We start from the raw sequence: 109,793 nt of genomic DNA on the forward strand, positions 1-109,793 counted from the left end.
CCTGCTCTGACGTATCTAGCCCGCGCCACGCAACACGTCCAGAAAGGCAGTGCCAAACCTTTCGTGACGCCGGTCGCCCAGCACCTGTTCAAGTCCACGCAGGTCGTCAGGGCGTATCTGCGCCACCTTTGCCAGTTGCGAGGCCGAGCAGGTCAGAGGCTTGTCTATCCCGTCGGGGCCGCGGGACAATTGGGACTGTACTTCCAGCAAGCGGTCATAGATGTCGCCCTGATCGCGACCGGCCAGTTTGCGGCGCGCCGGGTGCAACGCCTGGGCCTCGCCCGCGATCACTTCAAGGAAGGTGTCGCCATAGCGCTCCAGCTTCTTGGCGCCGACGCCGCCGATCCGGGCCATCTCGTCCAGCGTCATGGGGCGCTTTTCCGCCATTTCGATCAGGGTGCGATCCGGGAAAATGACATAGGCCGGGACTCGGGCGGATTCTGCCAAAGCGCGTCTTTTGGCCTTGAGAGCCGACAGCAAGGGCGCATCTTCATCGGACACCATGGCTTTCACGGCGGGGCGACGGGTTGCCTTGCGCAGGGCGTCCTTGCGCAGATTGATCTTTGCCTCGCCCTTGAGAATAGGTTTGGCGGCCTCGGTCATGCGCAAGGCCCCGTGGCGTTCGGGGTCGGGGCGCACCAGATCGTGCCCCATCATCTGGCGGAATATCGCCTGCCATTGCGCGCGCGACCAGTCCTTGCCGATGCCCCAGGTGGACAGACCATCATGACGACGGGCGCGGATCTTGTCGGTCTCGTTCCCCAGAAGGATGTCGATCAGATGACCGCTGCCAAACCACTCCTCGGTGCGAAGAATCGCGGACAAGGCCATTCGGACGGGTGTTGTGCCATCAAATACTTCGGGCGGTGTATCGCACAGGTCGCATTTGCCGCAGGGTGCGGCCTGTTCCCCGAAATAGCCCAGCAGGGTCTGGCGGCGGCATTCCAGCGCCTCGGCCAACCCCAGCAGCGCGTTCAGCCGCGCATGATCCGCCATGCGGCGTTCGGGTGGCGCCAGCCCCTCGTCAATCTGGGACCGCCGCAAACGTATATCGTCGGGGCCGAACAGAGTCAGGGTCTCGGCCGGCCCGCCGTCGCGCCCGGCGCGGCCGATTTCCTGGTAATAGGCCTCGATGGATTTCGGCAGGTCCGCATGGGCGACCCAGCGGATATCGGGCTTGTCGATGCCCATGCCGAAGGCCACGGTGGCCACCACGATCAGCCCGTCCTCGCGCGCGAAGCGGGTTTCGACGATGCGGCGGTCCTCGGCCTCCATCCCGCCGTGATAGTGGCAGGCGCTGTGGCCCTGTTCGCGCAGCGCCTGCGCCAGAACTTCGGTCTTGTTGCGGGTGCCGCAATAGATGATGCCCGACTGGCCCCGGCGCGCGTCGGCGAAATCCAGGATCTGCCTGCGCGGGCTGTCCTTGGCGGCAAAGGCCAGGTGGATGTTCGGCCGGTCGAAGCCCCGCAGAAACTTGCGCGGGGGCGTGCCATAGAACAGTTTCTCGACGATTTCGTCCTGGGTTTCCGCATCCGCCGTGGCGGTGAAGGCGGCCAGGGGCACGTTCAGCGCGCGCCGCAGCTCTCCGATCCGCAGATAGTCGGGACGGAAATCATGGCCCCACTGGCTGACGCAATGGGCCTCGTCCACGGCGATCAGGCTGACATTGATCCGCCGCAACATGCCCAGTGCCGACCCGGCGGCCAGCCGTTCGGGCGCCATGTACAGCAGTTTCAGCCGCCCGGCCTCGAGAGCCGCCCACACGGCATCGGTTTCCTCGGGAGTGTTGCCCGAGGTCAGCGCACCGGCCTCGACCCCGGCTTCTTGCAGCCCCCGCACCTGATCGCGCATCAGGGCGATCAGCGGCGAGATCACCACCGTCACCCCGTCGCGCAGCAGGGCAGGCAGTTGATAACACAGGGATTTGCCGCCGCCCGTGGGCATGATGGCCAGCACGTTCTGGCCGGCGGTTACGGCATCGACGATCTCTTCCTGCCCGGGGCGGAAGTCATCGAATCCAAAGACATCTCGCAGCAGAGGCGCGGCGTCGAACATGTGCGGGGGTGCCCTGTTTCAAGATTTGACTGCTCTTGAAAGGACAATCACACAGTCGGAATCGGGGAACAAGAGGTCAGTAGAAATAGACCGCGTTGTTGATCAGGATGATCCGCAGCGCATAGACCCCGATCAGCACCACCAGCGGCGTCAGGTCCAGACCGCCCATATTGGGCAGGATACGCCGGATCGGGCCATAGATAGGCTCTAACAGGCGGTTCAGCCCGTACCAGATTTGCGCGACCAGCTGTTGGTGCAGGTTGAGCACCTGAAAGTTGATCAGCCAGCTCATGATCACATGGGCCAGGATGATGAACCAGACAATGTCCAGGATCAGCAGCAGGATTTGGATCAGCGACAGCATGGGTTCTCCGTATTCTTGTTGGCCGAGACCTAAGCACCATAGCGACAAAGAGCAAGTGTCTGGCACTCAACGCTTGCGATTTGAATTAAAGCCCAGTCATATAATCGCAACGATAAACAGGGGCAGAGATGGCAGAAATATCCAAGCGCAGGCGCATCTGGGGTTGGTGGTTCTTTGACTGGGCCAGCCAGCCCTATCACACCCTTCTGGTCACCTTTGTCTTTGGCCCATACTTCGCAGGCGTCGCCGCCGGGTATTTCACCACTGAAGGGCTGGATGCGCAGGCGGCTGCGGCGCGCGCGCAGACCGTTTGGGCCAACTGTCTGACGATCACCGGGTTGATCATCGCTTTTGGTGCGCCGCTTCTGGGGGCAATGGCGGATGTCTCGGGGCGGCGCATCCCGTGGATATTTGCCTTTTCGGTCATGTATGCGGTCGGGTCAGCGGCGCTTTGGTACACGATGCCCGATGGCTCGAACATGTGGCTGATGCTGTCGGCTTTTGGTTTCGGCTTCGTAGGTGCGGAATATGCGCTGATCTTCATCAACTCGCAGCTACCCGATCTGGGTGATGACAGCGAAGTGGGCGAGATCTCGGGCTCGGGCTTTGCCTTTGGCTATTTTGGAGGGCTGATTTCGCTGGCGATCATGCTGGCGCTGTTTGTGGAACAGCCAAACGGCAAAACCCTGATCGGGATGACGCCCGCCCTTGGTCTGGATGCCGCCACCCGGGAAGGCACGCGTTTTGTCGGCCCCTTTACCGCAATGTGGTTCATTTTGTTCATGGTGCCGTACTTCCTGTGGGTCCGCGACGATGCGGCGACGGACAGGAAGGGAAGCGTGGGTGAGGCGCTGCGCCTGTTGTCGAAATCAGTGTCTAACTTGCGCTATCGCGTCAGTTTGGCCAGTTACCTCGGTTCGTCCATGTTCTATCGCGACGCACTGAACGGGCTGTACAGTTTTGGTGGTGTCTACGCGCGGCTGGTGTTGGAATGGGATCTGATCAAGATCGGAGTATTCGGGATCGTCAGTGTTCTCGCCTCGGCCGTTTTTGCGTGGATCGGGGGGAAGGCAGACAAGAAATATGGCCCGAAACCAGTGATATTGGTGGCGATCTGGGTATTGATTTTTGTCTGCGTCACAGTGGTTTCGATGGACCGGACGCAGATCTACGGCATCGGCCTGCCTGACGGATCCAACCTGCCTGACCTCGTCTTCTTTGGCTGTGGTGTGCTGATCGGTGGCATGGGAGGCATTCTGCAATCGGCCAGCCGTTCGATGATGGTGCGCCACACCGACCCCGAAACCCCGGTCGAAAGCTTTGGTCTTTATGGTCTGTCGGGGCGCGCGACCGCTTTTGCGGCCCCGTTGTTGATCGGGATTGCAACAACCGCAACCGGCAGTGCGCGTCTGGGGGTGTCACCAATCATTCTGTTGTTTATTCTGGGTCTATTCCTGATGCGCTGGGTCAGACCTGAAGGGGATCAGAGCAGATGATTTTACTACGTTTTTTGGCACTATTGGTAATAACCGCGCTGGCGCATACGGCATCAGCGCAGCCCTTGGCAAAGCAGTTGTTCGGGGCACAGAAGGTAAGCTCGCAACAAAAAGCGGCTGCGTTCGGCAGTTATTCGCGCGGATGTGCGGCCGGATCGGTACAATTGCCCGAAACCGGGCCCACGTGGCAGGCAATGCGGCTGTCGCGCAATCGCAACTGGGGGCATCCCGAGGCGATCGATTTCGTGCAGGACCTCAGCCGGTTTGCAGCGAAACAGCCGGGTTGGAACGGTCTCTATATCGGGGATATCAGCCAGCCACGGGGCGGGCCAATGACTTCGGGACACCGCTCGCACCAGCTGGGGCTGGATATCGATATCTGGATGCTTCCGGGTGACAACATGCGCCTGTCGCGCAAGGCGCGCGAGAATATTTCGTCCATATCGCTGCGCCGCTCGAACGGTGCCTATGTCAACAGCAACTGGACCAAACAGCACCACGCGGTACTGCGCGAAGCCGCCAAGGACAAGCGCGTGGCACGTATCTTCGTGTTCCCCGGGGCTAAGGTTCAGATGTGCAACGATGAAAAAGGCAACCGGGCCTACCTGCGCAAGATCAGGCCCTGGTGGGGGCATCACTACCACTTTCACGTGCGCCTGAAATGCCCAAGAGGATCAAAGGGATGCGTCAACCAGGATGCACCACCCAAGGGCGATGGCTGTGCCGAGGCGCAACAATGGGTGCGTAACATCCTGAACCCGCCGCCGCCCGACCCGAACGCGCCGGCGCCCAAGAAACGCCGGGAATATGTGCTGGCCGATTTGCCGAAACAATGCGCCTCAGTCTTGCAATCCAAGTAGGTGCGGCACTGTTTCTGGCCACGGCAGCCCCTGGAGTGGATGTAAAAACCGCCACACATCAAAGCAGTTTTGCATGGCGTCACAAGGCGGATTGGTTCGGTGGATTCTCGGCGCTGCACATTTCGGACAATGGGCAGCAGATGATGGCGCTGAGCGACCGGGCACGGTTGGTGACGGCGCGCATTGACCGTCTTGATGGCGAGATCACCGGCATTCGCATTCTGGGGCAATGGCCGGTTCTGTCCAGCAACGGGCATCGCATGTCCGGCGGCGTTGGCGATTCCGAAGGGATTGCGGCGGTTCCTGACGGTGGGTTCTATATCTCATTCGAAGGGGTGCACCGCGTCGCCCATTACCCCGCTCTGGGCACGAAGGCGCGTGTGTTGCCACGCCCGCGGGCATTTCAGCATCTCGCCGACAACGGGTCCTTTGAAGGTCTGGCCATCGACAGGCGCGGGCGGCTGTATACGCTGCCGGAAACGAACCGCACCCCGGACGGAGATATTCCCGTCTACCGCTGGAATGGCCAAACCTGGTCGACCCCATTTGTTCTGCCCCAGCGTGGTTGGTTCAAGCCGGTTGCCGCTGATTTCGGTCCTGATGGGCGGTTCTACGTGTTGGAGCGAAGCCTCTCGGCAATCGGCTTTCGCTCGCGCCTGCGGCGATGGGATCTGACAGGCGACGTGCCAAACGCCGAGGAAACCCTGTTCGAAACCGGAACCGGCGCGCATGACAACCTCGAAGGTTTGACGATCTGGCGGGATGGTCAGGGACGTTTGCGGGCCACGATGATCTCGGACGACAACTTTCTGGCGCTGCAACGGACCGAATTGGTCGAGTATCTGCTGCCCGATTGACACGCGGCAGATGAAGGTCTAAACGCACAGCTTGCCTTGGGACGGTCCCTTGGCCAAGTCGCCGCTACCTTGTCAAAACGGGCATCAAAAAATGCAACGCAACTATATTCCCGGCATTCTTGCCATGGCCGCCATCGTCGTGGCCTCGAACATCCTGGTCCAGTTCCTGATCTTTGATGGCCTGTTGACCTGGGGTGCCTTCACCTATCCGCTGGCCTTTCTGGTCACTGACATCATGAACCGCGTCTACGGTGTGGGCCCGGCCCGCAAGGTTGTCTTCGCGGGCTTCGTCACCGGGGTGATCTGCTCGCTGATCGGCAGCCAGATCATGCTTCAGGGCGACGGGTTCACCTATGCCGCCGTGCCGCTGCGCATCGCCGTCGCCTCGGGCACCGCGTTCCTGATCGCACAGCTGACCGACGTCACAGTGTTCAACGCCATGCGCGGCGGTCAATGGTGGCGTGCGCCGCTGGTCTCGACCCTGGTAGGTTCAGCGCTGGATACCGCGATCTTCTTCACCATCGCCTTCTCGGCCTCGGTCACCTTCTTTGGTGCCGATGCGGATGCGGCCATCAATTGGGCGTGGGAGCCCGTGCCCTTCATGCTGTCGGGCCCCGAGGCGCCGCTGTGGGTGACGCTGGCCTTTGCCGACTGGTTGGTGAAACTGTCGCTGGCCCTGATCGCGCTGATCCCGTTCAAGGTGATCGTTGCGCGACTGACCGCTGCACAGCCTGCGTAAAAAAGTGCTTTGAGAATGGCGCATCTTGTGTCACGCTACTTTTCAACCGCAACAGATAGAAAAGGAGGTGATCCAGTGTCGAGAAAGAGATTGGAGAGAGGTGTCGGAACAACCGGGGGGAAAGCCTGCTAGGGCAGCCCTTGGCCGAGCGTACGCTCCGGCTGGTCGATTGATCTAACCGACCCGACCTCCTAAACTTTCGAAGGGCCGTCCCACCGGGGCGGCCCTTTCTGTTTTTAACCGCTCCAGCTATGGTCTCACCCATGTTGCACATCTCTGACGAAATCACTCTGCAAGACTGGGAAATGACCGAGAGCTTCATGCGTTCCTCCGGGCCTGGCGGGCAGAATGTGAACAAGGTCTCGACCGCCGTTGAACTGCGCTTCGAAGCCGCGCGCTCACCCTCGCTGCCCGATCCGGTCAAGGCGCGGCTGAAACGGCTGGCCGGGCGCCGATGGACCAAGGATGGCGCGATCATCATTCAGTGCGAAGAAACACGTTCCCAAGCCCGCAACAGGGAAATTGCGCGAACAAGGCTGGCCGAGCTGATCGGCAAGGCGCTGGTCAAACCCAAGCGGCGCATCGCGACGAAACCCACCTATGGTTCGGTCAAACGCAGGCTTGCGGCGAAAAAGGCGCGGGGCGACGTCAAGGCGCTGCGCGGCAAGGTGTCCGAAGATTGATCTGGCATCTCGTCCGGGCGTTGATAGTCTGGCCTGCAAAAGGTGCAGGAGAGTAACACCATGAGGCTGGAGGGAAAAACCGCAATCGTCACTGGCGGTGCATCCGGGTTTGGTGCTGGGATCGTAAGGAAGTTCCTGGCCGAAGGCGCGCGTGTCATGATCGCTGACATCAATGGCGATGCTGCGCATGAACTCGCAACCCGGCTTGGGTCCGAGGCGGTTGCCCAGCAGGTCGATGTAGGCGAGGGCGCTTCGGTTCAAAAGATGGCGGATGCGGCTTTCTCAACCTTCGGCCATCTGGACATCCTTGTGAACAACGCCGGTGTGACCCACCTGCCAACGCCGCTGGAGGAGGTCAGCGAAGCGGATTTCGACCGTGTTTTCAACGTGAACATGAAATCCGTCTATCTGACCGCCCGCGCATTGGTTCCACCCATGAAGGCGCGCGGGGCGGGTTCAATACTGAATGTTGCTTCAACCGCGGGCCTGTCACCGCGCCCGAACCTGAACTGGTACAACGCTTCCAAGGGCTGGATGATCACCGCAACCAAAACGATGGCGGTCGAGCTCGCCCCGTCCGGCGTGCGGGTGAACGCGATCTGCCCGGTCGCCGGGGAAACGCCGCTATTGAAATCCTTCATGGGCGAGGATACGCCCGAAATCCGTGCCAAATTCCTGTCGACCATCCCGTTGGGCCGCTTTTCAACCCCCGAAGATATGGCCAATGCCGCCTGTTTCCTGTGTTCGGACGAGGCCAGCATGATCACCGGCGCCGCGCTCGAGGTGGACGGAGGCCGATGCATCTGATCCGCTCTTCATCTGGCCAAAAATATCCCCGCCGGAGGCAGCGCGCGCCAGCGCGCTTTCCCGCTCGACCACCGAGGCTTGCATGATCCCCGGACCCAGAAACCTGATCACGGATGTCCCCGGCCTGAAGGTCGGCAACGCACAGAACGCAACTTTGAAATCAGGCGTCACCGTCCTGACCGGCGCGCAACCACTCCGCGCCTCGGTGCACGTGATGGGTGGCGCACCCGGCACACGCGAGACAGATTTGCTGGCCGCCGACAAGACCGTTGACCAGGTGGATGCGATCGTGCTTTCGGGCGGGTCGGCCTTCGGGCTGGATGCCTGTTCGGGCGTCATGGATGCGCTGCATGCCCTGGGCCGCGGGTTCAAGGTGGGTTCCGCCGTGGTGCCGATCGTGCCCGGGGCAATCCTGTTCGACCTGCTGAATGGCGGCGACAAGGCGTGGCACGAGAATCCCTATCGCGCCTTGGGCCGCGCGGCGTTCGAATCCGCGTCGGACCGATTCGAACTCGGAACTGCAGGTGCAGGAACCGGGGCTTTGACCGCGATGCACAAAGGCGGGTTGGGTTCGGCCTCGGTTGTTTTGGACAGTGGTGTTACCGTTGGCGCATTGGTTGCGGTCAATCCGCTGGGCAGTGTCACCACGCCGGGTGACAGGCATTTCTGGGCAGCCCCCTTTGAAGTGGGCGGCGAATTCGGCGGGTTGGGGCCTGATTCCAATGCCGGACTTGGCCAACCAACGGTCAGTCGCAAGGCGCAGGTGATGCAGTCCGCGAACCCGGACCAGGCCAATACCACGATTGCCATCGTTGCGACGGATGTGGCCCTGACCAAACCGCAATGTCAGAGACTGGCCGTTGCCGCCCATGACGGTATTGCCCGCGCCATTGTACCCGCCCACACGCCGGGGGATGGTGATCTGGTATTCGGGGTCAGCACGGGCGCGCGGAGTGTCGCCACCGACACCGAACCAGGTGTCATCGGGCATGCGGCCTCGCTGTGCCTGGCGCGAGCTATTGCGCGCGCCGTGTATCTGGCGACTCCGGCCGCGGGCGATCTGTTGCCTTGCTGGTCCGAGGTACATGACAAAAGTTAAGGACATCCTATTTGTCGCAGTGGCACATTAAGCGCGCGCGGCAATCTGCGCGTTGACTCTTTTTTGCGCCGACGGTCCATTCGGTGCAGCCAATTTCTATCGGAGCAAAAGCTATGAATCGCATCCTCGCTACCGCAATCGTCGGCCTTCTGGCCCTTCCTGCTTATGCTGAAGGTGACGCTGAGGCGGGCAAGAAAACCTTCAACAAATGCAAGTCCTGCCACATGATCGCCGACCCGGCAGGCGAAGTGATCGTCAAAGGTGGCAAGACCGGCCCCAACCTCTATGGAATCGCGGGCCGCACCGCTGGTACCGTTGAGGGTTTCAAATACGGAGACAGCATCGTTGCCGCCGGTGAGAAGGGTCTGGTCTGGGACGAAACTACTTTTGTCGAGTATGCTCAGGACCCCAAGGCATTTTTGAAAACCTATCTGGATGACACATCCGCCAAATCGAAAATGACCTTCAAGCTGAAAAAGGGCGCCGAAGACGTCTATGCCTACATCGCAAGCGTGTCGGGTGAATAACATCTGATATTGTGCACCACTGCACAAGGACCAAAGGCCGCAGCCCCTGCGGCCTTTGGTGCGATTGATAACAATGTGGAACAGCCGCACTTTGAAGTCAGACGGCGGATTGCCAAGCAACGCCGCAAAGCCAAGCCGATCCGGCAACAGCAATAATCAAAATCAGGGCTCGTCAGGCGGATTGGCAGCAGGAGAGGACAGATGGGTATCATGATCCCAGCTTGGGTCGATGGTGAGTTGACCCCTGTAGACAAGCTTGAAGTTCACGAGAAGGGGCTCAAGCACAAGGCTGTGTCGGTTTTTGTCGTACGGGGGACCGAGATCCTGTTACAGCGTCGCGCATTGGGCAAGTACCACACGCCCGGCCTTTGGGCGAACACCTGCTGCACGCATCCCGATTGGGACGAAAGCTCGTCCACCTGTGCCGTGCGCCGCCTGCGTGAAGAGCTTGGGATCACAGGTCTGTATCCCGAATACCGACACCGGCTGGAATATCACGCCGATGTCGGCAACAGCATGGTGGAAAACGAGGTTGTCGACGTCTTTCTGGCCCATGTCCGCGGCCCGCTGAAAATCGCGCCCAACCCGGATGAAGTCATGGATATCCGTTGGATCGACTATCACGATCTGTTGGCCGAGGTGAAACGCCACCCGGACCGGTTTACGCCCTGGTTGAAGATATATCTTCACAACCACGCGGACACGATTTTTGGCCCGGATCTGATCATTTCTGCCAAATCATGACCTCGGCTGGAAATCCGTGCCTTGCAAGGGCGGCGCAAGCCGCCTAAATCAACGCGTCATGGCCAAGCAGAAGACAGACCCGAATTACAAAGTGATCGCCGAAAACCGGCGCGCCCGCTTCGATTATGCCATCGAGGACGACATCGAATGCGGTATCGTTCTGCAAGGATCCGAGGTCAAATCCCTGCGCGCGGGTGGCTCCAACATCGCGGAAAGCTATGCCACCGTCGATGATGGCGAGCTGTGGCTGGTCAACAGCTATATCGCGCCATACGAGCAGGCCAAAGTGTTCAAGCACGAAGAACGCCGCCGTCGCAAGCTGCTGGTGTCCCGCAAACAGATGTCCGATTTGTGGAATGCAACCCAGCGCAAGGGCATGACGCTGGTGCCGCTGGTTTTGTATTTCAACCACAAGGGGTTGGCCAAGATCAAGATCGGCATCGCCAAGGGTAAGAAAACCCATGACAAGCGCGAAACCCAGGCCAAGCGCGATTGGTCACGGCAGAAACAGCGTTTGTTGAAAGACCACGGTTAGAACGCCATCGCAGCCTGTACCGCGCGTTGCCAACGCTCATAAGCCGCATCGCGTTCGACTTGTTCCTGCGTTGGCTCGAACCGGCGGTCCAGCGCCCATGTTTCCGCAAACCCGGCCTGATCGGGATAAATTCCGGCTTTCATGCCTGCCAGCCATGCGGCGCCAAGGGCTGTCGTCTCTTGCATGACAGGGCGGTCCACAGGCGCGCCCAGACAGTTCGACAGGCCTTGCATGGTCCAGTCAGACGCGGCCATCCCGCCATCGACGCGCAGGATGACATCGGCATCGGCGCCCCAGTCGCCCTGCATGGCATGCCACAGGTCGCGGGTCTGGAAGGCGATGCTTTCCAGCGTGGCGCGGGCAATCTCGGCCCGGCCGGAATTGCGCGTCAGCCCGAACAGCGCTCCGCGACAGTCAGGTTTCCAATAAGGCGCCCCGAGGCCGGTGAAGGCGGGCACAAGCACCACATGCTGGTTCGGATCAGCCCGAGCCGCCAGTTCGCCGCTTTGAGGCGCCGCGTCGATGATCTGCAACGCGTCGCGCAGCCATTGCACTGCGGCCCCCGCGATAAAGATCGATCCCTCCAGCGCATAAGTCCGCCGGCCGTCCAGTTGATACGCGATCGTCGTCAGCAGGCGGTTTTTCGACTGAACCGGCTGCGTGCCGGTGTTCAACAGCGCAAAGCAACCCGTACCATAGGTTGATTTCATCATACCGGGCTGGAAACAGGCCTGCCCGATGGTGGCGGCTTGCTGGTCGCCTGCAACGCCCAGAATGGGAATGTCGCCCCCGAGCAAAGTGGTGGTTCCGAAATCCGCGGCGCAATCCTTCACTTCGGGCAAAAGGTTCAGGGGCACATCCAGCAGGTCGCAAATCTCGGCGCTCCACGTGCCCGAGTGAATATCGAACAGCAGAGTACGGGCGGCGTTGGTGGCATCGGTTGCATGAACACGGCCTTCGGTCAGCCGCCAGATCAGGAAACTGTCGATCGTGCCGAACAGCAGGTCTCCGGCTTCTGCGCGCTCGCGTGCACCGGAAACGGTATCCAGCAGCCATTTGACCTTGGTGCCCGAGAAATAAGGATCCAGCAGCAGACCGGTCTGAGCTGTGACGTCATCCTCGCACCCGGCCTGTTTGTAGCGCGCGCAGATATCGGCGGTGCGGCGGTCCTGCCAGACGATGGCATTGTGGATGGCCTTGCCGGTCTGTTTGTCCCAGACAACCGTCGTTTCGCGCTGGTTGGTGATGCCGATACCGGCAATCTGATCCGCTGAAACACCGGTGGTTTCCATCACCTCACGGCACACGTGCAGAACGCTGGACCAGATATCCTCGGGGTCGTGTTCAACCCAGCCTTCCTGCGGAAAGTGCTGAGGAAACTCCTGCTGGGCGGTGCCAACAGGCCGCATCTGCGCGTCAAACAGAATGGCGCGCGAGGATGTGGTGCCTTGATCGATTGCCAGAATATGGGTCATTTCCGCTCTCCCCCGGTATCGTTTTGCCGGACTTTAGCGCAAACAATGGCGAAGGGGCCAGTGCAGAAATCAGGCCGGATTGACAGGAATATTGTCGATCAGGCGGACGCCGTCGGCCCAGGCCGTGACAAACAGGCGGGCGGGCTGGGTGGCGCTGGACAGGCTTTCCAGTGTCTCGGCACAGCGCAGGTCGACATACTCGACTTCGGAAAACCCGACATTCAGCAGGGTTTCCTTGGCATCCTGCGCCAGCATGGCAAAGTCCGCGCCCTTGGCCAAATCGTCCGCCACCTGCCGCATGACGCCGTTCATTTGCTCTGCGATCTTCAACCCTTGGGGGGAAAGAAGAAGATTGCGCGACGACATCGCCAGGCCCGAAGGTTCTCGGACGGTCGGGCAGCCGATCACCTCGATTGGGATGTTCAGATCGCGCGCCATCCGGCGGACAACCAGCAGCTGTTGATAGTCTTTTTCCCCGAAATAGGCTCGATCCGCCTGTGTTTGCAGGAACAGTTTGGCGACCACCGTGGCCACGCCTTCGAAATGTCCGGGGCGGAAAGGTCCTTCCATCACGTCGGTCAGACCGGCAACCGATACCGTCGTCGAAAAACCTTCCGGATAGATTTCCTGCGGGTCCGGCACATAGATCGCATCCACGCCATACGGGGCCAGCTTTTGGGAGTCTTCATGTTCGGTGCGGGGGTAATTTGCCAAGTCTTCGGGATTGTTGAACTGCTTGGGATTCACAAAAATCGTCACGATCACCCGGTCGCAGCCCTGTTTCGCAGCCTGCGCCAGTGACAGATGCCCTTCGTGCAGCGCACCCATGGTCGGAACCACGCCGATCACCTCACCGTTTCGGCGCCATGTGGTGGTTTTGGCACGCAGCTCGGTCAGAGAGCGCAGAATCGGTGCGGTCATGTCTTTTGTCCTTTGGCCGGAGCCTGATCGGCAAAGACATGTTCGTCCGCCGGGAAGGTCCGCGCGCGGACTTCGGCGGCGTATTCCGCAATGGCCGCTTCGGCCAACGGACCAAGCTCGGCATAGCGTTTGACGAATTTGGGTTTGAAGGCGGTGAAAAAGCCCACCATGTCGTCCACGACCAAAATCTGCCCGTCACAGCCCGCAGATGCACCGATGCCGATGGTCGGGATCGCAATCTCTTCGGTGATCTGGTTCGCCAGACCTTGGGGCACTTTCTCCAGAACGACCGAGAACGCGCCAGCCTCGGTCACGGCGCGGGCGTCTGCCATGACGGCTTCAGCCTGCTCGTCCCGGCCCTGCACCTTGTAGCCGCCCAGCGTATTGATCGACTGCGGCGTCAGTCCGATATGAGCCATCACCGGGATGCCTCGTTTCACCAGAAAGCGGATGGTTTCAGCCATCTCCACACCGCCTTCCAGCTTGATCGCGCCGGCATTTGTGTGCGCCATCAGGCGTGCGGCGTTACGAAAGGCTTGCGCCGGGCTTTCCTCATAGCTTCCGAAAGGCATGTCGATGACCATCATCGCACTTTTCAGGCCGCGTGATACGGCCTGACCATGCAGGATCATCATCTCCATCGTGACCCCCAGCGTGGATTCCAGCCCGTGCAGCACCATGCCGACGCTGTCACCGACCAGCACAAAATCGCAATGGGCGTCCATCAGGCGCGCCATTGGCGTGGTATAGGCGGTCAAAGAGACCAGAGGTTCGCCGCCTTTTCGGGCGCGAATGTCCTCGGCGTTCGGGGCTTTCTTGCGGGCGGTGGCGCTCATGGATCGCTCCTGCAGTATTATGTTGCAGTGCGGCATAGCAGATCGGGAGGGGCCGAAGAAACCCCGGTTGCGCGAACATTCCCTTGATTGACCTGAGGTTTACAGGAAGACTGTCAGTAAAATGGCCCTGAAAACAAGGGCACAACCCGTTTCAGTAGGGAGAGTTCACATGACGAAATTCCTGTTCCGGACATTTGCATCGACCCTGGCCGTAGGGGCCAGCCTGCTTGCCACGCAGGTTTTGGCCAAGTCGGACATCACCATTGCGATGCAGCTTGAGCCTCCGCATCTGGACCCGACAAGCGCCGCAGCGCAAGCCATCGACTCGGTGGTTTACACCAATATCTTCGAAGGCCTGACACGTTTCATGGGCGACGGCTCGGTCGTGCCCGGATTGGCGGAAAGCTGGGAGATTTCCGAAGACGGGACGGTCTATACCTTTAACCTGCACGACGGGGTGACCTTCCATGATGGCACCACCATGGACGCCGAGGATGTCAAATTCAGCCTTGACCGCGCAACCGCGGAAGACAGCGCCAACGCGCAGAAGGCCCTGTTTGCCGGTATCGAAACCGTCGAGGTCGTCGACCCGCTGACGGTGAAAGTCACCCTGTCAGAACCGAACGGAAATTTCCTGTTCAACCTGGCCTGGGGGGATGCGGTCATCGTCGCGCCCGAGAGCATTGAAAACATCAAGACCAACCCGGTTGGTACCGGTGCCTATACCTTTGGAAACTGGGTGCAGGGCGACAGTATCACGCTGAACCGAAACCCCGATTACTGGGGCGAACAGCCCGCATTAGAGACTGCGACGTTCAAGTTCATCTCGGACCCGACCGCCGCTTTTGCCGCCATGATGGCCGAGGATGTCGACGTGTTTGACAACTTCCCGGCGCCGGAAAACCTGCCCCAGTTCGAGGCCGATCCGCGCTTTCAGGTCCTTGTGGGTTCGACCGAAGGTGAGACGATCTTGTCCACCAACAACAAGCAGCCTCCGTTTGATGATATCCTTGTTCGTCAGGCATTGGCCCATGCCATTGACCGGCAGGCGATCATCGACGGCGCAATGTTTGGCTATGGCACGCCGATCGGAACCCACTTTGCGCCGCACAATCCGGCCTACGTCGATCTGACCGCGCAATCCGCTTACGACCCCGAAAAAGCCAGAGAGTTGCTGGCAGAGGCGGGATTCGAAAATGGGTTCGAGACCACATTGCATTTGCCTCCGCCGTCTTACGCCCGTCGGGGGGGCGAAATCATAGCGGCGCAGCTGGCCGAGGTCGGCATCACGGCCGAGATCATCAATGTGGAATGGGCCCAATGGCTGGAATCCGTGTTCAAGGGCAAGGAATTCGGTCTGACCATCGTCAGCCATACCGAGCCTATGGATATCGGCATTTATGCGCGGCCTGATTATTACTTTCAGTATGACAGCACGGATTTTCAGGCGCTGATGGACACCCTGAACACCACCACCGACCCCGAAGAACGCACCCGTTTGCTGGGTGAGGCGCAGCGCCTGATCGCAAGCGACTATGTCAATGGCTATCTGTTCCAGTTGGCCAAACTGGGCGTTGCGAAAGTCGGCGTTCAGGGCCTTTGGGAGAACGCGCCCACCGCCGCAATCGATCTGACTCAGATCAGCTGGTCCGAGTGATGTTACAGCCCGCGCCGCGCCGGGCGGCCCGGGCCTTCCATTGTGTCAGGGTGTTCTCGCGTATGTTCTTGCTCCGTGCCATTCCCGTCTTGGTTTTAGGTTTTTTTCTGGTGTTCGGTTCTTCGGTCGCGGCCACGGCGCAGAATGTGTTGGGGGGTCGGATGGATGCCCTGCCCGGAACGCCCGAGAACCCGTTGAACGTTGGGATCGGCATTCGCATCGACCAGATCACCGGTGTTGATCAAAAGGCCGAAAACTATGGCGCGGTTGTGGTTTTGCGGGTGGAATGGACCGATCCGGCGCTGGCGTTTGATCCCGAGGAACTGGGGAGGGATGTCCGGGTCCTCAACCCGCCCGACCTTGCCAATCACGCGGCAAGTATCGGGTCCGTTCTGCCGGCTTTTGTCATTCACAATCAGCAGTCCAACAAGTGGATCCACGAATCCGCCGCATCCCTGCGCTATGACGGGCGGGTGCTGTATGTCGAAAAATCGTCTCTTACACTCCAGGCGCCTCATTTTGACTTCCGAAAATACCCGTTCGACACGCAGGAGTTTCATTTCGAGGTCGTTTCGGTCTTTCCCTCTGAATACGTCACTTACCATCCGTTGAACGAATTCTCCGGCCTCGGAGATCAGTTGGGCGAAGAAGAATGGATTCTGAACAATGCACGGTTGGAAACATCCAGGGTCTTGGGTCTATCCGGCAAAGAAAGCGATCAGGTCGCGCTTGTTTTTGAGGGCAATCGACATCTGACATATTACGTCATTCGGGTTTTCCTGCCGATGCTTGTCTTGATATCGGTCGGCTGGGCGCTGTTTTTTCTGGATGAATACCGCCGGAGGATCGAGATTGCGGGCGGCAACCTGCTGGTCTTCGTCGCGTTCAACTGGGCAATATCCGCAGATCTGCCCAAGCTGGGTTATCTGACTTTTCTGGATTTTGTCCTTCAGTGCATGTTCCTGATGACCGGGGCGCTGATCGTGTTCAACGTCGCGCTGCGACGATTGAAAGTGTCCGGCAAGGAGGGGGCGGCGCGCACTTTGGACAATTATGCGATCAAGTGGATCTATCCACTGGGCTATGCCGCGATCGTTGCCTATGCGGTTTCCGCTTTCCTTCTGGTGCCTTAGACGCTGGACCCGTGCCTGATGTGACCCTAACGTGGTGCCAATGCTCCGCTACGTCCTCAAACGACTGATTTCCTTGCTTGTCAGCCTGGCCGTCGCCTCGGTGGTCATCTTCGCCGTGATCGAGGTTGCTCCGGGTGATCCGGCCTCGTTCATGCTGGGCGTCAATGCGCAGGAGGACACGCTGGCGGCGCTGCGGGCCGAGCTGGGCCTGGATGGGTCCAGGATACAGCGCTATTTCCACTGGGTTGGTGGCATGCTGGTGGGCGATTTCGGCACCTCATACACCTATCGCACACCGGTGTCGCAGATGATCGCTGACCGGCTATGGGTGTCGTTGCCCCTGGCGCTCTACGCGCTGACACTGTCCACGTTGATCGCCTTTCCCGCCGGAATCTATGCCGCTGCGCGTCGGGGCAAACCAGGGGACCTTGCGGTGATGGGGGCGACGCAGCTTGGCATCGCAGTCCCGAACTTCTGGTTCGCGATGATGCTTGTGCTGATCTTCGCCATCAATCTGCGCTGGTTCAATGCGGGCGGGTTTGCCGGTTGGAACCACGGTCTGTGGGCCGGCCTGCATTCCCTGACCCTGCCTGCCGTGGCTCTTGCCTTGCCACAGGCGGCGATTCTGGCGCGGGTCATGCGGTCGGCCTTGCTGGACATTCTGGGTGAGGATTTCATGCGCACGGCTCGGGCCAAGGGCCTGTCCCGTCGTCAGGCCCTGTGGCGGCATGGGGTGCGAAATGCGCTGATTCCGGTGCTGACCATCATTGGCTTGCAGTTTTCCTTTCTGCTGGCGGGATCGATCATCATCGAACAGGTGTTCTATCTGCCGGGTCTCGGGCGGCTGGTGTTTCAGGCCATTTCTGCCCGAGACCTCATCGTCGTGGAATCGGTCGTGATGTTGCTGGTCTTTGCCGTGATAACGGTCAATTTCCTTGTCGATCTTGCTTATGCGGCCGTGGACCCACGACTGAGGAGCAGGACATGAACCGGAACCTGATCGTTGGGGCCTTGTTGTCGTCGCTGGTGGTTCTGGCCGCGTTGGTCTCGTTCATTTGGACCCCTTACGACCATGCCGCGCTGGAAATTCCCAATAAATTGCAGCCACCAAACGGGCAGCATTGGTTTGGGACCGATCATTTCGGCCGCGACATGTTCTCGATGATCATGGTCGGTGCGCGTACGTCGATTGCGGTGGCGTTGGTGGCCGTCGGCATCGGCATGGCAATCGGCATTCCTCTTGGTCTGGTAGCGGCCGCGTGCAAAGGCTCATGGCTGGATGAGGTCATCATGCGTGGCAACGATCTGGTCTTCGCTTTCCCTTCGCTGGTGATCGCCATCCTGATCACGGCCGTCTATGGCGCCGGAGCGATCAACGCCATTGTTGCGATCGGCATTTTCAACATCCCCGTCTTTGCCCGTATCACCCGCGGGGCTGCTTTGTCGCTTTGGGAGAGAGAGTTCATCCTCGCCGCCCGTGTGTCGGGCAAAGGGGCCGCGCGGATATCGGCTGAACATATTCTGCCCAACGTGGCCAATCTGCTGATCGTGCAGGGGACCATCCAGTTCAGCCTTGGCATTCTGGCCGAAGCGGGCCTATCATATGTCGGTCTGGGCGCTCAACCTCCAACGCCCAGCTGGGGCCGGATGCTGGCAGACGCGCAGACGATGGTCAGTTTTGCCCCGCATTTGGCTCTGATTCCGGGTCTGTCGATCATCGTCACGGTGCTGGGTCTGAACCTGTTGGGTGACGGAATGCGGGACTGGCTGGATCCCCGGATCAGGGTGGCGCGGGCATGAGTTTGTTGCAGATTGAAAACCTGTCGCTGACGATCCACGGGAGACCGATTCTGAAACAGGTCAGCTTGTCGATCGACCCCGGCCAGATCGTGGCGGTGACGGGTGAAAGCGGCTCGGGCAAATCGATGACCGCATTGGCGGTGATGCAACTGCTGCCGCATGGGGCCAGCACGGAAGGTGCGATCTGGCTGGACGGTCAGGATCTGTTGACACGGTCAGAGCCCGATTTGTGCGCCTTGCGCGGCGCGTCCGTGGGGATGGTGTTTCAGGAACCGATGACAGCGCTCAATCCGGTGAAAACCATCGGTGATCAGGTGATGGAGACGATCCTGATCCACAAGGCGATGCCCCCGACCCAGGCCCGAACATGCGCCAAAGAGGTGCTGACCCGCGTCGGCCTGCCGCCTGATCGCTTCCCCCTTTCCCGCTATCCGCACGAACTGTCCGGCGGGCAACGGCAACGCGTGGTCATTGCCATGGCCATCGCTCTGCGCCCCAGGCTGCTGATCGCGGACGAGCCGACGACAGCGCTGGACGTCACGACACAGGCGCAGATTCTCGACCTGCTCAAGGGGCTGGTGCGCGAATACGACATGGGGCTGCTGATGATCACCCATGATCTGGCTGTTGTCTCTGACATGGCCGACCAGATCATCGTCATGCGCCACGGAGAAGTGGTTGAAAGCGGGGCCACACAGCACCTGCTGCGTCACATGCAACACCCTTATACCCGAATGCTGTTCGAGGCGTCTGGCCATCAGGTCACTTTGCCGGAACCCGCGCAACCGCAAACGTTGCTGGAGGTAACCCAAGTTGTCCGGGCCTACCGATTACCCCGAAAAGGCCTGTTGGACGCGCCGCGCCATCACCGGGCGGTGGATGGTGTCAGCTTCTGCCTCAACCGAGGCGAGCGGTTGGGGCTGGTCGGGGAATCCGGATGCGGAAAATCGACCCTGACACGGGCGATTTTGGGCTTGGAGGAGGTTCAGTCCGGTCAAATCCGGCTGGGTGGTCAGCCGGTATTCACCGGTCACAAACCCAACCTTGCCGTGCGTCGGAGGATGCAGGTTGTGTTTCAGGACCCATATGGCAGCTTCAACCCCCGCCACCGTGTCGCGCGCCTGATCACCGAGCCTTTCCACCTGCTGGACACCCCGCCCACTGGATCAGATCGACAGGATCGGATCTCGGAAATATTGACTGCCGTCGGCCTCGGCCCCGACGACGCGGGCAAGTACATCCACGAATTCTCGGGCGGGCAACGGCAACGGATCGCCATTGCGCGCGCCCTGATCATCCGGCCCGATCTGATCCTGTTCGACGAGGCGGTTTCGGCGCTTGACGTTTCGGTCCGTGCTCAGATCCTCGATCTGCTCGCTGAACTGTGCGACGCCTATGACCTGACCTATCTGTTCATCAGCCATGACCTGAGCGTTGTCCGCACGATCACCGACCGTGTGCTTGTGATGCAGTCCGGGCGGATCGTCGAACAGGGTCAGACCAAGCAGGTGTTCGAAGATCCGCAACATCCCTATACGCAAACCCTGATTACCGCTGCGCCCCGGTTGCCCGAGATAAGGCCGCTGACGGCATAAAGTTTCTTGTTAGAGCCTGATTGGAGGCCCAAAATGACCCAGAACATTTGGTTTGATCCCACCTTGTGCCTGATCGGCGGGCGCTGGATCCGGGCGGCTGCGGGCGACAGCCTGCCCTTGATCAACCCTTCGGACGGGACCGAGATCTGCCGGATCGCCCGAGGGTTCGAGGCGGATATCGACGCGGCGGTACAAGCCGCCCGTTCTGCGTTGAATGGTGATTGGGGGCGAAAGACGGCGTTGGAACGCGGCCGCATCCTGACCCGGCTAAGCCAGCTGGTGCTGGAACGGGTGGACGATCTGGCGCGGCTTGAGGCGATGGATGTCGGCAAACCGCTGACACAGGCCCGGGCAGACGCGGTCGCCCTGGCGCGCTATTGCGAGTTCTACGGCGGCGCGGCGGATAAGGTGATGGGTGAGACCATTCCCTATCTCGATGGCTACACCGTCTATACCCTGCGCGAACCACATGGGGTGACGGGCCATATCGTGCCCTGGAACTATCCGATGCAGATTATCGGGCGTTCCGTCGGGGCGGCGTTGGCCATGGGCAACGCCTGTGTTCTGAAACCGGCGGAAGAGGCCTGTTTGACCGCGTTGGCCTTTGCCCATCTTGCGCAACAGGCCGGGCTGCCGGCCGGTGCTTTGAATGTCGTGCCCGGTCTGGGGGCCGAGGCGGGTGCGGCGCTGTCCGGACATTCGGGTGTAAACCACATCTCGTTCACCGGTTCTGTTGCCACAGGGGCCCTTGTGCAGCAGGCGGCGGGACGCAACGTGGTGCCCGTGACGCTGGAACTGGGCGGGAAATCCCCGCAATTGGTTTTTGACGACGCCGATCTGGATGCGGCGCTGCCGTTTCTGGTGAATGCGGGTATCCAAAATGCGGGCCAGACCTGTTCGGCCTCGTCCCGGATCCTGGTGCAGCGGGGCGTTTATGAGCAGGTCAGATCGCGCATGTCCAAGGCCTATGAAGAACTGACCGTCGGCCCGGCGATGCAGGATCTGCGGGTTGGGCCGTTGATCTCGGACCGGCAGAGACAGATTGTCAGGGGCTTTCTGAAAACCGCCACTGACCTGACGATCGCTGCGCAGGGACAGATTGTCGAAGACGCGCCAGAGACCGGAGCCTATGTCCGGCCCACTTTGTTCGCAGACGTGCCGCCAGATCATCAGTTGGCACAGGACGAAATTTTCGGCCCCGTCCAGGTTCTGATCCCGTTCGACACCGAAGAACAGGCTCTGACCATAGCGAATAGTACAGAGTACGGCCTGGTCGCCAGCGTCTGGACGCGGGATGGCGCGCGGCAGATGCGGTTGGCGAAAGCGCTGCACTCGGGTCAGGTTTTCATCAACAACTACGGTGCAGGCGGTGGTGTTGAACTGCCGTTTGGCGGGGTGGGAAAATCCGGCCATGGCCGCGAAAAAGGGTTCGAAGCTTTGTACGGCTTTTCACAGTTGAAGACAGTTGCCGCGTTTCACGGATAACATTTTAAGGTCTTTCAAGTCAGCATGTTCTCAATCTGGTCACTTTGCCAGGTTTCTGACTTGCGTGTGTCCGAGTGGCTGCCAAAAAAGCTTCCGACTCGCCGTTGTTCCACCAAGTTTGCAGAGCTCGGGAACTTCTGCGCGCCCCAATCAGCTAATACGACGAAGTCAAACCTGACTCGCGCCGCGTAAGCTTGGGTGATGTTTCCATGTAGTAGGTTGTACTTGTCCCAATGCACCGGGCAGCTCAGAAACAGGACCCGGCGCAGTTTCAAGCCAGATTCTGCAGCTTTCATGACGACATTACCCCCATGGCTGTGAGTGACGACATCGCAACCTTCAAGACCTTGGTACCGTACCCATGTCGAAAAATTTTTTGCTGCAATATCACGACCACGATCCGACCAACGCCCCTCCCATTCGAAGAAGTCAGCTCCAGAGAAAATGTCGCTGCGATGTGGCGCAATATACGTGTGAAGGTCTCCGGTTCCGGGATAATACCAATCTGGATCTGAGTTGATGTCAAAATGAGTACCGTGGACCAGTGTGAGTCCAATATCGTCCCTGATGCCCGGCTCAGGCGGCTGCGGAAACCTCATCGGCAGCGCGGACGGCTCTGATCCGAGGCTTAGAAAGAGAGTTGAGTAAACTTCGCGTGTCAAATCTGACAGGTTGTCGAACCTCTGTGCAAACCACTCGAACCGAGTCAACGGGGTCAACGAAGGCAGCTGAAATAATTTCATACCTGAACTGAGTGCCGCCACTCTGACAATGTCGCTTGGGGCAGAAAGACCATATTTGACTGCAGTCAGAACGTCTGGAACTGTACCTGACTCTTCGGCGCGCTCGATAAACTCCGCTAGCTGATCGTAGTAGCTGATTGGCGCGGAAACGGCTTGTTCATTGGCGGAATCCTCGTCTGGACCAGGTACAGAAGGCAGGGGCACTCGTCCGTCCAATTGTTGAAAGGTTGCAACATCTCTGAAGCCAAGTTCAGCAGTGTCCTCTTCTGGCAAAGTATATTCGAAGGCATCCTTCGGGGTAGTCAGTGCTGACGCTCGGCTGATCAAGTACGCAGCAACTGTATGCAGCCCAAGTTCGTCACGCTCGATCAATGCAGTTTCAAGTGAAACGGGATTCTCAATGCCTGCCATCTTCGTACTCCAAATATTAGTAGCTATTTGGGTATTTTAGCACACGATAGACTTTTTTTTGCTAAAGAGTTTTAGGGGCTAAACCACAACCTTTATGGCTTCTTGCGCACCGACACCGAACACCCGCTTGTAGCGTTCGATCTGGTCTTTCGGACCCATCGCCTTTTCCGGGTTGTCCGACAGTTTCACCGTCGGGCGGCCATTGGCGGATACCGCTTTGCAAACCAATGAGAACGGTGCCAGCGCGTCATTGGGGACGAGTCCGCGAAAATCGTTGGTCAGCAAGGTTCCCCAACCGAAGGAAATATTGGCGCGGCCCGCGAACTGGGCGTGCAATTCCTGAATTTTCTCGACATCCAGACCGTCAGAGAAAATGATCCGTTTCCCTGTCGGGTCTTCGCCGCGTGCATTCCACCAGTCTATTGCGACCTCGGCCGCTGCTGCCGGGTCTCCGCTGTCGATGCGAATGCCGGTCCATCCCGCCAGCCAGTCAGGAGCATTGTCCAGAAACCCCTTGGTGCCATAGGTGTCGGGCAGGATGATGCGGAGGTTGCCGTCATGTTCGTCATGCCAGTCGCTGAGCACGTCATAAGGCGCCTGCGCCAACGCGTCATCCGTATCGGCCAGCGCGGAATAGACCATGGGCAGTTCATGCGCATTGGTGCCGATCGCCTCGACCTCGCGTCGCATGGCGATCAGGCAGTTTGAAGTTCCGGTAAAGGATGCGCCCAGCCCTTCGATCATCGCCTGCACGCACCAATCCTGCCAAAGGAAGGAATGCCGCCGTCTGGTGCCGAAATCCGCGATCCCAAGCCCGTTTATCGAGCTCAACTTTTCGATCTTTTCCCAAACCCGGGTCATCGCGCGGGCGTACAGTACCTGCAATTCGAACCGGCGCATGTCGTTCAGAACCGCGCGCGAGCGCAGCTCCATCAACACCGCCAGCGCGGGGATTTCCCACAGCATGACCTCGTGCCATTTGCCTTCAAAGGTCAGTTCATATTGGTCGCCTTTGCGTTCAAGATGATAGGGCGGCAGGCGCAAATTCTCGAACCACTCCATGAAGTCCGAGCGGAACATCTGCCGTTTTCCATAGAACATGTTGCCGCGCAGCCAGGTGCTTTCCCCGCGGCTGAGGCTGAGAGAGCGGATGTGATCCAGCTGTTCCCGCAGCTCTCCCTCATCGATCAAACGCGCCAGAGGTACGTGATTCGACCGGTTGATCAACGAAAAAACGACATCTGTTTGAGGCTTGTTTCGAAACACTGACTGGCACATCAGCAGTTTGTAGAAATCAGTATCGATCAAAGACCGTACAATCGGGTCAATCTTCCATTTGTGATTGTAGACGCGGGTCGCGATGTCGACCATGGGGAACTCCTGCGATTTCCGTAGTTAGATCAATCGACTCTGGAAATAGCAAGAGTCACTGATTTGTTGACAATGCCAGTTTGACGTCACAAAGCCGGCATATTGTGCATTGTTTTTACCGGTTAGTGAGAAGAGGGGATGGAAAGTCGAAACTGAGTTTGTGAATGGGTATCGAGTACGATTTTGATATTGTTAACGTAGCGCTGGAAGATCTGGACCCCGAAAAGCTGGGGTCTGCCTCTGATACAGAACGCCAGGTATGTGCGGTTTTCCGCGATATCAGAGCCGCGGACGCGTTGCGTGGAACATCGCCGAAAATCCGCAAGATTTTCATGGATGCCGGGTTCAGCCTCGAGTCGCGCAACAGCGGCATCGTGCCAGGTGTTTTTCCGGCCGAGGATCATGCGGATCGGGTGCGAATTCTGCGGTCGCTGTTTGACAACATCAGGACGCGTGGAATTCAGGGTGAATATTGCGGCGATTTCAACGTGTGGGATTTCCTGCATTATGTGCGAACCGCGCAACCCATGGCTGGGATCGTGCGCAGCCGACCGATGCGCGTTCCGTCACCTCCGCCAAATCAGACCAACCCGGAACGTCGCACGATACCGGGGCGCATCGGGTTCGCGCTGGGTCTGGCGGTTGTTCTGTTCGTGATGATCAAGCTTCTGGCCGCCGCAGGCGCCACACCTTAGGTCAATACGACGCCGGCATCCCGCATCGCCTGTTCGGCGGCTGCCAGCGAACCGTCCATATCAATCGCGCGGCACGCGCCCATGCGGACCGTGACATCGAAACCCAACCTGGCGGCATCTACCGCGGAATAACGCACGCAGTAATCGGTGGCCAATCCCACAAGGGTCAAACGGTCGATGCCGCGTGTATCCAAATAGCCTTTCAGGCCTGTCGGTGTCTGGTGGTCATTCTCGAAGAATGCGGAATAGCTGTCGATGGCACTGCGGAACCCCTTGCGAAGGATCAGGTCGCCATCCGTGCGCAAGTCGGGATGAAAACCGGCGCCGCGCGTGCCCTGCACGCAGTGGTCGGGCCACAGAACCTGTTGGCCATAGGGCATTTCGACCAGGTCAAACGGGTTTTTGCCATCGTGAGAACTGGCAAACGAAGAATGCCCCGCCGGATGCCAGTCCTGAGTCAGGATCACGGCATCGAATTCATCCATCATGGCGTTTATCGGTGCGACGATCTCGTCCCCTTCTGCCACGGCCAGTGCCCCACCTGGGCAGAAGTCGTTCTGGACATCGATCACGAGCAGGGCATGGGTCATGGCGGCCTCCTTTTACGCTCTATCGGTAGGCGGCGGCGCGCGGGGCGTCAATGCAATCCCTTGCGACTCTGGGTCTGCAAAGGTAGATCGCGCGTATGTACACAATCGCTGCCCTCTATCACTTTACACGTTTCGCGGACCCGGCCGCGTTGCGCGACCCCTTGCTGGACCTGTGCCGCGCGCAGTCTGTCACAGGTACGCTGCTGCTTGCCCAGGAAGGGATCAACGGCACGATCGCCGGCCCGCGGGCCGGAATTGACGCCGTGCTGAAACAAATCCGATCCCTGCCCGGTTGCGCTGATCTGGAGTGGAAAGAAGCGACCTCGGACCACCCGCCTTTCGGCAAGATGAAGGTGCGGCTGAAGAAAGAGATCGTGACCATGGGCCAGCCCGACGTGGACCCGCGCGCCCGTGTCGGCAACTATGTCGACCCGCAGGAGTGGAATGACCTGATCCGTTCTGATGATGTGGTGCTGATCGACACGCGAAACGATTACGAAGTGGCAATCGGGACGTTTGAAGGCGCAATAGACCCTGAAACAGCCAGTTTCCGCGATTTCCCGGCATGGTGGGAACAGAACAAGGACCGCTTTCACAACAAGCGGGTCGCCATGTTCTGCACCGGCGGTATCCGTTGCGAGAAATCCACCAACTACCTGTTGGGGCAGGGGGTCGAGGATGTCTATCACCTCAAAGGTGGTATCCTGCGATATCTTGAGGAAATCCCCGCCGAAGACAGTTCCTGGCAGGGTGAATGCTTTGTGTTCGACAATCGCGTTTCGGTTGGTCACGGGCTTGTTGAAGGGCCGCACAAGCTCTGTCATGGCTGCCGGCGTCCTATCCTGCCCGAGGATATGAAGCGCCCGGAATACGAGCATGGCGTTTCATGCCATCAATGCATCGATGAGACGTCCGATGCTGACAAGATGCGCTTTCGCGAGCGGCAAAAGCAGATCCTGCTGGCTCGGGAACGGGGTGAGGCGCATTTGCGGCAGGATTGAATTCGGGTTGCGGGCGTTGCCTTTAGGTCGGATGATTGCCCAAAAACCGGATTGAGGGGTCGTTCATGCACCGCAAACCCACGACATTGGACGAATGGAAATCGACCCTGATTGCGGCACTGGGGCTGGTCCTTGCCAGCTTCCTGGCCTGGTACGGCCTGTCCCGCCTGAGCGAGGCGGCTGCGGGTGACACGATTGGCACAGTCGCCTCGATCGGGCTATTGATATGGCTGGTGTCACAGTCCTGGTATTACATGACACAGGTGAAATCGCCCCGCAGGCTTTTGTTTCTGATGGGTGTTTCGTTCATACAGGTCGTTCCATTCCTGTTCGCCGCAGTTTACGGGGCCTTTGGGTATAACGACCACTGTGTCATCGGTGCGCAGGGTCCGGGGGATATCCTGTATTTTTCCTATGTTACCTTTACCACAGTCGGGTATGGCGACATGTCTCCGACCGGTCTGTGCCGTGGGCTCGCCGTGTCCGAAGCCGTAACAGGCTATATCCTGCTGGGGATGTTTGTTGCCGCAGCAGTTTCGCTTTACGCCCGCAACCACAATCCGGACAGACCCTAATTAAGGGCTATTTGTTGTGATCGATCCAGCGCGACATCATTTTCTTGTCGCGGAAACACTCGGATGGGATCGGGCGGCGCTTGCTGCGTGAAATCCGCTCGGCAAACGCGACTTGTTTTCCCGTCGGGTAATTGTCGAATTGCGAGGTCCCGCGTGGTTTGTGGGCAGAAATCCAGTCAGACAAAAGCCGCCGGTCGCGCTGTGCCTCAACCGGAATCTCAAGGGCTGACTTCTCGGCAATCGCACGCGCATACCGCATCTGCCGATCGGTCACCGGAAGCAGGTGATAGTCGTTGTTCGGCCCGTTCAGGGCGGTGGGGCGTGTTTGCTGGGCCATCGGTTTGTCCTCTGACTGTGTAGAACATAAATAGAACATTAACCAAAAATTTCAAGGTTTGCGGGGTTTGGCAGGCGTGAAACCGCCCCTTTGATGATTTTATTGACTGGTCAATCAATAACCGATAGGCCGATTTTCGACTGACCATTTGTCCCGTCCTGACGGGTGCGAAAGAAAAGGACACGGTATGAAGTTTCAGCCCCGGGCCAGCCATTTCATTGACGGCGAATATGTCGAAGATACAAACGGCGCGGCCATCGAAGTGATCTATCCCGCTACAGGCGAAGTGATTGCACGGTTGCATTCGGCGACGCCGGCGATCGTAGAACAGGCTCTAAACAGTGCAAAAAACGCTCAGGCAGCATGGGCGGCCCTGTCCGGGACGGAACGTGGCCGCATCCTGCGCCGCGCCTCTGATATCATGCGCGAACGCAATTACGACCTGTCCGTTCTGGAAACCCATGATACCGGCAAACCGATTCAGGAAACCACCGTGGCCGATGCCACCTCGGGGGCCGATGCGCTGGAGTATTTTGGTGGATTGGCCGCCTCTCTGACTGGCGAGCATATTCCGCTGGGCGGGGGTGATTTCGTCTATACCATCCGCGAGGCGCTGGGCGTTTGCGTCGGGATCGGCGCCTGGAATTACCCCACGCAGATCGCCTGCTGGAAAGGTGCCCCTGCACTTGCCTGCGGTAACACGATGGTATTCAAACCTTCGGAAACCACGCCCCTTTCGGCATTGAAAGTCGCCGAAATTCTTGTCGAGGCCGGCGCGCCCAAGGGCGTCTACAACGTGATCCAGGGGTACGGTGATGTCGGTGCTTCGCTGGTCTCTGATCCGCGCGTGGCCAAGGTCTCTTTGACAGGTTCTGTGCCGACGGGCCGCAAGGTCTATGCTGCTGCGGCGGATGGCATGAAGCATGTGACCATGGAACTTGGCGGCAAATCCCCGATGATCGTCTTTGACGACGCCGACATCGAAAACGCTGTTTCAGGTGCGATCCTGGGCAATTTCTACTCTTCGGGCCAGGTTTGTTCCAACGGCACCCGCGTCTTCGTTCAGAAAGGTATCAAAGAGGCATTCCTGAAACGCCTGTCGGAACGTCTGGCGCACGCGAAAATCGGCGATCCAATGGACGAGGACGTCAGCTTTGGCCCGATGGTCAGCGAGAACCAGATGAACATCACCCTAGGCTATATCGAAAAGGGCAAAGCCGAAGGCGCAAGATTGGTTTATGGCGGTGAACGGATCGAAAGAGACGGCTATTTTGTGCAACCCACGGTTTTTGCTGACGTCACGGACAACATGACCATCGCGCGCGAAGAAATCTTTGGCCCCGTCATGTCGGTGCTGGATTTCGAGACCGAGGAAGAGGTGATGGCCCGCGCCAATGACACCGAGTTCGGTCTGGCCGCAGGTGTCTTCACGAATGATCTGACCCGGGCGCATCGAATCGTGGCCGGATTCGAAGCTGGCACTTGCTATATCAACACCTACAACCTTGCCCCGGTCGAAGCGCCGTTTGGTGGATCGAAGATGTCCGGTGTCGGGCGCGAGAACTCGAAACTGGCGGTCAACCATTTCTCGGAAATGAAAACCGTCTATGTCTCGATGAATGATGTTGAGGCTCCGTACTGAATCAAGGACGGTTGTCCGCTGTTTTTGACGTCTCAGCTCCCGGTGCCCGGCACCGGGAGCTTAGGAAACGCCAGCCAGTGGCGTGCAATACTGCACTGGCAATACCGATGCCTGTCAGCGTGTCGGAAAAGGCGGGCTTGCAGAATTTGTGTCCAAAGACGTTGCCATCCCAAGCCGGATGGCCAGGTTTGATGAGGAGACACGTCCGCGATTTTTCTGACCACGGAACTCATTGAAGGCGCGGAACTTTGACCGCCGTATTTCGGATGTGGCGTCTCGTTTTCACGCATCTGCCGCAAATTCCACGGCACCGGTTGCTTTACGGGCGGTCAGCCGTCGTGACCTTTTTGGTTGAGGAACGTGGCCTGAAATTCGGCGGCCTGTTTTTCTGTGTCATGTCTGGAACACAACATCCTTGAAAGAAGTTGGAGCTTTTTTTGCATCCCCGCCTGATCGGGCGTTAGGATTGGACCCGCTTTGAAGCAACGTCGCCGGTTTGCCAGCGGTTGAAACGCATCGCAGGGAATACCGGGATCGGCGTTCACTTTGCCGGGTGCGGCCGGAACAGTCGCGATATACGTCATTTTACCCCAACTGCGTTCAACATCTCATCGATCCGCTGGCGGGCCGACTGGCTGTCCTTCAACAGGTTTTCCGCATCCGCCAGCGGCTTTTCCGCCAACCGCTCCGGCAGGTCAGACAAGGCTTGGGTCATTTGATTCAATGCCGCGTATTTCCCGCCCGCAGGTTCCAACCTTTCTTCCGATACTCCGGCCAGCCAGAAGTACCGGTTTGCCGCTTCGTTTTGTTCGAGATCTCGGAGCATATCGCCCGCGGCTGCAAAATCTTCTGTTGAAACCATCGCCTGCGCGCGCAAGGCGATCGCCTCTTCGGAATTGTCATCAGCCAGTTCCAGCAGGGCTTGATGAGGGCGCCCCGACAGCAAAGCGGCCCGAGCCCGCAACCGAGCCCGATCCGAGCGCCGAGACTGATCTTCCGGTTTGTTCGCCAGCGCGAATGTCTGCTGAGCAAAGCCCAGATCAGCAAGACGGCTTGCCAATGCAATTGCAGTATCGGTTGTCAACACTGCCGTCATGTCTAGCTGCATTACCTCCATCGTCTGGCGTAGAAAGGTTGCGTCGTCCGATCTCTCGGCAAGCAATTGCAGATGCCGATTGATCGCGCCGTCACTATCGGGTCCGGGTGGCTGCGCTTCGATCACGTCAAATGCGCGGTCGAATTCCTGGCTCAGGCTCAGAGCGATCGCATAGGTGCGGTTCATCATCGCGCCCAGCTCCGATCGTCTGAACTCGACCGCATAAGATGCCGCCAGATCAAGCTCCTGAGAAGAAACAGCTTTGCGTTCAGACCAACGTTTTTCCACCAGGCGCGCCAAAGCCAGCGGAGATTCAGCGGCGGCGTCGGTAGAGGTTATAACCTCGGTCAACAACTCTTCTTCACGGTCACTGTCCCCTTCCGCCTTGGCAACGCTGGCTTTGGCCTGAGCGACACTGGATATCGTTTCCGGTTCAATCCGGTCAACCGAACGAAGGATTCTGCGGGCAGCCTCCAGTTGTTGTGCGCTCACCAGTAATTTTGATAACCGCGGCCCCAGCTGGCGGCGAAGATGATCTGGCAGTCTTGAATACGCGTTTTCGATTGCTTCCACGTTTGCGTCAGGTGCCAGTTCCCCTTCGGACAACACAGCCCAAAGCGCGGCATCGCTGTCACATCGTTGCAGGTCGTTGAATGGATTCCTGGGCAGCGGCGGCCGGTTATCTACAACCCGCGCAATTGCCGCAACGGGTTCGAAGCCCTCTGGCGGCGTCTCCAACAGCCTAAAGACACTCAACGCTTCGGCTCCGAAACCGAAAGAGGCGTAGAGCTTGGCCAGGTTCATGGCCTTTTCGCCGTCAAGTTTGTCAAACTCTTTGTACAGCCCAGAGCGGAGAGCTGATACCTGGTCCGGAAAAGGCGTGTCCCCTGACCAGGACGCAAAATTCATCTCAGCAGTCGAGATGCAGGCCGGTCTGTGGTCAATTGGTTGCAGTTCTGCGTTCAATACATTCTGCAAATCGTCCAGAACCGTGGTCAGACGTACGTTCGAACGCAATCGGGGCGGCACAACGCTTGTACCGGACGGGGCGGTATTGCGTGGCCCGACAGGAGCAAGCTTCAAATCCAGCAACTTGCGATCGGTCCCTTGCAGAAGACGAGTGGACAGCTGGTCTTTTATCCCCTGCTCAGTCATGGTGAGGAGCGGAAGATGCAACCCTGTCTCAACCGATGGCGGTTTGCCTTCGGCCGTTTTTCCGATCAAGGGTGGCGGTACATTCTCAAGAAGCGGCGGCAACAATTCCCCTGGCGCGATGTCCAGTACGATCATCGAGTTTCTGTACAGAAACGCCGACGCCACGCAGTCGCACCCGAACTCCAGCTCCAAAGCGCTGCCGGGGTTTTCCTGCGACAATGAGGCCAGGCGGTTCGTGGTCAAACGCCCAAAAACCGAGCTGGTTTTGAATGTGACATCGTCCAGGGCAATGGTAAGGCTGGCGCCGTTCTTCCGTTGCGCCAGCACCCAGCGGGTATCCGGTGGCACGTCGAAAACCAGACGTGTGAATCCGTCATGCTCACCGGATCGCACCACCACGTCCTGTGCAGTCACGGCAGATGCAGCCATGACCAAAACAGCAATCAGAAACCCGATGCGCTTCATGCCGCAGCCTGCTTGAGCTCTTTCAATGCGTCTTCCAGCTCGGAAAAGCCCGGGCGGTTATGGGTTGGGGTGTTCTGGCGTCCGACTTCAATGCACATGGCAGCATTGTGGTTGTGCAGGTTGGCCACCAGTACTTCCTTGATCAGCTGATAAAAGTGGTTGTCTTCTTCAACGACAGCTTTCAGTTTGCCTGCGAAGGGGCCGACCAGACCATAGGACAGAAAAACGCCCAGGAACGTGCCTACCAGGGCACCCCCAATCAGCTTCCCCAGCACTTCGGGCGGCTGATCGATTGATCCCATCGTCTTGATCACGCCCAGAACCGCAGCAACGATCCCCAGCGCGGGCAGGCCGTCTGCCACTGTTTGAAGCGCATGGCTTGAGTGCATGGCGTGATGAAAATTCGCCTCCATGCGCTTCTCCAGAACCTCTTCAACCTGGTGCGGATCGTCATAATTCATCGCTGCCGACCGCATGGTGTCACAAATCAGGTCGACGGCCTCCTTGTCTGATTGGATCTTGGGGTATGCGGAAAACAAGCTGGAGTTTTCTGGGTCCTCTATATGCTGCTCGACCTCAACAGGGTTGGCGCGGGCAATGCGGATCAACGAAAACAGAAGGCACAGAAGGTCACGATAGTCTTCGGGCTTCCATTTCGGGCCTTTGAACACCTTGCCCATGTCTTTGATCGTATGTTTCACGCCGCCCATGTCGTTGCTGATCAGAAAGGCTCCGACGGCGGCGCCGCCGATCATCATCATTTCGAAGGGAAGAGATTTCAGGATGATGGTCATCTTGCCACCTGCCGCGAGATAGCCGCCGAAGACCATTACGAAGATGACAACAATTCCAACAATTCCAATCATTTGAGATCTCCAGATGAGTTCTGTGCGTTACCGGGCAACACGGGCGACTACTCCTGTGGGGCCGAGGCGTTGCGCCCGGCCATGACAACGCTGATCGTATAGGCCGCTTCGGGGCTCAGGCCCGCCAGCACGCCAGCCGCTGCATCCGCCGGCATGCGGGACAGGAACCCTGCGGCAAAGGTCGGGTCCATGGTTTCAAACAACGCGGCTGCGTCCTTGGGTTTCATGTTCTGGTAAACATCCGTCAGGCGCGCCAGATCGTTCTCTGCCGCCTTGTCCGCGACCGCCAATGTGGCGCGCAGGGCATCTTCTGCTTCCTTCAGGGCCGTCAGACGCGTTTCAACGGCCTGGGTGGCGATCTCCAGTGCTTTTTCCTGATCGCGCAATTCAGCCTCTCGCTGTTTGACGCGTTCCTCCCGGCGCAAAAGCTCTGCCAGCACAACCTGAACATCGCGTGTTTCGGATGCGGCAGGCTTGTTTTCCACGACTTCGGGTGTCGCCGGTTTGGCGAGCGCGGGTCCTGCCTCCAAGCCAACGCGAATGGCTGCCGAGCCGATCATCAGCAATGAGATGACAGCAAGCACACCGCCGCGCGGGCGTGTATCGTGTTTGGCGTTGCGCGCCAGGCTCATGCCTGCGCCCCGTTTTGCTTGCGGTCATGGCGGAAGAACATCAGGCCCTCTGGCGCCTTGGGTTGCTCTTCACGCGCACCAGTTTCGGCCGGTTCCGCTGCTTTCTCGTGCTTGGTGCCCTGTTCCTCTTCAGGCTGGGGATCGTCTTGGACAGGCTTTGCCGTTTCCGGGGCAGCAGTTTCTTCTTCGGGTATGACATCATGCAGAGATGCCATCATCAGCTCTAGGTGCTGAGCCACGGTCTCAGCCCTTTGCGTCAGCGCCTTCAGCTGATCCCCCGATTGATCCGAGGCATTTCGCGCGCTGTCCAGGGATTTCTTCAGCTCTTCCGCCTGGGTCGACAACACGGCCACCGCGCCACCGACGCCTTTTTCAAGATCGGTGAACCGCCTGAGGCGGCGCGACAGCACAAAACAATAAAGACCCGCGCCCAACGCACCGGCGACCAGCAAAATATCCGCAATCAGCTCCAATTCCGCCTCCTAATTCAGTACAAATTCCATCACCAGCACATCGCGAACGCGCCCTTCGCCAACAACAACTCCAATGCGTCGCAGCAGGTGACCTCGGATGCGCGTCAATGCCAGCGAATCCTCAAGGTCCTTCAATTCAACAGCTCGCAGGTATCCGTTCAGGACATCCATGATTCGTGGCTGCATTTTTTTCACATCAGCTATGTACGGCGCGTTAACTTCGAGCTGAGCGTGGAACTTCAAATGTCGCGAATTGCCGGAATTCACCGATACAACAACCGGCGGCAGATCAATGAAACCGGCATCCGCCAGCGCTTTGGCAGGTTCCTCTTTCGCCTCGTCCTTGCCGGCCTCAACCGCGGCCTTGCCACCCAGCGGAATCAATCCGGATGACGTCAGGAAATACCCGCCCGCAGCGCCGGCGATGGCAAGAAGCATCCCGATCAGCATTCCCTTTTTCCCTTTTTTCCCGGTGGGTTCCGCCAGTTCGTCGGTTGCGTCAGTCATGACGTCCTCATTCATCAGTTCCGACCCCGTCATAACCGCGCAGGGACTAACCGATTGTTAAGAGCAATCGTCCAAACAGAGAGTGCGTCGGGCAGAATGCCGGCGAGTCGGAGGTGAGCGTGCAGCAGATCGGAACTGTCTGGGCTAATTTGGACAGGCGTAAACAAATCATCGTCGCCGGTGCGGTTGCGCTGGTGTTTCTGGGAATCCTTGGCATGTCGCGCCTCGTGACGGCTCCGTCCATGACGCTGCTTTATGCGGGTCTGGAAAGCGGTGCCGCCGGGGAAATAGTACGCGCGCTGGACCAGCGCGGCGTCACATATGAAATCCGGGGTGGATCGATCTACGTATCCGGCGCGCAGCGCGACGAGCTGCGAATGACCCTGGCCAGCGAAGGCCTGCCCGCAAACGGCAACAAAGGGTACGAACTGCTTGATTCGCTAAGCGGGTTTGGCACCACCTCTCAGATGTTCGATGCTGCCTATTGGCGCGCGAAAGAGGGTGAACTGGCGCGGACGATTGTCGGAAGCCCGCATATAAGTCAGGCGCGCGTCCATATTGCCAACGGGACGGCAAACCCGTTTCAGCGCAGCGTGTCACCAACGGCTTCGGTTTACCTCGTGCCATCCGGGACCGAAAATACCGGGGATCAGGCCAAGGCCATCCGGTTCCTTGTTGCCTCGGCCGTCAGCGGCCTGACGCCCGAGAACGTTACGGTGGTTGATTCGCACGGGGCCGTGATTGGCGGGCAGGATACCGCAGCGCCCGCGGACACTGCGGACGACAAGTCGCGCCAGTTGCGGGAACGTGTTCTGCGTCTGGTCGAGGCGCGTGTCGGTACAGGCAATGCCGTGGTCGAGGTCAGTGTGGACACCGAAACCAAGACGGAATCCATTCGCGAGCGGCGCTTTGACCCCAAAGGCCGCGTGGCGATCAGCACGGATGTCGAAGAACGTTCGGACAGCGCCCGAAACCAGTCATCGGATGTCACCGTGGCGTCGAACCTGCCGGATGGCGATGCGGCGGGTGGCGACGAATCGAATTCGACGGCCACTCAGACTCGTGAGCGGGTGAACTACGAAGTCTCCGAGACAGAGCTGGAAGTTCACAAGGCTCCCGGCGCGATCAAGCGTCTGACGGTTGCAGTTCTGGTCAATGGGAAAAGATCGGTGGACGCCTCTGGTGCGGAAGTCTTCACGCCGTTGCCCCAGGAAGAACTGGCCGCTCTGGAAGAGCTCGTGGCGTCGGCAGTCGGGTACGATGCGGCGCGCGGGGACGTTATTACTCTGAAATCCATGGATTTGCCGTCGGTCGAACCACAGGGCACCCTGGTATCGTCGTCGCTCTGGCAGAACATCCATCTGGACGTCATGTCCTTGATACAGATGGCTGTGCTGGCTTTGGTTTCGCTCGTGCTGGCCCTGTTCGTGATCCGCCCGATCCTGACGAATGCAACACCGACACCGGCGCTGCTGGCGGCGGCAGGAGGGGCGGATTCGGATACTCTGGCGCTGACAGGTGAAATCGCAACGGAGGAACCGGCAGAGCTCTCGACCCTGCCGGCAGAGCGTGGTGTTCCGGCTCTCAGCTCGAACGTCACGGAGGATCCTGTCGACCGGCTGCGCGCCATGATCGGTGACAAGCAGGAAGAAACCGTCGAGATCCTGCGCAGTTGGCTTGAAGAAGGTGAGGAGCGGGTGTGATGTCGATTGCCCATCTTCTTGAGGATTTCACCACCCAGACCGGTACGGGGCCTGTTCTGATCTTGAATGAGGACACGCTGGAAGAACAACGGCTCGCTGCCTTCGAAGACGGGTATGGGGCCGGTTGGGAAGATGCCTCGCGGGCGCAGGAGCAAAGCCGCGGCCAGATTTCGGCTGAATTGGCAAGGTCGCTTGAGGATATGTCTTTCACCTATCACGAAGCCATCGCCCGCATGACCCTGTCGTTGGAGCCCATGTTCACCAGCCTGGTTCAGACCGTACTGCCTGAGATGGCCGAGCGCGGCCTGGCAGCCCGCATTGTGGAGCAACTCTGTGAAATGGCGCGTTCGCGGATAGAGCAGCCGATGCAGATTTTGGTGCCGCCGGGATGTGCCGAGAGTGTCGCAGCGCTGTTGCCTCAAGATCTGCATTCCACTCCTCAGGTGATCGAACACTCGGACCTGGAGCCGGGTCAGGCCCGCCTTCAGGTCGGCACGAGCCGACGTGAGGTTGATTGCACCGCTTTGCTCGCCGCCATCGAACAGACCTTTGACGCTTATGTCTTTGAGACAAGAGAGGCTTTGTCCAATGAATGACACCCAGATCCCGAAATCTGAAAAACCCAACCCATTCGACTCGGTCCCGATTGAAGTGACCGTTTCCGTTGGTCGTGCGCGCCCATTGATCAAGGACCTGTTGAACATGGGAGAGAATGCCGTGCTGACCCTGGACAAACGGATCGAAGATCCGGTTGACCTCTATGTTGGGGATCAGTTGGTGGCGCGCGGGCTGTTGGAAGAAATGGACGGCGATCAGGCAGGGCAACTTGCAGTGCGCTTGACCGAGATTGCGGATTTGCACAACGGAATCGGTTGATGCGCTATGTAATCTGCCTGGCTTTGGTGGCCGTGTTGACGCCCTCACTGGCCGCTGCCCGGGATTTGACCTTGTCCCTGGGCGAGGGCGGGTCGATTTCCGCCCGGACAATCCAGCTGATTCTGCTGATCACAGTCCTGAGCATCGCTCCGGGGCTGGCGATCATGATCACCTGCTTTCCCTTCCTGATCACCGTTCTGTCGATCCTGCGGCAAGGGATCGGCCTGCAACAATCGCCGCCCAATATGCTGTTGGTCAGCCTGGCGTTGTTCCTGACCTATTTCATCATGGACCCGGTGTTTTCAGAAGCATGGGCGACAGGGATACGACCGATGATGGAAGAGACGATGGAAGTGGAACCAGCGTTGGAGCGCGCGTTGGAGCCGTTCCGCGCCTTCATGGCGGCCCGACTGGATGCGGACACGTTCTATGCCATGGCGGCTTTGCGCCCCGGTGGTGAGGCTATGGAGTTGTCCGCACAAGCGCCATTGTCGGTCTTGATGCCGTCCTTCATGCTGTCGGAAATCGCACGGGCGTTTCAGATCGGGTTTCTGATTTTCCTGCCGTTTCTGATCATCGATCTTGTCGTGGCCGCTGTATTGATGTCGATGGGCATGATGATGGTGCCTCCGGCCATCGTATCCTTGCCATTCAAGCTGGCGTTTTTTGTGATCGCCGACGGGTGGGCTCTGATTGCGGGCGCATTGGTGCGCAGTTACATGCCGTGACCTCGACATGTAGCCGCAGCGCGCTGAAAAAACAGGCGGTCAGGCGCCTCTGTCCCACTGTTGTTAAAGGCGTAATTCAATGTCCGGCCGCAAGTGAAACGGATCAGCCCGTCTTTTTCAGGTCTTTGATCAACTGGTCCAGGTTGCCTTTGCGGGCATCCAGCATCGCGCCGATTTCGGTGCGTTCGGTCAGCAGCAGATTCACGCCTTCGATGAACATGTTGTAGAATTTTTCACGCCCCGACTTGTCCGAAACAAGGAACGTCACATCAAACGGCGCCGAGCCGCGCAGCTTGACCATCGTGCGCACTTCATATCCGGCCTTGATCTTGCGGGCATTGCGCACGTTGACCTCACCGCCGATGAACTCGCGGAAGCGGCGACCATATTTGCGGGAAATATAGCCCTGAAACGCCTTGGTGAATTGCTTCAACTGGGATGGGGTGGCCGTGCGGGCATCGGCACCGAGGGCATAACGCGCCATGATCGGGACGTCGGCATATTGCACAAAGATCTTCTCGAAATCTCGCAGCATCGCATTCTCTGACTTTCCCGAATCGATAACCCTGTTGATGTCGTTGACCACACTGTTGACCAGTGCCTTGGCTGATGCCTCGGTTTGGGCAAACGCAGATTTGGGCAAGACGGCCAAAGCAAGACCAGCTGCGACAAAGTTACGGCGGTTCAACTCGTTATTCAGCATAGGGGTCCTCGTAGGGGTCTAAATAGGGGTCCCTGACCGGGTCTGTACCGGTTTCTGCATAGGGGTCAGAATACAAATCCAGATAGGCGTCTTCGTCATCTCTTGCCAGTTCGAAGCGGCGATTTTGCAGATAGATCAGGCGGGCCTGCGCATAACTGTCTGCGCTTTCATACAGAATCGAGTCCACGGTGTCCGAGAACCGCCCACGATCGCCCATGCGGCGAACGACTTCGGCATAAACGCCCAGATTGTCGGCGGGCCGGACCGGGGTAAAATTGATCGGATTCGAGAACAGGTTGATCACGACCCCGATGGCATCCCTTTGGGTCGACGGGCCATAGAAAGGCAGTTCAACATAAGCCCCTTCACCGACCCCCCAGACGTGCAGGGTCTCACCAAAATCAGTATCGACGGGAGGCAGGTTCAGCTCATCTGCGGGCGCGGACAGGCCAAAGCCGCCCACGGTCATGTTGATCACAAAGCGCAGCAGCGCATTACCCATCTGTTTCGGGTTGCCCTGAAGCAGGTAGTCGACCGCTTGTCCGGGCAGCGAGATGTTTTCGGCGAATGTGCTGAAACTGGTGACCATGGGATCAGGAACGATCTTCACGTACCCTTTCGACGCAGGTCGAAACAGAAACCGGTCAACGCCCAGATTGAACTTGTGAATTCCCCGGTTCGCGTTTTCGTAAGGGTCGAACACGTCGCTGCGTGCGGCGCCCTCGGGCGGTGTCGTTGCACAGGCGGACAGAATGGCCATGAGTGACAGGACAACCAGGTGTTTCAGGCAAAATCTGCTCGACACGATCTTTGCTTCTCCCAAATGCCCGACATCCGTTCTGTCGGGCCAACAATCACAATTCACCAATACTAACACGCCGGTAAGGCACAAGTTCTTGTCACATAGTCGTTTCAGGTCTCAAATGAAACACCTAGCGTTTAACCTGTTCGTCAGGTCCGGGTAAAGCAATTGAGCATCTGCAAGTCATAATAAGTAAAGATATGCTCAGATCGCATGCAAGCCGGAATTTGCCGCATTCCGTCTTTCCACGGATGTGCTTCCCGGTTAGCGTCCGGCAGAGTCAATCAGGGAAGGACCCTCTCAATGAGCATCGCTGCAAAATTGGAAAGCCTCGGTGTCACGCTGGGCGACGCACCCGCGCCAGCGGCAAATTATGTGCCGTATGTACGTGTGGGCAATATCGTGTACGTCTCCGGCCAGATATCGAAATCAGACGAGTTGATCACCGGCAAGCTGGGCGATGACATGGATGTCGAGGCCGGAGCCGCAGCGGCGCGGGTCTGCGCGATCAATCTGCTGGCGCAGGTCAAGGCGGCCTGTGGCGGAGATATCGACAAACTGGTGCGTGTCATCAAGCTGACCGGTTTCGTGAACTCGACCGCAGATTTCACTGCGCAGCCGCAAGTGATCAACGGCGCATCCGACTTTCTGGTCGAAGCGCTGGGCGACGCCGGTCGCCACTCGCGCTCTGCCGTAAGTGCCGCGTCGCTGCCTTTGGGCGTGGCGGTCGAGATAGAAGGCATTTTCGAGATCGAATGATACCGCCCCTGCCAGCTGCGTTTTTGCAGGCCCCGATTGCTCATCGGGCGCTGCATGACGTCTCGAACAACCGCCCGGAAAACAGCCGGGCGGCCATTCGTGCCGCAATCGATGCCGGATACGGGATCGAGATCGACCTTCAGCTGACATCTGATGATCGTGCCGTCGTATTCCATGATTACGACATGGGGCGTCTGACCGGCCAGCCCGGGCCGATCCGGCAGGTGTCGGCGGCGGCGGCGTCCGAATTCACCCTTCTGTATGGTGATGACGGCATTCCAACGCTTGATGAGGTGCTGGATATGGTCGCAGGCCGGGTGCCGCTTCTGATCGAGCTGAAGGATCAGGACGGCGTTATGGGTATGAATATCGGTGCCCTCGAGCACGACACCGTGCGCGCATTGCAGGGCTATGACGGCCCGGTGGCCCTGATGTCCTTCAATCCAAACTCGGTTGCGGAACTGGCGCGACTGGCCCCGCATCTGCCGCGCGGCATCACGACTTGCGCCTATGAGCCCAGTGTCGAGCTTCTGCCGCAAGACGTCTGCGACACCCTGCGCGATATTCCTGATTTTGACCGTGTCGGGGCCGGTTTCATCAGCCACGAGGCGGAAGATCTTTCCCGCCCGCGCGTGGCCGAACTGAAGGCGCAGGGCGTGCCGATCCTGTGCTGGACTGTCCGAACGCCCGAACAAGAGGCAGAGGCCCGCATGGTTGCCGACAATGTGACCTTCGAAGGGTATCTGGCTGCGCATTCAGCTTGAACCTTGCCGCTTCGGTCACAGATAAAGGGCTGGTGCGGAGGAAACATGGATCAGGCCCAAATCGAAGTTCAGGTCATTGGGTCTCTGTCGCGGATTTCAGCGGCCGAGTGGGATGCCTGCGCCTGCCCCGAGGCCGCCGATGGTGGGCGGCCCCTTGATCCCTTCACCACGCATCGTTTTTTGCTGGCGCTGGAGGAGAGCGGCTCGGTCGGGCGCGGTACGGGTTGGCAACCGCAGTACCTGACGGCCTTTCTTGACGGGATCCTGATCGCAGCGGCCCCGATGTATGCCAAATCGCACAGCCAGGGCGAATACATCTTTGACCACAGCTGGGCCCATGCCTATGAAAGCGCAGGCGGGCGATATTATCCCAAGTTGCAAATTGCGGTGCCGTTCACACCCGCCACCGGGCGGCGGTTTCTGGTGCGCCCGGGCTATGACAGGATCGGAATGTCGGCTTTGGTGCAGGGTGCCGTTCAACTGGCGGCCGACAATCAGGTTTCTTCGGTTCACGTGACCTTCTGTACGGAAGCCGAGGCATTGGCCGGTGAGCAGATGGGGCTGATGCTTCGCAGCTCGCAACAGTTTCACTGGCTGAATGATGGCTACGCCGAATTCGATGATTTCCTTGCGGCCTTGTCCTCACGCAAGCGCAAAAACATCCGCAAGGAACGGGCGCAGGCCAATGGCTTTGGCGGTGAAATCCGCACGTTGACGGGCGATGACCTGCGCCCGGAACACTGGGATGCGTTTTGGCGGTTCTATCAGGACACCGGGGCGCGAAAATGGGGCTCACCCTATCTGACGCGCCGGTTTTTTGACATCGCACAAGAGACGATGGCGAATGACATGGCCCTGATTTTGGCTGAACGGGATGGTCGCGCCATTGCGGGTGCGCTGAACTTCATAGGTCGTGAAACGCTTTTTGGGCGGTATTGGGGCTGCATCGAACATCATGCCTGCCTGCATTTCGAACTGTGCTACTATAGGGCGATAGATTTTGCCATTGCCCACGGTCTGGCCCGGGTGGAAGCGGGCGCTCAGGGCGAACACAAGCTGGCGCGGGGCTATTTGCCGACGCGCACGCATAGCTTGCACTGGGTCGTCGATCCGGGTTTTGCCGATGCCGTCAAAAAATATCTGGACGCCGAAGGCCGCGCAGTGGGAGAAGAGATCGAGATTCTGACGGATTACGGCCCGTTCAGGAAATCGAACCCGGAGGAACAGCAATGACTGAACTTTTGTCCGCCGAGACCCGTGGCCCGCTGCTGGATCCGCTGTTCAAAAACGGCTGGACCATGGTCGAAGGCCGCGACGCGATCACCAAGACCTTCATTTTCGACAACTTCGTGCACGCATTTGGCTGGATGACGCAAGTGGCGATCTGGGCCGAGAAATGGAACCATCATCCAGAATGGTCCAACGTCTACCGCACGGTTGAGGTGGTTCTGTCCACCCATGACGTAGGTGGCCTGTCGTCACTGGACGCCAAGCTGGCCCGAAAGATGGACAGCCTGTGCTAGCGGTCGTTGCCTGACCCCTGGCCACCGGCAAGCGACGCAGCCGTGCCCATCTGCTTGAATTCCGCAGGTGTGACGGTGCCATCGCTGACATCGATGGACCGTGGAATGCCAGTGGTCTTGTTCCCGATCTGGCGCACGCTGCGCGCCGCTGGGTTGATATCCAGACACCGGTTTTCATAGCAGGTCAGGCCAGACGAATTGATCTGGATGCGGACCTGTCCGTCCGGCCCCGTCACCACGGGAGCTTGCGGAACGTCACAGGCCGCGGCCAGTGCCAAAGCACCCATTCCGATCCATTTCTTCATAGCAAGCTCCTTCAAGCGGGCTTAGTCCAGTTGACCATTGCCGTTCTGGTCTGCCGCGCCGAAATCTTCATTCATCTGTGCATCATATTCCGATCTTGAGATAAAGCTGTCCTTGTTGCGGTCAACATTCTGGAACTGCTTTATGTCCAGAAACGGCTTGGCCTCGGCCTGACCCAGTGTGCCGTTCTTGTCTTCGTCCATGGCCTGAAACGCATAGTCCGAAAAAGCGTCGAACTCGTCTTTGGACAGGAACCCGTCATTGTTTGCGTCGATGGCATTCAATTCTTTTTCATGCAGCTCGGCCACGGTTTCGGCATTGGTGGCCGAGGCCAGGAATGCAGCTGTGAATACAAAAATCGCCCGTTTCATGTCCAATCTCCTCAGCATGCAAATCTTTGGCCTTCAATGCCACCGGCGGCAGCACCGGCTGCGGTCAGGATCGTCTTGCCCGATCCGCCGCCGAACTGGTTGCCGATTGCACCGCCGATCAAGGCGCCGCCCAGTGTGCCGCTGAGGCAGGCAATCTCGTGCTGTCGTGCGGCTTGCTGTTGCGGGGTTGGGGCCGGACCGCAGGCTGCCAAAAGCGCTGCGCCGGTCAGGATGGATGAAAACACCTTAAGTTTCATAAAAATCTCCCCAATTTTGTGCGACGAGTATTCGCGCATTGAGGCAGTGCTTCAAGTAAAATTGGGTTCACGCGGCCCCGGACAGACCGGGGCCGCCCAAATTCAGATCACCTCCAGCAGACCTTCGCCCGCCGAGATCCCGCAGGCACCGGGGTTATCTTCCAGGTTCAGGGCCGTGATCTTGCCGTCCTCGACCAGCATCGCATACCGTTTCGAGCGTGCGAACAGGCCAACGGGCGGGGCGTCGAAATCCATGCCGATGGCTTTGGTGAATTCTGAGGCCGCGTCTGAAACCATGGTCAGTCCGGCCGCGGTCGCGCCGGTGGATTCACCCCAAGCCTGCATGACGAACGGGTCGTTGACCGACAGGCACATGATCTCGTCCACGCCCTTGTCGTCGAACTGCTTTTTGGTGCGAATGAAGCTTGGCACATGTGCGGTGGTGCATGTGCCGGTATAGGCGCCGGGCACAGCGAAGATGACAACCTTGCGCCCTTTGGTCTTGTCTGAAATCCGAACTTCCTCCGGCCCGTCGGCCCCCATCTGGATCAGTGTGGCTTCGGGCAGAGTGTCTCCTGTTGAAATCATTTTTCAGCTCCTGTCGTTTGGATTTGCAGAATTGGGCTAAGCCGCAATATAGGTGGTCAAATCAGAGAGACCACGGGAAAACTGCAGGGTGGGCAAAGCATGAGCCATATTGTCGTGATTGGCGCGGGTCAGGCAGGAGCGTCCTTGGTGGCGCGGCTGCGCAAGGACGGGTTCGACGGAGAGATTACTCTGATCGGGGCCGAGCCGCATCTGCCGTATCAGCGCCCGCCTTTGTCCAAGGCTTATCTTCTTGGAGAGATGGAGCTGGAGCGCCTGTTCCTGCGACCCGAAAGCTTCTATGCCGAAAACAACATCACTCTGCGGCTTGGCCAGCGCGTGACCGGCATCGACCCCAAGGCCAAAACGGTCACTGTTGGGGATGAAGTCATCCCGTATGACGAACTTGCGCTGACTACCGGGTCAGATCCGCGCCGCCTGCCTGCCGCCATCGGAGGCGATCTGGACGGCGTGCACGTGGTGCGCGACCTGGCCCATATTGATGAGATGGAACCCAAAGTGACCGAAGGCGCCCGCGCGTTGATTGTGGGCGGCGGTTACATCGGGCTCGAGGCCGCCGCCGTCTGCGCGAAACGCGGCGTCAAGGTCACCTTGGTCGAGATGGCCGACCGCATCCTGCAACGGGTCGCTGCGCCAGAAACCAGCGCGTATTTCCGCGCGTTGCACAGCGAATACGGTGCCGACATCCGCGAAGGTGTCGGGCTGGATCGTCTGATCGGCGAAAATGGCTGGGTTGTGGGGGCCGTGTTGACGGACGGCACGACGCTGGACGTTGATTTCGTGGTGGTCGGTGTGGGCATCACCCCCTCTACCCAACTGGCCGAGATGGCAGGGCTCGAACTGGATAACGGCATCAAAACCGATGCCCATGGTCGCACGTCTGATCCGTCGATCTGGGCGGCCGGCGATTGCGCCTCTTTCCCCCATGGCGAAGGGCGTATCCGTCTGGAAAGCGTCCCCAACGCGATCGACCAGGCCGAAATCGTGTCGCAGAACATGCTGGGTGCGGCCAAGGATTATGTGGCAACCCCATGGTTCTGGTCGGACCAGTACGACGTCAAGCTTCAGATCGCGGGCCTGAACACCGGATATGACCGCGTGGTGACCCGCAAGGGCGAGGGTCAGACCGTCTCCTTCTGGTATTACAAAGGCGACAGGCTGATTGCTGTGGACGCGATGAATGATCCGCGGGCATACATGGTCGGCAAGCGATTGATCGAAATGGGCAAAACCGCTGATCCCGAAGTCGTGGCAGACCCGAACGCGGACCTGAAACCGCTGCTCAAGGCGTGAGGATCATAGCCGGAGAATTCCGGGGCCGCGCCCTCGCCTCGGTCGGCAAGGGTGATGCGGGCGCGCATCTGCGCCCCACCACCGACCGCGTGCGTGAAAGCCTGTTCAATGTGCTCAACCACCAGATCGATTTTGACGGTTTGCGGGTGCTGGATCTGTTCGCGGGAACCGGTGCGCTGGGGCTCGAGGCGCTGTCGCGGGGGGCGTCGCATGTCACCTTCGTCGATGACGGGCGGGTGGCTCAGGGGTTGATACGCAAGAATATCGACCTGACCCGCAGCGCCGACCGTACCGACTTGGTCCGCCGCGATGCGACCCGGTTGGGCGACAATCCCGGCGCGCCTTACGATCTGGTTTTTCTGGACCCGCCCTACGGGAAATCCATGGGGCAGAAGGCCGTCGCCGCCTTGGCCAATGGCTGGATCGCGGATGATGCATTGTTGGTTTGGGAAGAAAACGCCCCGATGCAGGCGCCGGTCGGGTTCACATTGCAAGACAGTCGCAAATATGGCGACACGCATATTTCCTTGATGTGGAAAGGTGTACCAGGCTGAGACGTTCCGCGCGGTTTGGCCAGCGGCCTGTGTTTGCAATGACGGGACAGCTTGGATAGGTCGAGCGCGAGGCACAGCAGGAATTCCATATGCACGATCTTGTCATTTTCGATTGCGACGGCGTTCTGGTGGACAGCGAGGTGATCTCGAACCAGGTGCTGGTGGACAATCTGGCGCATCATGGCCTGCAACTGGCACTGCGAGAATGCATGTCCCTGTTCGTGGGCGGAACCATGGTGGGTGTGCGGGACAAGGCCCGCGCGATGGGTGCCGTTCTGCCCGAAGACTGGATAGATCAGGTCTATGCCGAAACCTACGACCGCCTGCGCGCAGGTGTGCCATTGGTCCCCGGTATCGCAGACCTGCTTGCGGGGCTGGATCAAAAGGGTATCCCCTGTTGCGTCGCGTCGAATGGCAGCCCGGACAAGATGAAGATCACTCTGGGTCAGAACGGGCTTTGGGACCGTTTCAAAGACGTGATGTTCTCGGCCCACGTGCTGGGCACCGGAAAGCCGGACCCAAAGATGTTCCGCCTGGCCGCCGAGCATTTTGGCGCGACGGCTCCGGTGGTGATCGAGGACAGTCACAGTGGTGTCACGGCGGCGATCCGCGCCGGCATGCGTTGCCTTGCTTATGCGCCTCATGGAGGCGGTGGAAAGCTGGCGGATCTGGGGGCCGAGGTGATCACGGACATGTCACAGGCGCATGGGTTGTTGGGACTTTGACCCGCGGTCGTGCTAATGTGCACGCATGGACCGCACCCTGACACCTTTTGCCTGGACCTTTTCAAGCGACAGCGAAGCCTCAACCGGCCCCGAGCGCAAACCCATGCGCGCGCCGGTCTTCATCCACGACGCGGTCACGCCGTGGGCGGATGAAACGATGCTGCTGAAACTCCTCCGCGAACAGGCCGCGGATCAAGAGGAATAGGTCGGGTGAAACTTGCCAGCGGGTGACAGGGTAAAGATATCGACCCCATCCGAGGTGACGCCCACCGAATGTTCGAACTGTGCCGACAGCGATTTGTCGCGGGTTACGGCTGTCCAGTCATCGGCCAGGGTCTTGGTTTCGGGGCGACCCAGATTGACCATAGGTTCGATGGTAAAGAACATACCCTCTTCCAGAACGGCACCGGTGCCCGGGCGGCCATAGTGCAGCACGTTCGGTGGCGCGTGAAACACGCGACCCAGACCATGGCCGCAGAAATCGCGCACGACGCTCATCCGATGTGCTTCGACATAGGACTGGATGGCATGGCCGATGTCACCAAAGGTATTGCCCGGCTTGACCATCTCGATGCCCTTGAACAGTGCGTCATGGGTCACCTGGATCAGCCGTTCCGCCTTGCGCGGCAGCTTGCCCGCCACATACATGCGCGAGGTGTCGCCAAACCAGCCATCGACGATGACGGTGACGTCGATATTCAGGATATCGCCGTCCTTCAGCTTTTTCTCACCGGGAATACCGTGGCAGACCACGTGGTTCACGCTTATGCAGCTGGCGTGCTGATAGCCTTTATAACCGATGGTGGCCGAGGTCGCACCGGCGTCTTCGACCATCTGCGTGATCAGCCCGTCAAGTGCGCCGGTGGTTTGACCGGGAAACACATGTTCGGCAATGTCATCCAGAATCCGCGCAGCCAGCGCCCCTGCCGCGTGCATCCCGGCAAAGTCACCTTGTTCATAGATGCGAATGCCGTCCTTGGTCAGGCGGCCACGATGCTCTTTCATCGACGCTAAGCTCCAAATGTTGCGCGCAGCATTCCTTTTACGCTGCTTGTGCAGAAAGTACCAGAGGGCGCGCGTTCAGACTGCGTAAACCATGCGGGAAACTTGGTTCCGTTGGCTCAGGATTCAAGAGTAGGGGCTGCATTGCAGCATCTCGGACCCCACCGCCTCGACTGCAATCCGTACGGCTACTGGCTTGGACACTTTTCACGGCAGGCGGATCAGTATCTAATGATTGCACTTTTTCTTGAGAAAATCAGGGAACCGGATGCATGTCACAGAAACGAGAATTGATCTCTAACGGAAACCCCATGGAAAGCATCGTTGGGTTCAGCCGAGCGGTTCGGGTCGGGAACTTCATCGCGGTCGGGGGAACCGCACCAGTCGATGCTGAGGGCAACACTGTGGGTGTCGGCGATGTCTATCTGCAAACCAGACAATGTTTCGAAATCATCAAAGATGCGCTTGAGCGTGCCGGGTCAGGGCTGCACGATATTGTCAGAACGCGTGTCATCCTGACCGAAATCGAAAACTGGAAACAGGCGATCGAAGCCCGAAAGCTGTATTGTCTCGATGCTCGCCCTGTAGATACTATCATGGCCATCGAACGATTTGTGAATCCCGAGTGGCTGGTCGAGATTGAGGTTGATGCTGTCGTTGCGGACTGACTCAGCCGGCCAAAATCCTCATTTCAGTCTGCACCCAAACCCCCGACGGCGTTATCCGCGTCCCGCAAACGATCCGTTCCACCCCTTGCGCCTGCGCCGCCTCAAACGCCGCCGCATAGGCCGGATCAATATCGGCCGCCAAAGCAAACCGGTCGCAATCGGTTCGCTGAACCAGATACAGCATGATCGCGCGATGCCCTTGTGACGCCATTGCGGCCAACTCGCCCAGATGCTTGGTGCCACGGGCTGTGACGCTGTCGGGAAACTCGGCCAGTCCGGGCTGGCGTGACAGAGTGACGCTTTTCACCTCGACATAGGCATCCGGTAGGCCCGCCCCCGTTAGCAGGAAATCGATACGGCTGTTGCCGCCGTATTTCACCTCGGGCCGGACGGTGCCATAGGCGGCCAGTTCGGGAATCTCACCGGCTTCCAAAGCGGCCCGCAGCGCCTGGTTCGGAACCGAGGTATCGACGCCGGTAAAATGCCCGTTCTCGTGGTCCACCAGCCGCCATCCGAATTTCAGCTTTTTCTTTGGATCGTCGTTGGGCTCCAGCCAAATCTTTTCGCCGGGCTCGGCCAGCCCCATCATCGATCCCGGATTGGCGCAATGGGCCGTTACCTCACTCCCGTCCTCAAGCCTGCAATCGGCCAGAAAGCGTTTGTAGCGGCGGATCAGCCGGGCGGGGACAAGAGGGGTTTCAAATCGCATGGTTCAGGGCCTATACCTGCCCCTGAGAACGATCAAGAGGGGACAGCGCCATGGCCAATCCAACCGCAGCGATGCTGGTGATCGGGGATGAAATCCTGTCGGGTCGCACCCGCGACGCGAATATGCATTTTCTGGCGCAGGAACTGACCAAACACGGCATCGACCTGAAAGAGGTCCGCATTGTCAGCGATGACGCCCCTGCCATCGAAGCGGCCGTCAAAGCGCTGTCCGACGCTTATGACAACGTCTTCACCAGCGGCGGCATCGGCCCGACCCATGACGATATCACGGCCGATTGCATTGCCCGCGCTTTCGACACACCCATTGATGTGCGCGATGACGCGCGCGCGCTTTTGCAGGCCCATTACGACAAATCCGGGCTGGAACTGAATGCCGCCCGCCTGCGCATGGCGCGTATTCCGGACGGTGCGACGCTGATCGAAAATCCGGTTTCGACGGCGCCCGGGTTCACGCTTGCGAATGTGCATGTCATGGCAGGTGTGCCGTCGGTTTTCCAAGCGATGGTGGCGAGCGTTTTGCCAACATTGACCGGAGGCCGCCCTTTGCTGTCGCAAACTCTGCGTGTGGACCGCGGAGAAGGTGATATCGCCGCAACCTTGGCAGCCTTGGCCGAAGATTTCAGCGACCTGTCCATCGGGTGCTACCCGTTTCAGATCAACGGTGCCTTCGGGGCCAATGTGGTCGTGCGCGGCACCGACGGGGGCCGGATCGACGCAGCCACCACCCGCCTGGCGAAAGAGCTAGAGCTTTGAGCAATAACTGGGCGGAAATAGTCGACGGAACATGGCCCGCCGCACGCTATCAGCGGCTTGGCCCGTTTCTGCTGCGTGAGGGGCAGGGCGGAGGGTCGCGCGTATCAGCGGCCAGTGCATTGGGCCCGGCCAATGAAGACGACATCGACGCCGCCGAGGCCGCGATGTTGTCCATGGGGCAAAAACGCATCTTCTGCCTGCGGCCCGGGGATGAAGCCCTGGATGCAATGCTGGCCCAGCGGGGATACGACATTCTTGACCCGGTCAACATATATGTCTGCCCCGTCTCTCGGCTGATCGATCAGCCGATCCCACCGGTCATGGTGTTTTCGATCTGGGAACCGCTTGAGATCATGCGAGAAATCTGGGCCTCGGGTGGGATCGGACCTGAGCGGATCGCGGTTATGGAACGTGCCAAGGGCCCCAAGACAGGATTTTTGCTGCGTCACAACGACAAACCCAGCGGCGTGGCTTTTGTGGCGATGCATGCAGACACCGCGATGGTCCACGCGCTGGAAGTGTTGCCCGAACACCGTCGTCAGGGGCTGGGCCACTGGACCATGCGCGCGGCCGCATTCTGGGCGCGTGATCACGGTGCGCGGAACCTCAGCGTGATCTGCACCAAGGCCAATGCGGGCGCCAACGGTCTTTATCGTGCCCTCGGGATGGAGATCGCGGGCGAATACCATTACCGTCATCTTGTCTGAACCGAAGAGGCCGCCGTGACACAAAAAGACATGCCTACCGCGCTGAACCTGCCCATGGTCGATCCGCTGCCGCCGGAAACGCAGAAATACTTTGATATCTGTGTCGAAAAACTGGGCATGGTGCCGAACGTGCTGAAAGCCAACGCATTCGACATCGACAAGCTGAACGCCTTCACCGCGATGTATAACGACCTGATGCTGGCTGACAGCGGGCTGACCAAACTGGAACGCGAGATGATCGCGGTCGTCGTCTCGTCAATCAACAAATGCTTCTACTGTCTCGTCGCCCATGGGGCGGCGGTGCGTCAGCTTTCGGGCAATCCGCAACTGGGCGAAATGCTGGTGATGAACTATCGCGTCGCCCCGCTGGAGCCGCGTCAACGGGCGATGCTGGACTTTGCCGCAAAGATGACCACCGCCAGCGCCGAGATCGAAGAGCCCGACCGCCAGCACCTGCGCGATGCAGGCTTTTCCGACCGCGACATCTGGGACATTGCCAATGTCGCCGGGTTTTTCAACATGTCAAACCGGGTCGCCAGCGCGACGGCGATGGTGCCCAACGAAGAATATCACGCACAGTTTCGATGATCCGCGCCGCCGCCCTTGTTGCCCTGCTGATGACAGGACCTGTTGCCGCGCAGGACCTGACCCTGCCGGCCAGTGCCCGACAGATCAGCGACCGAACATCGCCGCTGGACAGCTATGACCTGCCGACGGGGCCTTATGCAAATGGCTCGGTTCCCGCAGAAACGCGCGAAGGGCGCGTGGAACGCTATACGTGGCGGCTTCAGGCGGGGTCGAGCACGACATTGCAGCTGCTGGCACCGTTGCGGGACCAGATCGAGGCGCAGGGCTACAAGATCCTGTTCGAATGCGACGCGCGGGTTTGCGGTGGTTTCGACTTCCGCTTTGGCACCGAGGTCGTGCCAACCCCGGACATGTATGTCGCCATTCAGGATTACCGGTTTTTGTCGGCCACCAAGGGGCCGGTTGCCCTCAGCCTGCTGGTCAGCCGCAATCCCCCGGATGGCTATGTTCAGATGATCCGGGTCACACCCCAGGACGCGCCGGACCCGGACCCTGTGGTGGTCGAGCAAGCCGTGGAAGGCCCGGTCGGATTGCTGGAGGCCTTGGCCACAACAGGCCACGTGATCCTGGATGACCTGCATTTTCCGACGGGCGAGGTTGCCCTGGGCGAAGGGCCGTTTGACTCGCTGACCTTGCTGGCCGAATACTTGACCGACAACCCGAACACACGCCTGGCGTTGGTGGGGCACACTGATGATACCGGTGCCTTGCAGGCAAATATTGCGGTCAGCAAAAGCCGGGCCGAGGCGGTGCGAACCCGCCTGATCGATGCGCATGGCGTGGCACCCGACCGGATCGAAGCACAGGGCGTTGGCTATCTGTCTCCGCTCACATCGAATGCAACCCCGGAAGGGCGCGATCTGAACCGTCGGGTCGAAGCCGTATTGCTGGTCAACTGACCCACCACAGGTACAGCGGCAATCCGACGGTGATGTTGAACGGAAACGACACCCCCAGCGACAAGGTCAGATAGATCCCGGCCTCGGCCTTTGGAAGGGCGATCTTCATCGCGGCGGGAACCGCGATATACGAAGCCGAGGCTGACAGCACCATGAACAGGAACAAGCTGCCCTGTGGCAAGCCGATCACGGCACCTACCGCCCAGGCCATAAATGCGCCGATCAGGGGCATCAAGACACCAAAGGCGAACAGGCCAACCGACAGCTTGTCTCGGTTGCTGATCAGGCTGCGCCCTGCCGACAGGCCCATATCCAGCAGAAACAGGCACAGGATTCCGGTGAAAGGCGTCACGATGAAGGGCGCGATCATCTGCATGCCTTCACCACCGGTGATGGCTCCGATCAGGAAGGCACCGGTAAGCAGAACGATCGAGCCGTTGGCCAGCAGATCGCGCCACAGTTTGTCATCCTTGACGCCATTGCTTCCGGTCTTGTGCGCCAACCAAAGCGCCGACAGGATTGCGGGCACCTCCATCGCAGCCGCAACGGCCACCATGAATCCGTCATGGGTCAGCCCCACCAGATCCAGCAGGCTAGTGGCTGTAACAAAGGTTACGATCGAGATCGAACCATAGTGCCCTGCCACCGCCGCCGCGTTCAGCGCATCCAGCCGTGTCATCACCCTGAGCAGGCCAAAGGCCACGAAGGGGATGGTAAAGGACAAGGCGACACCGCCCAGCAGCGTCAGGAACAGTTGCAGGTGAATGCCATGCGCGGCCAGACTGGCACCGCCTTTGAACCCGATGGCCAGCAGCAGGTAAAGCGACATGAACTTGGCCGCGCCCGCAGGAATGGACAGGTCACTGCGTACAAAGGCCGCCAGAAGCCCAAGGGCAAAAAACAGTATGGTCGGCACCAGCAGGTTGCTGGACAGTGTCTCGATCACTCCGGGCATAATTGACTCCTGATCCCTCGTTTTCGGGTTAGGTGCCTTGCAAAACTGATTTCGCCAAATACTATCTTTCTAAGTTATATATAGTTTCAGGCTATGAAATGCGCCCGACATTGCGGCAGTTGGAATACATCGTTACGGTCAGTCGCCTTGGGCGATTCAGTTTGGCTGCCGAGGTGCTGAATGTCAGCCAGCCCAGCCTGTCGACGCAAATTGCGACTGTAGAACAAGAACTTGGCGTTCGGATCTTTGAGCGTAACCGTGGTGGTATCCAGGTGACGGCGAAGGGAGAAGAGTTCATCTTGCGCGCACAGAAGATCCTGGCAGAGGTCAAGGACCTGCGCCACGCCATGTCGAACGATATGCCCGTCGGAGGAAGGTTGCGACTGGGGGTTTTGCCTTCGATCGGGCCTTATCTGTTGCCGCAAGCCATCAAACAGGTGCACCGGATTCGCCCCGGATTGCGCATTGCGGTGCGCGAGGAAAACACACTGGATCTGGAACAGGGTCTGAAATCCGGTCGATTTGATCTGATATTGTCCACGCCCGAAGACCATCCGAATACCGTGCAACACCGGTTGTTCAACGAACCTCTTTGGGTCGCGGTTGCCGTTGATGACGTTCTGGCGCGGGATTTGCAGGGTGTCAGTGCCACCGATCTTCAGAACCGGATTTTCCTTACCCTGGATCAAAGCCACCGCCTGTCGCGCATCGTCTATGCATTGGCGGCGGAATGCGGTGGGGTTGTTTCGGATGAGTATGAAGGCACGACGCTTGATTCCATTGTTCTGATGGCGGCTTCGGGTGTTGGTGTTGCGGTACTGCCTGATCTTTATGCTCGCAGACAGGGGATCTACCGCGACGAGGTGCGATTGCGACCGCTGTCCATCGCCAATGCAAATCGCGATATCGCCCTGTTGGCACGCAGTTCCGAAACCCCACCGCCGGGTCAGAATGTGCTGACGGACAGCTTGCGCACTTCCGCCCGGTCCATGGGACTGTCAGTAATCGACCCGTAAAAAAAGGCCCGCACTTTTACATGCGGGCCGAAGGTTGGTCTTCAGGGAGAAATTACCAGTCCATCGGACCCTTCCCGTGGAAGGAATCAACGAGGAAATCGATGAAGGCCCGCACTTTGGGTTGCGTAAAGCGGCCCGGCGGGTAGACGGCGTAAACGCCTTGAACTTCGTCAGGCAGGGACGGCATTGCATCGACAACCAGCCCGGCCTTCAGGGCTTCAGCGTAAAGATAGCTGGGCAGATAGGCGATACCCAGGCCGGAAACCGCTGCGTTCAACAGGGATTGGCCATCATTGACACTCAACCACCCGGCGGTACGAACCTGACGTTTTTCGCCGGATGGCGCGGTCAGTTTCCAGACATTGCCCGAGGATTGGCTGGAATAATGCAGCAGCTTGTGTTCGTTCAGATCATCGATCTTCTGCGGCCGGCCGAACCTTTCGACATAACTGGGCGCGGCGACCATGCGTTTGACCGTCTCGGTAAGTTTGCGGGCGCGCAATGTGCTGTCTTCCAGCTCACCAATACGCACGGCCACGTCAAATCCTTCGGAAATCAGCTCGACATAGCGGTTGTTCAAAACCATGTTCACAGTGATGTCGGGGTAGGCTGCAAGGAACTCGGACAGAACAGGTGACAGGTGATTGACGCCGAAATCCGTGGCAACGCTGATGCGCAAAAGACCAGACGGGGCCGATTGCATTGAAGTGACCAGTGAATCCGCTTCTCCGGCATCATTCAACACGCGCCGCGCGCGGTCATAATAGGCCAGCCCGATTTCCGTTGGTGAAACCCGGCGCGTGGTGCGGTTCAACAGCCGCGCTCCCAGGCGCGCCTCAAGGCTTGATACGTGTTTGGACACAGCTGATTTGGAGATGCCCATCTTTTTGGCCGCATCGGTGAAGCCACCCTGGTCCACCACATTGGCGAAGGCTTCCATTTCGGTCAGTCGGTCCATACTCGTCGTTCCCCAGATCTTGATTTACGTCCTGACTATGGCGCTGAATCTGGGCGGAAACGGGGCAGACATGGGATAATATCAGGGATTTGAATCGGATCGTTTGCGTATGGGAAACGTAGAAACAGTGGTTTCCAAACGCGCCTCAGGCATTGTGACGCTGTGTTTTTCAGGCAATCGCGCTAAGGTATCGCATTGAGAATGGCATTTTTGTGACCAGGGAGGAGATCATGAGAACCTTTTTCGCCATTGCTGCGCTTTGCCTTTCGGTGGGCTTTGCGCATGCCGGAGGAGAGACCCCGTCGAATCCTGATGCAAAGGTCTATTTCGTCAACCTGTCGGATGGCGACACCGTGCAATCACCGGTCACGGTTGTCTTTGGCCTCAGCGGCATGGGCGTCGCACCCGCCGGAACCGAGAAAGAAAACACCGGGCACCACCACCTGTTGCTTGACCGTCCTCCGCTGGGTGAAGGCGAGGATGGCGCGGCTGAGTTGGCAAATGGATTGCCCGCCGACGATAATCACATGCACTTCGGAGGCGGCCAGACCGAAGTAACGCTGGATCTGTCGCCGGGCGAACACACGCTGCAATTGGTTCTGGGCGACGCCGGGCATGTGCCGCATTCCCCGCCGATTGTATCCGAGGTGATCACGATCACCGTGGAATAGCCGCAGGCCGTTGAAACCGTCCGTTCGGTACATGTGATGGAAAGGCGTTTACATTTTCGGCGCACTTAGTGAATCTGCCTGCATTTGCAGGGGATAATAATGTCGCTGGAATTCTTCATCACATCATTGATTGTTGTTTTGCTGCCGGGTACCGGCGTCATCTATACTTTGGCTGTCGGTCTTGGGCGCGGGTTTCGCGCAAGTCTCGCCGCAGCCTTCGGATGCACACTTGGGATCGTTCCGGCGGCCTTGGCCAGCATCATCGGACTTGCAGCCTTGCTGCACACCAGTGCCGTCGCGTTTCAACTCATCAAATATCTTGGCGTCTTGTACTTGTTCTACATGGCATGGGGAATCCTGAAGGACGGCGGTGCCATGGACGTCGCGGCGGAGAAATCCGCAAAAAGCGACTTTAGAATTGCCGTGACAGGAACGCTGATCAACGTTTTGAACCCAAAGTTGTCGCTATTCTTCCTGGCCTTTCTGCCTCAATTCCTGCCGGCGAATGCAGCAAATGCAGGAATGGAACTGGCCAAACTGGCGCTGGCCTTCATGGCCATGACATTTGTTGTTTTTGTCGGGTATGGCGCATGCGCCGCACTGGCGCGGGACTATGTGATCCGACGCCCTGCTGTGATGGCGTGGATAAAGCGGTGTTTCGCAACCGCTTTTGGTGCCTTGGGTGCAAAGCTCGCGCTGTCGGACTGAAGACACTCTGAACGAGTGGCTTCAGAACTCTGCGGCAAGGCGTGTGCCCTGATTGATCGCGCGTTTGGCGTCAAGTTCCGCGGCCACGTCCGCGCCGCCGATCACATGCGGGGTGATCCCGCGTTCGATCAGCGCGTCGGCCAGCGACCGCTCGGGCACCTGTCCTGCACACAGAACGATCGTATCCGCCTTGATGACGGTCGGATCGGCGCGCTCTTCTCCGAACGAGACATGCAGCCCCTCGTCGTCTATGCGTTCATAGTTCACGCCGCCCACGAAGTTGACATCCTTCATCTTCAGCGTGGCGCGGTGGATCCAGCCGGTGGTCTTGCCCAGCCCCTTGCCATGCGCCTGCTTCTTGCGTTGCAGCAGCGTGACCTGCCGCTTGGGCGCTTCGGGCTGCGGACCTTCGGGTGCCAGGCCTGCGCGGTGCTGCTCGGGGTCGGCGACGCCCCATTCCTTCATCCACAAGGGCAGGTCGGTGGTGGGTGAATGGCCTTCTTCCAGCAGGTATTCCGACACGTCGAAGCCGATGCCGCCGGCGCCGATCACGGCCACCGATTTGCCCACCGGGGCCTTGTCGCGCAGCACGTCGATATAGTTCACGACATTGTCGCGGTCCTCGCCCGGGATCTGCGGGTCGCGCGGGTTGACGCCCGTGGCGATCACCACCTCGTCGAACCCGACCAGATCGTTGGCGCCGACTTTGCGGCCCAGTTCGACCTTGACGCCCAGATCGTTCAGCATGGTGCGGTACCAGTCCACCAAGCCCCAGAACTCTTCCTTGCCCGGCACCTGCTTGGCCATGTTCAGCTGCCCGCCGATCTCGTCGGCCTTGTCGAACACGGTCACGTCATGGCCGCGCTCCGCCGCCGTCATCGCCGTGGACAGGCCCGCCGGACCCGCGCCCACGATGGCCACGCGCTTGGGCGTGGCGGCCTTTTCGATCACCAGCTCCGTCTCGTGGCAGGCGCGCGGGTTCACCAGGCAGGAGGTCAGTTTGCCGCTGAAAGTGTGATCCAGACAGGCCTGGTTGCAGGCGATGCAGGGCGCAATCCTGGCCGAGTCACCTGCCATCGCCTTGGCTACGAAATCCGCATCCGCCAGCATCGGCCGCGCCAGAGAGACCATGTCGGCACAGCCCTCGGCCAGCACCTGCTCGGCCACTTCGGGCGTGTTGATCCGGTTCGAGGTGATGACCGGAATCCCCACCTTGCCCATCAGTTTCTTCGTCACCCAGGCAAAGGCCCGGCGGGGCACCGATGTGGCGATGGTCGGAATCCGCGCCTCGTGCCAGCCGATGCCGGTGTTGATGATCGTGGCCCCGGCCTTTTCGACCGCTTGCGCCAGTTGCACCACCTCTTCGAAGGTCGAACCATTGGGTACAAGGTCGATCATCGACAGCCGGTAGATGATGATGAAATCGGTGCCCACCGCCTCGCGGGTGCGGCGCACGATTTCCAGTGGCAGGCGCATCCGGTTCTCATAGGACCCGCCCCAGCGGTCTGTGCGCTTGTTGGTGTGGGTCACCAGAAACTGGTTGATGAAATACCCCTCGGACCCCATGATCTCGACCCCGTCATAGCCCGCCTTTTGGGCCAGCACGGCGGCGTTCACGATGTCACTGATCTGCTTTTCGATGCCGTCCTCGTCCAGCTCGGTCGGCGGGAAAGGCGAGATCGGCGACTTCACCGGGCTGGGCGCCACGCATTTCGGCCCATAGGCATAGCGACCCGCATGGAGGATCTGCATCGCGATCTTGCCGCCCGCCTGATGCACCCGGTCGGTGACGACGGAATGATTGGCCACGTCCTTGTCGCTGGTCATCATTGCAGCCCCCGGCAGGACCGAGCCTTCGAGGTTCGGCCCGATGCCGCCCGTGACCATCAGCGCCACGCCACCGCGCGCGCGGGCGGCATAGAACTCGGCCACCCGGTTCCAGTCGCCGGTTTCCTCCAGCCCGGTATGCATCGAGCCCATCAGGACCCGGTTCTTCAACGTGGTAAAGCCCAGATCCAGTGGTGCCAGCATGTTTGGGTACACAGTCATGGCAAAACTCTCCCTCCTGAATTTGCGTGATAGATTGACGTTCGCGTAAACTTTGTCACGCGAAACCCCACGTCACCCTCTTTGCTGTTGCGCCGGTGATTGCTAGAGGTGGGTGAAACAACACGATGAGGCCGCGCGTGACCCCCGAAGAAATTGCCAAACTGCCCTATCGCCCCTGCGTCGGGCTGATGCTGATGAACGATCAGGGCCAGATCTTCGTCGGTCAGCGCAACGACCGGTTCGAGGACGCGTGGCAGATGCCACAAGGCGGCGTGGACAAGGGCGAAGACCCTCGTGATGCGGCCTTGCGAGAGCTGTGGGAAGAAACCGGTGTAACCGGCGATCTTGTGGAAATCGTGGCCGAGACCGAAGGCTGGCTGCCCTATGACCTGCCGCATGATATCGTGCCCAAGATCTGGAAGGGCCGATATCGTGGGCAGGAGCAGAAATGGTTCCTGATGCGGTTTCTGGGAACCGACGACCAGATCGACATCGAAACCGACCACCCCGAGTTCACCCGCTGGAAATGGCAGGACCCCGAGCGCCTGATCGCCGAGATTGTGCCCTTCAAGCGCGAGGTTTACGAGCAGGTGTTGAAGGCGTTCGGCGCGCATATTCGTCGCACTTGACGTGGTATTGAATTAGGTACAAGTCTGATGCGCTTTTATGGCCGCCCGACAGTGTGCGGCCAAATGGAGTGGTGGATTTCATGCGCCAGCCAAAGATCCTGACGACGCTCAAAACCTATGACATGACCCAGTTCACGGCGGATCTGATCGCCGGGATCTCGGTTACCATGGTGGCCCTGCCGCTGAGTCTGGCGATTGCCATCGCCTCGGGTGCCGACCCGGCGCAAGGGTTGGTCACGGCCATCGTCGCCGGGTTCGTCATTTCGGCGCTGGGGGGCAGCCGGGTCCAGATCGGAGGCCCGACCGGCGCCTTCATCGTGGTGGTGTTCGGCGTGATTGCCGAACACGGCTATGACGGGTTGGTCATGGCCACCTTCATGGCGGGCTTCATCCTGCTGATCGCGGGTTATTTCCGGGCCGGGCGGTTGATCTCGTTCGTGCCCGAAGCGGTCGTCAACGGCTTTACCATCGGCATCGCCGTCATCATCGCCGCCAGTCAGATCAAGGATTTCTTTGGCCTGTCGATTCAGAATCTTCCCGCCGAATTCCTTGAAAAAGTGCCCGCGCTGTGGGCTGCGCGCGACACGCTGAACCTGCCGGACACGGGAATCGCCCTGCTGGCGGCGGTGTTGATCGTGGCCCTGCGCCAGATCGCGCCACGTTTTCCGGGGCTCATCATCGCGGTCGGCGTTGCCTCGGCGCTGGTCGCGCTGATGGGGCTGGGGGTCGACACGATCCATTCGCGGTTCGGCGATCTGCCTTCGACCCTGCCGGCGCCGCAGCTGCCCGATCTGTCGCTGTCGCGCTTTGTCGAGCTGTTCCCCTCGGCCGTCACCATCGCCTTTCTGGCGGGGGTTGAATCGCTGCTGTCGGCCATGGTTGCTGATCGCATGATCGGCGGACAGCACCGGCCCAACGCAGAACTGACGGCGCAGGGCGCGGCCAACATCGCCTCGGCCCTGTTCGGAGGGCTGCCGGCCACCGGCGCCATCGCGCGCACGGCGACGAACATCAAGGCTGGCGGCAAGACGCCGGTGGCCGGCATCATCCACGCGCTGGCCATCCTGCTGATCATGCTGGTCGCGGCCCCGGCGGCGGGCTATCTGGCCATGCCGGCATTGGCCGCACTGCTGATGATCACCGCCTGGAACATGAGCGAGCCGCACAAATGGGGCGAATACGCCCGCGCGCGCCCCAGCGATCGGGCGCTGCTGTTGCTGACCATGCTGCTGACCGTTTTCATCGACCTGACCGTTGCCATTGGTGTGGGTGTCGCCATCGGCCTGGCCTTGCGGCTCAGCCGACGTGAGTCGGTTCAGACGGACTGGACCCCGCCCGACCGGTGAGTAACCGGCGTGCCGTCGGCCTCATAGCCGATGACCCCCGGTTCCCACCACCAAATCGGGTTTGCCTTGAAACTGTCGCGCGCGTCCAGCCGGTCGAGCAGCGCCGAAACCTTGTGGTACCGGTCCAGCTTCAGATCTACCCCAAGCGGCCTTGCCTGCACGAAACGCACATGGGCGGCCAGAAAGATATCCTGCATCGACAGGTAGCCCGGCACGAAACCGTCCTCGCCGGTCAGCCGGTTCTCCAGCCAGTCCAGGATATGGGCCAGCTTCTCGGCTGACCGCTGAAGATGCGTGTTCTGGCCCACGCTCACGCCGGACCACTTCATTTGCGAGATGGTCGTGGCCGCGTTGCCGAAGGTCTGGATAGTCGAGAACACCAGCTTGTCCTGCCACTGCGCGTCCCCGGGCCGAAAGGCAAAGGGCGCCAGTTTCGGCGCGGCCTGCGGCCTGTCCGGATAGGTCGACAGCAGGTATTCGACGATGGTGCCGCTTTCCCACAGCACAAGATCGCCGTCCCAGAATGTCGGCACCTGCAATGTTGGAGTAGCCTGCGCGCGTTGCTCGGCGCTGGGCGTGGTGATTTCCTCTCGCCTTTCGTAATCTAGCGAAAGTTCGTCCAGAACGATCCTGACCGCCCTTGCAAATGGCGATCCCGTCGTGAACAGCAGTGCTCTCATGACAGCCCCCCTTTTTTGATGCTAAAAGCATAACGCTGTCAGAGCCGGCCCTGCCAGTAGAAAAGGGGCGCCGAGGCCCGGTGTTCAGGCCGCGCTCGCAGAGTCGAGCCGAATTTTTTCCCGAAGAAAGGCGCGGGAAACCCGCGTCCTCAAACCAACCGTTCTTCCCTCAGCAGCTCCAGCATGTTCGCCTCGGGGCGGGGGCCGATATGGCTGATGACTTCGCGGGCACAGACATTGCCGATGCGGGCGCAGGTCTCGTAATCGCGTCCCGTCGCCATGCCGAACAGGAACCCGGCGGCAAACTGGTCGCCGGCACCTGTTGCGTCAACGGGGACGACCTTCTCGACCGGTACGTCAATGCGAGCATCGCCGTTCATAACCGTCACCCCGTCACCCGAACGGGTGCAGACCACCAGCGGGCAGATCGCCGACGTGCGCCGCAGCGCCTCTTCCAGGTCGTCGGTCTCGAACAGGGATTTGATCTCGGCCTCGTTGCCGATCACGAAATCCAGCTCGTTTTCAATCAGCAGCAGGAAATCCACCCGATGCCGTTCCACGCAGAACGGGTCGGAAATGGCGATCCCGGCTTTGCCGCCACCTTTGTGACAGGCACGTGCGGCCTCAAGGAATGCCGCCTTGCCTTTTTCCTTGTCGAACAGATACCCCTCGAGAAACATGATCTGGCTGTTTCCTGCGACCTCATCCGGAACGTCCTGAGACGACAGTTCCGAGGAAATGCCCAGATAGGTGTTCATCGACCGCTCGCCATCAGGCGACACAAAGATCATCGAGCGTGACGTGGGCAATTCGCCACCCGGAACAGGCGGGTTCACGAAGTCGACGCCATCTTCGTTCATCGCATCTGCATAGAACCGGCCCAGAGCGTCATCGTGTACCCGGCCGATAAACGCTGCATCCAGCCCAAGCGCGCCTGCGCCCGCAATGGTATTGGCCACCGAGCCACCCGGCGTTTGAACGCGGCTTTCCATCGAGGCGTACAGCACCTCGCCGCGTTCCTGTTCGATCAACTGCATGATGCCTTTGTCGATGCCCATCAGCTCCAGAAAGCTGTCATCGGCCTGGGAAATCACGTCCACAACGGCATTTCCGATGCCGGTCAGTTGATAAGTCTTCATAGGGTTTTGTCCTCGAATTGGCAGAGATCACGGATGATGCAGGTCGGGCATTGCGGCTTGCGCGCCTTGCAGTGGTACCGACCATGCAGGATCAGCCAGTGATGCGCATGAAGTTGAAAGTCAGCGGGAATATTGTCTTCGATGGCGCGTTCGACCGTGTCCACATCCTTGCCGGGGCAAATACCGGTGCGGTTGCCGACGCGAAAGATATGGGTGTCCACCGCCTGCGCCGGTTGCCGCCACCACATGTTCAGAACCACGTTGGCCGTCTTGCGGCCCACACCCGGAAGGGATTGCAGGGCAGCCCGGGAATTGGGAACCTCGCCACCATATTCGTCAACCAGGATACGGCTGAGCTTGATGACGTTCTTGGCCTTCTGGCGGAACAAGCCAATGGTCTTGATGTGCTCGATCAGGCCGTCCTCGCCCAGATCCAGCATCTTTTGCGGCGTGTCGGCGATCTTGAACAACTCGCGCGTCGCCTTGTTGACGCCCGCATCCGTGGCCTGCGCCGAAAGGGCCACGGCGACGACCAGAGTATAGACATTCACATGCTCCAGCTCGCCCTTGGGTTCCGGGTCGGCCTCTTGAAAGCGCGTGAAAATCTCGCGGATCGTATGATAGTCGAGTTGCTTTGCCATCCGGGCCTTAATGCCGTCCACCGCGCCCTGACACAAGCACAAAGCCAATGCGCAAGTTCCGGGTCGCGACAGCGTGGCCGGCGCGCTATGGTTTTGTCAGATTATGAGGTGGAACCATGAACGTCCAGACCCCAGAAAGCGGTTATCATTACAACGTCATGCGCCGGGCAATCGAGTTGATCGATCAGGGCGGTGAAGGCCTGAGCCTTGATGAACTGGCCCGCCAGATGGATATGAGCCCGGCCCATTTCCAGCGTTTGTTCTCGCGTTGGACCGGGGTGTCACCGAAACGGTATCAACAATACCTGACGCTGGGCCATGCGAAGGCATTGTTGCGTGAACGGTTTACGACATTGGAAACGGCCCACAATGTGGGCCTGTCCGGCAGCGGGCGTCTGCATGATCTGTTCCTGAAGTGGGAATCGATGAGCCCTGGCGAATATGCCCGAAAAGGCGAAGGTCTGACGATCTATTGGGGGTGGTTCGAATGCCCCTTTGGCCCTGCGCTGGTCATGGGGACCGACAAGGGTGTCTGCGGCATCGCCTTCGGTGCCGAGACCGGCGAAGAGGCCGCGATGGAAGACATGACCTCGCGCTGGCCCAAGGCAACGTTTGTCGAAGATCCGATGCGCCTGCGTCCTTGGGCGCTGAGTGCTTTTGGCGCTGCCAGCGACCGGTTGGAGCCGACGCCGGTTTTCCTGATCGGATCACCTTTGCAAATCAAGGTGTGGGAAGCGCTGATGCATATCCCGTCCGGGCAGGTCACGACCTATTCCGAGATCGCCCAGCGAGTCGGCTCGCCGCAAGCCGTTCGCGCCGTGGGAACGGCAGTTGGCCGCAACCCGGTCAGTTGGTTGATCCCCTGCCATCGGGCATTGCGCAAATCAGGTGGTCTGGGGGGCTATCACTGGGGCTTGCCTGTCAAGCGTGCCATGCTGGCCTATGAGGCGGCGCAGGCAGACGCCTGATTGACATACGGCCCAGCCGCTGCCAAAAGGCACCTCAGGTTCGGGTCCCCTGCCGTTCGCGGCCATTGGCTTTGGTGAAACCCGGTTTGAAAAGCATCTGTTGCCCTTTCCCGGCGCGCGGATGGAAATGCGAGCCCCGTCCTGACTTCGCGCCCGTTCAAGGAAACGAGGCACATGATGACACGATCCCAAACCGTTGCTCCGGTTGAAGAGCTGAAAGCGCAGGCGAGACGCCTGCGGGAAGACTTGAAAACGAAGGGCGTTTCGCTGTCGCACAGTGCGGCATTGGAACTGCTGGCCCATCAGCATGGCGTTCGAGACTGGAACACCTTGCACGCAATTGCCGGAAACCGGATGCATCTGCGCGTGGGTGATCGGGTCGAAGGGCGCTATCTGGGTCAGGCGTTCACGGCCGAAATTCGCGGTATGACCATTCTTGGCGATGGCGCGCGTCGCCGAGTGACCCTGCATTTCGATGCGCCGGTAGATGTGGTGCGCTTTGACAGCTTTTCTGCATTTCGACAGCGCGTCACCGGAGAGATTGGGTGGGACGGTCAATCCCGGCGCCGCACGTCCGATGGCGTACCCCAGCTTGTGGTGCGGCCCCTATAGGGGGTTGTGGGCGGGGCCAACCGCGTTGCCCCGCCCGATCTGTCTGCTTTGCAGGTATAGTTACTCTGCCGCCCAACCACCGACAGCTTTGATCTCGAGGAAGTCCTCAAGCCCAAAGACGCCGCCTTCACGCCCGTTGCCGGATTGCTTCATGCCGCCGAACGGTGAGCCCGCGCTGCGCGATTGCCCGTTCATTTCGACCATGCCCGACCGCAGCGCCCGTGCCATGCGATTGGCACGCGCGCCGTCCTGCGTCTGAACATAGTTGGTCAGGCCATAGGGGGTATCATTGGCGATTTCGATAGCCTCTTCTTCGGTGTCGAAGGGGATCATGGTCAGAACCGGGCCAAAGATTTCTTCGCGGGCGATGGTCATCTGGTTGTTTGCATCGGCAAAGACCGTGGGGCGGACATAGTAGCCCTTGTTCAGCCCCTCTGGCCGTCCGGTGCCGCCTGCGACCAGCCGCGCCCCTTCATCGATGCCTTTCTGGATCAAGTCCTGAATCTTGGTCCACTGAACTTCATTCACCACCGGGCCGATATGGCGGCCTTCCTCTGAGGCAGGGCCAACCTTGACCATGTTTGCGACCTCGGCCGCGGTTTCCACAGCCTTGTCATAGATCGGGCGTTGAACCAGCATCCGGCTGGGGGCGTTGCAGCTTTGGCCGGTGTTTTGCATCATGTGCAGCACCCCACGCTTGACCGCTTTTTCGTCCGCGTCCTCAAAGATGACGTTGGCTCCTTTGCCTCCAAGCTCAAGATGTACTTTCTTGAGGGTTTCAGCCGCGTTTTTGGAAATCGCGGTGCCTGCGCGGGTCGAACCTGTGAAGCTGACCATGTCCACATCCGGATGACCCGAAAGTTGCGAACCAACACCCGCGCCGTCGCCGTTGACCAGATTGAACACACCGGGCGGGAAGCCTGCCTCGTCCATCATCTCGGCAAAGATCATCGCGTTCAGCGGGCTTTGTTCCGACGGTTTCAGCACCATCGTGCAGCCCGCAATCGCAGCAGCCCCAACCTTGAGCGTGATCTGGTTCATCGGCCAGTTCCACGGCGTGATCAAAGCGGCAACGCCAACCGACTCGTAAATGATGCGATCATTCGGCGCATGATCCCCCAGCGGGCGCTCGAATTCGAACGACCTGGCGGCGCGGATGAAGTTCTTCAGGTGATAGATGCCGGCGCCCGCCTGCGCCGAACGCGCCAGATCGATCGGGGCGCCCATTTCCAGCGACATCGCCTGCGCCAGATCCTCTGCCCGGGCTGCATAGAGTTCGACCAGTTTTTCCACCAGCGCGATGCGGGTTTCCACTGGCGTGGCCATCCAGCCCGGCAGGGCGGCCTTGGCCGCGGCAACGGCCGCATTCGTGTCGGCTTCGGCGCCAAGCGAGATCACGGCGCAGGGGTCTTCGGTTGACGGGTTGATGACCTCGAAGTCATTGGGCTGCGATGGGGCCACCCACCGACCATTAATATAGAAATCCCGCTTTTCGATCATCCTGAGCCCTCCTGAAGGTCTGCCTGAAACCGGCTGTTCGGGGCCACTCTGTCACCCATGTACAGGCTGAGCAATAGTGAATTTGATCAAATTATTTTCGGGCAATGCCCACGAAATCCGTATCGCCAAGCGCGATGGGCGGTTTAACCTGCACACAAAGTGATTAGGTTCCAAACAACCGATTCAGGTTTTTCACAGAGAAGGAGATGCCCCATGGGTTTGCGTATCAACGACACCGTTCCGAATTTCACGGCAGAAACGGATCAGGGCACCATTCAGTTTCACGACTGGATTGGCGACAGCTGGGCCATTCTGTTCTCGCACCCAAAGGATTTCACACCTGTTTGCACCACCGAGTTTTCGGCCGTTGCGCAGTTGAATGACGAATGGGCCGCGCGCAACACCAAGGTGATCGGCGTATCGGTCGATGGCGTCGAAGACCACAAAAAGTGGAAGAAGGACATTGAGGAATATGGCAAGGCCAAACCCGGCTTTCCGATCATCGCCGATGACGGTCTGGCTGTGTCCAAGGCTTTCGACATGCTGCCGGCCGAAGCCTATCTGCCCGATGGCCGCACACCGGCTGACAGTGCCACGGTGCGTTCGGTCTTTATCATCGGCCCGGACAAGCAGTTGAAGCTGTCTATGACCTACCCGATGACCGTGGGCCGGAACTTTGCCGAAATTCTGCGCGCGCTTGACGGTTTGCAGATGTCGGCCAAGGGCGTTGCGACACCTGCCAACTGGGTGCCGGGCGAAGACGTGATCATCCCGCCAACCGTGTCGAACGAAGACGCCAAGGCCAAGTTTGGCGAGTTCGAAACGATCTTCCCCTATCTGCGCAAGACCAAAGCGCCGTCGTAAGCCGGTTGCCGGGTCAGGGGGGCTGTCTGCCCCCCATCGTGCCCGCTGGCACGATTCCCCCCGAGGATATTTTCAGCCAGATGAAGCAGACGGTTGTTGCAGGTCGGGCGACCACCGGCATATCCAGCGCGTGCTGTAATTTTTTGGGGTTTTCCGGGTGCCCCCGCGCCTGAGGCGCGAGGGCAAAGAGGGGCAGGAAACCGGAGAGAAACCTGACACCCGAAGCAATCAGAAATTATGGCGAAGTCCGAAATTGATGCTGAAAGTATCCAGGTCGTCCTCTACGTTGCCGGTCAAAGCTCCGTTGGGGGCCAGGCGCTGCGACGAAACATCAAAGGCACGGGCGTAACGGGCATCAACGGTAAACGCTGTCGACGCGTTGATGTCATATGCCAAACCGGCGATCAGCTGGGCGGCCAAGGTGGTGTCGGAGCCGTCCAGCGCCACACCCGGCCCGTAAGAGAAATCCAGATCCGAATAGGTGGCCCCCAGACCAAACCCGGCAAACGGTGTCAGCGCGCCGGCCTGTTTGAAATCGAACAGCAGATTGGCAAATAACGAGGTTTGCGTGACGTCGCCCGAGATATTGCCCTCGGGCCCCGGACCATTGCCGGTAAAGTTCACGCCGTCCACGTCGCTGTCGCGATAAGACAGTTCCAGCTCGATCCGCGTTCCGATGATATCGTTGGACCATTGCGGGATTCCCTTGCCTATCGCGAGGCCCAGTCCGAAACCTGCGTCGAATTCGGTATCGACCGATTGCGTCGCGCCACCGATCGTCCCGGTGAAATCGCTGTCCTGTAGCTGGCTGTAGCCGATGAAGCCGTGAAAATAGGTGCCGTCGCCCAGGCTCTGCGCGGCAAGCGCCGTTGCGCTGATCGCCAGAGCCGAAGAGGCGAGAATGAGGCGCGTGAACATAACCATCTCCAGTGTTCCAAAGTCCGCATGCCATGGATGTGGACGAGGCTTGCCCAAAAAGAAAGGCGCCGGGCCTTCACTTCGTTTCACAGGTTTTTAGGAATGTGTGAGTGAATAGACACGAGGCTCTGCCACTGTTTCAGGGCACATCCCTGACCAACGGTTCTGACAGGAGTTCGTCGACAAAGAAACTGAGCAACTGCACCCTGCTGGAAACGCCCGCCTTTCGATAGACCGCGGCGCTTTGGGCCTTGATCGTCCCTTCTTTCGTCTGTCGCATTCCGGCGATTTCCGCGATGGAAAGACCCTTGATCGTCAGCATGGCGACGTCACGCTCAGCATCACTGAGCTGCCACTCGCTGAACTGGGTTTCGATGACCTGCGCAAAAGCCCCTTGCGCCACTTGCAGTTGCCGTTGCATGTCGCGCACCCGTCTGGACTGGGAACGGATCAGGGCGATCGTGGCGCTCAGGCCGCCGACAAGCGCCAGCGACAGAAACAGTTCGAACGAATGAAGGTGACGAAACCCTGCGCCGTCGCCGCCTGTCCAATCCAGCACCGCATCCGTCATGAAAAAGGCGGCGCAGAGGGCCTGCACCACCAGAAGGAGCCAGAGCAAAGACGTTTGAGGTACTTTCATGCGGCCCCTTGAACGTTGCAGGTTCAGTCGTCGTCCTCTTCGAGCTCGATGGCCGTCACCACCCCGTCCGTGTCAGACAGAACCAGTTCAGTTTCCACGCCATCCTTGGTGAGTTCAACCTCGATCTTCCCACCTTCGAATTCGATCTCTTCGATCTGGTACCCCTGGGCTTCAAGCGCCGCGCGGATATCGGCTTCGCTTGTGCCCAGTTTGTCGCCCAGTCCGACATTGGCCAAAGCAAGAACCGGTGCGGTTGCGATCAATCCCGTCAGTGTCAGCAGTTTCAAGGTTTCCATATCGTATCTCCTTTTTTGCGTTGTGGCGATGCAGTGGAACTGGGGATGGCAGCGGAGACCTGCGATTGGTTTTTGGTTGAAACAGGGCGAATAGAACTAAGGTTTAGGCCATTTGCAGCCGTTTGCGCGCGTCAGGTTCAGATTGCAATCAAGTTGTGATAGTTTGTTTTGGGGAAACATACAGGCATGTGACCAACGATGTCGGGCTTTCTGACTGTCCTGAACAGGAGAAAACCATGGCTTTTACAGATTGGTACGTCGAGGGAGAAAGCTTCGGAAACTGCAACTGCGGCTATGCCTGCCCCTGCCAGTTCGAGGAATTGCCGACGCATGGCGATTGCCGCGGCTTCGAGGTGCTTGAAATATCCACCGGATATTTTGGCGAAACGGATCTGAGTGGAACCAAGGCTGCGTTGATCTATGCATGGCCCGGGCCAATATTCGAAGGTGGCGGCGAAATGCAGGTGATCGTCGACCCCGCGGCCTCACCGGCGCAGCGCGATGCGTTGGAAAAAGTCTTTCACGGCGAAGAAACCGAAGAGATGGCAACCCATTGGTACGTGTTCCGGGCCATGTGTGAGACGGTGCACGACACGCTGTACCTGCCGATCGAGCTTGAGATGGATATCGAAGGACGAACGGCCAGCGTTGCCGTTGGCGACGTTCTAAAGTCGACCGGGCGCCCGATTCAGGCCCCGCATGGTGGCGGCGAGCACCGTGTACGTATCGATATTCCCGGTGGGATCGAATTCACCATTGCCGAGATCGGCAGCGCCTCGACCCGAGCCGATGCGGCGATCAAACTGGATCTGAAAGACAGCTACGGCCAGTGGCACCTGTTGAAACATGGCCCCGGTGGTGTCGCGCACTGACCTGCGGTCAGGCGGCTTTTGCGGATTCACTGGGGCGGATCTTCCAGCCCGGAACCGCCAGATCCGCCGACAGCACCCGGACTTCGAAAGGTTTGAGGACCGGCAATGCGGTCGAACCGTAACTGCCTTCACCATTGGCAAGTTCCGGGAACAGTTCGAACAGCTCGCTTCGGGTGGCGGGTGCCATTGCCCCAAGGCTGGTGTCGCCGGGGTAAAAGGACTCGGACCAGATTCCTTCGACATTCACCAACTCATGCTGATCAAAGAGGATATGAATGTACTCCACCCCGTGTGCGGGCGTTTCCTGAACGATGGTATGCCCATTGATCAGCCCCTTTGCGTGGGCCAGCATCGCCGCTTCGCAATGCATAAGCTCCATCATGGTCGAGGTCACGGCAATCCGGTGCTGTGGGGAAATGACGAGATCGCGGCTTGGGCTGTTCGACCCGAAACAGCCCGCCTTGATCCGTACAGGGGACAGGTGCGTGTTTCGCCGCAACTCAGCCGCGGACAACCGGCGCTTGCCGATCCAGCGGACCGGGCGGGCATGGCCGCCGGCGGTGATGACCGGGTCGCCGGGCTCCAGCGCCTCGACCCGGCGCAGCCCAGTCGGTGTCTGGATCAGAGATCCTGAGGTGAAACACACGAAAGAAGGCAAAGTGTCATACGCGGATGGCGGCGCGGCGCCGGCAAAACTGGTATCTGAAATCGTGTCATTCAGTTCGGCCTGACCCGAAGTGACTATGATGTAACGCGGGTTTGAAAACTGGATCAGGATGAACGTGACCGGCGCGCCATCGACCGTTCCTGTGTAGTTTTCGAAAGTACTGAAATTCTGGGTCGAGCCGGAAAAGCCGGGAAGAGACCCGAGGTCAAGTTGCGAGCTGCCATCCGGGTCGGGATCTTGCAGCAGAGCGTCATTATCCGTGACGTCGACCGAATACGCAGCAGTAATATCAACACTGCGGTTGCTGAACGGGTCTGCGCTGATTTCGTAAACAGTAATCGATGCCACGGTCGAACAGCTTCCTTGAAAACGGCAATATACCCCTTAAGGTTGAGTTAATACACGCAATAAGTGTTAATAATTGATTTACCAAAGTTGCGGCGCAGTTAACCGTCCTGCTGCCGCGCAAACAAAAAAGGCCCCGGATGAAACCGGGGCCTTCCGCTGTCTGTCAGAGGGGCAGATTACTCTGCGTTTTCCTCTTTCTTTTCTTTCTTTTCCGGAACGATCTCTTCGCCGGTTTCCTGATCGACGACTTTCATCGACAGGCGCACCTTGCCGCGATCGTCAAAGCCCAGCAGTTTGACTTTGACTTCCTGACCTTCTTTCAGAACATCCGACGGATGGTTCAGGCGGCGGTTTTCGATCTGCGACACGTGGACCAGACCGTCACGCTTGCCAAAGAAGTTCACGAAGGCGCCGAAATCGACGATCTTGACGACTTTGCCGGTATAGATCTGACCTTCTTCAGGTTCTGCCACGATCGAATGGATCATGTCATAGGCCTTCTTGATCGACTCACCATCGGGCGAGGCGATCTTGATCACGCCATCGTCGTTGATGTCGACCTTGGCACCCGAAACCTCGACGATCTCGCGGATGACCTTGCCGCCCGAGCCGATCACTTCGCGGATCTTGTCCGTCGGGATGTTCATGGTCTCGATGCGCGGGGCGTGGACCGAGAAATCGTTGGTCTCGGACAGGGCTTTGCCCATCTCGCCCAGAATGTGCATCCGGCCTTCCTTGGCCTGTGCCAGGGCGGTTTCCATGATCTGCGGCGTGATACCGGCAACCTTGATGTCCATCTGGAGCGAGGTGATGCCGTTTTCGGTGCCCGCAACCTTGAAGTCCATGTCGCCGAGGTGGTCTTCGTCACCCAGGATGTCGGTCAGAACAGCGTATTCACCGTCATCTTCCAGGATCAGACCCATGGCCACACCGGCAACCGGCGCTTTCAGCGGAACACCCGCATCCATCATCGACAGCGAACCGCCGCAGACAGAGGCCATCGAGGACGAGCCGTTGGATTCTGTGATCTCCGACACCACGCGGATGGTGTAGGGGAAATCGGTCGGCGCAGGCAGAACCGCCTGAAGCGCGCGCCATGCCAGTTTGCCGTGGCCGATCTCGCGACGGCCGGGCGAACCAACGCGGCCAACTTCACCCACCGAATACGGGGGGAAGTTGTAGTGCAGCAGGAAGTTCGATTTGAAATTGCCGTGCAGCGCGTCGATGAATTGCTCATCGTCGCCGGTGCCCAGCGTGGTCACGGCCAGCGCCTGTGTTTCACCGCGGGTGAACAGGGCAGAACCGTGGGTCCGGGGCAGAATCGAGGTTTCCGCAACGATCGAGCGGACATCGGTGGTCGAGCGACCGTCGATCCGCTTGCCGCCCCTGACGACGTCGCCGCGCAGAATGCCGGCTTCCAGCTTTTTCATCGCGGAACCGAGGTTGCCGTCTTCCAGCTGCTCTTCGGTCAGCGCCTCTTTGATCGCTTCGCGGGCGGCGGCAACGGCGGCGGTGCGCTCTTGCTTGTCGGTGATCGCGAAGGCGGCGCGCATCTGCTCTTCACCGGCGGCTTTAACTGCGGCATAAAGCTCGGAATAATCCGGCGCCTGGAAGTCAAACGGCTCTTTCGCGGCTTCTTCCGCCAGCGAGATGATCAGGTCGATGACCGGTTGGATCTGCTCATGCGCAAAGTTCACCGCACCCAGCATTTCCGCTTCGGACAGTTCGTACGCTTCCGATTCCACCATCATCACGGCGTCTTTGGTGCCGGCCACAACCAGGTCCAGACGCTGTTCGGGGTTCAGGCGCAGGTCCTGCATGTCGTCCACGGTTGGGTTCAGGACATATTCACCGTCGGTGTATCCCACGCGGCAGCCCGCGATCGGGCCCATGAACGGCGCGCCCGAGATGGTCAGAGCAGCCGAAGCAGCAATCATCGCAACGATGTCGGGATCGTTGACCAGATCGTGGCTCAGCACGGTACACATCACCAAGACTTCGTTTTTGAAGCCGTCAACAAACAACGGACGGATCGGACGGTCGATCAGACGCGCGGTCAGCGTCTCTTTCTCGGTCGGGCGCGCTTCGCGCTTGAAGAAGCCACCCGGAACCTTGCCGGCGGCATAGTATTTCTCTTGGTAATGCACGGTCAGCGGGAAAAAGTCCTGACCGGGCTTCTGTTCCTTGGCGAAGGTCACGTTGGCCATGACGCTGGTTTCGCCCAGGGTGGCAATCACGCTGCCGTCAGCCTGACGGGCAACCTTGCCGGTTTCCAGTGTAAGCGTTTCCTCGCCCCACTGCATCGATTTCTTCGTTACATCAAACATATGCGTATCCTAGATGGGAGCACTCCCGCCCCTGCGGGTCTCCCGTTTTGCGTGGCGGCCCCATTGCCGCCGACCCCAATTTATCTTCCATTCGAGTGCCGGGGTCAGGGCACAACGTCTCAGATACCGCGCGCATACATGAGAATGCGTTGGAAGGAAAGCGAAACTGCATCGGATGGCCGTTTCATGCCGGGACTGGCTTGTGCTGCCACCGGGCGCAAAAGATTCAAGCCCGAACAACGATCAACTTATCAAGTCGCTGTTGGTTCTTCAGGTCCGGGGTTACGGGAACCCGGAACAGCATGTAGCGCTAACATATCCGCAATCGAATGCATTTTGTAAAAATATGAAGGCAGTATAAGCTCTTATCATTAAGCCTGCGGTCGAAATGACGGAAACGCGCCAAGGGGGTTAACTAACTCATTCCCGTCCGCCGACCGAATACCTTGGCGTTTGCAGACAGCGAACAGAAGGGCAATCGAATGGCACAAACAAAGAAGATGCTGGATCCGGACCCCCGGATTTACGACTTCGAAACGGAATATGAACTGGGGCAGGATAACGTCCGGCCGTTTGGCTTGGACATTCACAACCCGGTCTTTCTGATCTCGAGTATCATGATCTTTGCGTTCGTTCTGATCGCATTGGCCAACCAAGAGGCCGCAGCTACGTTTTTCGGCTGGCTCCGGCCTTGGCTGACCAGCACGTTCGATTGGTTTCTGGTCCTTTCGGTAGATGCAATTACCCTGTTTTGCCTCGTTCTGATCATCCTGCCAGTCGGCAGTGTGCGGATCGGCGGCAAGGACGCCAAGCCTGATTATTCCTACGCCGGATGGATTGCGATGATGTTCGCCGCCGGTATTGGTATCGGTCTTTTGTTTTTCGGAGTGATGGAGCCGGTCTACTACAACTTTGCCGAAGACGGGAATGCGCGCCCACTGGGTATCGATATCGCTGTTCCGGGCAATGAGTATATCGGCGTTGTTGGAACCATTCACCATTGGGGGCTGGAAGGCTGGGCGGTTTACGCCGCAGTCGGCCTGAGCCTGGCGATTTTCAGCTACAATCTAAACCTGCCCCTGACTTTGCGTTCGGCCTTCTATCCAATTCTGGGTGAACGGGTCTGGGGCTGGTGGGGCCATATCATCGACACGTTGGCGGTTTTTGCCACGTTGTTCGGTCTGACCACATCGCTTGGCCTGGGGGCTCAGCAGGTTGCCGCTGGCCTTTACGAGGTTTTTGGCATCGAACCCAGCCCCACCGTCGTGGTTCTGCTGATCATTGGCATTACGTTGATCGCGCTGGGCTCGGTTTTGCTGGGCATGGATGCGGGCGTCAAACGGCTGAGTGAGATCAATATGATCATGGCCGTGGGGCTGTTCCTTTTCGTCATCGCTGTAACAGGCATAGGCACCGCCATCGCGCGGTACTTCAACGTGATGACTGATTACGTGCTGCACCTGCCCGCGCTGTCGAACCCGTTCGGACGAGAAGACACCAGCTATTTCCACGGTTGGACGACCTTCTACTGGGCGTGGTGGATCGCATGGTCACCGTTTGTTGGCATGTTCATTGCCCGCATTTCAAAGGGCCGTACGGTGCGCGAGTTCGTAATCTGTGCGCTGCTGGCGCCAACAGCCGTCTGCGCCCTGTGGATGTCGACCTTCGGTGGCGCAGCCATCGACATGCTGAACGCAGGCGGAGCAGAAGGTGTGCGCGCGACCGTGATCGACAGCTACGCCCCCGAGGGAGCGCTGTTCGGTTTCCTGAAGGAGCTGCCGCTGTACGGCATCGTAGCCCCGATCGCCCTAGTCCTGATCGTGATCTTCTTCGTCACCTCGTCTGATTCCGGATCTTTGGTGATCGACACGATCACCGCAGGCGGCAAGATGGACGCACCCGTGGTTCAGCGCGTGTTCTGGTGCACTTTGGAAGGCCTGGTTGCCATCGCATTGCTGTTGGGAGGCGGTCTTTCCGCATTGCAGGGCGCGGCGGTTTCAACCGGCATCCCCTTTACGCTGGTGGTTCTGATAATGTGCTACTGCCTGTGGCTGGCGTTGAAATCAGAAAAGGCGAAAATGTAGAGCCGAAGATTTTTTCCATGAACGAGACGCCCGCCGATTGGTGGGCGTCTTCCGTTTTGTGGAGCCTGCATAAAGTGAAGAGATCTGCGCGGTGTCTTGACCGGAATTTTACACCCGTCAGCGCGAAGAAAACCGCACGGGCCGGGCTCTGCGCTTGATGCCGGATGCCGAACACCCGGGGGCAGGATGTCAGCAAAGCAGGGAAGCTGCCAACTTTACGCTGGCCGGGAAACTTGCCCGCTTTGCCGCATGTTCCGGAATATTGCTATTGCGTTGACATTGAATCCTCAGAATAGGACGTTCACGCGAAGAAAACCGCTTTGGACCACCCTTCGGAGGAATGATTGTCAATTGTTGATGTCCTGGCTGCGCGCCTGATCGAAGATGTCAAATCCAATGACCTGTCAGGTAGCTTTCTGATGCTTGGGCGGCAGGATTGGATCGGTGCGCGCCGATCTACGTCCGCCGCATTGTTCAGGGAAACCTTGCAGAAATACCTGCCCGGAGTGGCCGAAGCTGACCTTTGCAACCCGGATGATGGATATTCGGAAACGTTCTTTCGGAAACTTGGGTTCTCGGAAGTGGATTCGCTGGATTTTTCGGATTTCGAAGGTGCGAGCATCGTTCAGGATCTCGCGGGAGATTTGCCTGAAAACCTGGTTGGTCGGTTTGACGTTATCTATGATGGTGGAACATGCGAGCACGTGTTCGACTTGCCGACCGCCTACCGGAACATCGACAAGATGCTGAAGCCCGGCGGTGTGTTCATCGCACATTCGCCATCGAACAACTGGATCAATCACGGCTTCTATCAGATTTGCCCAGAGATCGTGTACGGCTTTTGGGTCAACGCCATGAACTATGAGGCTCTGAAATGTGTGTGGCAGCCATTGAGGCCATATGCCGCCCGTGACGTGGTGAAGATGACGGATCCCAACAAGACAAAGAAACGTCCGCGACCGCTGGGAACTTTTGGTCCGGGATTGCCTGTTCTTCTGGATTATGTGGTTCGAAAACCTGTTGCCGGCACCAAGACAAGTGCAAGTGTGTCGCAAAGTGACTATGCCACGCGCTGGGAAAACACGCAGAGAGCCTAAAACAAAGTGCCGCAACGGGCATTCCCTGGCGGCCACGGAATGTTCAGCTGCTCTGGCAAGTTAAGGGGGATGTATCGCTTGCGGTGGGTCCAACGGAAAACGCCCGCCGGTTGGCGGGCGTTGAACCGGAAAACCCGGTTTCAGGTCATTTGCAAAAAGCGCTTAGCGGCGGATGCCCAGCTTTTTGATCAGGTCCTGATAACGTGCTTCTTCTTTGCCTTTCAGATAGTCCAGCAGCTTGCGGCGCTGGGCAACCATCTTCAGCAGACCGCGACGACCGTGGTTGTCTTTCTTGTGGGTCTTGAAGTGCTCGGTCAAAGTGGTGATGCGCGAGGTCAGGATGGCAACCTGTACTTCAGGCGAACCGGTGTCGCCCTCTTTGGTTGCGAATTCTTTCATGACGCGTGCTTTTTCTTCAGCAGTGATCGACATCGGGGTCTCCTTCAAAGGTTAGAGTTGATGGCGCAGGCCGGGATGTCGTCCAGCACAGGCCCATGGAGAAAACCGCACCGATTCCGATGCGGATGGGCGCGTATAAGCGCATTTTCACCAAATGGCAAAGGGAATTTGCGGGCTCAGACCATCTGCCCGTACTGGGCCAGTTGCGCTTCGGTGATCAATTGTATGTCGGCCACCGTCATGCCTTGAGCCCCGTATACCTGCGCCACTTCCTGACCGTTGATCATGACCCGGGTCAAGTTGGCGTTTTCAGCGTCGGGTTCCACCTCGATCTCCGGGTCAGCCTCATCCTCCCAGGTGACAAGCAGCTTGTCCTCACCGGGTTGGAATCCCATGACGGTCACGTCTTCGTCACCCGGGCTCAGCACGATGTCATCAGCGCCCTGCCCACCGTTAACCACATCCCCGCCGCCTGCCACAATGGTGTCGTCACCGGCGCCCCCATTCAGGAAGTCTTTTTCGGCTGCGCCTTCTTCGAGGCCAAAGACAAAGTCATCGCCGTCGCCGCCAAAGACCGTATCTTCACCTGCGCCACCGTTCAGGGCATCGTCTCCGAACCCGCCCTGCAACGCGTCATCATCGGCCCCGCCCGTCAGAGTATCGTCGCCCTGACCGCCATAAAGTTCGTCTTCGCCTTCGCCGCCATCCAGGGTATCGTCCCCGAAATGGCCGAACAGGGCGTCGTCCCCCTCATTGCCGAACAGAAAGTCGTCATCCGCCTCTCCGTGCAGAACATCATCACCCTGACCGCCCGAAATCGTGTCCGTACCTTCGCCCCCGTGCAGAACGTCATCGCCCTTGCCGCCGTCGATGGTATCATCGCCGCCAAACCCGTTGATCTGGTCGACACCGTCCTGCCCGGTGATCTGGTCAGGGCCATCGCTGCCGGCAATCACGAGGTCTCCTTCGAATTCAGAGATTACCGTGCCAGTGGACTGGGTTTCGATGTCGGGATTCACCGGGTCCTCGACGTTTTCGCCAATCTCAAGAAACTCTCCGGTGTCGGGTTCCGTTTCCGGGTCCTCGTTGGGCCCGTCCTCTGAAACGTCCTCGTCTTCGATCAGCATGTCGCTCATCGCGTATGCGGCACCGCCGATGGCGGCGAGTCCGATCAATCCGGCCAGAAACATGACACCTCTCCGATCGCAGAATGCTCCGAGGGTGAACATCCCATGCAATTGGCAATCGGGTCAAAGTCAAGTTATTGAAATGGTTAATACTTTATCACCATTGCTCGGGCTGTTGGCTGTAGGCGATATAAAGCGGGTGCTTGGGGTGGCCGTCTTTGGTCAAGCCCAGATGGAACAGCGGCTGGCCGGTCCGGCGCAGCAGGGTTTCCACCGCCGGGCCCCGGTCCAGATGCGCACCATGGGTGCCCCAGGCGGCGATGACCTGATCGGCCCACCGAACACCTTCAAGAATGGCGGCGTCATTTTCCGGGCCTACCGGATCGGCAGCGGCACGCATCTTGCGCGGATCGGTGTCGCGCCAGGCAAAGATGTTGGTCACCTGAAACGCGCCGAACCCCAGCGCCCGGGCACGACGTTCGCAGCGTTCAACCGTCGGGTCGTTCTGCACTTCGGTCGCGGTAGACGGGTTCAACATGACAAACAGCGCCTTGCGCCCTGCCGGGTCCCACACGCGGGTCAGGCTATAGCGGTATTTCTCGCAGTCGGAATAGATGGCGGTCGAGGGCGCATCGCCCTTGGTGTGCGTTCGGGTGATCATGCCTTTCGCCTAACACGTGGTTCAGGCGGCGAACACCCGGCTGGGATGCAATTCGCCCGATTTGTAAACCCCCACGGCCACGGCCTTGCCATCCAGCGAGGCCCATGCCTCGTCGCCGTATTCAACATCCGAGGCCAACACCATGCCCGGGTTGCCATTGCGCAGGCGGGTTGCGCCTTCGGGGGTGCATTTAAGCTCGGTCAGGTCGGACAGGCCGGCTTCCAGCGGGTGCAGATAGTCGTCCAGCGCCGTGGTCTTTGCCATTTTGTCGATCTGTTCGATGCTCAACCCGTCTTCGGCCTCGAACGGTCCGGACCAGATCCGGCGCAGTTCCCGGACGTGGCCGTGGCATCCCAGCGCTTCACCCAGATCGCGGGCGATCGAGCGGACATAACCGCCCTTGCCGCAGGTCATCTCCAATACCACGTGATCCGGGTCGGGGCGGTCGACAAGGATCAGTTCCTCGACCCAAAGAGGCCGGGCTGTCAGTTCCACGTCTTCGCCGTCGCGGGCCAGTTTATAGGCGCGCTGGCCGTCGATTTTCACGGCGGAATACTTGGGCGGAACCTGCATGATGTCGCCCAGAAACGGGGTCAACGCCCGCTTGATGTCTTCGTCTGACGGGCGGGCATCGCTTTCGGCAATCACTTCGCCCTCGGCATCGTCAGTGTTGGTGGCCTGGCCCAGACGGACAGTGAAGGTGTAGGCTTTCAGAGCATCCGTGATGTAGGGAACTGTTTTGGTCGCCTCACCCAGAGCCACGGCCAGCACGCCGGTCGCTTCGGGGTCAAGCGTGCCCGCATGGCCCGCCTTTTTGGCATCCATCGCCCAGCGCACCTTGTTGACCACAGCGGTCGACGTCATGCCCGCGGGTTTGTCCACCACCAGCCAGCCGGAAATGTCGCGACCCTTGCGTTTGCGTCCCATGTAGCACCTTCAATCTTGCTGAGGCGCGCGACCTAGCGGATCGCCATCGCCCTGTCAATTTCAAGGTGCGTCTTCGACCACACCCACGATCGGCCCCAGCGAAAACCCGACATCGGACCGATTGTTCGCGCGGTCATACATGCGAGAGATATTGCCGTCGAAGAACAGCGCATTCGGAGTTTCCAGCACGTCCCGGAACAGGCGACCGAATTCGTGGAATGTGACGTAATCTTCGGAAATCGCAAACACCGCCCGGGTGCCATCGGCGCTGGTGCCCACCCCGTTGCGCACATAGTGCGAGGTCGAATCGGGTAGGAACCGGGGATGCAACGCGCCATTGATCACCAGCATCGGGCCGGATTGGCTGGCGAACCGGCAGTCGGGGGACTGGTCGATGAAATCCAGCGTCTCGAACACATCAGCCCGGCCCTCGCGGATGCAGAACACGCCGTTGGGCAGCAGGCCGAAATTGCCGGGGCCGGGGTTGGAGATCACCCGCATGACCTCTTTGCCGTTCTCGACATAATGGCCGACGGGCGACCGGTCGTCGTGGTACATGCCCGCGTTCATGGCAAAGGCCAGACGCTTGCCGCCGGGGGCCAGCGCCTCGTTCACCGACGAGAAATGCCCCAGCAGATCCCCGTTTTCGTCGTTGAGAAACAGGCGCAGGTCTTCGTTTGCCGCGTCGACCTCGCAGACGGTATAGCGCTTGTCATTATGGGTCAGCTTTTCGCAAGTAACCGCAGAGGCTTGCGCGGCCCAGATAACCGCGCCCAATGTGACGAATGCCCGGATCACTCGTCCAGATCGCGGCGCACCGCGTCCTGTTCGAACATACGGCGGGTGTCGTCCAGGCGGTCAAACGTGTCATCAAGGCGGAACCGAAGATCGGGCGAGAATTTCAGGCCGACCTTTTTGCCAACCATGCGCCGCAGTTCACTTTTGTTGCGGGCGAGCAGATCGATCACGTCCTCCTGCCCTTTGCCGCCCAAGGGCAGCACATAGGCGGTGGCGATTTTCAGATCGGGCGAGGTGCGCACCTCACCCACTGTGATCGACATGCGGTTCAGGTCGGGGTCGTGGACATCTCCGCGCGCCAGAACCTCGGACAGGGTGCGGCGGATCAGTTCGCCGACGCGCAGCTGTCGTTGGGACGGGCCGGGGCCATCGTGGAATTTGTTCTTTGCCATAATCCCCGATCTAAGCGCAAACCGGGGCTTTGCCAAGCGGGCGCGAACGGGGTAGGAGGCTTTGAGCAGTTTGCAGCAAGGGAATACCGCCATGACCCATATTCCGGGGATCGTCATCACAGGGGCTTCGGGCCGCATGGGGCAGATGCTGATCAAGACCGTAACCGACAGTGATCAGGCGCGTCTGGTCGGCGTGGTCGAGCGCACGGGGCATGACTGGGTCGGTCGGGATGTGGGCGAAGCCATGGGTGGCCAGGCGCTGGGCGTCAAAATTACCGATGACCCGCTGGAAGCTTTTGCGCAGGCACAGGCGGTGATCGACTTTACCGCGCCCGAGGCGACGCTGGACTTTGCCGCTTTGGCCGCGCAGGCGCGTTGCGTGCATGTGATCGGCACGACCGGCATGACGGATGAGCAGATCGCCGCGCTGGAACCGGCCTCGCGCCACGCGGTGATCGTGCGGGCAGGGAACATGAGCCTTGGCGTCAATCTGCTGGTGCAACTGACCAAGAAAGTCGCGGCTGCACTGGATGAGGATTTTGATATCGAAATCATCGAAGGGCATCACCATCACAAGGTGGACGCACCATCCGGCACCGCGCTGATGTTGGGCGAGGCCGCCGCCGAAGGGCGTGGCGTCAAACTGTCGGATGTGGCTGACCGGGGGCGGGATGGCATCACCGGTGCGCGCAAGCGTGGTGACATTGGCTTCCACGCCATTCGCGGCGGCGACATCGTTGGTGAACACGACGTCCTGTTCGCCGCGCCCGGCGAGCGCATCGTCCTGCGCCATCTGGCCAGCGACCGCGCGATTTTTGCCCGCGGCGCGCTGAAGGCAGCGCTGTGGGGGCAGGGGAAGGCGCCCGGCCAATATGACATGGTGGATGTGCTGGGTCTGTGAGCCATAGACGAAGCGGTCGCCGACGCTAAGCTTTGATTCATGAGGATTCGGCGCTCTGGACTGGCAACCGGCATTTTGCTTGCGGTGTTTTACCTGACACTGTTGCCATTCGTTGCGCATGGCGTTGGAATGATCGGCAAAGGCCTGTCGCAGGACGCCGCCCGGCACAGCTATTTGTTCGCTGATGGTGAGAATGTCGGTAATGCCGCGATGTTGGTGCACATTCTGGCAGGAACTTTTTTGGTCGCACTCGTCCCGCTTCAACTGTTGAAGGGGCTGCGGCTCAGGTACAATCGATTTCACCGCATGATGGGAGCCTGTCTGGTGGCGCTGGCATGGATCACCGGGCTGGCGGGCATGATCTATATTCCCCTGCGCGGAACCATCGGAGGGCCGCTGATGTCTGCCTCCTTTTTTCTGTACGGGCTGTGTCTTTTCACGGCTGCGCTGATGGTGGCGCGCAGGGCTTTGGAAGGGGATCGCGCAGGCCATTGGGCATGGGGATTGCGGCTCTTCTGGCTGGCGTTGGGGTCGTGGCTTTACCGCGTGCATTACACACTGTGGTATCTGCTGACCGGAGGGGTGGGGTCAGAGCCCGATTTCTCGGGCCCTTTTGATCTGGTGCAGAATTTCGCGTTCTTTGTGCCTTATCTGCTGGCCGTGCAGATCTGGATCGCCCGCAGCCGTTCCGCTCATCAAAATGCCCTAGTCACAGGTTCCTGATCTTGTCGGCCCGCAAGGGGCAGGCGAGGTAGACGCCGAACTCGTTGCCGATATCCGCGCTGATGCGCGCGTGAACGGCCCCTTGCCGGTCAAGGAAACGCTGGTTGTCTTCAACCGGGAAAATCCCCTCGTGCCAGATGCCGGGATGGATATAGAGCCCCTTTGACCCGTCGCACCAGAATGCCACCACCTTTTCGAGGGTCAGATTGTCGCCGGGCAGGGCCGCGGGCACGATGAAGGGCTTGTTGTCCAGCGGCCAGAACATCTGCCCGCCATCGGGGTGATAGTTCATATGCCACAGCAACACTTGATCCCGCGGGGCCGTTTGTCGGTCGGTTTGCGCCTGTTGGGGGTCGGCGGACCAACCCAGCACATAGTGGCCTTTGACCGCCTCGTTCTCACCGTAAAGCACGTCACCCTGCCAATCGCATTTGAACGTGCCTTCAACCCAGCCGCCTTCGTCACCCGTGCCGTCGTCAATCGGTCGCCAGCCCTGCTGCGGCCAGCGTACGATCTCGATTTCAAAGGTTTCGGGGTCGTCGACCAAACAGCCGTACCCCTTGACCGTGCTGTCCGTCGCCCGGATCAGGGGAACCTCGTGCAACGGCAGGGATGGCTTGGAACTGGCCTCGAAGATGTACTCGGGCGCCGTCATGATGCCCCCAGGTGTTTGTCGACCATGCGCTGCACCATCGGTGCGAAATGGGCGAAATCCGGTGTCTCCATGTCCGTCCGTTTGCCGGCCTCATCCAGATACCGGACCTGAATGATCTCTTTCAGGTTCGGATTGGATTCGAAGGCGGCGACTTCTTCGGCGCTCATCGGGCCGCCTTGCAGTTCCAGGGTATGGACCGAGGCGGCAGAAAGGCGGTTGAAATATTCGGGCTTGGTGGCGCAGAGATACCGTTTGGCGGCCACGTGATATCGACAGCAATCGGTGATGACCGAAGGGAAGAACTGCTCCAGAACCTCAGCACCCGCATCCTCGTGGTGGCGGTCTTCGGTATCATCGGGGTGGTAGGTCCCGAATTCGGACGTGAAATGGCCGATATCATGCAACAATGCGCCGACAATGATCTCTTCAGGCCGGCCGTTCTGTTCGGCGATGGTGGCGCCTTGCAGCATGTGCTGGGCCATGGTGACGGGTTCGCCCAGATATTCCTCACCGCCGCGGCGTTCGAAGATATCCCCGATGAAGGCGACGATATTGTCCCGGTTCAGGGTCGAGAAATCGGGCTTCATTCCGCCGCCTCCGGCTGCGTCATCTCCATCGCCGCCAGTGTGGACAGCAGCCCGTCCTTGTCGGCATAGCATCCCTGCAACCAGCGCGAACCGGCACCGGAATAGCCCAGCCGTGCATGCAGGACACGGGTGTTGTCGACGATGAAGCTTTCACCCGGCTCCAGTTTGAACGACACGCCCATGGCCGGGTCGTCGATGATCTCGCCCAATTGGCGGTAAGCCGCGTAATAGGCTTCCATCCTGTCGAAAGGCACGTCCACGAAAGGCGCTGAGGAACGGTTGTTGAAGCGGATGCCAACCAGTTCGCCATCCGGCGACAATTCGATCATCGGACGGCGGGACCGCAGGCAGACACCGTCAGACCCCTTGTATTCAAACCGTGCCGGGTAGCCTGCCAGCAGCGCAAAACCTTCGGGGTTCTGCGCACGCAGCTTTTCGGCAGCGCGAAAGCCGTCGACCACGATCGAGTCGCCCCCTTCGGCGCTGTTTTCCAGACAATAGAGGATTTGCAGCGTCGGCACAGGGTCGCGATAGGGGTTGTCGGTGTGGGCCTGCAAGCCAAGCCCGGTATAGGCGAGGTTGGTCGGGTTCACTTCCGTCCGAACCTCGAAATAAGGGCCATAGTTGGTTTCGCGGACATAGCCGAACAGGTCGGCCACTTTCAAAAGCGATTCCGGTTCGGTTGGCCCGCCCGTCAGCTTGGCAAAGCCGTAACTCGCCACAGACGCCAGCCAGTTGCGTTTGGCCGCAGGGCTGGCATGAACCTCGTTCCAGTCGCCAGAGGGGGCGGCGACCCCGCCTTCCCAGGTGATGATGCCGGGGCCGGTGCGGCCCAGCGTGTCGTCCCGTTCGCAATCATAGTTGTGTTCGGCCAGCCATTCGGCCGGGAAGGTAACGGTTTTGTCTTCGGGCTGGAACGTGACCTGAAGGCCGCCCGCGACAACCTCGGCTGAACTGACCGAGATGTCAGCAGGGATATCGCCGATGGTGATCAGTCGCTGGCCGTTGCCCGGGGCGCGGGTTTCCGGGTCCAGCGCGTTGTCGCGCAACCAGACGGCGTGAAAGCGGGCTTGCGTTCCTGTGTCGAACGCGACGGTGACGACCGAAGTGTCGTGGTTGGCGGTGCGCAGCATTTGGGGTCTCCTGTTCGGCGCGAGCATTGGTTGAGCAGATACGCTGTTCATGGCATTACGACAATTAATCCTTATTTCGGCTGAGGCTTGGAAAATCTAATGGCTAAGAAAAGGATCGGGCTACCGCCACTGGACTGGCTGCGCGTGTTCGAGGCCGCCGGGCGTCTTGGTGGGTTCTCGGCAGCAGCCAGGGAGTTCGGGCTGACGCAGGCCGCTGTCAGCCAGCGGATCGGCAACCTCGAAGCCTGGCTGGGCCGATCCTTGTTCGTGCGCGAGGCGCGGGGCGTGTCACTGACGGTCGAAGGTGAAAGCTATCTGCCTTTGGTGCAGGACAGCCTTCGCGCGCTGGAGCGCAATACCGAGGACCTGTTTGGAAAATCCCCGCGCGAGCTGCGCGTGGCCGGCTTGTCGTCGAACATCCACGCACTGGTTTTGCCGGCGCTGACCCGGTTTCACGAGATGCAGCCAGGGGTTCGGGTGATGACCGACTCGGTCGCGCGCCGGTCGTCTTTGGACGAAGAACGAACCTGGCTGCAAATCCGATATGGTCGGGGCATCTGGGCCGGGCGTGATGCCGCCCTGATCGCGCCCGAGGTCCTTGCACCCATGGCGCCGCCGGGTGTCGACTGGGGCGCCCCATTGATCGACCTGCGCGGAGAACGCCCCGGCTGGAGAGAGTGGAGCCAGAAAAACGGCCAGCAGGACCTGCCGCAATCAAAAATCAGCTTTGATTCGATGGAACATGCGATTTCGGCTGCGCGGCGCGGCATGGGTGTGGTTTTGGGATCGGTTCCCTTGGCCCTTGCCGACCTGCAAGAGGGGCGGTTGCGGCGGCTGGATTTACCCGAATTACACACCAAGGACGGGTACTGGCTGACCTGGCCTGAAGACCGGGCGAAGTCCAGAAAACAGCGTGCCCTGATCGAGGATTTCCTCAAGGCGCTGCGTGGTTGACCGTTCAGAAATCGATGGCGATACCCTTCTTTTCCCAGTCACCGTAACGGGCCGGGTCCGGGCCGTCCCGGCCACCCAGTTCTTTCGGCAATTCCCGGGCCTCGGCCTTGGCTTTGCGGCGGCGTTCTTCCGCTTCGGCTAGGGCGCGCTGGGCGGCGGGGGGCAAGTCTTTGCGGTCGTCACTCATGACATCGGGTTCCTTTCCTTGCGCAGTCTTGATATACGCCCGCGTCCGCCATTGGCAATGCGGACGCAGGTCACATGAAGGCGGTACAATGTCTAACAGCGCGACAGCAGCACGGCGCAGCGCAATCTATCTTCTGGATCAGGTTCTGGGCGAAGGTCGCCTGCTGGCCGAGTGTCTGGCGGCGGGCGCAGTGGATCGGTTGGAACCCGAGGATCGCGCGCGTGCCCAGCGACTGGCGTTGGAAACACTGCGTGGGCTGGAACGGGCCGACCGCCTGCTGGCCAACCACCTGAACCGAACACCCGCTCTGACGGTCCACAACGCGCTGAGACTGGGTGCGGTCGAGCTTTGCAACGGCGAAGCCGCCCATGGCGTCGTCAATTCCATGGTCGAGATCGTCAGCCGTTCGCGCAAGCATGGTCGCCTCAAGGGGTTGGTGAATGCCGTTCTGCGCAAGGTTGCGGTAGAAGGCCCCGAGGCGTGGCCGAAGATGCGCGTTCCGCGTTTGCCGGACTGGTTGCGTGAACCGCTGATCGCAGCGTGGGGCACGGATGCCGTAACCGGAATCGAGCAGGCACATTTCGCGGGTGCGCCACTGGACCTTACCTTGAAACCCGGGGCGGAAGGCCCTTCAGGCGAGATCCTTCCGACCGGGTCGGTGCGGTTGCACGATGCGGGTCAGGTCTCGACCCTGCCGGGGTACAAGGCCGGAGACTGGTGGGTGCAGGATGCGGCAGCCGCATTGCCGGTTCGCATTCTGGCCCCGAAGGCGGGCCAGAAAGTTCTGGATCTGTGTGCGGCGCCGGGTGGGAAAACGATGCAGCTTGCGGCCGCAGGGGCTGATGTCACGGCACTAGACGTGTCGGAATCACGGATGGAACGGGTGCGCGAGAACCTTGCAAGGACCGGCCTTAGGGCGAAGGTCATCGTGGGCGATGCGCTGGAACACGAAGACCGGTACGACGCGATCCTGCTGGACGCGCCGTGCTCGGCCACGGGTACGATTCGCAGGCATCCTGACTTGCCGTTTGCCAAGGACGGTTCGGAATTCGGCGGCCTGATCGAGCTCCAGTCGCGCATGTTGGCCCATGCGTGGGGCTTGCTCAAACCCGGTGGGCGTCTGGTCTATTGCACGTGTTCCCTGCTGCCGGACGAGGGGGAAGTTCAGGTGGAAGAGGCGCTGGACATGTATTCGGACATGAGCGTGGATCGCGACGCGCTGAACGTACCCGGTGTCGAAACGGATTGGATCACCGAAGAAGGCGGCTTGCGATTGCGCCCGGATTATTGGCCGGATCGAGGTGGTATGGACGGGTTCTATATCGCGTGTCTGACCAAAACCGTCTGAACGCACGCTTTTCGATGACTTGACGATCGGCGCGGTCTATCGTTGGGTCTCAAGCGCCAGCAGAGCGCAAGGGGCAGAGTAACACGCGTCATGTCGAAATCAGACACCATGGCCAGTCGGTGGATGCGGTTTCAGAACCGTTTCTACGCGCGCCTGAGCCAGCGGCAAAAGGCGGTCACAGGGTTTGTTGCGCAACCGGATCCGCGCTCGGTGGGTTCGTTCGCACGTGGCCGGCAACTGGTTGCCGGAAATCTGTTGTTCGCCGGCTATCTGGTCGAGGCCGAAGATACCGGGCTTTGGGACGTCACCGCCCCCAGTGCCGGCTTTGACGAAGAACGTCACGGCTTTGCATGGCTGGATGATCTGGCCGCGGTCGGAGACATGCGTGCGCGGGAAAAGGCGCAGCGCTGGGTCTGGGGATGGATAGAATCTCATGGCCGCGGGCAAGGGCCCGGCTGGGCGCCTGATCTGACCGGACGTCGGGTGATGCGCTGGATCAACCACGCACTTTTTCTGCTGCGAGGGGCGGATGAAAAACAAAGCAAACTGTTTTTCCGCTCGCTGGCCCAGCAAACATGGTTCCTGTCCAAACGCTGGCATGCCGCAACCCCGGGACTGCCCCGGTTCGAGGCGCTGGCCGGACTGGTGCAGGCCGGGCTGGCGCTGGAGGGGCTGGAGCGGATGGCCGACCCGGCCCTGCGCGCCCTGGCCGGGGAATGCGACCGTCAGGTGGATGCGCAGGGCGGAATACCAACCCGCAATCCGGAAGAATTGCTCGAGGTGTTCACGCTGCTCAGCTGGACTTCGGCGGCGCTGAATGATCTTGGTCGCGGGACGCCTGCCGCCCAGGCCAATGCGATCAAACGGATCGCGCCGACCTTGCGCAGCCTGCGCCACGCGGATGGGGCGTTGGCGCGGTTTCATGGTGGCGGGCGCGGTGTCGAGGGGCGACTGGAACAGGCCCTTGCGCAAAGCGGCGTCAAACACAAGGCGGCCACCGAATTGCCGATGGGCTATGCCCGTCTGTCGGCTGCACGCACCACGGTGATCGTGGATGCCAGCATACCGCCGTCGGGGGCGGCCTCTTACAATGCGCATGCCTCTACTCTGGCGTTCGAGTTGACCTCGGGGCGGCGACCGCTGATCGTGAATTGCGGGTCGGGGGCCAGTTTCGGGCTGGAATGGCGCCGCGCAGGACGGGCGACGCCGTCGCACTCGACGCTTTGCCTGGATGGGTTCTCAAGCGCCCGGCTGGCCAACCCGGTGCCGGGGCGTGAAGCGCAGGCGCTGGTGGACGCACCACAGGAGGTGCCCGTTGATTTCGAGGATGCGTTCGAGGGGATCCGCTTTATGGCGGGGCACGATGGATACGCAAAGGTCTTTGGTCTGACCCATGCGCGGACCTTTGAGTTGCGATTTGACGGGCGCGAGCTGACGGTCGAGGATATTCTGCTGACGGCGACCGACAAGGCAAAGCGTCAATTTGACAAGGCGATGGACGCTTCGGGCCTCAAAGGCATTGGCTATGACATCCGGTTTCACCTGCATCCGGATGTCGATGCGGCGCTGGATTTGGGCGGTGCGGCGGTATCGATGGCGCTCAAAAGCGGTGAAATCTGGGTTTTCCGTCATGACGGCGTTGGAAAATTGTCCGTCGAGCCAAGCGTTTACCTTGAAAAAGGGCGTTTGAAGCCACGCGCGACAAAACAGATCGTTCTATCCGGGCGCGCAATGGAGTATGCGACGCGCACCCGGTGGACTCTGAGCAAGGCACAGGACACAGCCTATGCCGTGCGCGATACGCATCGGGACGAGCCCGAGTTAGACTGACGCCAAAAGGACCTTTGGACCCATGACCGATCTTCACCCCGTGCGCCGCGCGTTGCTTTCCGTATCCGACAAAACCGGGCTGATCGAGCTGGGCAAGGCGCTGGCCGAGCGCGGGGTCGAACTGCTGTCGACCGGCGGCACGGCCAAGGCGCTGCGCGATGCAGGGCTTGTGGTGAAGGATGTCAGCGAGATCACCGGCTTCCCCGAGATGATGGATGGCCGGGTCAAGACCCTGCACCCGATGGTGCATGGCGGGCTGCTGGCCCTGCGCGACAACGATACCCATGTTGCAGCCATGAACGAACACGGCATCAGTGCAATCGATCTGTTGGTTGTGAACCTGTATCCGTTTGAAGCAACCGTGGCCAAAGGCGCAGGTTACGATGAGTGCGTCGAGAATATCGACATCGGCGGTCCGGCGATGATCCGCGCGGCGGCCAAGAACCATGCGTTCGTAAACGTGGTCGTGGACGTTGAAGACTACGAAAAACTGCTGGGCGATATGGATCAGCACGAAGGCGCGACCTGTCCGAAATTCCGCCGCAAGCTGGCGCAGAAAGCCTATGCCCGTACGGCTGCCTATGACGCGGCAGTGTCCAACTGGCTGGCCGATGCGCTGGAGCTTGAAGCCCCCAAGCGCCGCGCCTTTGCCGGTGAATTGAAACAAACCTTGCGCTATGGCGAGAACAGCCATCAGCAGGCTGCGTTCTACACCGACGGCACCAATCGGCCCGGTGTAGCGACCGCGATCCAGCATCAGGGCAAGGAACTGAGCTACAACAACATCAATGACACGGATGCGGCCTTTGAATTGGTGGCCGAGTTTGACCCCCAGCAGGGCGCCGCCTGCGCCATCATTAAACATGCCAACCCCTGTGGCGTGGCCAGGGGTGCAACCCTGCTTGAGGCCTACAAGGCTGCCTTCGACTGCGACCGCACCTCTGCCTTCGGCGGTATCGTGGCGTTGAATCAGCCTCTGGACGCCGAGACCGCGCAAGAGATCACCGGGATTTTCACCGAGGTCGTGATCGCTCCGGGCGCATCGGATGAGGCCAAGGCAATCTTTGCCGCCAAGAAAAACCTGCGCCTGCTGACAACCGAAGCGCTGCCGGATGTGACCGCCGGTGGGAAAACCGTGCGTCAGGTGGCCGGTGGGTTGCTGGTGCAGGACAAGGATAACGGCTTTGTCGGCATGGATGATCTGAAAGTTGTGACCAAGAAGGCCCCGACCGACGAACAGATGCGTGACCTTTTGTTTGCCTGGAAAGTGGCAAAGCACGTTAAGTCCAACGCCATCGTCTATGTCAAAGACGGCGCCACCGTAGGCGTCGGCGCGGGCCAGATGAGCCGTGTGGACTCGGCCCTGATTGCCGCCAAGAAAGCCGAACGTATGGCTGACGTGCTGGGCTTGGCCCAACCGCTGACCATCGGCTCGGCCGTTGCGTCGGACGCGTTTTTCCCCTTCCCTGACGGCCTGATGGAAGCGGCCGAGGCAGGCGCAACCTGTGTGATCCAACCAGGTGGGTCCATGCGGGATGACGAAGTCATCGCCGCTGCGGATGAGGCCGGCCTGGCCATGGTCTTTACCGGCATGCGCCATTTCCGTCACTGATGCGGTCACGCCTGCTTCTCTGGGCGGCGCTGGCCGCCTTTGCGATCGACCAGATCAGCAAATACCTGGTCGTTCACGTCATGCGCGTGGCCGATCAGCCCGGCGGCATTGATGTTGTGCCGCCGCTGCTGGTGTTCAAATACGGCGAGAACCGGGGCATCAATTTCGGTCTCTTCCAAGGAAACTCGGAGGCTGCGCGCTGGATTCTGATCGGTATTTCCGTGGCGATCTGTGTTGGCGTGCTTGTGTGGCTCGGCCGTGCAGCCCATTCGGGGCTGATGCTGTTTTGCGGCGGCCTGCTGATCGGCGGTGCGCTGGCGAATGTGGTGGATCGGGTTCTTTACGGTTTTGTTCTGGATTTCCTGAACATGTCCTGTTGCGGCATCAACAATCCGTTTGTTTTCAACCTCGCAGATGTCTTCATATTTGCAGGAGCTATCGGGCTGGTGCTGTTTGACGGCAAAAAGGCCTCGTGACGCGCGGAATGATATGCGATAAAAGCGCCTGAAACAGGCTGGAGACACCAATGCGGATGCCGCGCGCCCTATTTGTTTTGACTGTTGCCGCTGCGGTTGCGGCGTGTTCGAATCCCGGCCTGCGGGATCTGGAGGCTCCGGGCCCGGGGCCGGATGAGTTTTCCGTGCTGCCGGTCAAACCGCTGACCCAACCTCAGGACTATGCGTTCTTGCCTGCACCCACGCCGGGTGGCGCGAATCTGACGGATCCGAACCCAAATGCCGATGCGGTGGCTGCGCTGGGCGGCAATGCTGCTGCGCTGAATCCGAACGCGGCTGTGCCATCCTCGGATGCAGCGCTTGTCACGGCCTCCAGTCGCTATGGTGTTTCTCCCGATGCGCGGCAGGTGGTCGAGGCTGATGACGCCGCGTTCCGCAAACGCCGGGGGCGCTGGACCGGCCTGCGTCTGTTCCCGGTCGACCGCTATGGTCAGGTTTACGAAAAACAATCGATCGATCCGTTCGCGGAAACAGAAGCCGCCCGCCGGGCCGGCATCGAAACTCCTTCTTCGCCACCGGGTGAATAATTCTTAACTTTCCGTCATCGGGCTTGAACCCGGGCCGCGTCACCGTAGTTTGAATACCAGAAACGAAACGGAGGATGCCCTATGGTTCGGGCCCTGGCCTTGTCGGCTGCCCTGATCGCGGCCGCCCCGGTATTTGCCGAGGATGGGAAAGAAGCGGTTACCACATTCACATTGGACAACGGCATGGATGTCGTCGTGGTCGAAGACCACCGTGCCCCGGTCGTGCAGCATATGGTCTGGTACCGGGCCGGATCCGCTGATGAGCCGATCGGATCATCCGGCGTGGCGCATTTCCTGGAGCACCTGCTGTTCAAAGGCACCGACACGCTGGCCCCGGGAGAGTTCTCTGCCACTGTCGCTGCCAATGGCGGCAACGACAACGCCTTCACTTCGTATGACTATACCGCCTATTTTCAGCGTGTCGCCGCCGACAGGCTAGAGCTGATGATGCGGATGGAATCCGACCGGATGCGGAATCTTCGGCTGAGCGAAGAGGACATTCTGACCGAACGGGACGTGATTCTCGAGGAACGCAACCAGCGCACCGAAAACAATCCGCGCGCCCTGTTCGGCGAACAGATGAGTGCGGCCCAGTATCTGAACCACCGCTACGGCGTGCCGATCATCGGCTGGATGCACGAGATGGAGGATCTGGACATGGAGGACGCGCTGTCGTTCTACCAGACCCATTATGCGCCCAACAACGCCATTCTGGTGGTCACAGGTGACGTTGACCCCGACGAAGTCCGCGCGCTTGCCGATCAGTATTACGGTGTGATTCCCGCCAACCCGGACCTGCCCGAGCGGGTTCGGTCCCAAGAGCCGCCGCAAACGGCCGAGCGTCGCCTGACCTTCAAGGACCCGCGCGTGGCCCAGCCTTACGTTCAGCGCAGCTATCTGGCCCCGGAACGCGATCCGGGCGAACAGGAAAAAGCGGCGGCTCTGTTTCTGCTGGCCGAGTTGCTGGGCGGCAGCACGACGTCTTACCTGAACGAAAAGTTGCAGTTTGATCAGCGAAAGGCCGTCTATGCCGGTGCGTTCTATCGCGGTGTTTCACTGGATGACACGACCTTTGATCTGATCGTCGTTCCGGCCGAGGGTGTTTCCCTGCAAGAGGCCGAAGACGCCATGGACCAGGCCGTGGCCGACTTCATCGCTGAAGGTGTGAACGAAGAGGATCTTGAGCGCATCAAGATGCAGCTGCGCGCCGCCCAGACCTATGCGCGCGACAACGTGGACGGCATCGGCAACCGCTATGGCCGGGCCCTGACCAGCGGCCTGACGGTCGACGATGTTCAGGCCTGGCCCGAGATCCTTCAGGCCGTGACCGGGGATGAGATCATCGCCGCGGCCCGCGAAGTTCTGCAACCCGAGGCGTCGGTCACCGGCTGGCTGATGCGCGATGACGAGGTGACGCAATGAAACGGTTTGTTGCAACGCTGATTGCCTGCCTGGTCGCCTTGCCGGTTTTGGCCGAGATCCAGATCGAAGAAGTGACCTCGCCCGGCGGCATCAAAGCCTGGCTGGTCGAGGACCATTCCATCCCATTCACCGCGCTGGAGTTGCGGTTCCGTGGTGGTACGTCGCTGGACGACCCTGACAAACGCGGCGCGGTCAACCTGATGAGCGGGCTGATCGAAGAAGGTGCGGGCGACATGGATGCGCGGACCTATGCCCGCGAGCTGGAAGCTCTGGCGGCTTCGTTCCGATACAAGGCCGGCGACGATTCAGTTTCGATTTCCGCGCGTTTTCTGTCCGAAAACCGGGATGAAGTGGTCGATTTGCTGCGCACGACGATCCACGAACCGCGTTTTGATCAGGATGCGGTTGACCGAGTGCGCGCGCAGGTTCTGTCGGGCCTGCGCTCGGACCAGACTGACCCGAACGAAATCGCAGGCCTCACCTTTGCGCAGATGGCCTACGGCGATCACCCCTATGGATCCGAAGGGAAAGGCACCATCGAAAGTGTCTCGGCCCTGACCCGCGATGACGTGGTCGCGGCTTACGAAGGCGTGTTCGCCAAGGATCGTCTGTACGTGGGGGCCGTCGGCGATATCACGGCAGAGGAACTGGGTACCCTGCTTGATACCCTGCTTGGCGACTTGCCGGACACCGGCAAGCCCATCCCGGGCAAGGCCGAGGTGAACATTCCCGGCGGCGTCAGTGTTGTCGAATTCGACACACCTCAGTCCGTGGCCTTGTTCGGTCAGGCCGGGATTGATCGGGATGACCCGGATTTCTTTGCGGCCTTTGTTCTGAACCATATTCTTGGCGGCGGCGGGTTTGAGAGCCGGCTGATGCAGGAGGTGCGCGAAAAGCGTGGCCTGACCTACGGGGTCGGGACCTATTTGGTGCCCAAGGATCTGGCTTCGGTCTATCTTGGGTCCGTGTCCTCGGCCAACGACCGTATCGCCGAAGCCATCGACGTAATTCGCGATGAATGGGCGCGCGCGGCCACCGAGGGTGTGACGCAAGAGGAACTTGACGACGCCAAGACCTATCTGACCGGCGCCTATCCGCTGCGGTTCGATGGCAATGGTCAGATTGCCTCGATCATGGTCGGAATGCAGATGGAAGGCCTGCCGATTGACTATATCGCCACCCGCAATGACAAGGTGAACGCGGTGACATTGGAAGATGTGAACCGCGTTGCTGCCGAACTGCTTGACCCGGACGGTCTGCACTTTGTCGTCGTTGGCAAGCCGGTGGGCCTGGAAACAACGAACTGAACCTTTTGGGGTAAGCTGCGGCTTACCCCTTTTTCATGCTGCGCAGCATGTCTCCCATCATCTGGCCGAACTGGCCCGAGCCGCGCTGATACAACGCCCCGTCCACTGCCAGAACCGTACCGCTGATATAGCTGGCCATGTCCGAGGCCAGAAACAGGCAGGCATTGGCCACGTCTTGCGGCGTACCCCAGCGGCCCAGCGGCACGTCCCGGCGCAGCTGCTCGCCCGCGTCGGGGGTGGGGGCCAGCCGTTTCGCGCCTTCGGTGCCCTCGATGAAGCCCGGCACCACCGAGTTCACCCGGATGCCTTCCACACCCCATTCCATCGACAGGGTACGGGTGATCTGATCGACGCCCGCCTTGGCGGCGCAGACATGGGCCTGGCCCTCGTAGGGCAGGTAGGATTGTGGGGCCGAGATGTTGATGATGTTGCCGCCGGGCCGTTTCAGATAGGGATAGGCGCCTTTCAGAACATGCACGGTGCCCATCAGGTCGATCTCGACCACGGTGCGGAAGGCGTTGGCCGACATCTCCGCCATCAGCGCCGGGAAGTTGCCCGCCGCCCCCGAAACCAGCACGTCGAAATCGCCGAGCGCCGCGTGGAACTGTTTCAGCCCCTCGGCGACCGCCTCGGCGTCGCGCACGTCAAAGGCCGCGCCGATCGCCTCGGCCGCGCCTGCCGCCTTCAGCGCGGCGACGGTGTCATCCACCTTGTCCTGCGAGCGGCTGGCCACGGCCAGTTTCGCGCCCGAGGCCGCGAAGGCCTCGGCGATGCCCCGGTTGATGCCACTGGTGCCACCGATGACGATGACGGTTTTTCCCGAAAAATCCATGTAGGCCTCCCTTGGCGGGAGCCCTACTCGCCGTAGGGCACCCAAATGTTTTTCACTTCGGTCGAAGCCTGAAGGAAGCGGCGGGAATGGTCCATGCCCCAATCGATTGCCGTCGCGTTATTCACCCAGGTCCGTTTCAGGTTCCCGGCCGAGACGACCTCGATCTGCGCCGACAGGTCCGACGACGAGAAGGACCAGACCGCATCGACGTTCAGATGCGACGCCAGCGGTTTGGCCAGCTCCTCGTGGCTGCCGGTCAGGATGTTGACCACGCCTGCGGGCACGTCCGAGGTGTCCAGCACCTGGTAGAAATCTGTGGCCGCCAGCGGATAGGGCTCGGACGCCACCAAAACCACCCGGTTGCCCATCGCGATCGCCGGCGCCATGGCCGAGACCAGACCCAGCAGCGGTGTCTCGTCGCCGCACAGCGCGCCGATCACGCCCACCGGTTCCTTCATCGCAATCGCCACGCCCCGGATCGGAACGCCATGCACCTGGCCGTCATACTTGTCGGCCCAGGCGGCGGCGGTGAACAGGCGCTGGATCGCGGCGTCGACCTCTTTCGCACCGTCCTTGCGGCCAGTCATCGCGTCGATGCGATGCGCGAACTCGTCGGAACGGGCCGAGAGGTTCTCGCCGATATAGTACAGGATCTGCGCCCGCAGATGGCCGGTGGTCCTGGACCATCCTTTGGCCCCCGCCGCAGCCTCGACCGCGTTGCGCACATCCTTGCGGTTGGCCAGACCCACATGGCCCTGCAGCCCCGCCTTGCCCCAGACCGCGCGGGAATAGCCGCCATCGGGCCGCGCCTGCTTGCCACCGACATACAGTTTGGCGGTGCGGTCGATCGGGTCGACCGGGCCGCCTTCGCCCACGACGGGTTCGATCTTGGCCAGCGGCTTGGCCTTGCCCTTGGGCTTGGTATAGGCGCTCAGCCCTTCCCAGCCGCCTTCCCGGCCAAAACCGCTTTCGCGCACGCCGCCAAAGCCTGCGGCCGCGTCGAACAGGTTGGTGGCATTGACCCAGACCACGCCCGCGACCAGCTTGGGTGCGATGTCCAGCGCAAGGTTGACGTTCTCGGTCCAGACCGTGGCCGCCAGCCCGTAACGGGTATTGTTGGCCAGTTCGACCGCCTCGGCCGGGGTGCGGAAGGTCGACGAGACCAGAACCGGGCCGAATATCTCCTCCTGCATCAACGGGTCCGAGGTTTCGAGCCCGGTGATCAGCGTCGGCGGGTAGTAGCAGCCGTTTGCGGGCAATTCGCAGGCAGCCTGATGCACACGGCCCACCGTATTGCTGTCGACCATGGAGGTGATCGTTTGCAACTGAACCGGATCCACCACGGCACCTACGTCGATGCATTTGTCCAGCGGGTTGCCGATGCGCAGCGTGTCCATGCGGGCGCGCAGCTTGGTGTAGAACCGGTCGGCGATGCCTTCCTGCACCAGCAGGCGCGACCCCGCGCAGCAGACCTGGCCCTGGTTGAACCAGATCGCATCGACCAAGCCTTCGATGGCTGAATCGATGTCGGCGTCGTCAAAGACGATATAGGGCGACTTGCCGCCCAGCTCGAGCGTCAGGGACTTGCCCGACCCTGCGGTGGCCTCGCGGATGCGGCGGCCGACTTCGGTCGAACCGGTAAAGGCGATCTTGTCCACGTCCGCGTTCACGATCATCTCGCCCACCGCGCCATCGCCGGTGACGATGTTGACCACGCCCTTGGGCAGCCCGGCCTGCATGCAGATATCGGCAAACAGCAGCGCCGTCAGCGAGGTGTATTCGGCGGGCTTCAGAACCACCGTGTTGCCCATGGCCAGCGCCGGGGCCACTTTCCACGCCAGCATCAGCAGCGGGAAGTTCCACGGGATGATCTGGCCGCAGACCCCCAGCGCCTGTGCGTCGGGCAGCTCGGTTTCCATCAGCTGGGCCATGCCCGCGTGATAGTAGAAATGCCGCTGCACCAGCGGAATGTCGATGTCGCGCGATTCCCGGATCGGCTTGCCGTTGTCCAGCGTTTCCAGCACTGCGAACAGGCGGGCGTGTTTCTGGATCAGCCGCGCGATGGCATAGAGGTAACGGGCGCGGGCGGGGCCGCCCAGCTTTTCCCATTTGGGCTGGGCCTTGCGGGCGGCGGCAACGGCGGCGTCCACATCGGCCCGTGTGGCCTGGGTCAGCTTGGCCAGAACCTCGCCCGTGGCCGGGTTGCGGCTTTCAAACCCTTTGCCGGGCTTGGTGAAGGCGCCGTCGATGAAATGGCCGAACTTGTCGCCCTGATCGACCAGCCATGCCAAGGCCTCGGCGGCGCTTTCCGGGGCGGGTCCGTATTCCATGGTCTCGAAAATCTCTTTGACTGTCATTGTTCCTGTCCTCAGCCCATCGGGTGCCGGTAGCCGGCCGAGTATGCCCCGGTGACGAAATGTTCCAACTGCCGCTCGATATCACCCAGCAGGGACGATGCGCCAAAGCGGAACAGGTCGGGTTGCAGCCAGCGGTCGCCCAGCTCGTCCTTGATCAGCGACAGGTAGACCAGCGCGTCCTTGGCCTTGGAAATCCCGCCTGCGGGCTTGTAGCCCACGCGATGGCCGGTGCGGTCATAGTAATCGCGGATGGCGCGGATCATCACCAGCGACACGGGCAGGGTGGCGTTGACGCTTTCCTTGCCGGTCGAGGTCTTGATGAAATCCGCCCCCGCCATCATGCAGACCAGCGAGGCGCGCGCCACGTTGCGCAGGCTGCCCAGTTCGCCGGTGGCCAGGATGGCCTTCACATGCGCCTCGCCGCAGGCTGCGCGGAACGCCTTCATCTCGTCATACAGCGCCTGCCAGTCGCCTTTCAGCACATGGCGGCGCGAGATCACGATGTCGATCTCCTCGGCCCCGGCTTTCACGCTCTCCTCGATCTCGGCCACGCGCAGGTTAAAGGGCGACAGGCCCGCCGGAAAGCCGGTGGAGACGGCCGCGACCGGAATGCCGGTGCCTTTCAGCGCATCCACCGCCGTTTCGATCATGTCGTGATAGACACAGACCGCGCCGGTGGTGATCGGCGGCATGTCCAGCGCTTTCAGCAGGTCAGGTGACACCGGCTGCCGTGCCTTGGCGCACAGGCGGCGTACGCGGCCCTCGGTGTCATCGCCCGACAGGGTGGTCAGGTCGATCAAGGTGATCGCCTTCAGCAGCCAGGCGGCCTGATGCTCTTTCTTGACCGACCGGCGCCCGGGCAGGGTTGAAGCCCGGCGTTCGATGGCCGAGGTGTTGGCCTGCACGGCGCGCACCCAGTCCAGGTCCAGATCCATGCCGGGATTCCGGGCTTCGGTCACTTGCGGCAGATGCGCGGTGCGCACGGGGCTTTCTGAGCTCTGCGTATCCATTGTCACGTCCTTTGGGAGGTTTGCGACAAAATTCGCACGGGAGACCGGGGAATGGAAGATGCAGGCGGGCAATGTTTGGATAATTTTTGACCAAATGGACAAAATGTAACCGCTTTCTTGCGAATAATTCGCATTAGCGTTGACTTACTTGCGAATGGTTCTCATATTCAGTTCGAACGTGAAGCAAAAACTGAGGTAGAAGATGATTCGCCGGAATTTTCTTGCGGTATTGGCGCTGGCCTTTTCCCTGCCGGTCACGGCCTGGGCCGATGCACCCCTCAAGGTTGTGGCCACGACGGGCATGATTGCTGACGCGGCCCGTCAGGTCGGTGGTGATCAGGTGGACGTCAAGGGGCTGATGGGGCCGGGCGTCGACCCGCATGCCTATCGTCAGACCCGCAGCGATATCGTGGCGATGACGCGTGCGGATCTGATCCTGTGGCATGGTTTGTACCTCGAAGCGCAGATGGAAGATTTCTTCCATGACCTTGAACGCAAGCGGACCGTGGTTGCAGTTGCCGAAGGTATCGACACGTCGAAGCTGCGCGCGCATGACGATTACGCCGACAAATATGATCCGCATGTTTGGATGACGCCCGAATTGTGGCGGGACGTGGTGCTTGAAGTGCAGGCGGCCCTCACCGAGGTACGTCCTGAAGCGGCCGAAGTTTTTGCAGCGAATGCGCAGGCCCACCTGGCAGATATCGATCGTCTGACAGCCTATGCAGATCAAGTTCTGGCGTCTGTTCCGGACAACAACAAGGTTCTTGTCACCGCCCATGATGCCTTTGGTTACTTTGGTGAAAGTTTCGGGTTCGAGGTTCTGGGAATTCAGGGCATCTCAACCCAGTCCGAGGCGGGACTGAACCGGATAGGCGAATTGGTCGATCTGCTGGTTGACCGCAAGATCACGGCTGTTTTCGTCGAAAGTTCGGTCTCGGATCGTTCGATCCGCGCGCTGATCGAGGGCGCGGCGGCCAAGGGTCATGAGGTGCGCGTGGGGGGCGAGTTGTTCTCGGACGCCATGGGTGCAGAAGGAACCTATGAAGGCACCTATCTTGGTATGCTGGACCATAACATCACGGTCATTGCCAGTGCTTTGGGTGGTGATGTGCCAGATCGTGGCATGGACGGAAAACTGTCGGCGGGGTTTTGATCGATGCTGGGCCTGATCAGCAATGAAGGCGTGACCGTCGGTGACAAGGGGTTGGCCGACAGCCCCCTTGCCCTGCGCGGCCTGACGGTTTCATACGGGCAGAAACCTGCGGTGTTTTCGGTCGACATGACCGTACAGCCCGGGGCGATGACCGCGATCATCGGGCCGAACGGAGCCGGGAAGTCCACATTGCTCAAGGCGGCGCTTGGCATCGTTTCCCCTTTGTCAGGTCAAGTGACCGTGTTTGGTCAGCCATTGGACACGCAGCGCGCGCGCATTGCCTATGTTCCTCAGCGTGCCAGCGTGGATTGGGATTTTCCAACGCGCGTCATCGACGTGGTTCTGATGGGCCTGTCGCGCGAACTTGGCTTGCTGGGCCGTGTGCGTGCCCGCCACAAGGCGTGTGCGATGGATTGTTTGCACCGCGTGGGAATGCGGGATTTCGCGGATCGCCAGATCGGGCAGCTGTCCGGCGGGCAGCAGCAACGTGTCTTTCTGGCGCGCGCGTTGGCGCAGGGCGCGGATCTGTATCTTCTGGACGAACCTTTTGCAGGCGTCGATGCCGCCACCGAGAAAGCCATCATCTCGGTGCTGAAATCCCTGAAAGAGGCGGGCAAGACGGTTGTCGTGGTGCATCACGACCTTGCGACCGTGACCGATTATTTCGACCATGTCTTCCTGATCAACACCCGCAAGGTGGCCGAGGGACCAGTGGCCGAGGCCTTCACGGCGGAAACGTTGCAATCAGCATATGGCGGTCGACTGGCAACCGCGCAGATCGATCAGATATCGCGCGCGTTGGGGTAACGCATGCTTTGGGATGCTCTGACCCTGCAACTTGGCTACAACGCCACGCTGGTTGCCATCGGTGCAACCTTGCTGGGTGTTTCAGCCGGTGTGACGGGGACGTTTCTGTTTCTGCGCAAGCGCGCCTTGGTCAGTGACGCAATCAGCCACGCAACCCTGCCGGGCGTCTGTCTGGCTTTCATGGTATTGGTCGCACTCGGAGGAGACGGGCGCAACCTGCTGGGCCTGTTGGCAGGATCGGCCATCTCGGCCTGGATCGGCCTTCTTTGCATGAACTGGCTGACGCGTCACACGCGTTTGGCCGAAGATGCCGCCATCGGAGCAGTCCTGTCGGTCTTCTTCGGCTTTGGCATAGTGTTGCTGACGGTCATTCAGACGATGGGCGTAGGCCGTCAGGCCGGGCTGGAAGGCTTCCTTTTGGGGTCCACTGCCGGGATGCTCTGGGCTGATGCGATGATCATTGCGGTCGGCGGCGCTGCGACGCTGCTGCTGGTCATGATCATTCGTCGCCCGATGATTCTTGTGGCCTTCGATCCTGAATATGCCGCAGCCCGCGGGTTGCCGGTGCACAGGATCGATCTGGCCATGATGGGTTTGGTCATGGCCGTGACCGTGGTCGGCCTGAAAATCGTGGGTCTGATTCTGATCGTGGCTTTGCTGATCATTCCCGCCGTGACCGCGCGGTTCTGGTCCGAACGCTCGGACCACGTGGTTCTGCTTGCGGGATTGGCCGGCGGGTTGGCGGGGTACATTGGCGCGGCCATTTCAGCCTCGGCGCCAAACCTTCCGACGGGGCCGATCATCGTTCTGGTCAGCTTTTCCTTCTTTGTCGTGTCTTTGTTTCTGGCGCCGATACGTGGCGTTTTGGCGGCGGTGCTGCGCCATTTGCGCTTTCAACGTCGGGTGCATATTCGTCAGGGTCTCTTGGCCTTGGCGCAGGGGCAAAAGATCTATGAGCCCCTGACCCTGCGCTTGCTGCGCCGCGCTGGGCTGGTGCGCGCGGACGGCGTTGCGACCAACATCGGCAAAGCCCGCGCGGCCAAGGCGTTGCGGGACGAAAAGCGCTGGGAAATCGTGCGCGCAGATCAGGCGCATGAGGCAACGGCTGCGCTTTATGACGGGTTGCGGGACATCGAAACCGTCCTGACCCGCGATCAGATTGCCGAGATAGACCGTCGCATCGGCGGACCAATGGGGGTGCCGGTATGAGTGGTGAAGAATTTGTCCCCCTGTCTCTGACACCGTTGCTGATCGGTACGTTCGCGGCCATTGCCTGCGCGTTGCCCGGCAATTTTCTGGTGTTGCGCAAACAGGCATTGATCGGAGACGCGATCAGCCATGTGGTGCTGCCGGGAATCGTCGTGGCGTTTCTGATCACAGGGGCGATATCGACCTGGCCGATGATGCTGGGCGCGGCGGGCGCTGCCGTTGTGGCCGTGGTGCTGATCGAAGCCATTCGCCGATTGGGTCAGATCGAACCCGGGGCCGCCATGGGCGTGGTCTTTACCACCATGTTCGCCGCGGGTGTCCTGCTGCTTGAGCAGACGGATACGTCGACAGTGCATCTGGATGTGGAACATGCGCTTTACGGCAATCTCGAAAGCCTGATCTGGCTGGACGCCACCGGATGGTCGTCCTTGTTGGACACAGAGGCGCTGTCCGGGCTGCCCCCGGAATTACCCCGCATAGCGCTGACACTGGTAGGTGTGTCATTGTTCACCTGGCTGTTCTGGCGGCCGCTGAAGATCTCTACCTTCGACGAAGGCTTTGCCCGGACCATTGGCATTCGCACCGGCGTTCTGGGCATGGCATTGGTCATCACCGCGGCAATTGCGGCGGTGGCGGCCTTCGACGCGGTGGGCTCGATCATCGTGATCGCCATGTTCATCTGCCCGCCCGCCGCGGCGCGGATGTTGACCAACCGGCTGGAAGCGCAGATTGCCTGGAGCGTTGTGTTCGCCATCGCCTCGGCGGTGTCGGGCTATGTGCTGGCAGGTTATGGGCCGCTGTGGCTGGGCGGCGCGGATGCCGTCAGCGCGGCGGGTATGATCGCCACGATGTCAGGCCTGATTCTTGCGGCGGCAGCGATGTTCGGACCCTGCCGGGGCAGGATCGGCGCGCGCATATCTGCCTGATCAGGCATTTTCCCGCCACACATGCCCACACGTCATCGGCCAATCTCTGCCAAGAAACTGAGCCTGAGAATCTTAAGCAGATTTTCCGACAGGTGCGTGATAAATGCGGTCTCATAAATTAGCTGAAACACACCACTCACTTGGCACGTCCGGGTGATCCTGAATGAGTTCTCGTTCGCGGATACCCGGGCGCCCCCTCTCTTTGAAATCTGCGGTTCAAACCGGTGGCAGAATCGTGCGCGACTATGCTAGGTGTAGGGGTATGGCGCAGGCAAACCCCAATATCGGCGAAAAACGCCCCGTAATTCGGCAGCTCGACGATGCCGCAATCAACCGCATCGCGGCTGGTGAGGTGGTGGAACGACCGGCGTCGGCGGTCAAGGAACTGGTCGAGAATGCTATCGATGCCGGGGCCACGCGGATCGCCATCGATATCGCGGATGGCGGCAAGACCCTGATCCGGGTCACGGATGATGGCTGCGGTATCGCGGCGGAAGATCTGCCGCTGGCGCTGTCCCGCCATGCCACGTCAAAGATTGACGGTTCGGACCTGCTGAACATCCACACTTTCGGCTTTCGGGGCGAGGCGCTGCCATCCTTGGGTGCTGTTGGGCGTCTGACCATAACCAGCCGTGTTCCCGGCGCGGATGCGGCGCAGGTGCACGTCGCGGGCGGCAAGATGGATGCGGTCAAACCCGCCGCCCTGCGCGCGGGGACTGTGGTCGAACTGCGCGATCTGTTCTACGCCACACCGGCCCGCCTGAAATTCATGCGCACGGACCGGGCCGAGGGGCAGGCGATCACCGATATTGTGAAACGGCTGGCCATGGCCGAACCTTCCGTGACCTTCGCCCTGCGGGATGTATCCGGCGGCGGAGAGGGTCGCGTGACCTTCCGCGCGGATCGCGAGAACGGAGATCTGTTTGATGCGCTCCACGCCCGACTGGCCCGCGTGATCGGGCGCGAATTTGCGGAAAACTCCTTGCAGATTGATGCCACGCGTGAGGGCATCCGGCTCTATGGCTATGCTGCCCTGCCGACCTATTCCCGGGGCGCTGCGGTGGCACAGTACCTTTTCGTCAACGGACGTCCTGTGCGCGACAAGATGCTGACTGGCGCGCTGCGGGCGGCCTATTTCGACTTCCTGAGCCGGGATCGCCACCCGGCGGCAGCTCTGTTCATCGACTGCGATCCCACGCTGGTTGACGTGAACGTCCACCCCGCGAAATCCGAGGTTCGGTTCCGGGATCCCGGTGTCGCGCGGGGGCTGATCGTGTCCAGTCTGCGCCATGCATTGGCGCAAGCCGGGCACAGGGCATCCTCGACCGTGGCGAATGCGACGCTGGGCGCGATGCGGCCGGAACCCGCACAGCCTGCTCCGGCGCGGGTTTACCAGATGGATCGCCCGTCACCTACCGCGCGTACGGCGGCGTATCGCGCGCAGGCTCCGGGTTTTGCGGAGCTGGCCAACGACTACAGCGGCAGCATTGTCGAGCCGACTCCGGTTGCGCAGGTCGTCGAGGTGCAGGAGCAGCCTCAGGCGCAGGATCTGCCGCTGGGTGCAGCCCGCGGACAGGTGCACGAGAATTACATCATTGCCCAGACCGCGGATGGCATGGTGATCGTAGATCAGCATGCTGCACATGAACGGCTGGTTTATGAGAAGCTGAAAACGCAGATGGCCGAGAACGGCGTCGCGGCGCAGGCTCTGCTGATTCCGGAAATCGTGGAATTGTCCGACGGGGATTGCGCCCGCCTGATGGCCGTCGCAGATGACTTGACGCGCCTTGGCCTGACCATCGAGCCCTTCGGCGGAAGCGCCATTGCCGTACGCGAAACCCCCGCCATTCTGGGTGAAGTCGATGCACGCGCCATGATCCTCGACATCCTGGATGAACTCGCCGATCAGGGTGAAAGCCAGATGGTGCAGGCAAGGATCGAGGCGATCCTCAGCCGGGTGGCCTGCCATGGGTCGATCCGATCCGGTCGTCGGATGCGCGCCGAAGAGATGAATGCCCTGCTGCGCGAGATGGAGGCGACACCGCATTCCGGCCAATGCAACCATGGGCGGCCCACCTATGTGGAACTGAAACTCAGCGACATCGAACGCCTGTTCGGGCGCAGTTGATCCTGCGGCCCGGCGGGGCTATGAAGAATAAAACAAGAACACGCGAGTTGTGATGATCGAGATTGCAGGCACCCAATATGCATTGAATGACCCTGTCATACTGGTCGGGGGTGGCGTGGTGGCGTTGATTCTGCTGCTGCTGTTCCTGTCGTTGCGGGCGGCCAACCGCTCGGCCCGGATGGCGGAACCTTTGGCGCGGCAGATGGCGCATCTGGGTCAGCATGTTCAGCAACTGGGCCAGGGACAGGAACAGTTGCGCGGCGGTCTTCAGCATGTCTCGGACACTCAGGCCAACGCGCAGATGCAGGTGATTCAGACGGTCGAGGCGCGTTTGGCTTCGGTCCAGCAACAGATGAATGACCGGCTGGCGGATAATGCGATGAAATCGGCGCGCGCGCTGGCCGAGATGCAGGAACGGATGAAAGAAACGTTGCATGGCTCGTCGAAACAGACGGCGACCTCGCTGACCCAATTGCAGGAACGTCTGGCCGCCATCGACAAGGCACAGGACAATATCACCAAACTGTCAGGCGATGTGCTGTCTTTGCAGGATATCCTGTCGAATAAGCAAAGGCGCGGGATGTTCGGTGAAATCCAGCTGAACGATATCGTGTCCAAGGCGCTGCCCGCTGACAGTTATTCGTTGCAGGCCACTTTGTCGAACGGCAGGCGGGCGGATTGCCTGATTCACTTGCCGAACCCGCCGGGACCGATTGTGATCGACGCAAAGTTCCCTTTGGAGGATTTCGAGGCGCTGGCCGCTGCGCAGACGAAGGCGGATGTCGAGAGATGCCTGCGGGCCTTCGGCGCTGCGGTGAAAGTGCATATCAAGGCGATTTCCGAAAAGTACATCCTGGACGGGGAAACTGCGGACGGCGCCTTGATGTTCGTACCTTCCGAGGCGATTTACGCCGAGCTGCACGCGCGTCTGCCCGATGTCGTGCGTGAAGGGTTCGCCGCGCGGGTCTGGATCGTGTCCCCGACGACGTGCATGGCCACGTTGAATACCATGCGGGCTATCCTGAAAGACGCGCGTATGCGCGAACAGGCCGGAGCGATCCGCAAAGAGTTGGGGTTGCTGCACAAGGATGTGGACCGCCTGGGTGATCGCGTCTCGAACCTGGATCGTCATTTCGGGCAGGCGGCCAAGGATATCTCGGAAATCAAGATCAGCGCCGAAAAGGCTGGCCGACGTGCGCAGCGTTTGGACAATTTCGACTTTGAAGAAATCGAGACCAAGGCCGAAAACGGCGTTGTGCCCCTTGCGCGGCACGAAGGTTGAAATCTACTGGATAGACAGATCCAGATTGTACCCCACGGTTTTTCCGGTATCCCTGTCATTGCCCATCAGATAGACGCGGATCGTATAGTCTCCATCGTCGGGCAAGGTGATCCGGGCCGTATTGCCGTCAATCGACCCGTTATAGATCGCCAAACCGTCGCTGCCCGGCGGCAGGATGTTGAAATAGATCACGCCGTTACCATTGGTGTCGCTGACCTGAAGATCGGCAAACATCTCCTGTCCGGCTTTGGCGCCCAGCGAATAGTCGAAGTACTCATCTCCTGAGATGGTCCCGCTGACCATGGTGCCAAAATTGCCGGGCTGAAACTGAACCTCGGCCGACATTTGGGCCGATGCGACGGGCGCGATTGCAACGAGAAGGACGCACACAGCAAGTCTTTCGAACATAACCATTCCCTTCAAAACACGCCGTACGCGGCCCTCGCGGGCAAATTCAGATGCGCAGGAAGGGTTGGAACAGGCGTGGCATCAACTTGGTGAATTTCAACGGAGCATCGGTAACCGCCAGACAAATACAATCTTCCGAAATGTCCGCCACAGGCGTGTGTTCCAAATCCTCGTCCGCGATTTCGACGTCGCCACGGGCGAAGCGATCCACTTCGTCCGAGAATGCGCCCTGAAGCACCATCGTCAATTCTATACCGTTGTGGCTATGATCAGGTACAGCCGTTCCGGCTGGAATGAACAGCAACCGGGCCGAGGCCTCGCTTGTGGTTGGCAGGATGGCTTGCTTTACGCCCATGCCGATCGGTTTCCAGCGGATATCTGAAACCGTACCGCCGACATAATCCTGCAACGGGGCCGGCAATACCGGGCAGTTCGGACGCGCCGGTTTGGCCGCTGGCGCGCCTTTGGAGATCAACGCCATAGTAGAGGCCAGAGATGTATCACTCATGGCGATGGAGTCCGTCTGTTCCTCCAGAACATGCCCGCCCACGGCATCGTAGCTTTCCGCCCGCGCACGGCAATGGTCGCACAGCGACAGGTGCGTCGCGACCATCAGGTCGAAGGCTTCGGGCAGATTGCCTGCGGCATATGCCATCAGCAGGTCATCTGTCAGGTGATGTTTGATCGATTTACTCATCGTACTCATCTCAGTTCATCGCATGGCGCAAGCGGTCCAGCGCCAGCCTGATTCGTGATTTGATCGTTCCCAGGGGCAACCCGGTCTGAGACGCAATTTCCCGATGACTCAGATCACCGAAATACGCCTTTTCGATCAGCTCTCTCTGCGCGTCCGGCAACGCTGTCAAAGCGGTGCGCAGCTGCGCGGTTTCCTGTTGCAGCATGATGACATCGTCCTGTTCAGGCTCGGCCTCGGGACCCCACCACAGTTCTTCGGGTTCGGGGCGGCGTTGCTTTCGCAGAACGTCAATGCGCTTGTTCCGAGCGATGGTGAACACCCAGGTGGCCACCGTTGCCCGCGTCGGGTCGAACAGATGGGCTTTGTGCCACAAGGTCGCCATCACCTCCTGGGCGCACTCCTCAGCCATCGTGGCGTCTGATCCTGACTTCATCAGGAACGCCTTGATTCGTGGCGCGAAATGCTGGAACAGTTCGGCAAAAGCCGCCTGATCCTGCGCGTCGCGGATGCGCCTGACGTGATCCACCCATTCGGTTCTCGTCTCGCGCCTGCCGTTTCTTCCGTTCACCCGTCTACCCTTGATGCATTTCTTTTCGCGCCGAGGCTGAAGGACGGCCGGTTCAGCCGCAGGTTCGTCCAAGGTCACGGTATCGATCTCGGTAAACATAACCTCATTACGGCGCGTTCCCCAAGCCGGATCACTTTATCGGGACATTATGATCCAAATTGTGCAAATTGCCGTATCAGGATTACCAGCATCTGAAGGAAATCAGTGTAGTTCAAAGCATTTACGTGAAGGCCAGAAAGCAGCGGATGACGCAGAAAATAGACCATATCGCGGGTCATACCTATCACGGGCGCAAGGGTGCGATTGAAAACGCATTCCGATACTCGGTCGATTACATCCTGCTGGATCCCGAAGCAGAGCTGGACACCCCCTTGCTGTTTTCGGTTGATCGCGCGAATGTCACGAACTGGCGCACCGCCGACCATGGGGGAGAGCCGGGTCATGGGGAAGGGGCCCAGTGGCTCCGCGTTCGATTTGATGAAATGTCGGTGCAACAACCGGCGCGTTTCAAGTTGCTGACGCAACCGCGCGTTTTGGGTCACGTTTTCAATCCCGTCAGTTTTTGGTTCTGTTTTGACGACAGCGATCACCTTTATGCCGTGGTGGCCGAGGTCACCAATACCTATGGCACCCGTCACAGTTACCTGTGTCACAAACCCGATTTCTCGGTCATCGAACCGACTGACAGGGTGGTGGCGGACAAGCTGATGCATGTTTCACCGTTTCAGAAAATCGAAGGCAGCTATACGTTCCGCTTTGACTATCGCGCGGATCGGGTCGGTGTCTGGATTGATTACGGCCGCGCTGATGGTGGGCTGATCGCGACGCTGACCGGCCCGCGGCAACCCCTGACCAACCGCGTGATTCTGTGGTCCTTGCTGCGGCGGCCATTCGGCGCCCGGAGAACCTTTGCACTGATCGTCTGGCAGGCTTTCCGGCTGTGGCTGAAAAAAGCCACCTTTCGCCCGTTTCGCAGGCAACCGGTACCGGACCAGCCGATTTCGCGTGCGCGGAACTAGGGCCGTTGTTTGCGTAAGATCAAAGACTCGGCCGTTGTTCGGTGATTGTGATGGCACGACAACCGCGAACACGAGGAGCTGATGCATGTTGGAAATATCGGCAAGAAAGGTCGCTCAGATTGCCATGATGGGGCGCGAGCTGAACCGGGCAGAAGGTGAAATGCGCGCCTTCATCGAACGTATGAGCGAAGACGAGCAAGCCGAACTGGTTGCCATCATGTGGATCGGCCGCGAAAGCTTTTTCCCCGAGGATCTGGCCGAAGCGATTGCCACTGCCAAGGCCGAGGCCTCGACCCCCTGCGCCGACTACCTGATCGGCACTCCGCACATGTCAGACCACCTTGAGAACGGTCTGGACGCGCTGGGGATATCAGCCGAGGACGTTGAAAACGATCTGATGTGACCTGCGTGCAAAGGGGCGTTTTCTGCGACGGATCGATATTCGCGTTATCTTGATCCGCCACTGAAAAGACATGTCGCGGGCCTGGATCGAAGTTTGCAATCAACGCCTCGGTCCAGCCCGAACTTTCCCTCCAATACAGTCTTAACAAACCTTAATGAACCGGTTTGGTAACGTTAAGGCAGCCTTCCCAAATCTGATGTCAGGAAGACAAAGACATTGAGTTCAGGAGGAGAAAGACATGTCACATACACAAACATTCGAAGGCCGGGGTGGCCTGCTTGACGGTCTGTTTTCAAACTATGCAGAAGCAAAGGTCGAGCATTTCCGCCGCCGGATTTTTTCGAAAACCGTGCGGGATCTGGAAAAGCTTGATGACGTGCAACTGGCCGACATCGGCATCCAGCGGGATCAGATCAAAAGACGCGCATATGAAAGTGTGTATCACAACAAGCCATACCGGCAGTGATCAAGTATTCAGCGTGCACTGAAACCCATCCCCAAAAGCCTGTCAGCGAGGTTACCAGAATGTTCGACGTCGTACCGCCCACCAATCAACCGGCTCCGGCCGCCAGCGCGCTTTTGCTGTTCGATCGTGCCATGCGGATCCGTTCGATCAGCCCTGATATTGTCCGCGCAGCCCAGCATCTGAATGCTTTGACCGATCATCAGTTGTCCGAGCTGGGCATCAACCGCAGTGATATCGAAGATACCATCCAGCGGTATATCTGAAGGCCGGGTGAGGGAAACCCGAACGAGGACAATATGCGTAAAGTACAAAAATGAAAGCCATTCCAGACAGTCTGGAATGGCTTTTTTGCATTCAGGCCGTGTGATCGACGATTTGCAGATGCTGGGCCAGCTTGTCGATTTCACCCATCCATCCCTGCACCAGCTTGGGATCGCTGGGGGCCGCGTGAACACCGGCCGGGATGGCGCGGTTCAATACGGCCTCGACCGCAAGTGAGACCGGAATCGACACCAGACGCGCCATCGCCGTGCCACGTTCGTCGCCCCAGGCGTCCATGACATAGGTCTTGTGCCAGACTTCGACGCCGTCTTTCTCGGCCTTCAATCCCACGCACAACACAACACGATCAGGCTCGCCTTCGTCATAGGCGTTTTCCTCCCAGAACTGGTCCGACATCTCTTTCAGACGCGCATCCCCTTCCGGGCCGGACAGGGTTTCGATCTCGGTGAAAACATTCGACCACGCGTCGGCCCAGCCGTTCAGACGCAGGGTGCCGCGGACGAATTCCTTGACCGGCCAGTGGTCCTCGAAATGGTACTGCGCCACGAAGGGGATCGAATCGCGGTTCGGGTAGACCTCGAAGCTTTCCGGTGTCGGCAGCGGGGCGATATAGCTGCTGATCGCATCCCAGGGGCGGGCAACGTCCAGCGGCGCGTAATCGCGGATCGATTTCGACGGCGACCGCAGCGCTTTCAACACGCCCAGCGGCGACC

Annotated in this window: 119 protein-coding genes and 1 pseudogene (1 of these 120 only partly in view); 68 read left to right on the forward strand and 52 right to left on the reverse strand. The window is 59.8% G+C overall.

Annotated elements, in window-relative coordinates; translation table 11 throughout:
• Positions 1-15 precede the first annotated feature (15 nt).
• Both recQ and ACR0C6_RS15475 read right to left on the reverse strand, forming a co-directional pair.
• Positions 16-2,055, reverse strand: coding sequence for a DNA helicase RecQ (gene recQ / locus ACR0C6_RS15470; protein WP_480620062.1), 2,040 nt, complete (start codon positions 2,053-2,055; stop codon positions 16-18).
• Between the two features lie 76 nt (positions 2,056-2,131).
• Positions 2,132-2,419: a YggT family protein gene (locus ACR0C6_RS15475; RefSeq protein ID WP_005980077.1), complete on the reverse strand. Its 288-nt coding sequence runs from the start codon at positions 2,417-2,419 to the stop codon at positions 2,132-2,134.
• 128 nt (positions 2,420-2,547) lie between these two features.
• Here ACR0C6_RS15475 and ACR0C6_RS15480 point away from each other — a divergent pair, with 128 nt between their 5' ends.
• From ACR0C6_RS15480 to smpB, 10 genes are all read left to right on the forward strand, one after another.
• A complete protein-coding gene (locus ACR0C6_RS15480; RefSeq protein WP_480620064.1) occupies positions 2,548-3,915 on the forward strand; it encodes an MFS transporter in 1,368 nt (455 codons plus the stop codon).
• Positions 3,912-4,775, forward strand: a complete 864-nt coding sequence (gene mepA, locus ACR0C6_RS15485; RefSeq protein ID WP_480620066.1) for a penicillin-insensitive murein endopeptidase — start codon at positions 3,912-3,914, stop codon at positions 4,773-4,775. Before ACR0C6_RS15480 ends, mepA begins: the two co-directional genes overlap by 4 nt.
• On the forward strand, positions 4,748-5,632 hold the full coding sequence (locus ACR0C6_RS15490) for an esterase-like activity of phytase family protein (RefSeq protein ID WP_480620068.1): 885 nt from the start codon (positions 4,748-4,750) through the stop codon (positions 5,630-5,632). Before mepA ends, ACR0C6_RS15490 begins: the two co-directional genes overlap by 28 nt.
• Before the next feature lie 91 nt (positions 5,633-5,723).
• On the forward strand, positions 5,724-6,371 hold the full coding sequence (locus ACR0C6_RS15495; RefSeq protein WP_171640194.1) for a queuosine precursor transporter: 648 nt from the start codon (positions 5,724-5,726) through the stop codon (positions 6,369-6,371).
• A gap of 263 nt (positions 6,372-6,634) precedes the next feature.
• Positions 6,635-7,054 (forward strand): alternative ribosome rescue aminoacyl-tRNA hydrolase ArfB, encoded by a 420-nt coding sequence (gene arfB / locus ACR0C6_RS15500; protein WP_480446642.1) that lies wholly within the window; start codon positions 6,635-6,637, stop codon positions 7,052-7,054.
• A 60-nt stretch (positions 7,055-7,114) separates the two neighbouring features.
• On the forward strand, positions 7,115-7,861 hold the full coding sequence (locus ACR0C6_RS15505) for an SDR family oxidoreductase (RefSeq protein WP_171117063.1): 747 nt from the start codon (positions 7,115-7,117) through the stop codon (positions 7,859-7,861).
• A gap of 82 nt (positions 7,862-7,943) precedes the next feature.
• The gene (locus ACR0C6_RS15510; RefSeq protein ID WP_480620070.1) at positions 7,944-8,960 is read left to right on the forward strand and encodes a P1 family peptidase; all 1,017 of its coding nucleotides are present in this window, start codon (positions 7,944-7,946) and stop codon (positions 8,958-8,960) included.
• 113 nt (positions 8,961-9,073) lie between these two features.
• Complete coding sequence (locus tag ACR0C6_RS15515) at positions 9,074-9,487, forward strand: c-type cytochrome (protein WP_171172089.1); 414 nt, start codon at positions 9,074-9,076, stop codon at positions 9,485-9,487.
• A gap of 201 nt (positions 9,488-9,688) precedes the next feature.
• Positions 9,689-10,231 carry an isopentenyl-diphosphate Delta-isomerase gene (gene idi / locus ACR0C6_RS15520; RefSeq protein WP_171172087.1) on the forward strand — a complete coding sequence of 181 codons (543 nt, stop codon included), beginning with the start codon at positions 9,689-9,691 and terminating at the stop codon, positions 10,229-10,231.
• A gap of 58 nt (positions 10,232-10,289) precedes the next feature.
• Complete coding sequence (smpB, locus tag ACR0C6_RS15525; protein WP_224858171.1) at positions 10,290-10,766, forward strand: SsrA-binding protein SmpB; 477 nt, start codon at positions 10,290-10,292, stop codon at positions 10,764-10,766.
• On the opposite strand, the gene glpK is transcribed toward smpB, so the two are convergent.
• From glpK to panB, 3 genes are all read right to left on the reverse strand, one after another.
• Complete coding sequence (glpK, locus tag ACR0C6_RS15530; RefSeq protein WP_480620072.1) at positions 10,763-12,241, reverse strand: glycerol kinase GlpK; 1,479 nt, start codon at positions 12,239-12,241, stop codon at positions 10,763-10,765. The genes smpB and glpK overlap by 4 nt on opposite strands.
• A gap of 69 nt (positions 12,242-12,310) precedes the next feature.
• A complete protein-coding gene (panC, locus tag ACR0C6_RS15535; protein WP_480620074.1) occupies positions 12,311-13,162 on the reverse strand; it encodes a pantoate--beta-alanine ligase in 852 nt (283 codons plus the stop codon).
• Entirely contained in the window at positions 13,159-13,998 is an 840-nt protein-coding gene (panB, locus tag ACR0C6_RS15540; protein ID WP_480620076.1) for a 3-methyl-2-oxobutanoate hydroxymethyltransferase, read from the reverse strand. The genes panC and panB overlap by 4 nt, the downstream gene beginning before the upstream one ends.
• A 169-nt stretch (positions 13,999-14,167) precedes the next feature.
• Here panB and ACR0C6_RS15545 point away from each other — a divergent pair, with 169 nt between their 5' ends.
• The 6 genes from ACR0C6_RS15545 (at position 14,168) to ACR0C6_RS15570 (ending at position 21,668) form a co-directional block, all read left to right on the forward strand.
• Entirely contained in the window at positions 14,168-15,655 is a 1,488-nt protein-coding gene (locus tag ACR0C6_RS15545; protein WP_480620078.1) for an ABC transporter substrate-binding protein, read from the forward strand.
• A gap of 62 nt (positions 15,656-15,717) precedes the next feature.
• Positions 15,718-16,788 (forward strand): ligand-gated ion channel, encoded by a 1,071-nt coding sequence (locus ACR0C6_RS15550; protein WP_480620080.1) that lies wholly within the window; start codon positions 15,718-15,720, stop codon positions 16,786-16,788.
• A 40-nt stretch (positions 16,789-16,828) separates the two neighbouring features.
• Complete coding sequence (locus ACR0C6_RS15555) at positions 16,829-17,776, forward strand: ABC transporter permease (RefSeq protein WP_480620082.1); 948 nt, start codon at positions 16,829-16,831, stop codon at positions 17,774-17,776.
• Entirely contained in the window at positions 17,773-18,588 is an 816-nt protein-coding gene (locus ACR0C6_RS15560; protein ID WP_480620084.1) for an ABC transporter permease, read from the forward strand. Before ACR0C6_RS15555 ends, ACR0C6_RS15560 begins: the two co-directional genes overlap by 4 nt.
• Complete coding sequence (locus ACR0C6_RS15565) at positions 18,585-20,183, forward strand: ABC transporter ATP-binding protein (RefSeq protein ID WP_480620086.1); 1,599 nt, start codon at positions 18,585-18,587, stop codon at positions 20,181-20,183. The genes ACR0C6_RS15560 and ACR0C6_RS15565 overlap by 4 nt, the downstream gene beginning before the upstream one ends.
• Positions 20,184-20,216: 33 nt before the next feature.
• Entirely contained in the window at positions 20,217-21,668 is a 1,452-nt protein-coding gene (locus ACR0C6_RS15570) for an aldehyde dehydrogenase family protein (RefSeq protein WP_480620088.1), read from the forward strand.
• Between the two features lie 14 nt (positions 21,669-21,682).
• Here ACR0C6_RS15570 and ACR0C6_RS15575 read toward each other — a convergent pair whose 3' ends face one another.
• Both ACR0C6_RS15575 and pncB read right to left on the reverse strand, forming a co-directional pair.
• Positions 21,683-22,822: a hypothetical protein gene (locus ACR0C6_RS15575; protein ID WP_480446653.1), complete on the reverse strand. Its 1,140-nt coding sequence runs from the start codon at positions 22,820-22,822 to the stop codon at positions 21,683-21,685.
• A 78-nt stretch (positions 22,823-22,900) separates the two neighbouring features.
• Positions 22,901-24,193, reverse strand: a complete 1,293-nt coding sequence (pncB, locus tag ACR0C6_RS15580) for a nicotinate phosphoribosyltransferase (protein ID WP_480620090.1) — start codon at positions 24,191-24,193, stop codon at positions 22,901-22,903.
• 164 nt (positions 24,194-24,357) lie between these two features.
• Here pncB and ACR0C6_RS15585 point away from each other — a divergent pair, with 164 nt between their 5' ends.
• Entirely contained in the window at positions 24,358-24,888 is a 531-nt protein-coding gene (locus ACR0C6_RS15585; protein ID WP_480446655.1) for a hypothetical protein, read from the forward strand.
• Here the strand turns inward: ACR0C6_RS15585 and pncA are convergent.
• Positions 24,885-25,478 (reverse strand): bifunctional nicotinamidase/pyrazinamidase, encoded by a 594-nt coding sequence (pncA, locus tag ACR0C6_RS15590; RefSeq protein WP_480446656.1) that lies wholly within the window; start codon positions 25,476-25,478, stop codon positions 24,885-24,887. The two genes, ACR0C6_RS15585 and pncA, sit on opposite strands and share 4 nt — an antisense overlap.
• Before the next feature lie 95 nt (positions 25,479-25,573).
• Between pncA and trhO the strand changes: the two genes are divergently transcribed.
• The gene (gene trhO, locus ACR0C6_RS15595) at positions 25,574-26,479 is read left to right on the forward strand and encodes an oxygen-dependent tRNA uridine(34) hydroxylase TrhO (RefSeq protein WP_480446657.1); all 906 of its coding nucleotides are present in this window, start codon (positions 25,574-25,576) and stop codon (positions 26,477-26,479) included.
• Positions 26,480-26,544: 65 nt separating this feature from the next.
• Positions 26,545-27,054, forward strand: a complete 510-nt coding sequence (locus ACR0C6_RS15600; RefSeq protein WP_152459433.1) for a potassium channel family protein — start codon at positions 26,545-26,547, stop codon at positions 27,052-27,054.
• Between the two features lie 7 nt (positions 27,055-27,061).
• On the opposite strand, the gene ACR0C6_RS15605 is transcribed toward ACR0C6_RS15600, so the two are convergent.
• Positions 27,062-27,391, reverse strand: coding sequence for a hypothetical protein (locus tag ACR0C6_RS15605; protein WP_171117096.1), 330 nt, complete (start codon positions 27,389-27,391; stop codon positions 27,062-27,064).
• A 187-nt stretch (positions 27,392-27,578) separates the two neighbouring features.
• Between ACR0C6_RS15605 and betB the strand changes: the two genes are divergently transcribed.
• A complete protein-coding gene (betB, locus tag ACR0C6_RS15610; protein WP_480446658.1) occupies positions 27,579-29,033 on the forward strand; it encodes a betaine-aldehyde dehydrogenase in 1,455 nt (484 codons plus the stop codon).
• A gap of 329 nt (positions 29,034-29,362) precedes the next feature.
• On the opposite strand, the gene ACR0C6_RS15615 is transcribed toward betB, so the two are convergent.
• The 6 genes from ACR0C6_RS15615 to ACR0C6_RS15640 are packed head-to-tail and all read right to left on the reverse strand — an operon-like array spanning position 29,363 to position 34,227.
• Positions 29,363-29,578: a hypothetical protein gene (locus ACR0C6_RS15615; protein ID WP_480620092.1), complete on the reverse strand. Its 216-nt coding sequence runs from the start codon at positions 29,576-29,578 to the stop codon at positions 29,363-29,365.
• A 35-nt stretch (positions 29,579-29,613) separates the two neighbouring features.
• On the reverse strand, positions 29,614-31,749 hold the full coding sequence (locus tag ACR0C6_RS15620; RefSeq protein ID WP_480620094.1) for a hypothetical protein: 2,136 nt from the start codon (positions 31,747-31,749) through the stop codon (positions 29,614-29,616).
• The gene (motA, locus tag ACR0C6_RS15625) at positions 31,746-32,615 is read right to left on the reverse strand and encodes a flagellar motor stator protein MotA (protein ID WP_480620096.1); all 870 of its coding nucleotides are present in this window, start codon (positions 32,613-32,615) and stop codon (positions 31,746-31,748) included. The genes ACR0C6_RS15620 and motA overlap by 4 nt, the downstream gene beginning before the upstream one ends.
• Positions 32,616-32,662: 47 nt before the next feature.
• Positions 32,663-33,247, reverse strand: coding sequence for a MotE family protein (locus ACR0C6_RS15630; protein WP_171617049.1), 585 nt, complete (start codon positions 33,245-33,247; stop codon positions 32,663-32,665).
• The gene (locus ACR0C6_RS15635) at positions 33,244-33,720 is read right to left on the reverse strand and encodes a hypothetical protein (protein WP_171617047.1); all 477 of its coding nucleotides are present in this window, start codon (positions 33,718-33,720) and stop codon (positions 33,244-33,246) included. Before ACR0C6_RS15635 ends, ACR0C6_RS15630 begins: the two co-directional genes overlap by 4 nt.
• 9 nt (positions 33,721-33,729) lie before the next feature.
• Complete coding sequence (locus tag ACR0C6_RS15640; RefSeq protein ID WP_480620098.1) at positions 33,730-34,227, reverse strand: flagellar basal body-associated FliL family protein; 498 nt, start codon at positions 34,225-34,227, stop codon at positions 33,730-33,732.
• 119 nt (positions 34,228-34,346) lie between these two features.
• Between ACR0C6_RS15640 and fliF the strand changes: the two genes are divergently transcribed.
• From fliF to fliP, 4 genes are read left to right on the forward strand one after another with little or no spacing between them, the layout of a single operon-like run.
• On the forward strand, positions 34,347-35,930 hold the full coding sequence (gene fliF, locus ACR0C6_RS15645; protein ID WP_480620100.1) for a flagellar basal-body MS-ring/collar protein FliF: 1,584 nt from the start codon (positions 34,347-34,349) through the stop codon (positions 35,928-35,930).
• Positions 35,930-36,526: a FliH/SctL family protein gene (locus tag ACR0C6_RS15650; protein ID WP_480620102.1), complete on the forward strand. Its 597-nt coding sequence runs from the start codon at positions 35,930-35,932 to the stop codon at positions 36,524-36,526. Before fliF ends, ACR0C6_RS15650 begins: the two co-directional genes overlap by 1 nt.
• Positions 36,519-36,806 (forward strand): FliM/FliN family flagellar motor switch protein, encoded by a 288-nt coding sequence (locus ACR0C6_RS15655; protein ID WP_171229950.1) that lies wholly within the window; start codon positions 36,519-36,521, stop codon positions 36,804-36,806. Before ACR0C6_RS15650 ends, ACR0C6_RS15655 begins: the two co-directional genes overlap by 8 nt.
• Positions 36,806-37,534: a flagellar type III secretion system pore protein FliP gene (gene fliP, locus ACR0C6_RS15660; protein ID WP_480620104.1), complete on the forward strand. Its 729-nt coding sequence runs from the start codon at positions 36,806-36,808 to the stop codon at positions 37,532-37,534. The genes ACR0C6_RS15655 and fliP overlap by 1 nt, the downstream gene beginning before the upstream one ends.
• 103 nt (positions 37,535-37,637) lie before the next feature.
• Here the strand turns inward: fliP and ACR0C6_RS15665 are convergent, their stop codons facing one another.
• Both ACR0C6_RS15665 and ACR0C6_RS15670 read right to left on the reverse strand, forming a co-directional pair.
• Positions 37,638-38,237, reverse strand: coding sequence for an MlaC/ttg2D family ABC transporter substrate-binding protein (locus ACR0C6_RS15665; RefSeq protein ID WP_480620106.1), 600 nt, complete (start codon positions 38,235-38,237; stop codon positions 37,638-37,640).
• Entirely contained in the window at positions 38,227-38,997 is a 771-nt protein-coding gene (locus ACR0C6_RS15670; RefSeq protein WP_171230055.1) for an MlaA family lipoprotein, read from the reverse strand. Before ACR0C6_RS15670 ends, ACR0C6_RS15665 begins: the two co-directional genes overlap by 11 nt.
• A gap of 345 nt (positions 38,998-39,342) precedes the next feature.
• On the opposite strand from ACR0C6_RS15670, the gene ACR0C6_RS15675 reads away from it, so the two are divergent.
• The 4 genes from ACR0C6_RS15675 to ACR0C6_RS15690 are packed head-to-tail and all read left to right on the forward strand — an operon-like array spanning position 39,343 to position 42,085.
• On the forward strand, positions 39,343-39,798 hold the full coding sequence (locus ACR0C6_RS15675; RefSeq protein ID WP_152459420.1) for a RidA family protein: 456 nt from the start codon (positions 39,343-39,345) through the stop codon (positions 39,796-39,798).
• Positions 39,795-40,562, forward strand: coding sequence for a glycerophosphodiester phosphodiesterase family protein (locus ACR0C6_RS15680; protein ID WP_171665779.1), 768 nt, complete (start codon positions 39,795-39,797; stop codon positions 40,560-40,562). The genes ACR0C6_RS15675 and ACR0C6_RS15680 overlap by 4 nt, the downstream gene beginning before the upstream one ends.
• Before the next feature lie 45 nt (positions 40,563-40,607).
• Positions 40,608-41,795 carry a GNAT family N-acetyltransferase gene (locus tag ACR0C6_RS15685; RefSeq protein ID WP_480620108.1) on the forward strand — a complete coding sequence of 396 codons (1,188 nt, stop codon included), beginning with the start codon at positions 40,608-40,610 and terminating at the stop codon, positions 41,793-41,795.
• Positions 41,792-42,085: a 4a-hydroxytetrahydrobiopterin dehydratase gene (locus tag ACR0C6_RS15690; RefSeq protein WP_152459417.1), complete on the forward strand. Its 294-nt coding sequence runs from the start codon at positions 41,792-41,794 to the stop codon at positions 42,083-42,085. Before ACR0C6_RS15685 ends, ACR0C6_RS15690 begins: the two co-directional genes overlap by 4 nt.
• On the opposite strand, the gene ACR0C6_RS15695 is transcribed toward ACR0C6_RS15690, so the two are convergent.
• The 4 genes from ACR0C6_RS15695 to ACR0C6_RS15710 all read right to left on the reverse strand — a co-directional run bounded on the left by ACR0C6_RS15695 (position 42,082) and on the right by ACR0C6_RS15710 (position 43,604).
• Positions 42,082-42,390, reverse strand: a complete 309-nt coding sequence (locus ACR0C6_RS15695) for a hypothetical protein (protein ID WP_171117123.1) — start codon at positions 42,388-42,390, stop codon at positions 42,082-42,084. The genes ACR0C6_RS15690 and ACR0C6_RS15695 overlap by 4 nt on opposite strands.
• Before the next feature lie 21 nt (positions 42,391-42,411).
• Positions 42,412-42,759 carry an EF-hand domain-containing protein gene (locus tag ACR0C6_RS15700; protein ID WP_170346724.1) on the reverse strand — a complete coding sequence of 116 codons (348 nt, stop codon included), beginning with the start codon at positions 42,757-42,759 and terminating at the stop codon, positions 42,412-42,414.
• 11 nt (positions 42,760-42,770) lie between these two features.
• The gene (locus ACR0C6_RS15705) at positions 42,771-43,016 is read right to left on the reverse strand and encodes a glycine zipper 2TM domain-containing protein (protein WP_152459414.1); all 246 of its coding nucleotides are present in this window, start codon (positions 43,014-43,016) and stop codon (positions 42,771-42,773) included.
• A gap of 102 nt (positions 43,017-43,118) precedes the next feature.
• Positions 43,119-43,604: a peroxiredoxin gene (locus ACR0C6_RS15710; protein ID WP_224858240.1), complete on the reverse strand. Its 486-nt coding sequence runs from the start codon at positions 43,602-43,604 to the stop codon at positions 43,119-43,121.
• 99 nt (positions 43,605-43,703) lie between these two features.
• On the opposite strand from ACR0C6_RS15710, the gene ACR0C6_RS15715 reads away from it, so the two are divergent.
• The 4 genes from ACR0C6_RS15715 to ACR0C6_RS15730 all read left to right on the forward strand — a co-directional run bounded on the left by ACR0C6_RS15715 (position 43,704) and on the right by ACR0C6_RS15730 (position 46,399).
• Positions 43,704-44,915, forward strand: coding sequence for an NAD(P)/FAD-dependent oxidoreductase (locus tag ACR0C6_RS15715; protein WP_480620111.1), 1,212 nt, complete (start codon positions 43,704-43,706; stop codon positions 44,913-44,915).
• Positions 44,912-45,469, forward strand: coding sequence for a 16S rRNA (guanine(966)-N(2))-methyltransferase RsmD (gene rsmD, locus ACR0C6_RS15720; protein WP_480620113.1), 558 nt, complete (start codon positions 44,912-44,914; stop codon positions 45,467-45,469). The genes ACR0C6_RS15715 and rsmD overlap by 4 nt, the downstream gene beginning before the upstream one ends.
• An 89-nt stretch (positions 45,470-45,558) precedes the next feature.
• Positions 45,559-46,194, forward strand: coding sequence for an HAD family hydrolase (locus ACR0C6_RS15725; protein WP_480620115.1), 636 nt, complete (start codon positions 45,559-45,561; stop codon positions 46,192-46,194).
• 25 nt (positions 46,195-46,219) lie between these two features.
• Positions 46,220-46,399 carry a hypothetical protein gene (locus tag ACR0C6_RS15730; protein ID WP_480620117.1) on the forward strand — a complete coding sequence of 60 codons (180 nt, stop codon included), beginning with the start codon at positions 46,220-46,222 and terminating at the stop codon, positions 46,397-46,399.
• Here ACR0C6_RS15730 and map read toward each other — a convergent pair.
• Positions 46,387-47,199, reverse strand: a complete 813-nt coding sequence (map, locus tag ACR0C6_RS15735) for a type I methionyl aminopeptidase (RefSeq protein ID WP_152459408.1) — start codon at positions 47,197-47,199, stop codon at positions 46,387-46,389. The genes ACR0C6_RS15730 and map overlap by 13 nt on opposite strands.
• Positions 47,200-47,468: 269 nt before the next feature.
• Between map and ACR0C6_RS15740 the strand changes: the two genes are divergently transcribed.
• A complete protein-coding gene (locus tag ACR0C6_RS15740) occupies positions 47,469-47,864 on the forward strand; it encodes a RidA family protein (protein ID WP_253283520.1) in 396 nt (131 codons plus the stop codon).
• Between the two features lies 1 nt (position 47,865).
• On the opposite strand, the gene sfsA is transcribed toward ACR0C6_RS15740, so the two are convergent.
• Positions 47,866-48,573: a DNA/RNA nuclease SfsA gene (gene sfsA / locus ACR0C6_RS15745; RefSeq protein WP_480620119.1), complete on the reverse strand. Its 708-nt coding sequence runs from the start codon at positions 48,571-48,573 to the stop codon at positions 47,866-47,868.
• A 50-nt stretch (positions 48,574-48,623) separates the two neighbouring features.
• Between sfsA and ACR0C6_RS15750 the strand changes: the two genes are divergently transcribed.
• From ACR0C6_RS15750 to ACR0C6_RS15765, 4 genes are read left to right on the forward strand one after another with little or no spacing between them, the layout of a single operon-like run.
• The gene (locus ACR0C6_RS15750) at positions 48,624-49,346 is read left to right on the forward strand and encodes a competence/damage-inducible protein A (RefSeq protein WP_171117137.1); all 723 of its coding nucleotides are present in this window, start codon (positions 48,624-48,626) and stop codon (positions 49,344-49,346) included.
• On the forward strand, positions 49,343-50,053 hold the full coding sequence (locus ACR0C6_RS15755) for a GNAT family N-acetyltransferase (protein ID WP_480620121.1): 711 nt from the start codon (positions 49,343-49,345) through the stop codon (positions 50,051-50,053). The genes ACR0C6_RS15750 and ACR0C6_RS15755 overlap by 4 nt, the downstream gene beginning before the upstream one ends.
• Before the next feature lie 30 nt (positions 50,054-50,083).
• On the forward strand, positions 50,084-50,641 hold the full coding sequence (locus ACR0C6_RS15760; RefSeq protein WP_480620191.1) for a peroxidase-related enzyme: 558 nt from the start codon (positions 50,084-50,086) through the stop codon (positions 50,639-50,641).
• A gap of 29 nt (positions 50,642-50,670) precedes the next feature.
• Positions 50,671-51,540 carry an OmpA family protein gene (locus ACR0C6_RS15765; protein WP_480620123.1) on the forward strand — a complete coding sequence of 290 codons (870 nt, stop codon included), beginning with the start codon at positions 50,671-50,673 and terminating at the stop codon, positions 51,538-51,540.
• On the opposite strand, the gene ACR0C6_RS15770 is transcribed toward ACR0C6_RS15765, so the two are convergent.
• Positions 51,533-52,495, reverse strand: a complete 963-nt coding sequence (locus tag ACR0C6_RS15770; protein WP_171637331.1) for a sodium-dependent bicarbonate transport family permease — start codon at positions 52,493-52,495, stop codon at positions 51,533-51,535. The two genes, ACR0C6_RS15765 and ACR0C6_RS15770, sit on opposite strands and share 8 nt — an antisense overlap.
• A 98-nt stretch (positions 52,496-52,593) precedes the next feature.
• Here ACR0C6_RS15770 and ACR0C6_RS15775 point away from each other — a divergent pair, with 98 nt between their 5' ends.
• Complete coding sequence (locus ACR0C6_RS15775) at positions 52,594-53,511, forward strand: hydrogen peroxide-inducible genes activator (protein ID WP_171172024.1); 918 nt, start codon at positions 52,594-52,596, stop codon at positions 53,509-53,511.
• 52 nt (positions 53,512-53,563) lie between these two features.
• Here ACR0C6_RS15775 and ACR0C6_RS15780 read toward each other — a convergent pair whose 3' ends face one another.
• Positions 53,564-54,469: a LysR family transcriptional regulator gene (locus tag ACR0C6_RS15780; protein WP_152459401.1), complete on the reverse strand. Its 906-nt coding sequence runs from the start codon at positions 54,467-54,469 to the stop codon at positions 53,564-53,566.
• Between the two features lie 230 nt (positions 54,470-54,699).
• Between ACR0C6_RS15780 and ACR0C6_RS15785 the strand changes: the two genes are divergently transcribed.
• Positions 54,700-55,140 (forward strand): DUF4399 domain-containing protein, encoded by a 441-nt coding sequence (locus ACR0C6_RS15785; RefSeq protein ID WP_480620125.1) that lies wholly within the window; start codon positions 54,700-54,702, stop codon positions 55,138-55,140.
• 99 nt (positions 55,141-55,239) lie between these two features.
• Positions 55,240-55,848 (forward strand): LysE family translocator, encoded by a 609-nt coding sequence (locus ACR0C6_RS15790; protein ID WP_480620127.1) that lies wholly within the window; start codon positions 55,240-55,242, stop codon positions 55,846-55,848.
• A gap of 21 nt (positions 55,849-55,869) precedes the next feature.
• Here ACR0C6_RS15790 and ACR0C6_RS15795 read toward each other — a convergent pair whose 3' ends face one another.
• Entirely contained in the window at positions 55,870-57,897 is a 2,028-nt protein-coding gene (locus tag ACR0C6_RS15795) for an FAD-dependent oxidoreductase (protein WP_480620129.1), read from the reverse strand.
• Positions 57,898-58,034: 137 nt separating this feature from the next.
• Here ACR0C6_RS15795 and ACR0C6_RS15800 point away from each other — a divergent pair, with 137 nt between their 5' ends.
• Complete coding sequence (locus ACR0C6_RS15800) at positions 58,035-58,526, forward strand: RNA pyrophosphohydrolase (RefSeq protein WP_480446677.1); 492 nt, start codon at positions 58,035-58,037, stop codon at positions 58,524-58,526.
• Positions 58,527-58,606: 80 nt separating this feature from the next.
• Complete coding sequence (locus ACR0C6_RS15805; RefSeq protein WP_480446678.1) at positions 58,607-59,872, forward strand: SulP family inorganic anion transporter; 1,266 nt, start codon at positions 58,607-58,609, stop codon at positions 59,870-59,872.
• Here the strand turns inward: ACR0C6_RS15805 and ACR0C6_RS15810 are convergent.
• From ACR0C6_RS15810 to nth, 3 genes are all read right to left on the reverse strand, one after another.
• On the reverse strand, positions 59,842-60,552 hold the full coding sequence (locus tag ACR0C6_RS15810) for a glutathione S-transferase family protein (protein ID WP_480620131.1): 711 nt from the start codon (positions 60,550-60,552) through the stop codon (positions 59,842-59,844). The two genes, ACR0C6_RS15805 and ACR0C6_RS15810, sit on opposite strands and share 31 nt — an antisense overlap.
• A gap of 149 nt (positions 60,553-60,701) precedes the next feature.
• A complete protein-coding gene (locus ACR0C6_RS15815; RefSeq protein WP_480620133.1) occupies positions 60,702-61,691 on the reverse strand; it encodes an adenosine kinase in 990 nt (329 codons plus the stop codon).
• Complete coding sequence (gene nth, locus ACR0C6_RS15820; RefSeq protein ID WP_171117154.1) at positions 61,688-62,332, reverse strand: endonuclease III; 645 nt, start codon at positions 62,330-62,332, stop codon at positions 61,688-61,690. The genes ACR0C6_RS15815 and nth overlap by 4 nt, the downstream gene beginning before the upstream one ends.
• Before the next feature lie 116 nt (positions 62,333-62,448).
• Between nth and ACR0C6_RS15825 the strand changes: the two genes are divergently transcribed.
• Positions 62,449-63,300, forward strand: coding sequence for a bifunctional helix-turn-helix domain-containing protein/methylated-DNA--[protein]-cysteine S-methyltransferase (locus ACR0C6_RS15825; protein ID WP_480620135.1), 852 nt, complete (start codon positions 62,449-62,451; stop codon positions 63,298-63,300).
• 177 nt (positions 63,301-63,477) lie between these two features.
• Positions 63,478-63,912 carry a glyoxalase superfamily protein gene (locus tag ACR0C6_RS15830; protein WP_480446681.1) on the forward strand — a complete coding sequence of 145 codons (435 nt, stop codon included), beginning with the start codon at positions 63,478-63,480 and terminating at the stop codon, positions 63,910-63,912.
• A 60-nt stretch (positions 63,913-63,972) separates the two neighbouring features.
• Here ACR0C6_RS15830 and ACR0C6_RS15835 read toward each other — a convergent pair whose 3' ends face one another.
• A complete protein-coding gene (locus ACR0C6_RS15835) occupies positions 63,973-65,412 on the reverse strand; it encodes an aldehyde dehydrogenase family protein (protein ID WP_480620137.1) in 1,440 nt (479 codons plus the stop codon).
• Between the two features lie 213 nt (positions 65,413-65,625).
• Here ACR0C6_RS15835 and ACR0C6_RS15840 point away from each other — a divergent pair, with 213 nt between their 5' ends.
• Complete coding sequence (locus ACR0C6_RS15840; protein WP_171117162.1) at positions 65,626-66,276, forward strand: peroxiredoxin; 651 nt, start codon at positions 65,626-65,628, stop codon at positions 66,274-66,276.
• A 228-nt stretch (positions 66,277-66,504) separates the two neighbouring features.
• Here the strand turns inward: ACR0C6_RS15840 and ACR0C6_RS15845 are convergent, their stop codons facing one another.
• From ACR0C6_RS15845 to ACR0C6_RS15855, 3 genes are all read right to left on the reverse strand, one after another.
• Entirely contained in the window at positions 66,505-67,194 is a 690-nt protein-coding gene (locus ACR0C6_RS15845; protein WP_480620139.1) for an outer membrane protein, read from the reverse strand.
• Positions 67,195-67,333: 139 nt separating this feature from the next.
• On the reverse strand, positions 67,334-67,834 hold the full coding sequence (locus tag ACR0C6_RS15850) for a helix-turn-helix transcriptional regulator (RefSeq protein ID WP_171206718.1): 501 nt from the start codon (positions 67,832-67,834) through the stop codon (positions 67,334-67,336).
• A 23-nt stretch (positions 67,835-67,857) separates the two neighbouring features.
• Positions 67,858-68,130, reverse strand: a complete 273-nt coding sequence (locus tag ACR0C6_RS15855; RefSeq protein WP_171233448.1) for a PepSY domain-containing protein — start codon at positions 68,128-68,130, stop codon at positions 67,858-67,860.
• Between the two features lie 236 nt (positions 68,131-68,366).
• Between ACR0C6_RS15855 and ACR0C6_RS15860 the strand changes: the two genes are divergently transcribed.
• Positions 68,367-69,002, forward strand: a complete 636-nt coding sequence (locus ACR0C6_RS15860; RefSeq protein ID WP_171616995.1) for a DUF1326 domain-containing protein — start codon at positions 68,367-68,369, stop codon at positions 69,000-69,002.
• A 214-nt stretch (positions 69,003-69,216) separates the two neighbouring features.
• On the opposite strand, the pseudogene ACR0C6_RS15865 reads toward ACR0C6_RS15860, so the two are convergent.
• Positions 69,217-70,017: pseudogene (locus ACR0C6_RS15865) on the reverse strand (Hint domain-containing protein); the annotation flags it as partial.
• A 176-nt stretch (positions 70,018-70,193) separates the two neighbouring features.
• Positions 70,194-72,344: a polyribonucleotide nucleotidyltransferase gene (gene pnp, locus ACR0C6_RS15870; RefSeq protein ID WP_152459385.1), complete on the reverse strand. Its 2,151-nt coding sequence runs from the start codon at positions 72,342-72,344 to the stop codon at positions 70,194-70,196.
• 482 nt (positions 72,345-72,826) lie between these two features.
• Between pnp and ACR0C6_RS15875 the strand changes: the two genes are divergently transcribed.
• A complete protein-coding gene (locus tag ACR0C6_RS15875; RefSeq protein WP_152459384.1) occupies positions 72,827-74,428 on the forward strand; it encodes a BCCT family transporter in 1,602 nt (533 codons plus the stop codon).
• Between the two features lie 344 nt (positions 74,429-74,772).
• Complete coding sequence (locus ACR0C6_RS15880) at positions 74,773-75,525, forward strand: class I SAM-dependent methyltransferase (RefSeq protein WP_171229923.1); 753 nt, start codon at positions 74,773-74,775, stop codon at positions 75,523-75,525.
• A gap of 162 nt (positions 75,526-75,687) precedes the next feature.
• Here ACR0C6_RS15880 and rpsO read toward each other — a convergent pair whose 3' ends face one another.
• The 6 genes from rpsO to rbfA all read right to left on the reverse strand — a co-directional run bounded on the left by rpsO (position 75,688) and on the right by rbfA (position 79,829).
• On the reverse strand, positions 75,688-75,957 hold the full coding sequence (gene rpsO, locus ACR0C6_RS15885; RefSeq protein WP_152459381.1) for a 30S ribosomal protein S15: 270 nt from the start codon (positions 75,955-75,957) through the stop codon (positions 75,688-75,690).
• 143 nt (positions 75,958-76,100) lie between these two features.
• Positions 76,101-77,114, reverse strand: coding sequence for a calcium-binding protein (locus ACR0C6_RS15890; RefSeq protein ID WP_480620141.1), 1,014 nt, complete (start codon positions 77,112-77,114; stop codon positions 76,101-76,103).
• A gap of 94 nt (positions 77,115-77,208) precedes the next feature.
• On the reverse strand, positions 77,209-77,712 hold the full coding sequence (locus ACR0C6_RS15895) for a DUF1643 domain-containing protein (protein ID WP_170346689.1): 504 nt from the start codon (positions 77,710-77,712) through the stop codon (positions 77,209-77,211).
• Positions 77,713-77,733: 21 nt separating this feature from the next.
• Entirely contained in the window at positions 77,734-78,639 is a 906-nt protein-coding gene (gene truB, locus ACR0C6_RS15900; protein WP_480620143.1) for a tRNA pseudouridine(55) synthase TruB, read from the reverse strand.
• A gap of 60 nt (positions 78,640-78,699) precedes the next feature.
• Positions 78,700-79,437, reverse strand: a complete 738-nt coding sequence (locus ACR0C6_RS15905; RefSeq protein ID WP_480620145.1) for a phosphodiester glycosidase family protein — start codon at positions 79,435-79,437, stop codon at positions 78,700-78,702.
• Positions 79,434-79,829 (reverse strand): 30S ribosome-binding factor RbfA, encoded by a 396-nt coding sequence (rbfA, locus tag ACR0C6_RS15910; RefSeq protein WP_152459376.1) that lies wholly within the window; start codon positions 79,827-79,829, stop codon positions 79,434-79,436. The genes ACR0C6_RS15905 and rbfA overlap by 4 nt, the downstream gene beginning before the upstream one ends.
• 91 nt (positions 79,830-79,920) lie before the next feature.
• Between rbfA and dapB the strand changes: the two genes are divergently transcribed.
• Both dapB and ACR0C6_RS15920 read left to right on the forward strand, forming a co-directional pair.
• A complete protein-coding gene (gene dapB, locus ACR0C6_RS15915; protein ID WP_480620147.1) occupies positions 79,921-80,730 on the forward strand; it encodes a 4-hydroxy-tetrahydrodipicolinate reductase in 810 nt (269 codons plus the stop codon).
• A gap of 39 nt (positions 80,731-80,769) precedes the next feature.
• The gene (locus ACR0C6_RS15920) at positions 80,770-81,453 is read left to right on the forward strand and encodes a DUF2306 domain-containing protein (protein ID WP_480620149.1); all 684 of its coding nucleotides are present in this window, start codon (positions 80,770-80,772) and stop codon (positions 81,451-81,453) included.
• Here ACR0C6_RS15920 and ACR0C6_RS15925 read toward each other — a convergent pair.
• The 3 genes from ACR0C6_RS15925 to tmpA are packed head-to-tail and all read right to left on the reverse strand — an operon-like array spanning position 81,440 to position 83,828.
• Positions 81,440-82,108 (reverse strand): ureidoglycolate lyase, encoded by a 669-nt coding sequence (locus ACR0C6_RS15925; RefSeq protein ID WP_480620151.1) that lies wholly within the window; start codon positions 82,106-82,108, stop codon positions 81,440-81,442. The genes ACR0C6_RS15920 and ACR0C6_RS15925 overlap by 14 nt on opposite strands.
• Positions 82,105-82,695: a (R)-1-hydroxy-2-trimethylaminoethylphosphonate oxygenase gene (gene tmpB / locus ACR0C6_RS15930; protein ID WP_480620153.1), complete on the reverse strand. Its 591-nt coding sequence runs from the start codon at positions 82,693-82,695 to the stop codon at positions 82,105-82,107. The genes ACR0C6_RS15925 and tmpB overlap by 4 nt, the downstream gene beginning before the upstream one ends.
• Positions 82,692-83,828 carry a 2-trimethylaminoethylphosphonate dioxygenase gene (tmpA, locus tag ACR0C6_RS15935; RefSeq protein WP_480620154.1) on the reverse strand — a complete coding sequence of 379 codons (1,137 nt, stop codon included), beginning with the start codon at positions 83,826-83,828 and terminating at the stop codon, positions 82,692-82,694. Before tmpA ends, tmpB begins: the two co-directional genes overlap by 4 nt.
• Before the next feature lie 99 nt (positions 83,829-83,927).
• Here tmpA and ACR0C6_RS15940 point away from each other — a divergent pair, with 99 nt between their 5' ends.
• Positions 83,928-84,782, forward strand: coding sequence for a LysR family transcriptional regulator (locus tag ACR0C6_RS15940; protein WP_480620156.1), 855 nt, complete (start codon positions 83,928-83,930; stop codon positions 84,780-84,782).
• Between the two features lie 4 nt (positions 84,783-84,786).
• Here the strand turns inward: ACR0C6_RS15940 and ACR0C6_RS15945 are convergent, their stop codons facing one another.
• A complete protein-coding gene (locus ACR0C6_RS15945; RefSeq protein WP_152459369.1) occupies positions 84,787-84,969 on the reverse strand; it encodes a DUF1674 domain-containing protein in 183 nt (60 codons plus the stop codon).
• 88 nt (positions 84,970-85,057) lie between these two features.
• Here ACR0C6_RS15945 and ACR0C6_RS15950 point away from each other — a divergent pair, with 88 nt between their 5' ends.
• From ACR0C6_RS15950 to ACR0C6_RS15980, 7 genes are all read left to right on the forward strand, one after another.
• The gene (locus ACR0C6_RS15950) at positions 85,058-86,317 is read left to right on the forward strand and encodes an RsmB/NOP family class I SAM-dependent RNA methyltransferase (RefSeq protein ID WP_480620158.1); all 1,260 of its coding nucleotides are present in this window, start codon (positions 85,058-85,060) and stop codon (positions 86,315-86,317) included.
• A 90-nt stretch (positions 86,318-86,407) separates the two neighbouring features.
• The gene (locus ACR0C6_RS15955; protein ID WP_152459367.1) at positions 86,408-88,147 is read left to right on the forward strand and encodes a heparinase II/III family protein; all 1,740 of its coding nucleotides are present in this window, start codon (positions 86,408-86,410) and stop codon (positions 88,145-88,147) included.
• A gap of 22 nt (positions 88,148-88,169) precedes the next feature.
• Positions 88,170-89,759, forward strand: a complete 1,590-nt coding sequence (gene purH, locus ACR0C6_RS15960) for a bifunctional phosphoribosylaminoimidazolecarboxamide formyltransferase/IMP cyclohydrolase (RefSeq protein WP_480620160.1) — start codon at positions 88,170-88,172, stop codon at positions 89,757-89,759.
• On the forward strand, positions 89,759-90,235 hold the full coding sequence (gene lspA, locus ACR0C6_RS15965) for a signal peptidase II (RefSeq protein ID WP_171233463.1): 477 nt from the start codon (positions 89,759-89,761) through the stop codon (positions 90,233-90,235). Before purH ends, lspA begins: the two co-directional genes overlap by 1 nt.
• 50 nt (positions 90,236-90,285) lie before the next feature.
• Positions 90,286-90,801: a DUF3035 domain-containing protein gene (locus ACR0C6_RS15970; RefSeq protein ID WP_152459364.1), complete on the forward strand. Its 516-nt coding sequence runs from the start codon at positions 90,286-90,288 to the stop codon at positions 90,799-90,801.
• An 81-nt stretch (positions 90,802-90,882) separates the two neighbouring features.
• Positions 90,883-92,223 (forward strand): M16 family metallopeptidase, encoded by a 1,341-nt coding sequence (locus tag ACR0C6_RS15975; protein ID WP_480620162.1) that lies wholly within the window; start codon positions 90,883-90,885, stop codon positions 92,221-92,223.
• Positions 92,220-93,530, forward strand: coding sequence for a M16 family metallopeptidase (locus ACR0C6_RS15980; protein WP_480620164.1), 1,311 nt, complete (start codon positions 92,220-92,222; stop codon positions 93,528-93,530). The genes ACR0C6_RS15975 and ACR0C6_RS15980 overlap by 4 nt, the downstream gene beginning before the upstream one ends.
• 22 nt (positions 93,531-93,552) lie before the next feature.
• Here ACR0C6_RS15980 and ACR0C6_RS15985 read toward each other — a convergent pair whose 3' ends face one another.
• From ACR0C6_RS15985 to deoC, 3 genes are read right to left on the reverse strand one after another with little or no spacing between them, the layout of a single operon-like run.
• Positions 93,553-94,362 carry an SDR family oxidoreductase gene (locus ACR0C6_RS15985; RefSeq protein WP_171637275.1) on the reverse strand — a complete coding sequence of 270 codons (810 nt, stop codon included), beginning with the start codon at positions 94,360-94,362 and terminating at the stop codon, positions 93,553-93,555.
• Positions 94,363-94,385: 23 nt separating this feature from the next.
• The gene (locus ACR0C6_RS15990; protein WP_480620166.1) at positions 94,386-96,719 is read right to left on the reverse strand and encodes an aldehyde dehydrogenase family protein; all 2,334 of its coding nucleotides are present in this window, start codon (positions 96,717-96,719) and stop codon (positions 94,386-94,388) included.
• An 11-nt stretch (positions 96,720-96,730) separates the two neighbouring features.
• Positions 96,731-97,729 (reverse strand): deoxyribose-phosphate aldolase, encoded by a 999-nt coding sequence (deoC, locus tag ACR0C6_RS15995; protein WP_480620168.1) that lies wholly within the window; start codon positions 97,727-97,729, stop codon positions 96,731-96,733.
• 202 nt (positions 97,730-97,931) lie between these two features.
• Between deoC and ACR0C6_RS16000 the strand changes: the two genes are divergently transcribed.
• The 6 genes from ACR0C6_RS16000 (at position 97,932) to ACR0C6_RS16025 (ending at position 105,237) form a co-directional block, all read left to right on the forward strand.
• The gene (locus ACR0C6_RS16000) at positions 97,932-98,885 is read left to right on the forward strand and encodes a metal ABC transporter solute-binding protein, Zn/Mn family (RefSeq protein WP_152459358.1); all 954 of its coding nucleotides are present in this window, start codon (positions 97,932-97,934) and stop codon (positions 98,883-98,885) included.
• Between the two features lie 3 nt (positions 98,886-98,888).
• On the forward strand, positions 98,889-99,692 hold the full coding sequence (locus tag ACR0C6_RS16005) for a metal ABC transporter ATP-binding protein (protein ID WP_152459357.1): 804 nt from the start codon (positions 98,889-98,891) through the stop codon (positions 99,690-99,692).
• A 3-nt stretch (positions 99,693-99,695) separates the two neighbouring features.
• Entirely contained in the window at positions 99,696-100,901 is a 1,206-nt protein-coding gene (locus ACR0C6_RS16010) for a metal ABC transporter permease (RefSeq protein WP_480620170.1), read from the forward strand.
• Positions 100,898-101,827: a metal ABC transporter permease gene (locus tag ACR0C6_RS16015; RefSeq protein ID WP_171726092.1), complete on the forward strand. Its 930-nt coding sequence runs from the start codon at positions 100,898-100,900 to the stop codon at positions 101,825-101,827. The genes ACR0C6_RS16010 and ACR0C6_RS16015 overlap by 4 nt, the downstream gene beginning before the upstream one ends.
• A 262-nt stretch (positions 101,828-102,089) precedes the next feature.
• A complete protein-coding gene (gene mutL / locus ACR0C6_RS16020; protein WP_480620172.1) occupies positions 102,090-103,955 on the forward strand; it encodes a DNA mismatch repair endonuclease MutL in 1,866 nt (621 codons plus the stop codon).
• 52 nt (positions 103,956-104,007) lie between these two features.
• Positions 104,008-105,237 (forward strand): DNA recombination protein RmuC, encoded by a 1,230-nt coding sequence (locus ACR0C6_RS16025; RefSeq protein ID WP_171117231.1) that lies wholly within the window; start codon positions 104,008-104,010, stop codon positions 105,235-105,237.
• Between the two features lie 3 nt (positions 105,238-105,240).
• Here ACR0C6_RS16025 and ACR0C6_RS16030 read toward each other — a convergent pair whose 3' ends face one another.
• The 3 genes from ACR0C6_RS16030 to ACR0C6_RS16040 are packed head-to-tail and all read right to left on the reverse strand — an operon-like array spanning position 105,241 to position 107,009.
• The gene (locus ACR0C6_RS16030; protein ID WP_480620174.1) at positions 105,241-105,645 is read right to left on the reverse strand and encodes a hypothetical protein; all 405 of its coding nucleotides are present in this window, start codon (positions 105,643-105,645) and stop codon (positions 105,241-105,243) included.
• Positions 105,646-105,691: 46 nt separating this feature from the next.
• Entirely contained in the window at positions 105,692-106,342 is a 651-nt protein-coding gene (locus tag ACR0C6_RS16035; protein ID WP_480620176.1) for a ChrR family anti-sigma-E factor, read from the reverse strand.
• 10 nt (positions 106,343-106,352) lie between these two features.
• A complete protein-coding gene (locus ACR0C6_RS16040; RefSeq protein WP_170346661.1) occupies positions 106,353-107,009 on the reverse strand; it encodes a sigma-70 family RNA polymerase sigma factor in 657 nt (218 codons plus the stop codon).
• A 146-nt stretch (positions 107,010-107,155) separates the two neighbouring features.
• Between ACR0C6_RS16040 and ACR0C6_RS16045 the strand changes: the two genes are divergently transcribed.
• From ACR0C6_RS16045 to ACR0C6_RS16060, 4 genes are all read left to right on the forward strand, one after another.
• Positions 107,156-107,929: a DUF1365 domain-containing protein gene (locus ACR0C6_RS16045; protein WP_480620178.1), complete on the forward strand. Its 774-nt coding sequence runs from the start codon at positions 107,156-107,158 to the stop codon at positions 107,927-107,929.
• An 85-nt stretch (positions 107,930-108,014) separates the two neighbouring features.
• Positions 108,015-108,332, forward strand: a complete 318-nt coding sequence (locus tag ACR0C6_RS16050; protein WP_152459349.1) for a DUF3775 domain-containing protein — start codon at positions 108,015-108,017, stop codon at positions 108,330-108,332.
• Positions 108,333-108,570: 238 nt separating this feature from the next.
• Entirely contained in the window at positions 108,571-108,798 is a 228-nt protein-coding gene (locus tag ACR0C6_RS16055; RefSeq protein WP_152459348.1) for a YjiS-like domain-containing protein, read from the forward strand.
• 59 nt (positions 108,799-108,857) lie between these two features.
• Positions 108,858-109,061: a DUF1127 domain-containing protein gene (locus tag ACR0C6_RS16060; RefSeq protein WP_152459347.1), complete on the forward strand. Its 204-nt coding sequence runs from the start codon at positions 108,858-108,860 to the stop codon at positions 109,059-109,061.
• Between the two features lie 91 nt (positions 109,062-109,152).
• Here the strand turns inward: ACR0C6_RS16060 and ACR0C6_RS16065 are convergent, their stop codons facing one another.
• Positions 109,153-109,793, reverse strand: the 3' portion of a protein-coding gene (locus ACR0C6_RS16065) for a saccharopine dehydrogenase family protein (RefSeq protein WP_480620181.1). The gene runs 502 nt beyond the window's last position; the window shows 641 of its 1,143 coding nt (coding positions 503-1,143); its start codon lies beyond the right edge, outside the window — the gene reads right to left on this strand; its stop codon occupies positions 109,153-109,155.

Source organism: Ruegeria sp. AL12 (genome assembly GCF_056540885.1).

Bases quoted from the DNA above. Each gene is read 5' to 3' on its own strand.
- recQ (WP_480620062.1), bottom strand. From the start codon at position 2,055: ATGTTCGACGCCGCGCCTCTGCTGCGAGATGTCTTTGGATTCGATGAC.
- ACR0C6_RS15475 (WP_005980077.1), bottom strand. From the start codon at position 2,419: ATGCTGTCGCTGATCCAAATCCTGCTGCTGATCCTGGACATTGTCTGG.
- ACR0C6_RS15480 (WP_480620064.1), top strand. From the start codon at position 2,548: ATGGCAGAAATATCCAAGCGCAGGCGCATCTGGGGTTGGTGGTTCTTT.
- mepA (WP_480620066.1), top strand. From the start codon at position 3,912: ATGATTTTACTACGTTTTTTGGCACTATTGGTAATAACCGCGCTGGCG.
- ACR0C6_RS15490 (WP_480620068.1), top strand. From the start codon at position 4,748: ATGCGCCTCAGTCTTGCAATCCAAGTAGGTGCGGCACTGTTTCTGGCC.
- ACR0C6_RS15495 (WP_171640194.1), top strand. From the start codon at position 5,724: ATGCAACGCAACTATATTCCCGGCATTCTTGCCATGGCCGCCATCGTC.
- arfB (WP_480446642.1), top strand. From the start codon at position 6,635: ATGTTGCACATCTCTGACGAAATCACTCTGCAAGACTGGGAAATGACC.
- ACR0C6_RS15505 (WP_171117063.1), top strand. From the start codon at position 7,115: ATGAGGCTGGAGGGAAAAACCGCAATCGTCACTGGCGGTGCATCCGGG.
- ACR0C6_RS15510 (WP_480620070.1), top strand. From the start codon at position 7,944: ATGATCCCCGGACCCAGAAACCTGATCACGGATGTCCCCGGCCTGAAG.
- ACR0C6_RS15515 (WP_171172089.1), top strand. From the start codon at position 9,074: ATGAATCGCATCCTCGCTACCGCAATCGTCGGCCTTCTGGCCCTTCCT.
- idi (WP_171172087.1), top strand. From the start codon at position 9,689: ATGGGTATCATGATCCCAGCTTGGGTCGATGGTGAGTTGACCCCTGTA.
- smpB (WP_224858171.1), top strand. From the start codon at position 10,290: ATGGCCAAGCAGAAGACAGACCCGAATTACAAAGTGATCGCCGAAAAC.
- glpK (WP_480620072.1), bottom strand. From the start codon at position 12,241: ATGACCCATATTCTGGCAATCGATCAAGGCACCACATCCTCGCGCGCC.
- panC (WP_480620074.1), bottom strand. From the start codon at position 13,162: ATGACCGCACCGATTCTGCGCTCTCTGACCGAGCTGCGTGCCAAAACC.
- panB (WP_480620076.1), bottom strand. From the start codon at position 13,998: ATGAGCGCCACCGCCCGCAAGAAAGCCCCGAACGCCGAGGACATTCGC.
- ACR0C6_RS15545 (WP_480620078.1), top strand. From the start codon at position 14,168: ATGACGAAATTCCTGTTCCGGACATTTGCATCGACCCTGGCCGTAGGG.
- ACR0C6_RS15550 (WP_480620080.1), top strand. From the start codon at position 15,718: ATGTTCTTGCTCCGTGCCATTCCCGTCTTGGTTTTAGGTTTTTTTCTG.
- ACR0C6_RS15555 (WP_480620082.1), top strand. From the start codon at position 16,829: ATGCTCCGCTACGTCCTCAAACGACTGATTTCCTTGCTTGTCAGCCTG.
- ACR0C6_RS15560 (WP_480620084.1), top strand. From the start codon at position 17,773: ATGAACCGGAACCTGATCGTTGGGGCCTTGTTGTCGTCGCTGGTGGTT.
- ACR0C6_RS15565 (WP_480620086.1), top strand. From the start codon at position 18,585: ATGAGTTTGTTGCAGATTGAAAACCTGTCGCTGACGATCCACGGGAGA.
- ACR0C6_RS15570 (WP_480620088.1), top strand. From the start codon at position 20,217: ATGACCCAGAACATTTGGTTTGATCCCACCTTGTGCCTGATCGGCGGG.
- ACR0C6_RS15575 (WP_480446653.1), bottom strand. From the start codon at position 22,822: ATGGCAGGCATTGAGAATCCCGTTTCACTTGAAACTGCATTGATCGAG.
- pncB (WP_480620090.1), bottom strand. From the start codon at position 24,193: ATGGTCGACATCGCGACCCGCGTCTACAATCACAAATGGAAGATTGAC.
- ACR0C6_RS15585 (WP_480446655.1), top strand. From the start codon at position 24,358: ATGGGTATCGAGTACGATTTTGATATTGTTAACGTAGCGCTGGAAGAT.
- pncA (WP_480446656.1), bottom strand. From the start codon at position 25,478: ATGACCCATGCCCTGCTCGTGATCGATGTCCAGAACGACTTCTGCCCA.
- trhO (WP_480446657.1), top strand. From the start codon at position 25,574: ATGTACACAATCGCTGCCCTCTATCACTTTACACGTTTCGCGGACCCG.
- ACR0C6_RS15600 (WP_152459433.1), top strand. From the start codon at position 26,545: ATGCACCGCAAACCCACGACATTGGACGAATGGAAATCGACCCTGATT.
- ACR0C6_RS15605 (WP_171117096.1), bottom strand. From the start codon at position 27,391: ATGGCCCAGCAAACACGCCCCACCGCCCTGAACGGGCCGAACAACGAC.
- betB (WP_480446658.1), top strand. From the start codon at position 27,579: ATGAAGTTTCAGCCCCGGGCCAGCCATTTCATTGACGGCGAATATGTC.
- ACR0C6_RS15620 (WP_480620094.1), bottom strand. From the start codon at position 31,749: ATGAAGCGCATCGGGTTTCTGATTGCTGTTTTGGTCATGGCTGCATCT.
- motA (WP_480620096.1), bottom strand. From the start codon at position 32,615: ATGATTGGAATTGTTGGAATTGTTGTCATCTTCGTAATGGTCTTCGGC.
- ACR0C6_RS15630 (WP_171617049.1), bottom strand. From the start codon at position 33,247: ATGAGCCTGGCGCGCAACGCCAAACACGATACACGCCCGCGCGGCGGT.
- ACR0C6_RS15640 (WP_480620098.1), bottom strand. From the start codon at position 34,227: ATGACTGACGCAACCGACGAACTGGCGGAACCCACCGGGAAAAAAGGG.
- ACR0C6_RS15650 (WP_480620102.1), top strand. From the start codon at position 35,930: ATGTCGATTGCCCATCTTCTTGAGGATTTCACCACCCAGACCGGTACG.
- ACR0C6_RS15655 (WP_171229950.1), top strand. From the start codon at position 36,519: ATGAATGACACCCAGATCCCGAAATCTGAAAAACCCAACCCATTCGAC.
- fliP (WP_480620104.1), top strand. From the start codon at position 36,806: ATGCGCTATGTAATCTGCCTGGCTTTGGTGGCCGTGTTGACGCCCTCA.
- ACR0C6_RS15665 (WP_480620106.1), bottom strand. From the start codon at position 38,237: ATGCTGAATAACGAGTTGAACCGCCGTAACTTTGTCGCAGCTGGTCTT.
- ACR0C6_RS15670 (WP_171230055.1), bottom strand. From the start codon at position 38,997: ATGGCCATTCTGTCCGCCTGTGCAACGACACCGCCCGAGGGCGCCGCA.
- ACR0C6_RS15675 (WP_152459420.1), top strand. From the start codon at position 39,343: ATGAGCATCGCTGCAAAATTGGAAAGCCTCGGTGTCACGCTGGGCGAC.
- ACR0C6_RS15680 (WP_171665779.1), top strand. From the start codon at position 39,795: ATGATACCGCCCCTGCCAGCTGCGTTTTTGCAGGCCCCGATTGCTCAT.
- ACR0C6_RS15685 (WP_480620108.1), top strand. From the start codon at position 40,608: ATGGATCAGGCCCAAATCGAAGTTCAGGTCATTGGGTCTCTGTCGCGG.
- ACR0C6_RS15690 (WP_152459417.1), top strand. From the start codon at position 41,792: ATGACTGAACTTTTGTCCGCCGAGACCCGTGGCCCGCTGCTGGATCCG.
- ACR0C6_RS15695 (WP_171117123.1), bottom strand. From the start codon at position 42,390: ATGAAGAAATGGATCGGAATGGGTGCTTTGGCACTGGCCGCGGCCTGT.
- ACR0C6_RS15700 (WP_170346724.1), bottom strand. From the start codon at position 42,759: ATGAAACGGGCGATTTTTGTATTCACAGCTGCATTCCTGGCCTCGGCC.
- ACR0C6_RS15705 (WP_152459414.1), bottom strand. From the start codon at position 43,016: ATGAAACTTAAGGTGTTTTCATCCATCCTGACCGGCGCAGCGCTTTTG.
- ACR0C6_RS15710 (WP_224858240.1), bottom strand. From the start codon at position 43,604: ATGATTTCAACAGGAGACACTCTGCCCGAAGCCACACTGATCCAGATG.
- ACR0C6_RS15715 (WP_480620111.1), top strand. From the start codon at position 43,704: ATGAGCCATATTGTCGTGATTGGCGCGGGTCAGGCAGGAGCGTCCTTG.
- ACR0C6_RS15725 (WP_480620115.1), top strand. From the start codon at position 45,559: ATGCACGATCTTGTCATTTTCGATTGCGACGGCGTTCTGGTGGACAGC.
- ACR0C6_RS15730 (WP_480620117.1), top strand. From the start codon at position 46,220: ATGGACCGCACCCTGACACCTTTTGCCTGGACCTTTTCAAGCGACAGC.
- map (WP_152459408.1), bottom strand. From the start codon at position 47,199: ATGAAAGAGCATCGTGGCCGCCTGACCAAGGACGGCATTCGCATCTAT.
- ACR0C6_RS15740 (WP_253283520.1), top strand. From the start codon at position 47,469: ATGTCACAGAAACGAGAATTGATCTCTAACGGAAACCCCATGGAAAGC.
- sfsA (WP_480620119.1), bottom strand. From the start codon at position 48,573: ATGCGATTTGAAACCCCTCTTGTCCCCGCCCGGCTGATCCGCCGCTAC.
- ACR0C6_RS15750 (WP_171117137.1), top strand. From the start codon at position 48,624: ATGGCCAATCCAACCGCAGCGATGCTGGTGATCGGGGATGAAATCCTG.
- ACR0C6_RS15760 (WP_480620191.1), top strand. From the start codon at position 50,084: ATGCCTACCGCGCTGAACCTGCCCATGGTCGATCCGCTGCCGCCGGAA.
- ACR0C6_RS15765 (WP_480620123.1), top strand. From the start codon at position 50,671: ATGACAGGACCTGTTGCCGCGCAGGACCTGACCCTGCCGGCCAGTGCC.
- ACR0C6_RS15770 (WP_171637331.1), bottom strand. From the start codon at position 52,495: ATGCCCGGAGTGATCGAGACACTGTCCAGCAACCTGCTGGTGCCGACC.
- ACR0C6_RS15775 (WP_171172024.1), top strand. From the start codon at position 52,594: ATGCGCCCGACATTGCGGCAGTTGGAATACATCGTTACGGTCAGTCGC.
- ACR0C6_RS15780 (WP_152459401.1), bottom strand. From the start codon at position 54,469: ATGGACCGACTGACCGAAATGGAAGCCTTCGCCAATGTGGTGGACCAG.
- ACR0C6_RS15785 (WP_480620125.1), top strand. From the start codon at position 54,700: ATGAGAACCTTTTTCGCCATTGCTGCGCTTTGCCTTTCGGTGGGCTTT.
- ACR0C6_RS15790 (WP_480620127.1), top strand. From the start codon at position 55,240: ATGTCGCTGGAATTCTTCATCACATCATTGATTGTTGTTTTGCTGCCG.
- ACR0C6_RS15795 (WP_480620129.1), bottom strand. From the start codon at position 57,897: ATGACTGTGTACCCAAACATGCTGGCACCACTGGATCTGGGCTTTACC.
- ACR0C6_RS15805 (WP_480446678.1), top strand. From the start codon at position 58,607: ATGCGCCAGCCAAAGATCCTGACGACGCTCAAAACCTATGACATGACC.
- ACR0C6_RS15810 (WP_480620131.1), bottom strand. From the start codon at position 60,552: ATGAGAGCACTGCTGTTCACGACGGGATCGCCATTTGCAAGGGCGGTC.
- ACR0C6_RS15815 (WP_480620133.1), bottom strand. From the start codon at position 61,691: ATGAAGACTTATCAACTGACCGGCATCGGAAATGCCGTTGTGGACGTG.
- nth (WP_171117154.1), bottom strand. From the start codon at position 62,332: ATGGCAAAGCAACTCGACTATCATACGATCCGCGAGATTTTCACGCGC.
- ACR0C6_RS15825 (WP_480620135.1), top strand. From the start codon at position 62,449: ATGAACGTCCAGACCCCAGAAAGCGGTTATCATTACAACGTCATGCGC.
- ACR0C6_RS15830 (WP_480446681.1), top strand. From the start codon at position 63,478: ATGACACGATCCCAAACCGTTGCTCCGGTTGAAGAGCTGAAAGCGCAG.
- ACR0C6_RS15835 (WP_480620137.1), bottom strand. From the start codon at position 65,412: ATGATCGAAAAGCGGGATTTCTATATTAATGGTCGGTGGGTGGCCCCA.
- ACR0C6_RS15840 (WP_171117162.1), top strand. From the start codon at position 65,626: ATGGGTTTGCGTATCAACGACACCGTTCCGAATTTCACGGCAGAAACG.
- ACR0C6_RS15845 (WP_480620139.1), bottom strand. From the start codon at position 67,194: ATGTTCACGCGCCTCATTCTCGCCTCTTCGGCTCTGGCGATCAGCGCA.
- ACR0C6_RS15850 (WP_171206718.1), bottom strand. From the start codon at position 67,834: ATGAAAGTACCTCAAACGTCTTTGCTCTGGCTCCTTCTGGTGGTGCAG.
- ACR0C6_RS15855 (WP_171233448.1), bottom strand. From the start codon at position 68,130: ATGGAAACCTTGAAACTGCTGACACTGACGGGATTGATCGCAACCGCA.
- ACR0C6_RS15860 (WP_171616995.1), top strand. From the start codon at position 68,367: ATGGCTTTTACAGATTGGTACGTCGAGGGAGAAAGCTTCGGAAACTGC.
- pnp (WP_152459385.1), bottom strand. From the start codon at position 72,344: ATGTTTGATGTAACGAAGAAATCGATGCAGTGGGGCGAGGAAACGCTT.
- ACR0C6_RS15875 (WP_152459384.1), top strand. From the start codon at position 72,827: ATGGCACAAACAAAGAAGATGCTGGATCCGGACCCCCGGATTTACGAC.
- rpsO (WP_152459381.1), bottom strand. From the start codon at position 75,957: ATGTCGATCACTGCTGAAGAAAAAGCACGCGTCATGAAAGAATTCGCA.
- ACR0C6_RS15890 (WP_480620141.1), bottom strand. From the start codon at position 77,114: ATGTTTCTGGCCGGATTGATCGGACTCGCCGCCATCGGCGGTGCCGCA.
- ACR0C6_RS15895 (WP_170346689.1), bottom strand. From the start codon at position 77,712: ATGATCACCCGAACGCACACCAAGGGCGATGCGCCCTCGACCGCCATC.
- truB (WP_480620143.1), bottom strand. From the start codon at position 78,639: ATGGGACGCAAACGCAAGGGTCGCGACATTTCCGGCTGGCTGGTGGTG.
- rbfA (WP_152459376.1), bottom strand. From the start codon at position 79,829: ATGGCAAAGAACAAATTCCACGATGGCCCCGGCCCGTCCCAACGACAG.
- dapB (WP_480620147.1), top strand. From the start codon at position 79,921: ATGACCCATATTCCGGGGATCGTCATCACAGGGGCTTCGGGCCGCATG.
- ACR0C6_RS15920 (WP_480620149.1), top strand. From the start codon at position 80,770: ATGAGGATTCGGCGCTCTGGACTGGCAACCGGCATTTTGCTTGCGGTG.
- ACR0C6_RS15925 (WP_480620151.1), bottom strand. From the start codon at position 82,108: ATGACGGCGCCCGAGTACATCTTCGAGGCCAGTTCCAAGCCATCCCTG.
- tmpB (WP_480620153.1), bottom strand. From the start codon at position 82,695: ATGAAGCCCGATTTCTCGACCCTGAACCGGGACAATATCGTCGCCTTC.
- tmpA (WP_480620154.1), bottom strand. From the start codon at position 83,828: ATGCTGCGCACCGCCAACCACGACACTTCGGTCGTCACCGTCGCGTTC.
- ACR0C6_RS15940 (WP_480620156.1), top strand. From the start codon at position 83,928: ATGGCTAAGAAAAGGATCGGGCTACCGCCACTGGACTGGCTGCGCGTG.
- ACR0C6_RS15945 (WP_152459369.1), bottom strand. From the start codon at position 84,969: ATGAGTGACGACCGCAAAGACTTGCCCCCCGCCGCCCAGCGCGCCCTA.
- ACR0C6_RS15950 (WP_480620158.1), top strand. From the start codon at position 85,058: ATGTCTAACAGCGCGACAGCAGCACGGCGCAGCGCAATCTATCTTCTG.
- ACR0C6_RS15955 (WP_152459367.1), top strand. From the start codon at position 86,408: ATGTCGAAATCAGACACCATGGCCAGTCGGTGGATGCGGTTTCAGAAC.
- purH (WP_480620160.1), top strand. From the start codon at position 88,170: ATGACCGATCTTCACCCCGTGCGCCGCGCGTTGCTTTCCGTATCCGAC.
- lspA (WP_171233463.1), top strand. From the start codon at position 89,759: ATGCGGTCACGCCTGCTTCTCTGGGCGGCGCTGGCCGCCTTTGCGATC.
- ACR0C6_RS15970 (WP_152459364.1), top strand. From the start codon at position 90,286: ATGCGGATGCCGCGCGCCCTATTTGTTTTGACTGTTGCCGCTGCGGTT.
- ACR0C6_RS15975 (WP_480620162.1), top strand. From the start codon at position 90,883: ATGGTTCGGGCCCTGGCCTTGTCGGCTGCCCTGATCGCGGCCGCCCCG.
- ACR0C6_RS15980 (WP_480620164.1), top strand. From the start codon at position 92,220: ATGAAACGGTTTGTTGCAACGCTGATTGCCTGCCTGGTCGCCTTGCCG.
- ACR0C6_RS15985 (WP_171637275.1), bottom strand. From the start codon at position 94,362: ATGGATTTTTCGGGAAAAACCGTCATCGTCATCGGTGGCACCAGTGGC.
- ACR0C6_RS15990 (WP_480620166.1), bottom strand. From the start codon at position 96,719: ATGACAGTCAAAGAGATTTTCGAGACCATGGAATACGGACCCGCCCCG.
- deoC (WP_480620168.1), bottom strand. From the start codon at position 97,729: ATGGATACGCAGAGCTCAGAAAGCCCCGTGCGCACCGCGCATCTGCCG.
- ACR0C6_RS16000 (WP_152459358.1), top strand. From the start codon at position 97,932: ATGATTCGCCGGAATTTTCTTGCGGTATTGGCGCTGGCCTTTTCCCTG.
- ACR0C6_RS16005 (WP_152459357.1), top strand. From the start codon at position 98,889: ATGCTGGGCCTGATCAGCAATGAAGGCGTGACCGTCGGTGACAAGGGG.
- ACR0C6_RS16010 (WP_480620170.1), top strand. From the start codon at position 99,696: ATGCTTTGGGATGCTCTGACCCTGCAACTTGGCTACAACGCCACGCTG.
- ACR0C6_RS16015 (WP_171726092.1), top strand. From the start codon at position 100,898: ATGAGTGGTGAAGAATTTGTCCCCCTGTCTCTGACACCGTTGCTGATC.
- mutL (WP_480620172.1), top strand. From the start codon at position 102,090: ATGGCGCAGGCAAACCCCAATATCGGCGAAAAACGCCCCGTAATTCGG.
- ACR0C6_RS16025 (WP_171117231.1), top strand. From the start codon at position 104,008: ATGATCGAGATTGCAGGCACCCAATATGCATTGAATGACCCTGTCATA.
- ACR0C6_RS16030 (WP_480620174.1), bottom strand. From the start codon at position 105,645: ATGTTCGAAAGACTTGCTGTGTGCGTCCTTCTCGTTGCAATCGCGCCC.
- ACR0C6_RS16035 (WP_480620176.1), bottom strand. From the start codon at position 106,342: ATGAGTAAATCGATCAAACATCACCTGACAGATGACCTGCTGATGGCA.
- ACR0C6_RS16040 (WP_170346661.1), bottom strand. From the start codon at position 107,009: ATGTTTACCGAGATCGATACCGTGACCTTGGACGAACCTGCGGCTGAA.
- ACR0C6_RS16045 (WP_480620178.1), top strand. From the start codon at position 107,156: ATGACGCAGAAAATAGACCATATCGCGGGTCATACCTATCACGGGCGC.
- ACR0C6_RS16050 (WP_152459349.1), top strand. From the start codon at position 108,015: ATGTTGGAAATATCGGCAAGAAAGGTCGCTCAGATTGCCATGATGGGG.
- ACR0C6_RS16055 (WP_152459348.1), top strand. From the start codon at position 108,571: ATGTCACATACACAAACATTCGAAGGCCGGGGTGGCCTGCTTGACGGT.
- ACR0C6_RS16060 (WP_152459347.1), top strand. From the start codon at position 108,858: ATGTTCGACGTCGTACCGCCCACCAATCAACCGGCTCCGGCCGCCAGC.